This is a genomic window from Marinobacterium stanieri, assembly GCF_900155945.1.
GTDB classification, from domain to species: Bacteria; Pseudomonadota; Gammaproteobacteria; order Pseudomonadales; family Balneatricaceae; genus Marinobacterium; species Marinobacterium stanieri.
In genome coordinates this window covers 57,672-173,014 of sequence record NZ_FTMN01000001.1, presented here as the reverse complement: position 1 = coordinate 173,014, position 115,343 = coordinate 57,672, and the positions used below count along the sequence as shown (strand labels likewise).

Annotated in this window: 107 protein-coding genes (2 of these 107 cut by a window edge); 69 read left to right on the top strand and 38 right to left on the bottom strand. The window is 56.2% G+C overall.

Annotated elements, in window-relative coordinates; translation table 11 throughout:
- The 6 genes from ftsA to BW956_RS00775 form a co-directional block, all read left to right on the top strand.
- Positions 1-981: the 3' portion of a cell division protein FtsA gene (gene ftsA, locus BW956_RS00800; protein WP_083702882.1), read on the top strand. Its footprint begins 321 nt before the window's first position; 981 of the gene's 1,302 nt are visible here — the last part of the coding sequence; the start codon falls outside the window, past its left edge; the stop codon is at positions 979-981.
- Between the two features lie 70 nt (positions 982-1,051).
- Positions 1,052-2,236: a cell division protein FtsZ gene (ftsZ, locus tag BW956_RS00795; protein WP_010321706.1), complete on the top strand. Its 1,185-nt coding sequence runs from the start codon at positions 1,052-1,054 to the stop codon at positions 2,234-2,236.
- Positions 2,237-2,333: 97 nt separating this feature from the next.
- Positions 2,334-3,248, top strand: a complete 915-nt coding sequence (gene lpxC / locus BW956_RS00790; protein ID WP_010321705.1) for a UDP-3-O-acyl-N-acetylglucosamine deacetylase — start codon at positions 2,334-2,336, stop codon at positions 3,246-3,248.
- A 206-nt stretch (positions 3,249-3,454) separates the two neighbouring features.
- Positions 3,455-6,205, top strand: coding sequence for a preprotein translocase subunit SecA (gene secA, locus BW956_RS00785; RefSeq protein WP_029510921.1), 2,751 nt, complete (start codon positions 3,455-3,457; stop codon positions 6,203-6,205).
- Positions 6,206-6,241: 36 nt separating this feature from the next.
- Complete coding sequence (gene argJ, locus BW956_RS00780; RefSeq protein WP_010321703.1) at positions 6,242-7,459, top strand: bifunctional glutamate N-acetyltransferase/amino-acid acetyltransferase ArgJ; 1,218 nt, start codon at positions 6,242-6,244, stop codon at positions 7,457-7,459.
- Positions 7,460-7,462: 3 nt separating this feature from the next.
- Entirely contained in the window at positions 7,463-8,398 is a 936-nt protein-coding gene (locus BW956_RS00775) for a Nudix family hydrolase (protein ID WP_076460079.1), read from the top strand.
- A gap of 85 nt (positions 8,399-8,483) precedes the next feature.
- Here BW956_RS00775 and nadC read toward each other — a convergent pair whose 3' ends face one another.
- A complete protein-coding gene (gene nadC, locus BW956_RS00770; protein ID WP_076460077.1) occupies positions 8,484-9,329 on the bottom strand; it encodes a carboxylating nicotinate-nucleotide diphosphorylase in 846 nt (281 codons plus the stop codon).
- 67 nt (positions 9,330-9,396) lie between these two features.
- On the opposite strand from nadC, the gene ampD reads away from it, so the two are divergent.
- From ampD to BW956_RS00745, 5 genes are all read left to right on the top strand, one after another.
- Positions 9,397-9,954 (top strand): 1,6-anhydro-N-acetylmuramyl-L-alanine amidase AmpD, encoded by a 558-nt coding sequence (gene ampD / locus BW956_RS00765; protein WP_076460076.1) that lies wholly within the window; start codon positions 9,397-9,399, stop codon positions 9,952-9,954.
- Between the two features lie 58 nt (positions 9,955-10,012).
- Entirely contained in the window at positions 10,013-11,077 is a 1,065-nt protein-coding gene (locus BW956_RS00760) for an ABC transporter ATP-binding protein (RefSeq protein WP_076460074.1), read from the top strand.
- A gap of 182 nt (positions 11,078-11,259) precedes the next feature.
- A complete protein-coding gene (locus BW956_RS00755; protein WP_076460073.1) occupies positions 11,260-14,688 on the top strand; it encodes an ATP-binding protein in 3,429 nt (1,142 codons plus the stop codon).
- Entirely contained in the window at positions 14,685-15,596 is a 912-nt protein-coding gene (locus tag BW956_RS00750) for a response regulator transcription factor (protein ID WP_076460071.1), read from the top strand. Before BW956_RS00755 ends, BW956_RS00750 begins: the two co-directional genes overlap by 4 nt.
- A 72-nt stretch (positions 15,597-15,668) precedes the next feature.
- On the top strand, positions 15,669-16,157 hold the full coding sequence (locus BW956_RS00745; RefSeq protein WP_076460070.1) for a GNAT family N-acetyltransferase: 489 nt from the start codon (positions 15,669-15,671) through the stop codon (positions 16,155-16,157).
- 97 nt (positions 16,158-16,254) lie between these two features.
- Here BW956_RS00745 and BW956_RS22155 read toward each other — a convergent pair whose 3' ends face one another.
- Positions 16,255-16,509 carry a hypothetical protein gene (locus BW956_RS22155; protein WP_139327100.1) on the bottom strand — a complete coding sequence of 85 codons (255 nt, stop codon included), beginning with the start codon at positions 16,507-16,509 and terminating at the stop codon, positions 16,255-16,257.
- A 184-nt stretch (positions 16,510-16,693) separates the two neighbouring features.
- On the opposite strand from BW956_RS22155, the gene sigJ reads away from it, so the two are divergent.
- The 4 genes from sigJ (at position 16,694) to BW956_RS00720 (ending at position 20,678) form a co-directional block, all read left to right on the top strand.
- Entirely contained in the window at positions 16,694-17,602 is a 909-nt protein-coding gene (gene sigJ / locus BW956_RS00735; RefSeq protein WP_076460067.1) for an RNA polymerase sigma factor SigJ, read from the top strand.
- Positions 17,603-17,715: 113 nt separating this feature from the next.
- The gene (locus BW956_RS00730; RefSeq protein WP_076460065.1) at positions 17,716-18,207 is read left to right on the top strand and encodes a carboxymuconolactone decarboxylase family protein; all 492 of its coding nucleotides are present in this window, start codon (positions 17,716-17,718) and stop codon (positions 18,205-18,207) included.
- Positions 18,208-18,525: 318 nt separating this feature from the next.
- Entirely contained in the window at positions 18,526-19,878 is a 1,353-nt protein-coding gene (gene gdhA / locus BW956_RS00725; protein WP_076460063.1) for an NADP-specific glutamate dehydrogenase, read from the top strand.
- A gap of 320 nt (positions 19,879-20,198) precedes the next feature.
- Positions 20,199-20,678 carry a phosphate-starvation-inducible PsiE family protein gene (locus BW956_RS00720; protein ID WP_010321692.1) on the top strand — a complete coding sequence of 160 codons (480 nt, stop codon included), beginning with the start codon at positions 20,199-20,201 and terminating at the stop codon, positions 20,676-20,678.
- A 1-nt stretch (position 20,679) separates the two neighbouring features.
- Here the strand turns inward: BW956_RS00720 and BW956_RS00715 are convergent, their stop codons facing one another.
- A complete protein-coding gene (locus tag BW956_RS00715; RefSeq protein ID WP_083702881.1) occupies positions 20,680-21,585 on the bottom strand; it encodes a LysR family transcriptional regulator in 906 nt (301 codons plus the stop codon).
- Positions 21,586-21,693: 108 nt separating this feature from the next.
- Between BW956_RS00715 and BW956_RS00710 the strand changes: the two genes are divergently transcribed.
- The 3 genes from BW956_RS00710 to BW956_RS00700 are packed head-to-tail and all read left to right on the top strand — an operon-like array spanning position 21,694 to position 24,260.
- Positions 21,694-22,110, top strand: coding sequence for a VOC family protein (locus BW956_RS00710; protein WP_076460060.1), 417 nt, complete (start codon positions 21,694-21,696; stop codon positions 22,108-22,110).
- 3 nt (positions 22,111-22,113) lie between these two features.
- Positions 22,114-23,205, top strand: a complete 1,092-nt coding sequence (locus tag BW956_RS00705) for an alkene reductase (protein ID WP_076460058.1) — start codon at positions 22,114-22,116, stop codon at positions 23,203-23,205.
- Positions 23,206-23,243: 38 nt separating this feature from the next.
- Positions 23,244-24,260, top strand: a complete 1,017-nt coding sequence (locus BW956_RS00700) for a zinc-binding alcohol dehydrogenase family protein (protein WP_076461247.1) — start codon at positions 23,244-23,246, stop codon at positions 24,258-24,260.
- An 87-nt stretch (positions 24,261-24,347) separates the two neighbouring features.
- Here the strand turns inward: BW956_RS00700 and BW956_RS00695 are convergent, their stop codons facing one another.
- The 3 genes from BW956_RS00695 to lhpI all read right to left on the bottom strand — a co-directional run bounded on the left by BW956_RS00695 (position 24,348) and on the right by lhpI (position 28,141).
- Positions 24,348-25,592, bottom strand: coding sequence for an NAD(P)/FAD-dependent oxidoreductase (locus tag BW956_RS00695; protein WP_076460057.1), 1,245 nt, complete (start codon positions 25,590-25,592; stop codon positions 24,348-24,350).
- The gene (nhaC, locus tag BW956_RS00690; RefSeq protein WP_076460055.1) at positions 25,589-27,088 is read right to left on the bottom strand and encodes a Na+/H+ antiporter NhaC; all 1,500 of its coding nucleotides are present in this window, start codon (positions 27,086-27,088) and stop codon (positions 25,589-25,591) included. The genes BW956_RS00695 and nhaC overlap by 4 nt, the downstream gene beginning before the upstream one ends.
- Before the next feature lie 93 nt (positions 27,089-27,181).
- Positions 27,182-28,141, bottom strand: a complete 960-nt coding sequence (gene lhpI, locus BW956_RS00685; RefSeq protein WP_076460054.1) for a bifunctional Delta(1)-pyrroline-2-carboxylate/Delta(1)-piperideine-2-carboxylate reductase — start codon at positions 28,139-28,141, stop codon at positions 27,182-27,184.
- Between the two features lie 161 nt (positions 28,142-28,302).
- On the opposite strand from lhpI, the gene BW956_RS00680 reads away from it, so the two are divergent.
- Positions 28,303-29,115, top strand: coding sequence for an AraC family transcriptional regulator (locus BW956_RS00680; RefSeq protein WP_076460052.1), 813 nt, complete (start codon positions 28,303-28,305; stop codon positions 29,113-29,115).
- Positions 29,116-29,209: 94 nt separating this feature from the next.
- On the opposite strand, the gene BW956_RS00675 is transcribed toward BW956_RS00680, so the two are convergent.
- Genes BW956_RS00675 through moaA form a run of 3 tightly spaced genes read right to left on the bottom strand, consistent with a single transcriptional unit; the run spans position 29,210 to position 32,005 of the window.
- Positions 29,210-30,442, bottom strand: coding sequence for a molybdopterin molybdotransferase MoeA (locus BW956_RS00675; RefSeq protein ID WP_076460051.1), 1,233 nt, complete (start codon positions 30,440-30,442; stop codon positions 29,210-29,212).
- A gap of 5 nt (positions 30,443-30,447) precedes the next feature.
- Positions 30,448-30,993 carry a molybdenum cofactor biosynthesis protein B gene (moaB, locus tag BW956_RS00670; protein WP_029510952.1) on the bottom strand — a complete coding sequence of 182 codons (546 nt, stop codon included), beginning with the start codon at positions 30,991-30,993 and terminating at the stop codon, positions 30,448-30,450.
- 25 nt (positions 30,994-31,018) lie between these two features.
- Positions 31,019-32,005 (bottom strand): GTP 3',8-cyclase MoaA, encoded by a 987-nt coding sequence (gene moaA, locus BW956_RS00665; RefSeq protein ID WP_076460049.1) that lies wholly within the window; start codon positions 32,003-32,005, stop codon positions 31,019-31,021.
- A 298-nt stretch (positions 32,006-32,303) separates the two neighbouring features.
- Here moaA and mobA point away from each other — a divergent pair, with 298 nt between their 5' ends.
- Complete coding sequence (gene mobA / locus BW956_RS00660; RefSeq protein WP_175611944.1) at positions 32,304-32,924, top strand: molybdenum cofactor guanylyltransferase MobA; 621 nt, start codon at positions 32,304-32,306, stop codon at positions 32,922-32,924.
- 8 nt (positions 32,925-32,932) lie between these two features.
- Here the strand turns inward: mobA and BW956_RS00655 are convergent, their stop codons facing one another.
- Positions 32,933-34,009, bottom strand: a complete 1,077-nt coding sequence (locus tag BW956_RS00655; protein WP_083702879.1) for a substrate-binding domain-containing protein — start codon at positions 34,007-34,009, stop codon at positions 32,933-32,935.
- 115 nt (positions 34,010-34,124) lie between these two features.
- Here BW956_RS00655 and BW956_RS00650 point away from each other — a divergent pair, with 115 nt between their 5' ends.
- Genes BW956_RS00650 through BW956_RS00630 form a run of 5 tightly spaced genes read left to right on the top strand, consistent with a single transcriptional unit; the run spans position 34,125 to position 40,106 of the window.
- Positions 34,125-34,622: a formate dehydrogenase subunit gamma gene (locus BW956_RS00650; RefSeq protein WP_076460045.1), complete on the top strand. Its 498-nt coding sequence runs from the start codon at positions 34,125-34,127 to the stop codon at positions 34,620-34,622.
- Entirely contained in the window at positions 34,622-36,184 is a 1,563-nt protein-coding gene (locus tag BW956_RS00645) for a formate dehydrogenase beta subunit (RefSeq protein WP_076460044.1), read from the top strand. Before BW956_RS00650 ends, BW956_RS00645 begins: the two co-directional genes overlap by 1 nt.
- A gap of 1 nt (position 36,185) precedes the next feature.
- Positions 36,186-39,053 (top strand): formate dehydrogenase subunit alpha, encoded by a 2,868-nt coding sequence (gene fdhF / locus BW956_RS00640; RefSeq protein ID WP_076460042.1) that lies wholly within the window; start codon positions 36,186-36,188, stop codon positions 39,051-39,053.
- Entirely contained in the window at positions 39,053-39,889 is an 837-nt protein-coding gene (gene fdhD / locus BW956_RS00635; protein ID WP_076460041.1) for a formate dehydrogenase accessory sulfurtransferase FdhD, read from the top strand. The genes fdhF and fdhD overlap by 1 nt, the downstream gene beginning before the upstream one ends.
- Positions 39,879-40,106 carry a formate dehydrogenase subunit delta gene (locus BW956_RS00630; protein WP_076460039.1) on the top strand — a complete coding sequence of 76 codons (228 nt, stop codon included), beginning with the start codon at positions 39,879-39,881 and terminating at the stop codon, positions 40,104-40,106. Before fdhD ends, BW956_RS00630 begins: the two co-directional genes overlap by 11 nt.
- Before the next feature lie 54 nt (positions 40,107-40,160).
- Here BW956_RS00630 and BW956_RS00625 read toward each other — a convergent pair whose 3' ends face one another.
- The gene (locus BW956_RS00625) at positions 40,161-40,952 is read right to left on the bottom strand and encodes an AraC family transcriptional regulator (protein WP_076460038.1); all 792 of its coding nucleotides are present in this window, start codon (positions 40,950-40,952) and stop codon (positions 40,161-40,163) included.
- Between the two features lie 123 nt (positions 40,953-41,075).
- Between BW956_RS00625 and BW956_RS00620 the strand changes: the two genes are divergently transcribed.
- The 3 genes from BW956_RS00620 to BW956_RS00610 all read left to right on the top strand — a co-directional run bounded on the left by BW956_RS00620 (position 41,076) and on the right by BW956_RS00610 (position 43,087).
- Positions 41,076-42,260 (top strand): YbfB/YjiJ family MFS transporter, encoded by a 1,185-nt coding sequence (locus BW956_RS00620; RefSeq protein ID WP_076460036.1) that lies wholly within the window; start codon positions 41,076-41,078, stop codon positions 42,258-42,260.
- A 34-nt stretch (positions 42,261-42,294) separates the two neighbouring features.
- On the top strand, positions 42,295-42,558 hold the full coding sequence (locus tag BW956_RS00615) for a hypothetical protein (protein ID WP_076460035.1): 264 nt from the start codon (positions 42,295-42,297) through the stop codon (positions 42,556-42,558).
- 319 nt (positions 42,559-42,877) lie between these two features.
- Positions 42,878-43,087: a cold-shock protein gene (locus BW956_RS00610; RefSeq protein ID WP_010321946.1), complete on the top strand. Its 210-nt coding sequence runs from the start codon at positions 42,878-42,880 to the stop codon at positions 43,085-43,087.
- Between the two features lie 154 nt (positions 43,088-43,241).
- Here BW956_RS00610 and BW956_RS00605 read toward each other — a convergent pair whose 3' ends face one another.
- From BW956_RS00605 to BW956_RS00595, 3 genes are all read right to left on the bottom strand, one after another.
- On the bottom strand, positions 43,242-43,664 hold the full coding sequence (locus tag BW956_RS00605) for a hypothetical protein (protein ID WP_217695075.1): 423 nt from the start codon (positions 43,662-43,664) through the stop codon (positions 43,242-43,244).
- A gap of 130 nt (positions 43,665-43,794) precedes the next feature.
- Positions 43,795-44,031, bottom strand: coding sequence for a hypothetical protein (locus BW956_RS00600; protein ID WP_076460032.1), 237 nt, complete (start codon positions 44,029-44,031; stop codon positions 43,795-43,797).
- A 117-nt stretch (positions 44,032-44,148) separates the two neighbouring features.
- The gene (locus BW956_RS00595; protein WP_076460030.1) at positions 44,149-46,227 is read right to left on the bottom strand and encodes an ATP-binding protein; all 2,079 of its coding nucleotides are present in this window, start codon (positions 46,225-46,227) and stop codon (positions 44,149-44,151) included.
- A gap of 395 nt (positions 46,228-46,622) precedes the next feature.
- Here BW956_RS00595 and BW956_RS00590 point away from each other — a divergent pair, with 395 nt between their 5' ends.
- Positions 46,623-47,135, top strand: a complete 513-nt coding sequence (locus BW956_RS00590) for a M48 metallopeptidase family protein (RefSeq protein ID WP_076460028.1) — start codon at positions 46,623-46,625, stop codon at positions 47,133-47,135.
- A gap of 32 nt (positions 47,136-47,167) precedes the next feature.
- Here the strand turns inward: BW956_RS00590 and rlmF are convergent, their stop codons facing one another.
- A complete protein-coding gene (rlmF, locus tag BW956_RS00585; RefSeq protein ID WP_076460026.1) occupies positions 47,168-48,121 on the bottom strand; it encodes a 23S rRNA (adenine(1618)-N(6))-methyltransferase RlmF in 954 nt (317 codons plus the stop codon).
- 297 nt (positions 48,122-48,418) lie between these two features.
- Here rlmF and urtA point away from each other — a divergent pair, with 297 nt between their 5' ends.
- The 15 genes from urtA (at position 48,419) to BW956_RS00510 (ending at position 61,354) form a co-directional block, all read left to right on the top strand.
- Positions 48,419-49,705, top strand: a complete 1,287-nt coding sequence (gene urtA, locus BW956_RS00580; RefSeq protein ID WP_010321957.1) for an urea ABC transporter substrate-binding protein — start codon at positions 48,419-48,421, stop codon at positions 49,703-49,705.
- Between the two features lie 65 nt (positions 49,706-49,770).
- Positions 49,771-51,384: an urea ABC transporter permease subunit UrtB gene (gene urtB / locus BW956_RS00575; protein ID WP_076460024.1), complete on the top strand. Its 1,614-nt coding sequence runs from the start codon at positions 49,771-49,773 to the stop codon at positions 51,382-51,384.
- Entirely contained in the window at positions 51,381-52,526 is a 1,146-nt protein-coding gene (gene urtC / locus BW956_RS00570) for an urea ABC transporter permease subunit UrtC (RefSeq protein ID WP_076460022.1), read from the top strand. The genes urtB and urtC overlap by 4 nt, the downstream gene beginning before the upstream one ends.
- Positions 52,523-53,356, top strand: coding sequence for an urea ABC transporter ATP-binding protein UrtD (urtD, locus tag BW956_RS00565; RefSeq protein WP_010321960.1), 834 nt, complete (start codon positions 52,523-52,525; stop codon positions 53,354-53,356). The genes urtC and urtD overlap by 4 nt, the downstream gene beginning before the upstream one ends.
- A complete protein-coding gene (gene urtE / locus BW956_RS00560; RefSeq protein ID WP_010321961.1) occupies positions 53,353-54,048 on the top strand; it encodes an urea ABC transporter ATP-binding subunit UrtE in 696 nt (231 codons plus the stop codon). The genes urtD and urtE overlap by 4 nt, the downstream gene beginning before the upstream one ends.
- Before the next feature lie 216 nt (positions 54,049-54,264).
- Positions 54,265-55,149, top strand: coding sequence for an urease accessory protein UreD (locus BW956_RS00555; protein WP_076460020.1), 885 nt, complete (start codon positions 54,265-54,267; stop codon positions 55,147-55,149).
- A gap of 48 nt (positions 55,150-55,197) precedes the next feature.
- Positions 55,198-55,500 (top strand): urease subunit gamma, encoded by a 303-nt coding sequence (locus BW956_RS00550; RefSeq protein ID WP_010321963.1) that lies wholly within the window; start codon positions 55,198-55,200, stop codon positions 55,498-55,500.
- A gap of 13 nt (positions 55,501-55,513) precedes the next feature.
- Positions 55,514-55,858: an urease subunit beta gene (locus tag BW956_RS00545; RefSeq protein ID WP_076460018.1), complete on the top strand. Its 345-nt coding sequence runs from the start codon at positions 55,514-55,516 to the stop codon at positions 55,856-55,858.
- Entirely contained in the window at positions 55,858-57,564 is a 1,707-nt protein-coding gene (gene ureC, locus BW956_RS00540; RefSeq protein WP_076460016.1) for an urease subunit alpha, read from the top strand. Before BW956_RS00545 ends, ureC begins: the two co-directional genes overlap by 1 nt.
- 40 nt (positions 57,565-57,604) lie before the next feature.
- Positions 57,605-58,054 carry an urease accessory protein UreE gene (gene ureE, locus BW956_RS00535; RefSeq protein WP_076460014.1) on the top strand — a complete coding sequence of 150 codons (450 nt, stop codon included), beginning with the start codon at positions 57,605-57,607 and terminating at the stop codon, positions 58,052-58,054.
- On the top strand, positions 58,029-58,703 hold the full coding sequence (locus BW956_RS00530; protein ID WP_083702878.1) for an urease accessory protein UreF: 675 nt from the start codon (positions 58,029-58,031) through the stop codon (positions 58,701-58,703). The genes ureE and BW956_RS00530 overlap by 26 nt, the downstream gene beginning before the upstream one ends.
- A 33-nt stretch (positions 58,704-58,736) precedes the next feature.
- Positions 58,737-59,384 (top strand): urease accessory protein UreG, encoded by a 648-nt coding sequence (gene ureG / locus BW956_RS00525; protein ID WP_010321968.1) that lies wholly within the window; start codon positions 58,737-58,739, stop codon positions 59,382-59,384.
- Between the two features lie 29 nt (positions 59,385-59,413).
- Positions 59,414-59,980, top strand: a complete 567-nt coding sequence (locus BW956_RS00520; RefSeq protein WP_076460010.1) for a HupE/UreJ family protein — start codon at positions 59,414-59,416, stop codon at positions 59,978-59,980.
- Positions 59,981-60,028: 48 nt separating this feature from the next.
- Entirely contained in the window at positions 60,029-60,952 is a 924-nt protein-coding gene (locus BW956_RS00515; RefSeq protein WP_083702877.1) for a LysR family transcriptional regulator, read from the top strand.
- Between the two features lie 69 nt (positions 60,953-61,021).
- Positions 61,022-61,354: a DUF7352 domain-containing protein gene (locus BW956_RS00510; protein WP_076460009.1), complete on the top strand. Its 333-nt coding sequence runs from the start codon at positions 61,022-61,024 to the stop codon at positions 61,352-61,354.
- Positions 61,355-61,407: 53 nt separating this feature from the next.
- On the opposite strand, the gene BW956_RS00505 is transcribed toward BW956_RS00510, so the two are convergent.
- The 3 genes from BW956_RS00505 to BW956_RS00495 form a co-directional block, all read right to left on the bottom strand.
- A complete protein-coding gene (locus tag BW956_RS00505; RefSeq protein ID WP_076460007.1) occupies positions 61,408-64,014 on the bottom strand; it encodes a DUF349 domain-containing protein in 2,607 nt (868 codons plus the stop codon).
- Positions 64,015-64,164: 150 nt separating this feature from the next.
- Positions 64,165-65,289, bottom strand: a complete 1,125-nt coding sequence (locus BW956_RS00500; protein WP_083702876.1) for a hypothetical protein — start codon at positions 65,287-65,289, stop codon at positions 64,165-64,167.
- Positions 65,290-65,348: 59 nt separating this feature from the next.
- Positions 65,349-65,777 carry a YchJ family protein gene (locus tag BW956_RS00495; RefSeq protein ID WP_010321974.1) on the bottom strand — a complete coding sequence of 143 codons (429 nt, stop codon included), beginning with the start codon at positions 65,775-65,777 and terminating at the stop codon, positions 65,349-65,351.
- 86 nt (positions 65,778-65,863) lie between these two features.
- On the opposite strand from BW956_RS00495, the gene sbcB reads away from it, so the two are divergent.
- Entirely contained in the window at positions 65,864-67,318 is a 1,455-nt protein-coding gene (gene sbcB, locus BW956_RS00490; RefSeq protein WP_076460005.1) for an exodeoxyribonuclease I, read from the top strand.
- Positions 67,284-67,889, top strand: coding sequence for a hypothetical protein (locus BW956_RS00485; protein WP_139044276.1), 606 nt, complete (start codon positions 67,284-67,286; stop codon positions 67,887-67,889). Before sbcB ends, BW956_RS00485 begins: the two co-directional genes overlap by 35 nt.
- A gap of 9 nt (positions 67,890-67,898) precedes the next feature.
- Here the strand turns inward: BW956_RS00485 and BW956_RS00480 are convergent, their stop codons facing one another.
- A complete protein-coding gene (locus tag BW956_RS00480) occupies positions 67,899-70,739 on the bottom strand; it encodes an insulinase family protein (protein WP_076460003.1) in 2,841 nt (946 codons plus the stop codon).
- Between the two features lie 139 nt (positions 70,740-70,878).
- On the opposite strand from BW956_RS00480, the gene BW956_RS00475 reads away from it, so the two are divergent.
- The 7 genes from BW956_RS00475 (at position 70,879) to BW956_RS00445 (ending at position 77,829) form a co-directional block, all read left to right on the top strand.
- Complete coding sequence (locus tag BW956_RS00475) at positions 70,879-71,262, top strand: DUF6394 family protein (RefSeq protein WP_010321978.1); 384 nt, start codon at positions 70,879-70,881, stop codon at positions 71,260-71,262.
- Between the two features lie 4 nt (positions 71,263-71,266).
- A complete protein-coding gene (locus BW956_RS00470) occupies positions 71,267-72,967 on the top strand; it encodes a potassium channel family protein (RefSeq protein WP_076460001.1) in 1,701 nt (566 codons plus the stop codon).
- Positions 72,967-73,884, top strand: a complete 918-nt coding sequence (locus tag BW956_RS00465; protein ID WP_076459999.1) for a DMT family transporter — start codon at positions 72,967-72,969, stop codon at positions 73,882-73,884. The genes BW956_RS00470 and BW956_RS00465 overlap by 1 nt, the downstream gene beginning before the upstream one ends.
- Positions 73,872-74,723, top strand: coding sequence for a Tim44 domain-containing protein (locus BW956_RS00460; RefSeq protein ID WP_076459997.1), 852 nt, complete (start codon positions 73,872-73,874; stop codon positions 74,721-74,723). Before BW956_RS00465 ends, BW956_RS00460 begins: the two co-directional genes overlap by 13 nt.
- 191 nt (positions 74,724-74,914) lie before the next feature.
- Positions 74,915-77,068, top strand: a complete 2,154-nt coding sequence (locus BW956_RS00455; protein WP_076459995.1) for a methyl-accepting chemotaxis protein — start codon at positions 74,915-74,917, stop codon at positions 77,066-77,068.
- Between the two features lie 198 nt (positions 77,069-77,266).
- Positions 77,267-77,524 (top strand): type II toxin-antitoxin system ParD family antitoxin, encoded by a 258-nt coding sequence (locus BW956_RS00450; RefSeq protein ID WP_076459993.1) that lies wholly within the window; start codon positions 77,267-77,269, stop codon positions 77,522-77,524.
- Between the two features lie 5 nt (positions 77,525-77,529).
- Positions 77,530-77,829 (top strand): type II toxin-antitoxin system RelE/ParE family toxin, encoded by a 300-nt coding sequence (locus BW956_RS00445; RefSeq protein WP_076459991.1) that lies wholly within the window; start codon positions 77,530-77,532, stop codon positions 77,827-77,829.
- Positions 77,830-77,939: 110 nt separating this feature from the next.
- Here the strand turns inward: BW956_RS00445 and BW956_RS00440 are convergent, their stop codons facing one another.
- The 4 genes from BW956_RS00440 to BW956_RS00425 all read right to left on the bottom strand — a co-directional run bounded on the left by BW956_RS00440 (position 77,940) and on the right by BW956_RS00425 (position 80,598).
- Entirely contained in the window at positions 77,940-78,398 is a 459-nt protein-coding gene (locus BW956_RS00440) for a hypothetical protein (RefSeq protein WP_076459989.1), read from the bottom strand.
- Between the two features lie 109 nt (positions 78,399-78,507).
- The gene (locus tag BW956_RS00435) at positions 78,508-79,035 is read right to left on the bottom strand and encodes a hypothetical protein (protein WP_076459987.1); all 528 of its coding nucleotides are present in this window, start codon (positions 79,033-79,035) and stop codon (positions 78,508-78,510) included.
- An 80-nt stretch (positions 79,036-79,115) separates the two neighbouring features.
- On the bottom strand, positions 79,116-79,532 hold the full coding sequence (locus tag BW956_RS00430; protein WP_076459985.1) for an immunity 70 family protein: 417 nt from the start codon (positions 79,530-79,532) through the stop codon (positions 79,116-79,118).
- A 460-nt stretch (positions 79,533-79,992) separates the two neighbouring features.
- On the bottom strand, positions 79,993-80,598 hold the full coding sequence (locus BW956_RS00425; RefSeq protein WP_076459983.1) for a transglycosylase SLT domain-containing protein: 606 nt from the start codon (positions 80,596-80,598) through the stop codon (positions 79,993-79,995).
- A 451-nt stretch (positions 80,599-81,049) separates the two neighbouring features.
- Here BW956_RS00425 and BW956_RS00420 point away from each other — a divergent pair, with 451 nt between their 5' ends.
- Positions 81,050-81,475, top strand: a complete 426-nt coding sequence (locus tag BW956_RS00420; RefSeq protein ID WP_076459981.1) for a hypothetical protein — start codon at positions 81,050-81,052, stop codon at positions 81,473-81,475.
- A gap of 54 nt (positions 81,476-81,529) precedes the next feature.
- On the opposite strand, the gene yaaA is transcribed toward BW956_RS00420, so the two are convergent.
- From yaaA to BW956_RS00405, 3 genes are all read right to left on the bottom strand, one after another.
- Positions 81,530-82,312 (bottom strand): peroxide stress protein YaaA, encoded by a 783-nt coding sequence (gene yaaA, locus BW956_RS00415; protein ID WP_010322213.1) that lies wholly within the window; start codon positions 82,310-82,312, stop codon positions 81,530-81,532.
- 71 nt (positions 82,313-82,383) lie between these two features.
- Positions 82,384-82,617, bottom strand: coding sequence for a DUF2789 domain-containing protein (locus tag BW956_RS00410; RefSeq protein ID WP_076459979.1), 234 nt, complete (start codon positions 82,615-82,617; stop codon positions 82,384-82,386).
- Between the two features lie 82 nt (positions 82,618-82,699).
- On the bottom strand, positions 82,700-82,978 hold the full coding sequence (locus BW956_RS00405; RefSeq protein ID WP_010322215.1) for a hypothetical protein: 279 nt from the start codon (positions 82,976-82,978) through the stop codon (positions 82,700-82,702).
- 130 nt (positions 82,979-83,108) lie between these two features.
- Between BW956_RS00405 and BW956_RS00400 the strand changes: the two genes are divergently transcribed.
- The 4 genes from BW956_RS00400 (at position 83,109) to BW956_RS00385 (ending at position 86,725) form a co-directional block, all read left to right on the top strand.
- Positions 83,109-84,386 (top strand): tryptophan--tRNA ligase, encoded by a 1,278-nt coding sequence (locus tag BW956_RS00400; protein WP_040886082.1) that lies wholly within the window; start codon positions 83,109-83,111, stop codon positions 84,384-84,386.
- A gap of 24 nt (positions 84,387-84,410) precedes the next feature.
- The gene (locus tag BW956_RS00395; protein WP_076459977.1) at positions 84,411-85,337 is read left to right on the top strand and encodes a Dyp-type peroxidase; all 927 of its coding nucleotides are present in this window, start codon (positions 84,411-84,413) and stop codon (positions 85,335-85,337) included.
- A 170-nt stretch (positions 85,338-85,507) separates the two neighbouring features.
- Positions 85,508-86,404 (top strand): patatin-like phospholipase family protein, encoded by an 897-nt coding sequence (locus BW956_RS00390; RefSeq protein ID WP_076459975.1) that lies wholly within the window; start codon positions 85,508-85,510, stop codon positions 86,402-86,404.
- Positions 86,405-86,512: 108 nt separating this feature from the next.
- A complete protein-coding gene (locus BW956_RS00385; RefSeq protein WP_237708622.1) occupies positions 86,513-86,725 on the top strand; it encodes a hypothetical protein in 213 nt (70 codons plus the stop codon).
- 113 nt (positions 86,726-86,838) lie between these two features.
- Here the strand turns inward: BW956_RS00385 and cysK are convergent, their stop codons facing one another.
- Positions 86,839-87,807, bottom strand: a complete 969-nt coding sequence (cysK, locus tag BW956_RS00380; RefSeq protein WP_076459973.1) for a cysteine synthase A — start codon at positions 87,805-87,807, stop codon at positions 86,839-86,841.
- Between the two features lie 219 nt (positions 87,808-88,026).
- On the opposite strand from cysK, the gene BW956_RS00375 reads away from it, so the two are divergent.
- The gene (locus BW956_RS00375) at positions 88,027-88,512 is read left to right on the top strand and encodes a tetratricopeptide repeat protein (RefSeq protein ID WP_076459971.1); all 486 of its coding nucleotides are present in this window, start codon (positions 88,027-88,029) and stop codon (positions 88,510-88,512) included.
- Here BW956_RS00375 and BW956_RS00370 read toward each other — a convergent pair.
- From BW956_RS00370 to BW956_RS00335, 8 genes are all read right to left on the bottom strand, one after another.
- The gene (locus tag BW956_RS00370) at positions 88,509-89,921 is read right to left on the bottom strand and encodes a DUF4139 domain-containing protein (RefSeq protein WP_076459970.1); all 1,413 of its coding nucleotides are present in this window, start codon (positions 89,919-89,921) and stop codon (positions 88,509-88,511) included. The two genes, BW956_RS00375 and BW956_RS00370, sit on opposite strands and share 4 nt — an antisense overlap.
- 13 nt (positions 89,922-89,934) lie before the next feature.
- Entirely contained in the window at positions 89,935-92,082 is a 2,148-nt protein-coding gene (locus BW956_RS00365; protein WP_076459968.1) for an SUMF1/EgtB/PvdO family nonheme iron enzyme, read from the bottom strand.
- A gap of 79 nt (positions 92,083-92,161) precedes the next feature.
- Entirely contained in the window at positions 92,162-93,010 is an 849-nt protein-coding gene (kdsA, locus tag BW956_RS00360; protein WP_010322224.1) for a 3-deoxy-8-phosphooctulonate synthase, read from the bottom strand.
- Between the two features lie 34 nt (positions 93,011-93,044).
- Positions 93,045-93,455, bottom strand: coding sequence for a hypothetical protein (locus BW956_RS22150; protein ID WP_010322225.1), 411 nt, complete (start codon positions 93,453-93,455; stop codon positions 93,045-93,047).
- An 83-nt stretch (positions 93,456-93,538) separates the two neighbouring features.
- Complete coding sequence (locus tag BW956_RS00350) at positions 93,539-94,471, bottom strand: GIDE domain-containing protein (protein WP_083702873.1); 933 nt, start codon at positions 94,469-94,471, stop codon at positions 93,539-93,541.
- Positions 94,472-94,474: 3 nt separating this feature from the next.
- Complete coding sequence (locus tag BW956_RS00345) at positions 94,475-95,047, bottom strand: LemA family protein (protein WP_010322227.1); 573 nt, start codon at positions 95,045-95,047, stop codon at positions 94,475-94,477.
- Positions 95,048-95,123: 76 nt separating this feature from the next.
- Positions 95,124-95,333 (bottom strand): DUF2788 domain-containing protein, encoded by a 210-nt coding sequence (locus BW956_RS00340; protein WP_010322228.1) that lies wholly within the window; start codon positions 95,331-95,333, stop codon positions 95,124-95,126.
- Positions 95,334-95,441: 108 nt separating this feature from the next.
- Positions 95,442-95,627: a hypothetical protein gene (locus tag BW956_RS00335; protein WP_010322229.1), complete on the bottom strand. Its 186-nt coding sequence runs from the start codon at positions 95,625-95,627 to the stop codon at positions 95,442-95,444.
- 110 nt (positions 95,628-95,737) lie between these two features.
- On the opposite strand from BW956_RS00335, the gene dauA reads away from it, so the two are divergent.
- Entirely contained in the window at positions 95,738-97,468 is a 1,731-nt protein-coding gene (dauA, locus tag BW956_RS00330; protein ID WP_076461238.1) for a C4-dicarboxylic acid transporter DauA, read from the top strand.
- Here dauA and BW956_RS00325 read toward each other — a convergent pair.
- On the bottom strand, positions 97,410-100,034 hold the full coding sequence (locus BW956_RS00325; RefSeq protein WP_076459964.1) for an EAL domain-containing protein: 2,625 nt from the start codon (positions 100,032-100,034) through the stop codon (positions 97,410-97,412). The genes dauA and BW956_RS00325 overlap by 59 nt on opposite strands.
- A 175-nt stretch (positions 100,035-100,209) precedes the next feature.
- Here BW956_RS00325 and BW956_RS00320 point away from each other — a divergent pair, with 175 nt between their 5' ends.
- A complete protein-coding gene (locus tag BW956_RS00320; protein ID WP_076459962.1) occupies positions 100,210-101,424 on the top strand; it encodes an NnrS family protein in 1,215 nt (404 codons plus the stop codon).
- 1 nt (position 101,425) lies between these two features.
- On the opposite strand, the gene radD is transcribed toward BW956_RS00320, so the two are convergent.
- On the bottom strand, positions 101,426-103,201 hold the full coding sequence (gene radD / locus BW956_RS00315; protein WP_076459960.1) for a DNA repair helicase RadD: 1,776 nt from the start codon (positions 103,199-103,201) through the stop codon (positions 101,426-101,428).
- Between the two features lie 237 nt (positions 103,202-103,438).
- Here radD and BW956_RS00310 point away from each other — a divergent pair, with 237 nt between their 5' ends.
- Positions 103,439-104,050, top strand: a complete 612-nt coding sequence (locus BW956_RS00310) for a sigma-70 family RNA polymerase sigma factor (protein WP_076459958.1) — start codon at positions 103,439-103,441, stop codon at positions 104,048-104,050.
- Positions 104,037-104,228, top strand: coding sequence for a zf-HC2 domain-containing protein (locus BW956_RS00305; RefSeq protein ID WP_076459957.1), 192 nt, complete (start codon positions 104,037-104,039; stop codon positions 104,226-104,228). Before BW956_RS00310 ends, BW956_RS00305 begins: the two co-directional genes overlap by 14 nt.
- Here BW956_RS00305 and BW956_RS00300 read toward each other — a convergent pair.
- Positions 104,225-105,322: a tRNA-queuosine alpha-mannosyltransferase domain-containing protein gene (locus tag BW956_RS00300; RefSeq protein ID WP_076459955.1), complete on the bottom strand. Its 1,098-nt coding sequence runs from the start codon at positions 105,320-105,322 to the stop codon at positions 104,225-104,227. The two genes, BW956_RS00305 and BW956_RS00300, sit on opposite strands and share 4 nt — an antisense overlap.
- A gap of 111 nt (positions 105,323-105,433) precedes the next feature.
- Between BW956_RS00300 and BW956_RS00295 the strand changes: the two genes are divergently transcribed.
- The 6 genes from BW956_RS00295 to BW956_RS00270 form a co-directional block, all read left to right on the top strand.
- Positions 105,434-106,132: an SDR family oxidoreductase gene (locus tag BW956_RS00295; protein WP_076459953.1), complete on the top strand. Its 699-nt coding sequence runs from the start codon at positions 105,434-105,436 to the stop codon at positions 106,130-106,132.
- A 45-nt stretch (positions 106,133-106,177) separates the two neighbouring features.
- The gene (locus tag BW956_RS00290) at positions 106,178-109,597 is read left to right on the top strand and encodes a GGDEF domain-containing phosphodiesterase (RefSeq protein ID WP_139327099.1); all 3,420 of its coding nucleotides are present in this window, start codon (positions 106,178-106,180) and stop codon (positions 109,595-109,597) included.
- A 116-nt stretch (positions 109,598-109,713) separates the two neighbouring features.
- On the top strand, positions 109,714-112,578 hold the full coding sequence (locus BW956_RS00285; protein ID WP_076459949.1) for a bifunctional diguanylate cyclase/phosphodiesterase: 2,865 nt from the start codon (positions 109,714-109,716) through the stop codon (positions 112,576-112,578).
- A gap of 145 nt (positions 112,579-112,723) precedes the next feature.
- On the top strand, positions 112,724-113,878 hold the full coding sequence (locus BW956_RS00280; protein ID WP_076459948.1) for a porin family protein: 1,155 nt from the start codon (positions 112,724-112,726) through the stop codon (positions 113,876-113,878).
- Positions 113,862-114,767 carry a metal ABC transporter substrate-binding protein gene (locus BW956_RS00275; RefSeq protein WP_076461235.1) on the top strand — a complete coding sequence of 302 codons (906 nt, stop codon included), beginning with the start codon at positions 113,862-113,864 and terminating at the stop codon, positions 114,765-114,767. Before BW956_RS00280 ends, BW956_RS00275 begins: the two co-directional genes overlap by 17 nt.
- Positions 114,757-115,343, top strand: partial view of a metal ABC transporter permease gene (locus BW956_RS00270; protein ID WP_139327098.1) — the 5' portion only. It continues 187 nt past the right edge of the window; only the first 587 of its 774 coding nucleotides appear in the window; the start codon lies at positions 114,757-114,759; its stop codon lies off the right edge, out of view. The genes BW956_RS00275 and BW956_RS00270 overlap by 11 nt, the downstream gene beginning before the upstream one ends.

Here is a 115,343-nt window from a genome sequence, read left to right as displayed (position 1 = left end):
GAGTATGACCTGGAACGGGTGATTGATGCCGCACGTGCTGTGGCGATCCCGGCGGATCAGAAGATCCTTCATATTCTGCCGCAGGAATACCTGATCGATAACCAGGAAGGCATCAAGGAGCCGCTCGGCATGTCCGGCGTGCGCCTGGAGGCCAAGGTTCATCTGGTCACCGGTGCTACCAATGCGATCCAGAACATCGAGAAATGTATTCGCCGCTGCGGCCTGGAAGTGGATGCGGTGGTGCTGGAACAGCTGGCGTCAAGCTACTCGGTACTGACCGACGATGAAAAAGACCTTGGGGTCTGCATTGTCGATATCGGTGGCGGCACCACGGATATTGCCGTGTTCACTGCAGGGTCCATCCGCCATACCGCGGTTATCCCTATTGCCGGTGATCAGGTGACCAATGATATCGCCATGGCACTGCGTACACCGAGTCAGCATGCCGAGCAGATCAAGATCAAATATGCCTGTGCACTGGCCCAGCTGGCGCAGGCGAATGAAATGATCAAAGTGCCCAGTGTGGGCGACCGTCCCGCGCGCGACCTTTCCCGCCAGGCACTGGCGGAAGTGGTGGAGCCGCGTTACGAAGAGCTGTTTACCCTGGTGCAGTCTGAACTGCGCCGAAGCGGATTTGAGGACCTGGTGGCTGCCGGTATCGTCCTGACCGGCGGCACATCCAAGATGGAAGGTGCAGTGGAGCTGGCGGAAGAAATTTTCCATATGCCGGTGCGCCTCGCCAAGCCTCAGGGTATTCGCGGCCTGGAAGCCCAGCTGAGCAACCCGATCTATGCCACCAGCATAGGCCTGTTGCATTACGCACGTCAGGATCACGAAGTTCCCATGGCACCCATTGCCACCGAGGGGACAGGAGGCAACAAGAGCAATGAACTGGTGGTGCTGGATGAGCCCCGTCGCGAGCGCGTTAGCCCGGCTGAATACCTGAAACGATTTAAAGAATGGTTGCAAGGCAACTTTTGACACACTTTTAATGACCGCAAGTCGCCGGTACGCCGGAAGGTAATGGCAGGCGTCCGGAGAGGAGGAAACTATGTTTGAACTGGTAGAAAGCGTAACTCAAAGCGCATTGATCAAAGTGATTGGTGTAGGTGGCGGCGGCGGTAACGCCGTGCAATACATGGTTGATCGTGAAGTGGAAGGTGTGGAATTTATCTGCGCCAACACGGACGCTCAAGCCCTGAGCCGGAATGCTGCACGTACGGCGTTGCACATCGGTGGTGATCTCACCAAGGGGCTGGGGGCAGGTGCCAACCCGTCCATCGGTCGTCAGGCAGCGATTGAAGACCGTGAACGCATTGCTGAAAGCCTGGCCGGTGCCGACATGGTGTTCATCACCGCAGGCATGGGTGGTGGTACCGGTACTGGTGCCGCACCGATCGTGGCAGAAGTGGCACGTGAGCTGGGTATTCTGACCGTGGCTGTGGTGACCCGTCCGTTCCCGTTCGAGGGGCGCAAGCGAATGAAAATCGCCGAGGAAGGCATCGCTGATCTGCGTGATGCGGTGGACTCACTGATTATCATCCCGAATGAAAAGCTGATGCAGGTGCTGGGCAAGAACTGCACGCTGGTCAACGCTTTCAGTGCAGCCAATGATGTGCTCAAGGGCGCTGTACAGGGTATTGCTGACTTGATTACCCGTCCGGGCATGATCAACGTCGACTTTGCCGACGTGCGTACCGTGATGTCCGAAATGGGCATGGCGATGATGGGTAGCGCGCTGGCCAAGGGTGACAACCGTGCCGAAGAAGCAGCTGAAGCGGCCATCAAGAGCCCGCTGCTGGAAGATATCGATCTGCGCGGTGCCAGCGGTATTCTGGTGAATATCGCAGCCGGTGAAGACCTGAGCCTGGGTGAATTCTCCGAAGTGGGTAACATCGTCGAGCAGTATGCCGATGAAGATGCCACCATCGTTGTGGGCACCGTTATTGATCCGTCGCTGGGTGAAGAGCTGAAAGTCACCGTTGTCGCGACCGGTCTGGACCGTGCGCGTAACCAGATGTCTGTCGTGCAGGGCAAGGGAACCTCTGCTGAGGCTCAGAAGGCCAATGGCCGACTGGATCTGGATGATATTGAACTGCCGACAATCCTGCGTCGTCAGCGTGAAGAAGCACTGGTCGACAAGCCGCAGCAGGATAACAGTGGTGAACAGGGCAAGAAGGGCGACGATTACGGCAGCCTGGATATCCCGACGTTCCTGCGCCGTCAGGCTGATTAACCCTCGGAGGCAGGTGCTCCCTGCCTCAGATTGAAGCGGTTATCAAAACATTGTTACAATATCAAATTATTTTGCACGATTCAGGTTGGCACAGCGGATGATCAAACAGCGCACACTCAAGAACAGCATCAAGGCAACGGGCATCGGCCTGCACACCGGTCAGAAGGTGTACCTGACGCTCAAGCCTGCACCGGTGGATACCGGTATTGTGTTCCGACGTGTGGATCTTGATCCGGTAGTGGAAATCCAGGGCCGCGCTGATCTGGTATCGGATACGACCTTGTCGACCAATCTGACCGTTGATGGTGTACGGGTAGCCACCGTTGAGCACTTGATGTCTGCCCTGGCGGGTCTGGGCATCGACAACGCCTACGTTGAGCTGAGCTCTGAAGAAGTACCGATCATGGACGGCAGCGCTGCGCCATTCGTATTTCTGGTTCAGTCTGCCGGTATTGCCGAGCAGGACGCGCCCAAGAAGTTCATCCGTATCAAGCGTGAAGTCTCGGTGACACACGAAGGCAAAACCGCCTCTTTCAAACCGTTCAACGGTTTCAAGGTAGGCTTTTGCATCGAGTTTGATCACCCGGCTTTTGATGGCCGTAACATGGAAGCCGAGCTGGATTTCTCCACCACGTCATTCGTGCGTGAAGTAAGCCGTGCCCGTACCTTCGGTTTCATGCGTGATATCGAATACCTGCGTTCGCAGAACCTGGCCTTGGGTGGCAGTTTCGAGAACGCTATCGTGGTGGATGACTACAAGATCCTCAACGATGATGGCTTGCGTTACGACGATGAATTCGTGAAGCACAAGATTCTTGATGCCGTGGGTGACCTTTACCTGATGGGCAATAGCCTGATCGGTGAATACTACGGTTACAAGTCCGGTCATTACCTCAACAACCGACTGGTCCGCCAGCTGATGCAGGAAACGGATGCCTGGGAAGTGGTGACATTTGAAGATCAGGTGCAAACTTCGCCGATTTCCTACTATCAGCCCCTTGCGGCTGTTTGAGTCGAAATGCTCCGAAAAGCCAGCTTTTTAGCTGGCTTTTTACGTTATTTGGGCCTCTATCCTCCTTTGGTCTGCACAGATCAAATTTCTGCCGCGTTGACATTCAACTATTCGCCCCAATACAGGTAGAATGTCGTATCCATTTTTCTGGCAAGGGCCGCTGCGTTGCAGATACAGGTCTTTGCATTCAAACGGTTAAAAGTCGAATTATGCTGTCACTGTTCAAGAAGATACTGGGAAGTAAAAACGATCGTGAGCTGAAGCGACTGAGCAAAGTCGTCAAGCAGATCAACGAGCTGGAAGCGAATTTTGAGGCTCTCTCCGATGAAGAGCTCAAAGGACAGACGGTTGCTTTCCGTGAACGGCTTGAGCAGGGCGAGTCACTGGACAAGCTGATGCCGGAAGCCTTTGCTGCGGTTCGTGAAGCGTCCAAGCGTGTCATGGGCATGCGCCATTTCGATGTGCAGCTGATTGGCGGCATGGTCCTGAACGACGGCAAGGTTGCCGAGATGAAGACCGGTGAGGGTAAAACCCTGGTGGCGACACTGGCGGTATACCTGAATGCGCTGCCGGCCAAGGGCGTCCACGTGGTTACCGTGAACGATTACCTGGCTCAGCGTGATGCCAACTGGATGCGTCCCCTGTATGAATCACTGGGCCTGAGTGTCGGTGTGGTGTTCTCCGGGCAGGATCCGGAGTCCAAGCGAGCTGCCTACGCCAGTGACATCACCTACGGCACCAACAACGAATTCGGCTTTGACTACCTGCGCGACAACATGGCATTCAGTGTTGCCGAGAAAGTGCAGCGTGATTTTCACTTTGCCGTGGTCGATGAAGTGGACTCCATCCTGATCGATGAGGCGCGTACGCCGCTGATCATCTCTGGTCCGGCTGAAGACAGCTCCGCGACCTACCACAAAATCAACCAGCTGATCCCGAGCCTGCAGCAGTTCCATGGCGAGATTGATCCCAAGGACACCGAGCAGGTGATCGACGAGCACTTTGTCGTCGATGAAAAGAACCGCACCGTTGAATTGACCGAGTCCGGCCACCAGCTGGTGGAAGATCTGCTGATCGAACATGAAATGCTGCAGGAAGGCGAGAGCCTCTATGCACCGCAGAACCTTAACCTGCTGCACCATGTGCTGGCCGGTCTGCGCGCGCACTACCTGTTCCAGCGTGACCGCGACTACATTCTGCAAAATGGCCAGGTGGTGATCGTTGACGAACATACCGGTCGTATCATGCCGGGTCGTCGCTGGTCAGAAGGTCTGCACCAGGCGGTTGAAGCCAAAGAAGGCGTGGACATCCAGATGGAAAGCCAGACTCTGGCATCCACGACTTTCCAGAACTACTTCCGCCTGTACGAAAAGCTGTCCGGCATGACCGGTACCGCCGATACCGAAGCCTTCGAGCTGCGCCAGATCTATGGTCTGGATGTGGTGGTTATTCCCACCAACCGTCCGATCCAGCGTAAGGATTACAACGATATCGTCTTCCTCACCATGGAAGAGAAATATCAGGCGATCGTTAAAGAGATTCGCTACTGCCGCGAGCATAACCGTCCGGTACTGGTGGGTACGGCTTCTGTTGAGTCGTCCGAGCTGCTGTCGGCGCTGCTGAAAAAGGAAAAGATCCAGCACAACGTGCTGAACGCCAAAAACCATAAGGGTGAGGCGGGCGTGATTGCCGAAGCCGGTCGCCCGGGTGCGGTCACCATCGCCACCAACATGGCCGGTCGTGGTACCGACATCATGCTGGGTGGCAAGCTGGAAGCGGAACTGGCAGATCTGGGCGAAGGCGCCAGTGAAGCTCAGCTTGAGCAGGGGCGTGAAGAATGGCGTGTGCGCCACGAAACCGTGCTGGAAGCGGGTGGTCTGCATATTATCGGTACCGAGCGACACGAATCCCGTCGTATCGATAACCAGTTGCGTGGTCGTGCCGGCCGTCAGGGTGACCCGGGTTCTTCCCGTTTCTTCCTGTCACTGGAAGACGACCTCATGCGTATCTTTGCCTCCGAGCGTGTGCGTCAGTTCATGCAGGCGCTGGGCATGGAGAAGGGCGAGGCGATCGAGCACAAGATGGTCACCAATGCCATCGAGAAGGCTCAGCGCAAGGTCGAAGGCCGCAACTTCGATATTCGTAAGACGTTGCTGGAATATGATGACGTTGCCAACGACCAGCGCAGCGTGATCTATGATCAGCGTAACGAAGTGATGGCGTCTGATGATATTTCCGAAACCATTGCCTCCGTCCGTGATGAAGTGATCGAAAACAGCATCAGCGAGCACATTCCGCCGCAGAGCCTGGAAGAGATGTGGGATATCCCGGGTCTGGAAAAGGCACTGGAAAGCGAATTTGCCCTGCAGTTGCCGATTCAGCAGTGGCTGGATGAAGACGATAGCCTGCATGAAGAAACACTGCGCGAGAAGATCCGCGGTGAAATCCTGGCGGCTTACCAGGCCAAGGAAGATGCAGCCGGCTCCCAGACTCTGCGCACCTTCGAGAAGCAGGTCATGCTGCAGGTGCTGGATACATTGTGGAAAGAGCACTTGCAGACCATGGATCTGCTGCGTCAGGGTATCCACCTGCGCGGTTATGCGCAGAAGAACCCGAAGCAGGAGTACAAGCGTGAAGCCTTCGCGCTGTTCCAGGATCTGCTGGAAAATATCAAACGTGACGTGGTACGTATTCTGAGCCATGTTCAGGTACGCCAGCCGGAAGAAGTTGAGCGTATGGAAGAAGAGCGTCGTGCTCAGGCAGAACGCCAGCAGATGAACTTCGAGCACGCGCAGAGCAGCGGTCTGGGTGAAGAGCAGGGCGAAGCTGAACAGGGCGAACAGGCGGGCGAGAATGCCGAGCCGTTCAAGCGTCAGGCACCCAAGGTCGGTCGTAACGATCCTTGCCCCTGTGGTTCAGGTAAAAAATACAAGCAGTGTCACGGTAAACTGAGCTAATTTCGATTAGCCACTAGAACGAAGGAAAACAGCATCATGGCAGTAGGTCCGGGTACTTTACCCCAGTTACATCCGGTTTCAGGTTTTCGGCTTGGTATTGCATCGGCGGGGATCAAGAAGCCGGGCCGACGTGATGTGGTGCTGATGGAGCTGGCCGAGGGCAGCACCCTGGCAGGGGTGTACACGCTTAACGCTTTTTGTGCCGCGCCTGTTCGCATCTGCAAGCAGCACCAGGCGGCTTCGCCTTCGCGCTACATGCTGGTGAACACCGGTAATGCCAACGCCGGTACCGGTGAGCAGGGCATGGCCGATGCCATGGCCTGTTGTGAGGCGGTAGCCGAACGTTGTGCTGTCCCGGTGGAAGCGGTGCTGCCGTACTCCACGGGTGTTATTGGTGAGCCGCTGCCGGTCGACAAGATCATTGCCGCGCTGGATGCCGCCAAGGCTGATCTGTCAGAAGATAACTGGGAAGCGGCTGCCAGTGGCATCATGACCACGGATACCCGCCCCAAGGCTGCCAGCGAGCAGATCCAGTACCAGGGCAAGACCATTACCCTGACTGGCATCTCCAAAGGCTCTGGCATGATCATGCCCAACATGGCGACCATGCTGGGGTATGTGGCCACTGATGCCGAAGTACCTCAAGAGCTGCTGCAGCAATGGCTGACCAATGTGGCAGACCGCTCCTTTAACCGCATTACCGTGGATGGTGATACCTCCACCAACGACTCGTGCATGTTGGCAGCAACAGGCGCCAGCGGCGTTCGCATCGATGGCTCTGACTACGAGCTGGCGGCGCTGTTTACCGAAGCGCTGGAGCGCGTGATGCTGGAACTGGCACATGCGATTGTCCGTGATGGTGAAGGGGCGACCAAGTTTGTTGAAATCTGCGTCGAGTCTGCAGGTACCAGCCCGGAAGCGCTGGATGTGGCCTACACCATTGCTCACTCGCCGCTGGTGAAAACCGCGCTGTTTGCCAGCGATCCCAACTGGGGCCGTATCCTGGCCTGCGTTGGTCGTGCCGGCATCGACAATCTGGATCTGGATGCCCTGCAGATCTATCTCAATGACGTTTGCATCGTTGAGAACGGCGGTCGTGCTGCCAGCTACACCGAAGAAGCCGGTCAGGCGGTGATGGATGGTGAAGAGATCCTGATACGTGTCGTACTGAACCGCGGTCAGGTAACCGAGCGTGTCTGGACCACTGACCTGTCCCACGATTACGTCAGTATCAACGCCGATTACCGCAGCTGATCCATGTCCAAACTGATCCATGTCGCCGCGGCCGTCATTCGTGACCGCCGCGGTCGTATTCTTATCGCCCGTCGTCCCGATGATAAGCACCAGGGAGGCCTCTGGGAGTTTCCCGGCGGCAAGGTGGAGCCTGGTGAGCCCGTAGCCGATGCCTTGTCCCGTGAGCTGGAAGAGGAGTTGGGCATTCGGGTAACCTCTGCCCGTCCTCTGATTCTGATTCCCCATCATTATCCCGATAAATCCGTTTTGCTGGATGTCTGGGATGTGGATGGGTTTGAAGGGGAGGCGCATGGTGCCGAAGGTCAGCCGATAGAGTGGGTGTGTCCTGAAGCGCTGGATGACTTCGAATTTCCGGCCGCCAACGTGCCCATTCTGAATGCAGCACGTCTTCCCGAGCGCCTTCTCATCACCGGCGATGCCGATTCTGCGGAGAGCTATGCTCAACACCTGGCTTCTGCACTGGCCAACGGCATTACTCAGGCAATATTGCGAGCCAAGACGTTGAGTGAAGATGAGTTTGCGGCTGCCTACGCTCAGCTCAAGCCACTCTGTGATCAGTCGCGGGCGACACTGGGCGTGAATGCGTCTGTGAAGCAGGCGAACGCACTGGGAGCCGAACACCTGCACCTGACCTCGGAGCGCCTTGAGCAGCTCGAAGGGCGCAGTGAGTTCAAGGGCCGCTGGTTGAGTGCGTCTTGCCACAACGCCGAACAGATTCGGATGGCCGAACAGAAGGGGCTGGATTTCATTACCCTATCGCCAGTTAACCCTACGGCCTCGCATCCCGGTGAGCCAGTGCTGGGCTGGGATGCATTTACCGATCTCGTTGCCGAGTCGGTGCTGCCGGTATATGCGCTTGGCGGCATGACGGATGCTGATGTGAAGCAGGCGCGAGAACGTGGTGCCCAGGGCGTCGCGGCTATCTCTGCCTGGTGGTAGATAGCCAACGAAGCAAATATTAAAAAGGCCGGCCCTGAGTTTCAGGTGCCGGCCTTTTTAGTTTTGGCGTTAGCCGAATACAGGCTCAGTCTTCGATGATGCGCATGGACAGATCTACCGCGCGGCAGTGCTTGGTCAGCGCGCCGATGGAGATGTAATCGACTCCGGTGCTGGCATAGTCGAGCAGGGTTTCATCGGTAATGTTGCCGGAGGCTTCCAGCTTGGCACGGCCAGCCGTCTGGGCGACAGCGGCGATCATGCGTTCCGGGCTGAAGTTATCCAGCATGACGATATCGGCACCTGCTGCCAGCGCGCGCTCCAGCTGCTCTTCGGTTTCCACTTCAATTTCTACCGGCTTGCCGGGGTGGTTGGTGCGAGCGGTCTGGATCGCCTGCTCGATGCCGCCGCAGGCCATGATATGGTTTTCCTTGATCAGGAAGGCATCGTACAGGCCGATACGGTGGTTGGAGCAGCCGCCACAGCTCACCGCGTATTTCTGGCCCATGCGCAGGCCGGGAATGGTCTTGCGGGTATCCAGCAGGGTAACCGGGGTATCAGCCACGCGCTGGGCGTATTCGTAACTCAGGGTGGCGGTGCCGGACAGGGTTTGCAGGAAGTTCAACGCCGCGCGTTCGCCGGTCAGCAGGGAGCGGGCCGAGCCTTCCAGACGGAACAGCACCTGATCACGTTCAACCCGTTCACCATCTTCGACCAGCCATTCCACTTTCACCTCGGGGTCCACCTGACGGAACACTTCATCGACCCAGGCCCGTCCGCAGACAACAGCGGCTTGGCGGGAGATGACTCGGGCGCGCTTGTGGTCACTGGCCGGGATCAGTTCAGCAGTGATATCACCCTGGCCCACATCTTCAAGGAGAGCGGTGCGCACGTTTTCTTCGACGACAGGTTTGAGCTCGGTCAGCGTCAGCATGATGGCGGGTCTATCCCTATGGTGTACTATGGAGCGCGCATTTTAACGGAAATTGCCCCTGGATAGTATGCCGCCCGAACAGTCCCTGCACATCGAACAGCACCTTATTTGTGAAGCCGAGTATCTGCCGTCGCCCAACGCCAATGAGCGGCCGGATGGTGAAATCTCGTTGCTGGTCATCCATAACATCAGTCTGCCGCCGGGGCAGTTTGGCGGTGGCCATGTTACCGAGTTGTTCACGAATCGGCTGGACCCGTCAGCGCATCCTTTCTTCAAAGAGATTGAAGGACTGGAGGTGTCTGCGCATATGCTGATCGAGCGCGATGGCGGCATGACTCAATTTGTGCCCTTTGATCGTCGAGCCTGGCATGCCGGCCAATCCTGCTTCGACGGGCGTGAAGCCTGTAATGACTTTTCCATCGGTATTGAGCTTGAAGGTACCGATGACCAGCCCTACACGGATGCTCAATACAGCCAGCTGGCTGCGGTGACCCGTGCACTGCTTAGCGAATATCCTGAGCTGACGCCTGAGCGTATAACCGGCCATAGCGATATAGCGCCCGGTCGCAAGACCGATCCGGGGCCTGCCTTCGACTGGTTGCGCTATCGGGCATCCCTGGGATGATCTGATAATCGTTTTCAATTATTATGTGCCCCCGCAACTCTTTCGTCCCGAGGACAGCATGTCAGCTCTGCTCAGCATTGAAGGTCTCAAGTGTGCTTATCAAACCCAGACGGTTCTGTCAGGCGTAGGCCTGAGCATCGCCGAGGGCGAGATAGCCTGCCTGCTGGGCCCCAGTGGCTGTGGCAAGACAACGGTGCTGCGTGCCATCGCCGGTTTTATTACGCCGCAGGAAGGCGAGGTGCGTCTGGGTGATCAGGTTGTCAGCAGCCGAGAGCAGATGGTGCCGCCGGAAAAGCGCGGCATGGGTATGGTGTTCCAGGATTACGCCCTGTTTCCGCATTTGAGCATTGCCGACAACATTGCCTTTGGTCTCAATGGGCTCAGCCGTGCCGAAAAGCGTGAACGAGTGCAGGAAGTGCTTGATCTGGTAGAGCTGCCGGATCTCAGTGATCGTTACCCGCATGAGCTGTCCGGTGGTCAGCAGCAGCGTGTGGCACTGGCCCGTGCACTGGCCCCGAACCCCCGTCTGCTGTTGATGGACGAGCCTTTTTCCAACCTGGATACCGACCTGCGCCGCCAGCTGTCTCAGGAAGTTCGCGATATTCTCAAGCGTCGTGGTATTGCCGCCATCATGGTGACCCATGACCAGCAGGAAGCCTTCACCATTAGTGACAGCATCGGCATTCTGTCTGCTGGCCGTGTACAGCAGTGGGGCACACCTGAAGATCTCTACTACCGTCCCGCTTCGCCTGAAGTGGCGGCTTTTGTAGGCAAGGGCGAACTGTTTCTGGGCCGCATCACTGAAACCTGCGCCGTGGATACCGAATTGGGTCTGCTGGAGTTTGCCGAGCCCCTGGGTGTTGAGCCGGGGTGTGATGCGCAACTCTTCCTGCGTCCGGGTGATCTTTACCTGAGCCATGAAGGTGGCGTTTCAGGGGAAATCGTCAGCTCCGAGTTTCAGGGTAACCTGACTGCCTACCGAGTCCGCCTGGACAATGGACGTGAAGTTGAAGTACTGGAACAAGGCCTGCGCCGTTATCCCAAAGGGGAGCAGGTAGCGGTACATGTGACCGCGCATCGCCCGATCGTTTTTTCCAGCTGTCCGGTTAATCAACACGGTTGATTCAGCCGCCACCGGTGCCACCCATCGGTGCACAACCTTTTGGCATATATTCTGCAAACAACCAGCCCATGACCTGAAAAGGGTCAAATTGAGGGACGAGGCTGCACCTGGATGGTGCGATTGCTTCGGAATTTATCCTGCGCGCACGAAAGTAGTGCGTTGCGGCTGGCAGGAACGTCATTATGGGGGCATCGCAACGGATCTATAAGGTCCGTCGTCGCTACAACAAGTGGGTCGCTGACCAGACACTGGAAGATTATGCGCTGAGGTTCACCGCCCGTCAGGGGCGGCGGATGAGTATAGAGCGTGTGGCCATGACCGCGCTGGGTGCTACCGCGTTTCTGGCGCTGGAGAGCATTGCGGCTGCTGTTACCCTCACTTATGGCTTTACCAATACCCTGATTGCCATGCTGGTAGTCTGCTCGCTGTTCTTCGTGACGGGGCTGCCAATCGTGTATCACGCGGCGCGCAATGGTCTGGATATCGATCTGCTTACCCGTGGAGCCGGGTTCGGCTATCTGGGGTCCACCATCACCTCGCTCATCTACGCCAGCTTTACCTTTATCTTCTTTGCCATTGAGGCCGCGATTCTGGCAGCTGCACTACGCGCACTGTTCAGTATCCCCCTGGCACTGGGTTATCTGATCAGTGCCCTGGCGGTTATTCCGATAGTGACCCATGGCATCACCGCAATCAGCCGGTTTCAGCTGGGCACACAGCCACTCTGGCTGGTGCTTCAGGTGAGCGCGCTGGGCGTGGTGATCGTGCATGAAGCCGAACAATATGAAGGCTGGACCGGTTTCAGCCCGGAAGGCATGGCAGCAGCGGGGCAGTTTGATCTTGTTCTGTTTGGTGCTGCCGCATCGGTACTCTTTGCCATGGTGGCCCAGATTGGCGAGCAGGTGGACTACCTGCGCTTCATGCCGGAAAAAACACCTCAAAACCGTCGGCGCTGGTGGTTCTGGCTGGTGCTGGCCGGACCCGGCTGGGTGTTTATTGGCCTGATCAAAATGCTGCTGGGCTCTTTCCTGGCGTATATCGCCATTACCGAGGGAGCGGCGTTTGCTGTCGCCACTGATCCTACGCTGATGTACCAGCGGGTATTCGGCTATCTGACCCACTCGGAGGGCCTGGCACTGCTGCTGGCGGGGGTGATGGTGATCATCTCGCAGATGAAGATCAACGTGACCAATGCCTACGCCGGCTCCATCGCCTGGTCGAATTTCTTCTCCCGCCTGACCCATAGCCACCCCGGTCGCGTGGTCTGGCTGGTGTTTAATGTGACCATTGCACTTATTTTGATGGAGCTGGGCATCTACGAAGCGCTGGAAGCGATTCTGGGCGTGTTCGCCATCGTGGCGGTGAGCTGGCTGGGTTCCCTGTCAGCAGAGTTGATGATCAACAAACCGCTTGGCCTGAGCCCGCCGGGTATCGAATTCAAGCGTGCTCACCTCTATGACGTCAATCCAGTCGGTATTGGCTCCATGGCCATCGCTGTACTGGCTGGGTTGCTGGCCTATCTGGGCGTGTTTGGTGAGGAGGCGCGTACACTGAGCCACTTCATCAGTCTGGGCTGCTGCTTTGTAATGGTGCCCTTGCTGGCCTGGCTCACGGGCGGCCGTTTCTATCTGGCGCGTGAAAGTGACGAATTGAAGTTGCTGGAAGTCGGCTCACAGCAGGAGCAGCAGCGTTGCGGCGTATGTGAAAACCAGTTCGAGCATGAAGATCTGAGTTACTGCCCGGCATACGACCTGCCGATCTGTTCGTTGTGCTGTTCCCTTGATGCCCGTTGTCTGGACAGCTGTAAGCCCCATGCGCGCTTCTCCCAGCAGGTGGTAGATTTCCTCTACCTGTTTCTGCCTCAGCGTTTGGTACGCAGTGTCAATTCACGCCTCGGGCGTTTTATTGGCTTGCTGCTCAGTATAAACCTGTTGCTGGCGGGGCTGCTCGCGGTTGTGTATCGACAGATGGATCCGGGTACGCCCGAAGGTTCTGCCTTGCTGGGGCAGGCGTTGTGGGCGCTGTTTTTCATTCTCTTGATCGTGTCGGGTGTGGTGGCCTGGCTCTTTCTGCTGGCACACGAAAGCCGTGTGGTGGCGCAGCAGGAGTCCAATCGTCAGACCCGAAAACTATTGCAGGAAATTGAAGCCCACGAGGAGACCGACCGCGAGCTTCAGGCAGCGAAGGAGCTGGCCGAGCGTGCCAGTGAAGCCAAAAGCCGTTACATGACCGGTATCAGTCACGAGCTGCGCACACCACTGCAATCCATAATCGGCTACGCCCAGTTGATGCAGGGGCGCGATACCCTGGCGCGAAGTGATCGGGAAGGGGTCAAGATTATTCACCGCAGTGGTCAGTACCTGGCTGATTTGATCGAAGGGCTGCTGGACATTTCCCGCATCGAAGCGGGCCGGTTGGAGCTGCACCGAAGCGCAGTGGCGCTACCGGAATTGATCAGTCAGCTGGAGCAGATGTTCAGCTTCCAGGCAGCACAAAAGCGGGTACGTTTCATTTGTGAGCTGCCGGAACGCCTGCCTGCAATCGTGATGACCGATGAAAAACGGCTGCGCCAGATTCTGATTAACCTGCTATCAAATGCGGTTAAATACACACCTGAAGGCGAGGTGCATTTTCGTATTCGCTATCGCAATCAGGTGGCAGAATTCTGTATTGAAGATACCGGTATTGGCATCGATGCCCGCCATCTGGAGCGCATCTTTGACCCCTTCGAGCGGGTGCGTAATGCCGATACTCCCAACCTGCCGGGCACCGGTTTGGGTCTGACCATCGTCAAGCTGCTGACCGATATCATGGGGGGCGATCTTCAGGTCGAAAGTACACCGGGGCAGGGCAGTCGTTTTCGCGTATCGCTGATGCTGCCCTGGGTCGATGGTGTACAGGAACGGGTTGAGCAGCAACAGCCCATCAGTGGCTATTGTGGAGCGCAGCGTCAGATCTGCATCGTAGATGATGATCCGGTACTGCGCGGGCTTTTGTCCGATTTGCTGATGCCTCTGGGGTTTCGGGTGCTGGAGGCTCATGATGGCGAGTCCTGCCTGGCATTGGTGGAGCAGGCGCAGCCTGATCTGTTCCTGCTGGATATCTCCATGCCCGGTATGGATGGCCTGACGCTGGCGTCCGAGTTACGCAGTACGGGCCACCAGGTTCCGATTCTCATGTTGTCAGCCGATGTGCAGGAACAGCGGCGTCAGCCTGCAGGTGAAGCCGTTTACGATGACTACCTGGTGAAACCGATCAGCAACCAGCTGCTGCTTGAGCGAGTCGGCTACTACCTGAAGCTGGAATGGACGCGGGAAAAAACCAGTGAGGTTGCTGCCATTGCCGATAACACGGCAAATACAGCCGGTACACCTGTGACTGAGTCCGCAGTGGCTCCTGCTCAAGCCCCGGCACAAACGCTGCCCGACCATCCGTTGCTGCGAGAGCTGAAAGGCTGCGCTGAAATCGGCTATCGCAGCGGGGTACGCAGCGTACTGGAACAGTTGGAAAATACCGACTTGTTGGGGGCAGAGGTGATGGCCCATATACACCAACTCACGGAAAGCATGCAGTTCAGCCAGCTGGCGGACTATCTGGAGCAAAAACAATGAAACAGGATGCAGTGAAGCGAGACCTGGTGCTGGTGGTGGATGATTCACCGGATGCGCTCAGCCTGATCAATGATGCGCTGGAAGCGGCGGGCATGGATGTACTGGTTGCCCTGGAGGGGCGGCAGGCACTGAATATCGCCGCGCGCATGCAGCCTGACATTATCCTGCTGGACGCCGTGATGCCTCACCTGGATGGTTTTGCGACCTGTGAAGCGCTGAAGCAGGATCCGGCACTCTGTGCCATTCCCGTCATCTTCATGACTGGTCTCACCGAAACCGAAAATGTTGTGCGTGGGCTGGATGTGGGGGGCGTGGACTATCTGACCAAACCGATTAACCCAGACGAACTGCTGGCGCGCATGCGCGTTCATCTCAATAATGCGCGCCTGACCCAAAGTGCCCAGTCGGCGCTGGATACCACCGGCCAGCACTTGATGACCGTCTCACCGGATGGCCTGGTCCACTGGGCTACACCCCAGGCCCATGCGCTTCTGGCAAGAGCCAACGTCAGCGAACTCTGGATAGAAACATCCCTGCGCCCGCAGCTGGCTGATTGGCTGAGGCGCAGCCCGGCGGTTAACGATCAGCTGGCGCTTAAAGGTCTGGATTACGCGCTGTCCGTGCGCTTGCTCAGCCACCAAAGTAACGGCGACTTCCTGTTCAAACTGGTTGATGAGCAGCGGGGTACAGGCCCGGTCCTGCTGCAAAATCAGCTGGATCTGACCACCCGTGCCGCTGAAGTGCTCTATTGGGTAGCCAACGGCAAGACCAATAAGGAGATTGGCGAAATCCTGAGTATGAGTCCGCGTACAGTCAACAAGCACCTGGAGCAGGTATACCCGGCGCTGGGCGTTGAAAACCGCACCGCTGCGGCAGGGGTCGCACTGAGGATTCTGGTACGGGAGTGAGGTTCTGGACTGTATACGGCTGATGGGTCATATTTCACAGCATGCAAAAAATGGCACTACAAGGAGGAAAAGGTGCTTATTCGAGAAGTAAGGGAAGAGGATGTCCCTGAAATTTGCAAACTGCCAACAGCACAGGAAGAGCTGTTCTATTGCTTCCCCAAGTCTGTTTTCCCTCTTGCTGAAGAGACTGTGCGTGAGTCTATTCTGACACGGACGGACTCCACCGTTATTGAAGCTGAGGGGCGCATAGTCGCATTTGCCAATTTCTACCACTGGGGAAGCGAAGTTTGTGCCATCGGTAATGTCGTAGTCAAAGCGTCCCATAGAGGTTGTGGTATAGCCCGTTTGTTGATCAGGCACATGATTGAGCTGGGATTCGATAAGCATGGTACAAACGCTATCAAAGTGTCCTGCTTTAACCGGAACGCAGCCGGTTTGTTGCTATATGCAAAGCTTGGCTTTCAACCTTGTGCAATTGAGCAGCGCACTGACTATAACGGCGAGCGAGTGGCACTGGTTCACTTTCAGTTGCAAAAAGCGGCTGCTTTGACAGTCAGATAAGGGCCTTTTCACCTTTTCATACAGTCTCAAGGAGTGAGATATGAAATTCACCAGTTTGCTCTCCGCGCTGCTGCTTTGTGTCTTGTCGACACCGGCTTTATCCCAAACGCATTGCAACACCGATACATTTGGTAATGCCGTCTGTCGTGACAGTCAGGGCAACATGTTCAGAAGCCGGACGGATGCAGCGGGCAATACTGTCTGGCGCGATATGCACGGCAACCTGTTGAGGGTTACGACCGATGCTTTCGGCAACCGAGTCTACAGGAGCCTCGATGGACTGCTCTATAGAAGTGTTACCGACCAATTCGGCAATACGACCCTTCGCGGGATAGACGGGAAAAGCGCTCATGGCAGCCGTGACAGGTTCGGGAATACGACCTGGCGAGATCAGGACGGCAAGGTTAGGCGCTGCTCCAGTTCTGCTGAAGGAAAGACTCGGTGCCGTTAGTGAAAGCACTTTTTTGCCGTTCCATGTCACACTTCATCTTGTTGTTCCGTCCTGTTCAGGACCCCTGGCTTCAAGAGAATGAACAATGACAGCACTTTCCCAACGCGCTCATCGATATGAAACTGATCACGTCCGGCATCTGCGGGCGCTTGCCTATCGCATGCTGGGCTCGCGCAGCGATGCCGAAGATGTGATGCAAGAGGTATGGCTGCGCTGGGCCGAAATCGATGAAAGCAGCATTGATAGCCCCAGAGCATACCTGTCTCGCCTTGCGACCAATCTTTGTCTGGACCGCCTCAGGTCCGCGGCTGTTAAACGTGAGCAATATGTGGGTATCTGGTTACCTGAGCCGCTGCTGGAGGATGACGATGCCATGTGTCATGGGCCTGAGCGTCAAACAGAGTTCGCGCAGGATGTATCAGTTGCTTTCATGCTGGCACTGGAACGCTTAACCCCTTTGGAGCGTGCCAGTTTTCTATTACACGATGTGTTTGATCTTGAGTTTGACGAGGTGGCTACCCGGCTTGAGCGCTCGCCTGCGGCCTGTCGCCAGTTGGCTAGCCGGGCACGCACGCATGTAAAAGCCGAGTATGTACGCTGTGAGGTTGAGGCGGATGAACACGAGCGGTTGTTCAATGCATTCAATCGGGCCGTGCAGAGCCAGGATACCGATGCGCTGGCGAGTCTTTTAAGCGAAGATGCGGTGCTTGTGGCTGACGGCGGTGGCAAAGTCACCACCATACCGCGCCCGCTGCAGGGAGGGAGTAAAATTGCCAGAACCTTCATGGGGTTTGTTAGATTGCCAAGCAGTCAAAACTGGCATTTGCAGCAGGCGAGTATCAATGGGCTACCCGGTTGTCTGGTATTTGACGGCCCCGGTGGTGAGCTGGTTCAGGCGATCATACTAATGCCTTCTCCAGTCGATCCTGGCCGCATAGGTACGCTCTACATTCAGCGCAATCCTGAAAAACTCAGACACCTTTCAGGAGAATGAAGCATGCCGAGTACCTCCGCATATATTAAATATGCGTTTCTCATGTCACACACCGCTCAGTCGATTCGTCTTTTAGGCAGGTACTTTTATCAAACCTGTCTAAAGGAAGAAAAATGTCACATACACAACCTCGACTGAACTTTATGGATCAGCTACCGGCACTGACCGAGAAGTTAATGGCATTCAGCCTGGCGGTATCCGACAGCCATCATATTCGGCCTGCATTGGCGGTTCTTGTGGACCTGCGCGCTTCCCAGCTGAACGGCTGTACCTTCTGTATCGATATGCATGTAAAGCAGGCCCGCCTTAGAGGTGAAAGGGAATTACGCCTCCACCATCTGGCGGGCTGGCGAGAATCACAGTTGTTCTCGGCACAGGAGCGTGCCGCACTGGCCTGGACGGAGGCGTTGACCTGCCTTGCCCCGGAAGGCGTGCCGGATGCGGTTTATCATAAAGTGAGGGAGCAATTCGCTGAACAGGAATTGGCGGCTCTGACGTTCCATATCATGAGCATCAATGCCTGGAATCGGGCCAATGTTGCGTTCAGAACTACTCCTGGGGCATTGGATGCCTTGTTTGGTCTTGAAGACATAGATCTGGGCTAACGTGCCTGAGTTACAGTGGATACAGGGCTGTCATGCCCTGTATCTCTGGAAAAACAGGACAGAAGAAGCCGTGTTTTTCAGCCTGACACGGGTGTTACGGGGGCTCTCAATCGCGCACCGATAGCCATCAGTCGCAAATATTTATGCCTTTAGCTGCATTGTGTGCACTAATTTAGTGCTTTATTATTACCGCCGCTTTATCCCGTCAGAGCACCCCAGAGTTACCAACTATCCTGACTCCAACCTGAATGCAGCGGCTCAGATCCGCCTGCACTCTAGTGCTCTGGCTAACATCCCCCACAGTTTCCGAGGTACTTGATGTCCTATATTCATGACACCATCACTGGCCTGATGGCCTCCAGTCCTGCGCAGACCGAGTTCTATCAAGCGGTTGAAGAGGTTCTGGAGTCACTGGAGCCGGTGCTGGATCAGAACCCCCACTATAGTGACAATTCCATTATTGAGCGCATGGTTGAGCCTGAGCGCCAGATCATGTTCCGCGTGCCCTGGGTTGATGACCAGGGCAAGGTACGGGTCAACAAAGGGTATCGCGTTGAGTTCAATTCCACACTGGGCCCTTACAAGGGCGGCTTGCGTTTCCACCCCTCGGTGAATGCCGGCATTATCAAGTTTCTGGGCTTTGAGCAGATCTTCAAAAACGCACTGACCGGTCTGCCGATTGGTGGTGGCAAGGGCGGCGCCAACTTTGATCCCAAGGGGCGTTCCGACCAGGAAATCATGCGGTTTTGCCAGTCCTACATGAATGAGCTGTACCGTCATATCGGGCCGAATACCGATGTTCCGGCGGGTGATATCGGCGTTGGCGCCCGCGAAATCGGCTACATGTTTGGTCAGTACAAGCGACTGACGGGCCGTTACGAGGGTGTGCTGACAGGGAAGGGGCTCCTGTGGGGCGGCTCTTTGGTGCGTAAGGAAGCAACCGGCTATGGTTGTGTCTACTTCGCCCAGAACATGCTCAAGGCACAGGGCGACAGCCTGGATGGCAAAACCTGTCTGGTATCGGGTGCCGGAAATGTAGCAACCTACACCATTGAAAAACTGTATCAGCTGGGTGCCCGCCCGGTCACCTGTTCAGACTCAAGCGGTACCCTCTATCACAGCGAAGGCATTGATCTGGCAACCCTGAAAACGCTCAAGGAGACGCGACGTGTTTCCCTGCGCGAGTATCTGAATGAATTCCCGCAGGCCGAGTTCATTCCGGTAGACGCGTACCCGGAAGATGGCCATGCGGTCTGGCGTTTCAAAGCGGATGCGGCTTTCCCCTGTGCCACGCAAAATGAACTGACCGAAGCCGACGCACATGCCTTGCTGAACAACGATTGCCGTTGTGTCAGTGAAGGGGCCAACATGCCGTCTACGCCTGAAGCGGTTGAGCTGTTTATCAGCAACCGCATTCTGTATGGGCCGGGCAAAGCGGCCAATGCCGGCGGTGTCGCAACCAGTCAGCTGGAAATGAGCCAGAATGCCAGCATGCAGCGCTGGACCTTTGAGCAGGTCGATCAGCAGCTGCAGGCGATCATGGCCGATATTCATACCCGCTGCAGCGAAACCGCGAAAGAGTTCGATCAGCCCTACAACCTGGTGCTGGGCGCCAATGTGGCGGGCTTCCGTCGTGTGGCAGACGCAATGCTGGAGCAGGGCGTGGTGTAACCCCGGCTGGTTTCTGCAATACGCAATCATCCAAGACCCGCTGTTTGCGGGTCTTTTCTTTTCAGGAACCAACCCACGAGAGGAAAGGCAGAGGTATTGATCGGTCTGCTCATTCATATTTCACGTACACAGAATATGTAACCGCCTTTTGACCCCTCAGCAGTCTATGTTTTCATCCGCTGGCAGGTGCTCAGAACATATTTTCCATATTTGTGCTTTAGTTAATCAGAGCGTGTTGGAACGGCTCTTTCACTTACAGGTGCCAACAGCAAATTCAGACGTTGGATTGGCTACCCGGTGCTTAACCTGAGGGTTGATGTATGAAGCGGGACTCACATTCACATATCGAGCTGCCACTGAACGAGCCGGATCCGATCATTCGAGCCAGTCACTATGCGATTCGCTTTGCGGTAAAGCTGCTGGCCATTTTGATGGTGATCGTGATTTTTCTGGGGATAGGGGATGTGTTGTATGTGCTTTACCAGCGCCTGACTGCGCCGCCTGTGTTTTTGCTAAACATCAGCGATATTTTTGAGACCTTTGCAGCTTTTCTCGCCGTATTGGTGGCGATTGAGATCTTCGTCAATATCCGAATATATCTCAGCAGCGCAGAAATACCGGTCAAATTGGTGCTCGCAACGGCTTTGATGGCGGTGGCGCGAAAAGTGATCGTGCTGGACTTTGGCAAGCTGGATGCCTCAGAAGTTTTCTCGCTAGCCGCTGTAGTGCTCGCTGTGGGACTCAGTTATGGTTTCATGGTGTTGGCTGAAAGCCGGCGCTCGAGTCCTTCCGAGCATTAGCTCAAGCCTCATGAAGATACTGATCGAGCCGGGAGAATAAGAACTCCCTCAGTGCCTGAACCGCCGGGCTGAACTGGCGCCGGTCGGCACAGATCAGGTTGAATGGTGTCCGTTCGGTTTCCCAGTCTTCGCACAAGGGCACCAGGCGCCCATCACGCAGCTCTTCAATCACATCGAGCCTGGATTTGTAGGCAATGCCTTTTCCGGCAAGCGCCCAACGTTTCACCGCCTCGCCGTCATCGGCGACACGATTTCCCCTGACTTTCACGGATATCTCCTGTCCGCTCTGCCAAAAGTGCCAGCGGCCATGTACGTCTTCGCCAAGCATGAAACACAGGCAGTTGTGTTGTTCCAGCTCATAGGGATTCAGGGGGACGCCAAACGCTTGCACATACTCAGGTGAGGCACAGAGAACACGCCTGTTATCCGGCAGCAGTGGAACAGCGATGAGGCTGGAGTCTGGTGGCTCGCCGTACCGCAGGGCGATATCGACCGGCTGGCGGTACACATTGGCCAAACGGTCCGAGAGTTGAATGCGCAGATCGATGCGCGGGTGCTTGTCGAGAAACTCATCCAGCCAGTCCAATAACAGGTTGCGCCCTACATCAGACGGCATTGAGAGCTGCAGTACATCCTGAATCACCGTTTGGCCTGTCTGTACCGCCTGGCAGCCATCTTCGAGCAATTGCAGTGCCTGTTGGCAATGGCCAAGAAAGGTTTCGCCCTGATGAGTCATACGCAAGTGGCGGGTGGAACGGATAAACAGTGGCACGCCTATCTCGGCTTCCAGTCGCTTGATGGCGGCACTGGCGGCGGCGGGTGATAAGTCCATCTGTCTGGCAGCGCCCGACAGGCTGCCCTGACGGGCAGTTTCGATAAATATTCTCAGATCCTGAAGCGAACGCATATTCAAATTTATTTTGAAAGAGTTTGTTTGTAAGGCTAGTTTTTCAAATTTAAAAGGTCAAATAAGCTGCTCCTGTCTTTTACACGCCCACGTGGATCAGGAGCAGGTATGTCTCTTTCAGTCTCGAAATGGCATTTCGACCATATCAGTGTCGTCAGTAACACCCGTGCGCCGGCACTGGCTGCACTCGCCAGGCTTTTAGGTCTGTTTGATGGCTACCGGCCACCCTTTGCTTTCTCCGGTAACTGGTTTTATCAGGAAGATAGCCCCGTACTGCATGCCATTCATCGTCCCGACGGCGAAGAGGTTGAGCTGAATCACATTGCGTTTCGCTCCGAAATGCCGCTGCGAGTTCTGTTGCAGCATATCCAGACGTTGCAATTGCCCTATCAGCTGGCGCGCGTGCCCGAACAGGCAATAGCCCAGGTTTTTATCCGCTTCTCGGACTCTCTGTTACTCGAGCTGGATGTGCCGGATAGCCGGGAAGGGCGTGCCATCGACACCACAGATTTAATCAAGGAGTAATCCATGAGCCTTTTTTCACAATACGCGTTGTCAGGTAAGGATCTGCAAAACCGAATTGTCATGGCACCGATGACACGTGCCCGCAGTACTCAACCAGGCAACATTCCCAATGCACTCATGGCGGGGTATTACGCCCAGCGCGCCAGTGCCGGCCTGATCATTGCTGAAGCAACCCAGATATCACCTCAAGGGCAGGGGTACAGCTTTACACCCGGAATCCACAGTGCCGAGCAGGTTGCAGGCTGGCGTGAAGTTACAGATGCCGTCCATGCCAAAGGAGGAACGATCTACCTGCAGCTCTGGCATGTAGGGCGCATGTCACATCCTGATTTTCATCAAGGTGCCTTGCCGGTGGCGCCGTCAGCCATCAACCCTGAAGCCAGTATCTGGATGGCCGATGAGCAGGGCGTTGGGAGCATGGTGGCTTGTCCCACTCCCCGTGCCCTGGAAACCGGCGAAATTCAGGGAGTGATCGAGGATTATCGTCTGGCCGCGCGCAATGCAGTGGAAGCCGGTTTTGATGGCGTCGAGATCCATGCTGCCAATGGCTACCTGATTGATCAGTTCCTGCGCACCACCTCCAATACACGCACAGATGCTTATGGCGGTAATCGTGACAACCGGATTCGCTTTCTGATTGAGGTTGCTACTGCTGTGGCAAATGAAGTGGGTGCCGCCAAAACCGGTGTGCGTCTGGCGCCTTACATTACGGCCCGTGGCATGAATTGCCCGGACATCATTCCCACAATTTTGCATGCGGCAAAGCAGATGGAAGCAATGGGTATCGGCTATCTGCATCTGGCTGAAGCTGACTGGGACGATGCCCCGGAAATACCCGCAGATTTCCGGCAGGCGCTGCGTCAGGTGTATCAAGGCACCCTGATTGTGGCTGGCAAATATAACAAGGAGCGTGCGAACCAGATCATAAATGAAGGTCTGGCTGATCTGGTGGCCTTTGGCCGTCCTTTCATTGCGAACCCTGATTTGCCCGAGCGTCTGAGCCAGTCACTGCCTCTGGCCAGCTTTTCCGCTGAAACCCTTTTTGGTGGTGATGCACAAGGCTACACCACTTATCCCGCACACCCTGCGCTTTGAATCACGAGACTAAACAGGAGTAAACGATGACACAGACAATGAAAGCGATCGGGTACCAAAAGTCGCTCCCGGCTCAGGACATGGCAGCGCTTAACGATATTGAACTGCCGACTCCGGAACCCAAAGGGCAGGATCTGTTGGTCGAAGTGAAGGCTATCGCCGTTAACCCGGTGGACACCAAGATCCGCGCGAATGTTGAGCCTGAGGCAAATGCATGGAAAGTACTGGGCTGGGATGCAGCCGGTATCGTCAAGGCGGTGGGGGAAGATGTCACGGATTACAAACCCGGTGATAAGGTCTGGTATGCCGGCGATCTGACACGTCAGGGCAGCAATGCCGAATATCAGCTGGTTGACGAACGTATTGTGGGGCGTAAACCGGAGTCATTGGATTTTGCAGCTGCCGCTGCGCTGCCTCTCACGGCCATTACCGCATGGGAGATGCTGTTTGACCGATTGAATATCCAGCAAGGATCAGCCCACGAAGGCGAAAAACTGCTGGTGATCGGCGCTGCCGGTGGCGTGGGCTCCATTCTGGTTCAGTTGGCCCGTCAGCTGACAAACCTGACGGTGATCGCGACGGCGTCTCGGCCCGAAAGCAAAGCCTGGCTGGAAGAGCTGGGAGCACATCATGTTATCAGTCACAAAGAGTCCTTGAGTGAGCAGGTTCAGGCGTTTGGGCTGGGTGAAGTCGATCATGTTGTCAGTCTGAATCAAACCGAAGCGCATCTGGATGAGATAGTGAAGGCCCTTAAGCCCCAGGGGCAGTTCGGTCTGATTGATGACCCTGAAGCATTGAATGTGCGGGCCCTGAAAAGCAAATGCCTGTCCCTACACTGGGAGTTTATGTTTACCCGTTCCATGTACGAGACGGATGATATGAGTGCCCAGCAAGCTTTGCTGAATCAGGTAGCGCAGCTCATCGATCAAGGCGTTTTGAAGAGCACGCTGGGTCTGCATGCTGGCGCTATCAATGCGGCTAACCTGAGACAGGCGCATGAGCAGTTGGAGACGGGTAGCACGATTGGCAAGATTGTGCTGGAGGGGTTTGAGTAACCGGTACCTCCCTGAGGCGCATTAACTCGCTGACAATGGAAAAGCCTGGTGTTTGCCAGGCTTTTTCGTTTTGAGCAGTGTGCTTACTCAGAAGCGTTCCATTCGATATGGGTCCAGGGCAATGCCACAGCTTTCACCTGACAGATTGGCCGCCACCACTTCCGCGGTAATGGCTGCCTGAGTGAGTCCCAGGTGCTGATGGCCGAAGGCGGCAAACAGCCGGGGATAAGCGGGGTGGCGACCAATAACGGGCAGGGAGTCTGGCAGCGTTGGCCGGTGTCCCATCCAGGTTTCGTGGGGGGATTCAAGCGGCGATGTATCCCTGAGCAGAGCGCCGGTGTGGTGATGCAGAGAATCAAACCGCTGAGGCAGAGGTGCCTTGTTGAGCCCTCCCAACTCGGTGAAGCCGACAATGCGCAGGCCGCAGCTCATGGGTGTCATTACAAAGCGGCGCTCGGCGGAGCCAACTGGCTGACGTAGCGCCTCGCCTGCATTTGGCAGCGTGAGGTGGTAACCACGTTCGGCTTCCAGCGGGATGTGGATGCCGGTCTGGGCCAGCAACTTGTGGCTCCAGGCACCTGCACACAAAACAAGATGGTCAGCTTCCAGAGTGCCGGTAGCCGTGACCACCGTGCCAGCGGCAGGGTCAATGCGTTGTACAGAGGCTTGAGTGAATACTCCTCCCTGGCGACAGAACCGCTGGAACAGGCCCATTACCAACTCATAAGGGTCGCTGACCTGCCAGGAATCGGGGAACAGCAGCGCATGGTGAACCGCGCTACTCAGTCCCGGCTCATGTGCCTGTACGGCATCACCCTGTAACAGCCGGGTTTCTATCTGCCAGTGTTCCAGTTGTTCTGCATGCTGCTTTGCAGCCGTCAGGTCATTTGATTCCCATACCAACAGGTATCCGGCCGCACGCAGCATCGAATGTAGTTCTGTCCCTTCTATCAACCTGCGCCATGCGCCCACGGCGGCGCGGTTAAGAGCGTTCAGCCCCTGTTGGCTGCGTTCAACCTGCTCAGGTTTGGCCGCTTTCATGAACCGCATCAGCCAGGGCAGGCTGCGGTGCCAGTAACTGGGAGGCAGGGCAACGGGGCCATGTGGGTCCAGCCAAAGTCGGGGAGCATTCTTCAGGTTTTCAGGTGTTGAAAGAGGATCGTTCAACTCGGTGGCGAGGAAGCCAGCATTGCCAAACGAAGCCCCTTCACCCGGGGGCTGACGGTCCAGCAAGGTGACGGCAAACCCCTTGTCCTGCAGTGCCAGGGCGGTGGTGACACCCACCACACCCGCACCGATCACGATAGCGCTTTGTCGGCCGTACTCTTTCATTTTTCAGCCTCCAATGGCGTGCCCGTCATGCCTGCAGTATGGCCGAACGAACCGGAAGAGGTGTTTTCGGGTGCCTGGGCGTTTGTTTCGGCGCGTTTGGAAAACCAGCCCAGCTGTGCATAGAGAATACCAAACAGGGGTGACAGCCAGCAGGCAAAGGCCAGCGGAATGTAGAGCAGTGCCGACATGTCTGTGCTGGTTACACTCAGGCCCAGCGCACCCATGACAAAGGCACCACCGGCATTCCAGGGTACGAGGGGAGACACCAGAGTACCGCCTTCCTCAATGGCGCGTGACAGGTTCAGGCGGGAGTAGCCCAGACGGTCGTAGGCGGGTTTGTACATGCGACCGGGCAGGGCGATCGACAGGTAAACATCGCCGGACACCACATTGGTCGCTATCGAGGTCAGAATGGCGCTGGTCTGCAGTCCGCGAAAACCGGACAGGCGCTTCATGATCGCAGCCACGATGGACTCCAGGCAGCGGGTACGCTCCAGCGCACCGCCAAAGGCCAGGGCAAACATCATCAGGGTAACAACCCAGGTCATGGACGATACACCACCCCGGTTCAGCAGGCTGTCCAGTGCTTCGCCGCCGGTTTCGATGCTGTAGCCGGCGTGGGCAAAGGTCAGGACATCATGGACGCTGGCGCCCTGAGTGAAAATGGCGACGAGCGCACCGATAACGGTGCCGGTAAAGAGAGCGGGTATGGGAGCGATGCGCTTGAATGCCATCAAAATGACAACCAGCAAGGGGAAGGCCTGCCAGAAGCCGAAATTGAAGTTGGCGGACAAGCCTTCCTTGATCATGTCAATGCGTTGCAGGGACTCGGCCGAGCTGTCCCCGGCACTGCCGAAGAAAAAATACACCGCCAGTGCAATCAACATGGCCGGGATAGTGGTCGGCATCATGTTGCGGATATGTTCGAAAATATTGGTTTCAGTGACAGCAGGGGCCAGGTTGGTGGTGTCGGACAGTGGCGAAATCTTGTCGCCAAAAAAGGCGCCGGAGGCCACGGCTCCTGCGGTCCAGTAGATGGGTACATCAAAAGCATTGCCAATCCCGACCAGGGCCAGGCCGACGGTGCCGACGGTTGTCCAGGAAGAACCGATAGACAGTGACACCAGAGAACACATCAGCATGGAGGCGGCCAGGAACCAGGTGGGGTTAATCAGCTCCAGTCCGAGGTAGATCAGCAAGGGCACAGTACCGCTGGCAAGCCAGGTACCCACCAGCATGCCAACAATGATCAAAGTGGCGATGGATGGCATGGCCACGTGCAGAACATGGAAGGCGCCTTTTTCAATGTCAGACCAGCGATACCCCTGTGCCCAGCCGACCAGTGCGGTGATACCAAAGCCTATGGCCAGAGGAATATGTGGCGTGAAATCGTCATAGTAGAAAATCTGCAGAGCCAGCAGAGCGATCGTGAGAATGACCGGTGTCAGCGCGATGGGAAGGCTGGGCATGGGGATGCGGGGAGTGTCATCGTACATGGGAAAACCCTCAGGGTGCCTTGTTATTTTAGTGATCTGAAGCCTGACCCTTTAGGCGGCTCTAGAGCATCGTTGGGGGCGGTGATCGGTGTATCAGCTTTGCTGGCTGGCCTGCTGGTAGGCCAGGATGGCTGCCGCCAGGTCTTCCTGTGAGGTCCCCACAGACTTGAACACCGTAATGGCAGCTTCGGCGTTATCCAGAGCGCGACGGCCTGAGTGACGGCCGTTGCAGAGATCCTGAAAGTCCGCCTGGATATCGCTGGCCTGGAGTGCACCGGATTGAATCGGATCGATCAAATCGCCGGTTTCGTGAAGGGCTGCGGGTGTGTCGATAAAGACCTCGCCGCGTCGCATGACCTCGTCATCCGCTTCGCGCATGTGGGGCGTGAAGCTGCCGACAAAATCGAGGTGAGTGCCCGGTGTGAGCCATTCGCCGCGAATCAGCGGCTCCGGCGACAGCGTGGCGCAGCTGACAATATCGGCCGTGGCAACAGCATCCCGTAACTGTTCAAAGGGAACGGCTTCAACCTGAATATCTTCCTGAGCAAACTCTTCGATGCAGGCCGCGACCGAGTTCTGGTCTACGCCCCACATACGGATGCGCTTGATATCCCTGACCGCAAGATGAGCCGGAATCAGGCTGCGGGCCATGCGACCTGAACCGACCATCAACAGCGTTTCGGCATCCGGGCGAGACAGGTAGCGGGATGCCAGAGCCGATGCTGCGGCAGTACGTCGGGCCGTGAGGGAGTTGCCTTCCATTTGTGCCAGATGACGACCGGTTTGGCCGCAGCTGAGCAGGTAGTGACTGGTCAGGCCCGGCATTTTGCGGGCGTTATTGCCGGGAAATACGTTGACCTGTTTAACGCCCAGATACTGGTTTTCAATCCAGGCAGGCATCAGCAGCAGCGTCGCTTCAGGGTCGCCTGCTACCGGCATGTGGTGGTGGTGGCGTGGCGGCACTTCGATGGCTTGAGTGAAGGCTGCATCCAGCGCGTCGATGAGACTGGGCCAGGGCAGACACTGATTGACTTGTTCGGCGGTGAGATACATTCTTCGCTCCAGGAAAGGTAGTTTTTGTAATCAAGATCTGATCCGTGTTGGTCAGTGTAAGCAGCTGCTCCCGGTTGGCATTGTTCCAGCCTCCAGCGTTGTTGTTTGAGACTCCGGCTACCATCAAAAAGGAGCCCTTAAACCGGCACAGGGTCAGACCCATGCACGCAACACACTTAAGGCGAAACCTGATAGCCCGTTCATCAGGAGAGCATTCCCATTCCTTTCCCCAGCTGTTATTGGGCTGGCGGGGCGAGACGCATTGTGAATTCCAGTCGGGTGGCCTGGGCGTTGGCCCGGGGGATGTGGCAGTGGTGCCGGGGGATGAGGCGCATTACTTTGCCGGACGGCAGGATTTCAGCGAGATGCTGGTGATCGATCTTAACCTGGAGGACCCCGGGCTGGACCTGTTGTGCCCTCAGGGGAGCGAGTCGCTGTGCGAGCAGATGTTTCATCAGCCCGGTTTTCTGTCGCTGTCGCCGGATGTGCGTGCCCTGACCGAGTATGCTGCCGGCCAACTTTCCGCCTTGCCGAGTACCAGCCCCCAGTACGATCTTTTGTCCCGACAGTGGGCCATGATGCTGCTGGCGCAGATTCGCAGCATGTGTCAGGCCCGCCCGGACCAGGAGCCGGTCAGCAGCCCCATCGGTTCAGCCGGACCAGCCAGCCTGGACCGTTTCATTGATAGCCGGCTTGCCTCACCGCCATCCAATGATGAGTTGGCTGTTGTCTTTAACATGAGCCGCAGCTGTTTTCATGAGTGGTGTCGTCGCGAGTTTGCCAAAACCCCGCAGCAGTACCTGATGGACAGGCGCATGAAGTGGGCGGAGTACTGGTTGTCGCAGGGAAGTAAACTGATCGGGGCGGTGGCGCTCGACCTTGGTTTTGCCGATACGGCCAGCTTTACCCGTGCATTTCGACGTCACAGTGGCTGTTCACCCAGTGAGTTCAGGGCAAGATTCGTAAAGGTGTGAAGTGAGCGGATATTGATTGAAAGGCGATAAGCCTGCAGGAATTGGCCTCCTGACAGGCTCATCTGAGCCGACACCAATTTAGTGTCGAGTCGACTTAATAGATTACGTCCTTGAAGTCGATAAATTCCATCAGGTCGCCCTGTGAAATGGCTGTGTTGGACGGGACACGCAGCAGGCCGTCGGTACGCATGAAGGCTGACAACACGCCTGAACTCTGGTTTTCACTCAGCAGCACATCGCCATTGTCGCCCACCGATACACGTAGATATTCTTCGCGGCTGTTCGTGCGTGTGCGGTCAAAACCGGCACGGACCTTACGTGTTTTGACTTCATACTCGGCTGCGCCCTGAGCTTTCATCAGGCAGGAGCGAACCAGCAGGGCAAAGGTTACCACCACGGCACCCGGGTTCCCGGGCAGGCCATACAGCGGTGTGGATTGTACCTGACCGGCCGCAAAGGGCTTGCCGGGTTTCAGGTTCAAACGCCACATATCCAGGTGCCCGAGTGCATCGATAGCATTCTTTACATGGTCCTCTTCACCCACCGAAACCCCACCGGTGGTGAGAATAACGTCGGCAGTTTCGGAAGCCTGTTTCAAGGCCGCATGCGTCGCGGCGGGCTCGTCCGGAATGGTGCCCAGGTCAACCGGTTCCATGCCCAGTTGACGAATCAACGTCAGCAGCAGGAAGCGGTTGGAGTTGTAAATCTGTCCCGGTTGCAGCGGGGTGCCGGGCTCGACCAATTCATCACCTGTCGACATTACACCGACGCGCAGCGGGCGGTAGACGTTGACTGACTCTGCACCGACAGACGCCAACACTCCGATAGAGCGCGGGTCTAGCCGAACACCTGCGCTCAGCAGAGCTTCACCCTGAGTGATGTCCTGGCCGCAGGCACGGATATTCTGGCCCGGTTTGATACCGGCGGGCAGTTCGACATTGTCACCTTTGAGCTCTACCTGCTCCTGCATCACAACTGCATCAGCGCCCGGCGGAATGGACGCGCCGGTGAAAATGCGTGCAGCGGTACCCGGCTGTAGGGGCGCTGGCGCCTGTCCAGCCGGAATACGCTGGCTGACCGGCATCTCGGTGGGCGCGTCGGCAGCGGTATCGGCGGTACGCAGGGCGTAGCCATCCATGGCGCTGTTGTCCGTGGGCGGTACGTTGACAGCGGCGATATGGTCACTGGCCAAAATGCGGTTATTGGCGTTCAGCAGGTCACAGAGTTCGGATTCCAGGCGGCAGCTAACCTGCTCAAGCAGGTGTTCACGTGCTTGCTGCAGGGGAATCAGACCAGGCTGAGAGCAGGGGTCTTTGCTTGCTGTCACGGTGCTTATCCCTGTTCTGCCTGACGTACTTCCAGTGCACGCTGCAGCGTACCAACAAAATTACAGGGGCGATGACGCGCATCCAGCTGCTCCTTGATGATGCGGTCCCAGCCGGTACGGCAGGCGCCGGTTGAGCCGGGCAAGCAGAAAATCAGGGTGCCGTTCGCCAGGCCGCCCAGTGCGCGGGACTGGATAGTGGAAGTGCCAATTTCCTCATAGGAAATCTGGCGGAACAGCTCGCCAAAGCCTTCGATCTGCTTGTCCAGCAGCGGTGCAATGGCTTCAGGGGTGGAGTCGCGATGGGAAAAGCCGGTGCCGCCGGTCAGAATAACGACCTGGGTATCAACATCGGCAATCCATTGAGACACACGGGCGCGCAGTGCATAGATATCGTCACGGACGATATCCCGATCTGCCAGTGTGTGGCCGGCTTCGGTCAGGCGTTCCACCAGAGTGTCGCCGGAGGTGTCCGTTTCGGGGGTGCGCGTATCGGAAACTGTAAGAACGGCAATATTAAGAGGGACAAAGGCTTTTTCGGGGGTATGTGACATATTGAGTTCCTGCAGAATGGCGGTGTTAACCACCGGTCATATTCATGAAGCGCAGAATTTGCGGTTCTTCTTCAAGGTTGAATTCGTGTTTCTCGGGCTTGATTGCCATGGAGTCGATAATAGCCTGCTGCAAACGCTCGGGATCATCCGGATAGGTGCGAATGACCTCGCGCAGGTCGACCGAGTGCTCGTTGCCCAGGCACAGCAGTAAGCGGCCTTCAACGGTTACACGGACACGGTTGCAGTCACCGCAGAAGTTATGACTGTGCGGTGATATAAAGCCGACTCGGGTTTGGCTGTCGGCAAGGCGGTAATAGCGCGAGGGGCCACCGGTGCGCTCGGTTGAGGGGCTGAGTTCAAAATGATCGCTGATGCGCTCACGCAGTTCATCACTGGAGCAGAAGCTTTCCGCGCGGCCATGTTCGGTAATCTGGCCCAGCGGCATCTCCTCGATAAAACTGATATCCAGCTCTGAGCGGCGGGCAAATTCAATCAGGTCAATAACCTCATCATCATTGCGTCCTTTCAGCACCACCGTGTTCAGTTTAATGCGTTTAAAACCGGCTGAGCGTGCCGCTTCAATACCATCCAGCACCTGCTGCAAACGGTCGGTTCGGGTGAGTTCGCGGAAGCGATCCTGCTGTAGTGAGTCCAGGCTTATATTCAGACGATCGACGCCAAAGGCTGCAAGATCGCCTGCCATTTTGTGCAGTTGGGAGCCGTTAGTCGTCAGGCTCAATTCTGCCGGAAGCTGTCCAAGCCGCTCAATCAGACTCAGTACATTGCGTCGCACCAGGGGCTCGCCACCGGTGAGTCGGATGCGTTCCACGCCCAGTTCAGTAAACGCTGCGGCCACGTCGTGGATCTCTTCCAGCGTCAGGACCTGGCTGTGGGGCAGAAACTGCATGTTTTCAGCCATGCAGTAGACGCAACGAAAATCGCAGCGGTCGGTGACTGACAGGCGCACGTAATTGATGCGTCGACCAAAACCGTCGACAAGCTGGGAGGGCATCGTAATCTCCCCGGTTTATAGTTATTTCGTTGGTTACCAATGGACCGAAAATCCGCTGGTTGATTCCCGGAATAAGCGGTATTTTCCTTGCCTCACTCGGGTGAGACATTTGCGCACTGTGCCGAGGTTCCGGTTTGAAGTCCAGCGTAATCTGAACCTGAGGTCAGGATTTGATGATCAAACTCGGTATCAATCATGTCGCGTTTAACCTGCTGTAAAACGAGCCAGAGGCACCAGTTTTCGGGCTTTCGAGAGGGTTTGGTCAACCGGGATGCGGGTAAAAAAACAGGAGAAGACGGTGAAGCAACAGGGAATGCAAACAGCAGGGCCGGGCCGTGAACAGATGACCGGCGTTATTCTGGCCGGTGGCCGAGGCTTGAGAATGGGAGGGCAGGACAAGGGCCTGGTATCACTGCAGGGCAAGCCCTTGGCCGTGCATGTGCGCGACCGGCTGGCGCCTCAGGTCGGGCCGTTGTTACTCAATGCCAACCGCTCGATTCAGGCCTATTCCGAACTGGGTTTCGAGGTGGTGTCTGATCTGGTTGAAGGGTTTGAAGGTCCCCTGGCGGGTATCCTGACGGGGTTGAACTCTGCTTCCACAGATTGGGTGTTGTTCAGTGCCTGTGATACCCCCTGGATTCCGGCGGATCTGGCTGAGCGTCTTGTAGAGGCGGTAAGCAGCAGCCGTGACGGGATTGCCGTAGCTCATGATGGCGAACGCATGCAGTGGCTCAGCTGTCTGGTGCACAAGGACCTGCAATCCGGCGTTGCCGAAGCCCTTGTCGGTGATATTCGCAGTATCAAGGGCTGGCTATCACCGTTGGATGTTGCCAAAGCCGACTTCGGTGACCAAACCGCCGCTTTTGCCAATCTGAACAGCCACGAAGAGCTGGTGCAGGCGGCAGCGAGACGGCTCTGAGCGCCCTGTTAATTTTCCATCTCGGCAAAGAGTTCATCCGGTGCCAGCACCTCGCCACTCAGGCGAGCATCATAGCCCGGTAGCCCGGAAACGGCTTCACGGAAGGCATCACCTCGCAGCTGTTGCAGCAGAAGCTGGCAGGCCGGCTGCTCCAGCGTACGCTGATGGCAGGCCATCAGGTATTGCTCCTTGGCCAGCGGAATAAAGTCCAGCCCGAACTGTGCCGCAGCCGCCTGAACGCCAAAGCCCACATCGGCCATCCCCGCGGCCACATGGGCAGCAATGGCCGAGTGGGTAAACTCGGTGCCGGCACTGGGCAGGACATCGCTGCTGCCGCGACCGCTGCGCTGGAGCATCTCATCCAGCAGCAGGCGGGTGCCTGAGTCCTTCTCGCGGTTGATAAACCGGATATCCTCGCGACACAGGTCTGCCAGCCCCTCAATCCCGAGCGGGTTGCCGGCGGCGATCATCAACCCCTGCTGGCGAATGATAAAGCGGATAATGCGGTGGGCGCGGGGCTTCAGCAGGCGTGTGGGCAGGGATTTCATCTCCTCACTGAGCATGCTGACCGGCAGGTGAAAACCGGCCAGGTCACATTGTTCGCGGCCCAGCGATGCCAGAGCTTCGCGCGCGTTGCGGTACTGCAGGTCCAGCTCGAACGCCTGGGCAAAGCGGGGCAAGAGTTCCACCGCATAGCCATGGCTGGCCTGAAGGCGCAGGCGTGGTCGGGTGCCTTCCAGCAGACGTGACAGCTCAAGGTTCAGGTCCGAGGTGATGTTATCCAGCTGGGGTTCCAGCCTGGCGATCACACGTTTTTCTGCCCACACCAGCTTGGCACCCAGCTCCGTTAACCGGGCGCCCCGGCCTTTTTGCAACTCTGCCAACGGGGTGCCGAAGAAATCAGCCCACTTGTTGAGCTGGTTCCAGGCGTGGCGGTAGGAAATTCCCACGGCTTTGGCGGCGGTGGTCAGCTTGCCATCCGTTTCGATATGGCGCAGCAGTGAAAACAGCTGAGGATCCAGCTCGCGGCCGCTGTCATCGCGGAAAGACCAGGTCGGGACGATGTTGATTTTATGAATAGGCACTTTTTTTCATATTTTGTAGTTGGATGCCTAATGGTAGTTTGGCCCGGATAATAAGAGCAATACTCCATTCAGATATGAACTTTACTTCATATGCTGACGGCAAGGAGGTCAGACCATGAGCACTACCGGCACCACACCCTGGCACCCGGAGATCGCAAGCGCGATCATCGATGAACTGAAAACCAAACCGGGCGCACTTTTGCCGATTCTGCATGCGTTGCAGGATCGCTTCGGCCATATCCATTCAGATGCAGTGGCGTTGATCGCACGTGCGCTGCAAACCACCCGTGCCGAAGTGCATGGTGTGATCAGTTTCTACCATCACTTCCGCACCGAGCAACCGGGGCGCCATGTGGTGGAAATCTGCCGGGCAGAAGCCTGCCAGGCCCAGGGTGCACGTGCGCTGGAGGCTCATGCCAAGTCAGCGTTGGGCATCGATTACGCCCAAACCAGCGATGACCGCACCGTAACCCTTGAGCCGGTGTATTGCCTTGGCAACTGTGCCTGCGGCCCTTCAGTGCGTGTCGGCGATGACATCCACGCGTTCGTCACCCCTGAGTCATTCGATGAGTTGATCGATGACCTCAAGACTGAACAACTGGAGCTGAAGTGATGAGCACCCGAATTTATATTCCGTCCGACACCACCGCCAAGTCACTGGGCGCCGACCGTCTGGCCATGCAGATGGCAGTAGTCGCTGCCGAGCGCGGTGTCGATATCGAAATCGTGCGTAACGGTACGCGCGGCCTCTACTGGCTGGAGCCCCTGATCGAGGTGGACACCGCTGAGGGACGTATCGGCTTTGGCCCGGTCAAGTCGAAAGATCTGGATACCCTGTTCGATGCCGAATTCTGGCAGGGCAAACAGGAACATCCGTTGGCACTGGGGCTGGTTGAAGAAATTCCCTACCTCAAGCGTCAGCAGCGCCTGACCTTCTCCCGTGCCGGTGTCATTGATCCGCTTTCGCTGGACGATTACCGCGCCCATTCCGGTTATCAGGGGCTGGCCAAAGCGCTGGAAATGAGCGCTCAGGGCATTATCGATGAAGTCAAAGCCTCCGGCCTGCGTGGCCGTGGTGGTGCTGCCTTCCCGACCGGTATCAAATGGCAGACCGTGCTGGATGCGCCTGCCGAGCAGAAATACATCGTCTGCAATGCTGACGAGGGTGACTCCGGCACCTTCGCTGACCGTCTGGTGATGGAGTGTGATCCCTTCATGCTGATTGAAGGTATGACCATCTCCGGTCTCGGGGTTGGGGCAACCCAGGGTTACATCTACCTGCGCTCCGAATATCCGCTGGCGTTTGAGACGCTGAACAATGCCATTGCTACCGCCTATGACAACAACCTGCTGGGCGAGAATATTCTGGGCAGCGGGCGTCGTTTTGATCTGGAAGTGCGCATGGGCGCGGGTGCCTACATCTGCGGTGAAGAAACCTCCCTGCTGGAAAGTCTTGAAGGCAAACGCGGTCTGGTGCGTGCCAAACCGCCGCTGCCTGCGATTGTTGGTCTGTTCGGCAAGCCCACCGTGGTCAACAACGTGCTCTCGTTGGCGGCGGTACCTTTCATTCTCGACCAGGGCGCTCAGGCCTATGCCTACTGTGGCATGGGACGTTCCCGTGGCACGCTGCCGTTCCAGCTGGCCGGCAACGTGAAGCAGGGCGGTCTGGTTGAACTGGCCTTTGGCCCCAGCCTGCGTGAGCTGATGTTTGATTTTGGTGGCGGTACGCGCAATGGCCGACCGCTGCGGGCGGTTCAGGTGGGTGGCCCGTTGGGGGCTTATCTGCCGGAAAGCCAGTGGGATACCGCGCTGGATTATGAAGCCTTTGCCGGTGAAGGTGCCGTACTGGGCCATGGCGGTGTGGTGATGTTTGACGATAGCGTCGACATGAGTGAGCAGGCCCGCTTCTCCATGGAGTTCTGTGTCGCTGAATCCTGTGGCAAGTGCACCCCCTGTCGTATCGGTTCCACGCGCGGTGTCGAAGTGATCGACCGTATTCGTGCAGGTGAGAACAGAGAGGCTAATCTGGAATTGTTGAGTGATCTTTGTGAAACCATGGTGGATGGTTCGCTCTGTGCCATGGGCGGCATGACGCCGTTCCCGGTGCAAAGTGCCATGAAGCACTTTGGTGAAGATTTCGCTCAACCCGCCAAAACCGAGATGGAGGTGGCCTGATATGTTGCAGCATTTTGATCCCAAGCTGGACTATAGCCGTGACTACGGCACGCCGGCATCCCTGAGTGAAAAGCAGATCACGCTGGAAGTCGATGGCGTCGAAATCCGTGTCCCTGAAGGCACCTCCGTCATGCGTGCGGCGGCCCTGGCCGACATCAACATTCCCAAGCTCTGTGCGAGCGATAACCTGGAGGCCTTTGGGTCCTGCCGCCTCTGTGCGGTTCAGATCGAAGGCCGTCGCGGCATGCCGGCCTCCTGCACCACGCCGGTGGAAGAGGGCATGAAGGTCTCTACCCAGACCGACAAGCTGGCCAAGCTGCGCCGCAATATCATGGAGCTCTACATCTCCGACCATCCGCTGGACTGCCTGACCTGCCCGACCAACGGCAACTGCGAATTGCAGGATATGGCCGGTGCCGTGGGGCTGCGCGAAGTCCGTTATGGCTTTGATGGCGAGAACCATCTGCAGGCGGAGAAGGATACGTCCAACCCCTATTTCACCTATGACCCCAGCAAGTGCATCGTCTGCTCCCGCTGCGTCCGCGCCTGCTCCGAAGTCCAGGGTACCTTTGCCCTGACGATTGATGGTCGTGGCTTCGATTCCCGCGTCGCGGCCGGTCAGGATGAGAACTTCCTCGACTCCGAATGTGTCTCCTGTGGTGCCTGTGTGCAGGCATGCCCGACCGCTACTCTGACGGAAAACTCCGTCATCGAGATGGGACAGCCGGAACACTCGGTGGTGACCACCTGTGCCTACTGTGGTGTGGGTTGCTCGTTCGAGGCCGAGATGAAAGGCGATAAACTGGTACGTATGCTGCCTTATAAGGGTGGTGAAGCGAACCATGGTCACTCTTGTGTCAAAGGCCGTTTTGCCTTCGGTTACGCCACGCACAAGGATCGTATCCGTGCGCCGATGATTCGTGACAGCATCGATCAGCCCTGGCGTGAAGTGAGTTGGGAAGGAGCGATCGGTTTCGCTGCCGGTCGTTTGAAAGCGATTCAGGCCGAGCATGGCCGTGAAAGTGTCGGTGGTATCACGTCCTCACGCTGCACCAATGAAGAAGCTTATCTGGTGCAGAAGCTGATCCGTACCGCCTTCGGTAACAACAACACCGATACCTGTGCCCGAGTCTGCCACAGCCCGACCGGTTATGGCCTGAAACAAACGCTGGGCGAGTCTGCCGGTACCCAGACCTTTGACTCCGTTTTGAAGGCCGACTGTGTGCTGGTGATTGGTGCCAACCCCACGGATGCGCACCCGGTGTTCGGCTCACTGCTGCGCCGTCGTCTGCGTGAAGGTGCCAGCCTGCTCGTGGCGGACCCGCGTCACATCGATCTGCTGGATACACCACACCTGAATGACTCCATGCATTTGCCGTTGCGTCCGGGCTCTAACGTGGCCATGGTCAATGCACTGGCGCACGTGGTGATCAACGAAGGTCTGGAAGACAGCGACTTTATTGCCAGCCGCTGTGATACCGACGGCTACAATCAATGGCGCGATTTTATTGCTGATGAGCGCCATGCACCGGAAAACGTGGAAGAGATCACCGGCGTGCCGGGCGATAAGGTCCGTGCAGCGGCGCGTGCCTTTGCCAAGGCACCCAACGCGGCGATCTATTACGGCCTGGGTGTGACCGAGCACAGTCAGGGCTCTACCACCGTGATGGGCATCGCCAACCTGGCGCTGGCGACCGGTAACATCGGCCGTGAAGGCGTGGGTGTTAACCCGTTGCGTGGTCAGAACAATGTCCAGGGCTCCTGTGACATGGGGTCTTTCCCCCATGAACTGCCGGGCTACCAGCATGTATCCGATTCCGTTGCCCGTGGCCACTTCGAAGCGGCCTGGGGTGTCGAGATCGATCCGGAACCGGGTCTGCGCATTCCCAACATGTTCGATGCAGCCATCGCCGGTGCCTTCCGCGCCATGTATGTGCAGGGTGAGGATATTGCCCAGTCAGACCCCAACACCCAGCATGTTGAGCAGGCCTTGCGCTCGCTGGACTGCCTGATCGTGCAGGATATCTTCCTTAACGAAACCGCCAAGTTCGCCCATGTCCTGCTGCCGGGCTCCACCTTCCTTGAGAAGAACGGCACCTTTACCAACGCCGAGCGTCGTATCAACCGCGTACGCAAAGTGATGCCGGCACTGGCAGGCAAGGAAGACTGGGAAGTGACGCAGGAGCTGTCCAACGCTCTGGGTTACCCGATGAACTACAGCCATCCGTCTGAAATCATGGACGAGATCGCCAGTCTGACGCCGAGCTTTGCTGGTGTGAACTACGACAAGCTGGAGCAGTACGGCAGCCTGCAGTGGCCCTGTAATGATGTGCATCCGGAAGGCTCGCCCATCATGCACGTTGACGACTTCCCGATTGGCAAGGCCAAGTTTGCCATCACCGAGTTTGTACCGACCACCGAGCGCGCCAACCGTCGCTTCCCGCTGTTGCTGACCACTGGCCGTATCCTCAGTCAGTACAACGTAGGTGCCCAGACTCGCCGTACCGAGAACCAGGTCTGGCACAACGAAGATGTGCTGGAAGTGCATCCGCATGATGCCGAGGAACGCGGCATTAATGATGGTGACTGGTTGGGTATCAGCAGTCGTGCCGGTCATACCGTGCTGCGCGCGCGAATCAGCGAGCGCATGCAGCCGGGTGTGGTGTACACCACCTTCCACCATCCGCACAGTGGCGCCAATGTCATCACTACCGATAACTCGGATTGGGCAACCAACTGCCCCGAGTACAAGGTGACGGCGGTACAGGTGGAGAAGGTGACACAGCCGTCCGAGTGGCAGAAGAACTTCCACGACAACCACCATCGTCAGCAGGGTTTCCTGCGCGAGGCACGCACGGAAGTGTCCTGATGGCCGGGCTGAAGGGAGAACAGCAGGTTCAAGTGCTGCGCCGTCAGGGTGCAGGGCTTGAACCTGCCGAAGACCAGGTGGCGGACGAAGTGGCCGTCGCGCTGGTCTATAACGGTCTGTCCCATGTGGTGATGATGGCGACGCCCGATAATCTTGAGGACTTCGCGCTGGGCTTCAGCCTGAGCGAAGGCATTATCGAGCGGCCGCAACAGGTGTATGGCATGGATGTCGTTCAGCACCCACTGGGGCTGGAAGTTCAGATAGAGCTGGCAACCGAGCGTTTTGAAAGCCTCAAGCACCGTCGTCGCAACCTGGCAGGACGGACCGGCTGCGGTCTTTGTGGTGCGGAATCACTGGCGCAGGCCATAGGGACGCCGCAAAAAGTTGTTCCGGCGCCCATGCCCTCAGCCAAGGCCATAGAGCATGCACTCACACAACTGCGACTGCATCAGCCGCTGCAGGTCAGCACGGGGGCGGTGCATGGTGCGGCCCTCTGTGATGCTAGGGGTGACGTGTTGCTTGTGCGTGAAGACGTGGGCCGTCATAACGCCCTGGATAAGCTGATCGGCGCCATCGCCGATGCCGAATCTGCCCTTCAGCAAGTAGATGTTTTTGTGCTGATTACCAGCCGCGCCAGTTTCGAGATGGTACATAAGTGTGCTGCCGCCAATCTGGGGGCACTGGTTGCCGTCTCGGCGCCCACCGCATTGGCGATCGAGCAGGCCAACAAGGCCGGTATGCAGTTGGTGGGCTTTGCCCGCCCCGGTCGCCATGTGATCTACACTGAAACCGATCCCCACCCCCTTAAGAATAAAGAGAACAGCCATGTCGCATGAGAAAGCTTCCCTGATCAAAATGCTGAATCACATCGCCATCAATAACGCCAGCGTCGGTGATCAACATACCGTCGCCCAGGTGATTGAAGGGCATGTGCAGAAATTCTGGTCGCGCCGCATGAAGGAACAGCTGCATGAGCTGATTCAGCATGGCTGTGATGATCTGCATGATGCGGCCCGTTTGGCAGGCCAACGTCTGTGCGGTATTGCGGGTTAATCAGGCATCCCGTGAAGGTGTGCCACTCCTGACTCAACTCTTGTTATCAATGCCTCAGCCAAGCGGACCTCTGGAACGGTATTGGTTGGGGCTGACTCCCATCTTTTCCCGAAACATCTGAATGAAAGGCGCGGGCGCACTGTAGCCCAGTTCCAGCGCTATTTGAGTCACGCTCATGGGCGTGCTCAGCATCTCTATCGCTTTCATCAAACGCATGCGTGAATACCAGGCCTGGAGCGTTATGCCGGTTTGCTGCCGGAAATGCCGTTCCAGGGTACGTGCTGACATGGCCAGTGTCTGGGCGGCCTCACTCAGTACCGGCCGGTGAGACGGGTTGGCAAAGAGCTCGGTACAGAGGTTGGCCAGCCTCGGCTCGCTGGGCCAGGGCAGTGTGTGACCTCGCTGTGGCAGCCGCTCCAGTGTTTGCAGCAATACCTGAACCAGATCGTTTTCATATCCGTGCACTGGGTATTCGCTGTCAAAGTTGGCTGCGGTCAGAATCAGCTCGCGCATCAAGGGTGAAACCGATAGCACCAGTGGGCGTCTGTTTTCCAAGGTATCAAATGCGCTGTCGATGTAGAGGCTTTTGAGCTCGGCACCGAACTCCGTATAGGTACTGTGTTCTACGCCTGCCGGAAGCCAGACGGCAGAGCCAGAGGGTACAAACAGGCGCTGATCTTTCAGGCTGGCCACCAGCGTGCCTGAGGTTGCATAGAGCAATTGATGCCAGGGGTGTGTATGTGAGGCAAACAGGTGCCTTGGGGGCATCTCTTGCTGGCGCACAAAAACCTGTCGCGGTAAGGCGTGCATCTGAGGCGGGGAGAGTGTGGCGACAGCGTCTTGCATAAGCGGGCCTGGGGTGTCGTGAATGCTTGTCGTCTTTCATATATATATTGTCATTATATATACAGAACTTGGTCAGCTAACACCCTAGTCTGGTATCTGTCAGGCTAAGGGGGAGGATGAACAATGCTGACTGAGAAGGTGCGTGTACTGATTGCCAGTGTTTCAGCGGTGGTGATCACGGTGGGCATTGCGCGTTTTGCCTACACACCCATGATTCCGGAAATGATGGCTGGCGCCGGGATGAATAATACCCTGGCTGGACTGCTGGCAACGGCCAACTATGCGGGGTACCTGAGTGGCGCATTGTTGATCTCTTTCCTGCAGGCATCAGGGTTGAAAATTCGGCTTTACCAACTGGGGTTACTGGGGGCTGTACTGACAACGGGGTTGATGGGCTATACCGAGCAGACCTGGGTCTGGTATCTGCTGAGGTTTGTGTCGGGGCTATGCAGTTCAGCTGGCGTACTTATTGGCGCAGGGCTGTTGATGAGCTGGCTGCTACGGCAGGGGCACAAGCCCGAGCTGGGTATTTTCTTTTCGGGCCTGGGGATTGGCATTGTACTGACCGCAATTCTGGCGGAGCTGATCAGATCCCGCTTCAGTTGGGATCAGCAGTGGGTCCTGTATGCGGGGGCTGCCTGTGTGCTGCTCCTTCCTATATGGCGCTGGAGCCCGGATTATCGGCTCTCAGTGCCTTCTGCTGTGCCCAAGGCACAGGGTTCTTCGTCCCTGAGCCTGTTTATGCTGTTACTACAGCTGGCCTATTTCTGCGCCGGTGTTGGTTATGTAGTGACGGCGACGTTTCTGGTGGCCATCGCTGAGGCCTCACCGCTGCTGATCGGGCAGGGATGGATGATCTGGCTGGTCGCGGGCCTTGCGGCTGCACAGGGGTGCTGGTTGTGGGATCTTATGGTCAGACGGCAGGGCGACTGGCTGGCGCTGCTGCTGGCTTACCTGTTGAATGCGTTGAGCGTACTGCTGCTGTTGCTGATGGACGGCCTGGCGGGTGTGCTGCTGAGTGCAGTGATATACGGGGCCAGTTTTATCGGTATCGTCAGTATGACCCTGGCCATGGTGGGGCGCTTGTACCCGGAGAATCCGTCCCGACCCATGGGGCGGCTGACCTTCGGCTATGGTATCGCCCAGATGCTGGCCCCCATGGTCGTCGGTTATCTTGCTGAGTCTCAGGGGCACTATTTCAGTGGCCTGCTGATAACGCTCGGAGTGATCAGCACTGGTTGTGTTCTGTTGATAGGGGCCTGGCATGTGCAGCGTCAGGAAGCCGCCGGTTCTCAGGCCATCGCTTAAAGGTAGAGGGCGAGTGCAAGTCCAGCATCCTTATTTGCAGGGATCCGACTACCTGAAGCGGACGAAAGTAACGCCTTCACTCGGTGCCGGTGATGCGCTGCTTTTCTGCAATGCCTTCTTTCACAAGTCCGAGAATGTGCACCAAGGTAAACGCACGGCCTATATTCTGCGCCTCGTACCCAAGGACGCCAAGTTCAGTCGAACACGCCTGCTTGGGCTTAAAATGCTCGGTCAAAACCTGGCGGTTGTTAACGAGTTGCTTGAGCAGCACTATCCGGATGCGTTGGAAACCCTGTAGTAGGCATGCCTTCGGATGTGAAGCTGCACAAGGAGGCCTTCTTGACAGGACGTCTAACATGTTGAAAAGGCGGCGTTTTATTTATTATTCCGGTATTATTTTAAAATAAGTTAAATAAAGCTGTCACCGGGACGAAAATAAGCGTACGATGATTTTGCTTGAGAGTAAGACCTGCATTTATGCACATTTTCGATGTCCTGCCTAAACAGTATGTTCCTCGTTCTTTTTTCATAAGTACTTGTATTATTTAAAGCATTAATCGAACAGCTTCAGTATTTTGGCTGAAGCGTTCAAACAATTTTTGAACGAGAATATTATTATGTCTACTACTACTGGCACCGTTAAATGGTTCAACGAAACTAAAGGCTTTGGCTTCATCGAGCAGAAGGGCGGTGGTCCGGATGTTTTCGCCCATTTCAGTGCGATTACTGGCTCCGGATTTAAAAACCTGACTGAAGGCCAGGAAGTTCAGTTCACTGTTACTCAGGGCCAGAAAGGCCCTCAGGCTGAAAACATCTCCGCGATCTGAACCTCGAGTTCAGTAAGCGATAAAAACGGGCCCTAGTGGCCCGTTTTTTGTGCCTTTAATAAGGCTTGATTTGAGGAAATCCTCTCGGACAGAGGGTTGATTTTGAATAGGCTTTTTATATGGTGTTAGTCCAAAGGAAACACTAACATTTTTATTAAAATTCGACTTCTTCAATTTCGCATTCATGTAACGAATGTTCTTTTAAAACTGATAGTGCAACATCCGAAACGACCAATCTTAGATCATTACCTATCCCAAAATCATCTATCCCTGACTCACCGACAACTTTAAGCCACAGGAATAACGGGAGAGTTATGTTTGGGTATAGCTCATTGAAAACTTCAGATTTCGTGACTTCGCAGCGCGCTAATTTATACCCTGACAGTTTCGTTTGCGTAAGAGATTGAGCCAGCTCCTCGGTAATTAGATAGCATGGAAACGAAGTCACTATCGAGTCACCAGACCACCCTTCAAATTCATAGACGAGCTTTTTAACCTCTGGGGGATGAATAGTCGTGTTTGCTTGCGTACCTTCCCCCCATCCTCCTGCAACTTCTGGCTCAATTTGGTAGTACATGATTTCCTCGGATATTTAACACCATGACTTTGCGGCGCACCGGAGCGCCAGTATAGGTGCGACCGATAAGAGCCAATTAGGGGAAATGTTACTCTGACCCCAATTTCTGAGAGGGGCGGCCAACTGCTGATTAGCTGATTCCCAAACCTTTTATAATTTCAACCACTACTGGCCAATACGTTTCAACTATATCGGTTACTGGAAAGTCTAGAAGGTTCTCAGAAAAGCTCTTTATATCATCTAGTTTCTCAATAATAAAATCCTTAATTGCCTGTTTTGCATCCGAAGGAATTGAGGATTCAGCGTTAATTGCTTTTTCAATTTCAGAGCGCCATGAAAAGGTAAAACTTTGATCAACCGGTCTCATCATATATTCCTTTTATTTAATAATAAGGACAAGGCTATAACGAAATTTATGAAAGCCAATGATCATTTAAACATAGACAAGTAATTCAGAAGTTGTATTTCTGTCTTTAAAAATCACTCAGTTGAAACGATCAATCTCCCGAAGTATTGACAGTAAAAATCTATCTAGAACCCGCTGTTGAAGGACAAAATATGCCTCGGAAACTTGAGAAAACCGTTTTCCTTCCAAATCTTCTTCTAGGAATTCGAAAAGCTGAGAGGACACATTATCATTCAAATGTAAATGATCTCTTTCATTTCGATAAACCTTTATTCTTCTCAAAGACGACCATAAAAACTGATACTCATGTTTGATAGCACCCCAGAAGTAAGATGAGTCCCCCTTGTCCTTTCCATAATGTTCGATAGATTCAACAAAGCATCTATTTAGGACATTTATAAAGAACGAGAACTGAGATTCATTATAAGAAACTTCTATATTCTGCAACTGCTCCGCTTCAGGAAAGGAATTCGCACCAAATAGTAGTGGCTTTCCGTTCCTTTTTATAAGCTTCTCTAGAAGCCTTATCTCCGAACAGATTTCTTGCACCCTTCTCTTCAGCCAACTTTCCCTATTACTACTTTCCACAATTGGATATATAAGTTCCCTATCACTTTTCCTTTTTGACTCAAGAGCAACCCGACTTGCGATAACAGGTATATTAACCTCATAGCCTGTTCTGCATCGCTTAATAAGCTGATACCCCAACAGATGCTTTATCTCCGCTGACTCCTGCGAAAGCTCCTTGAACTCTAATTCTTGGCCTATAGAAAGAAGTTCAAACAAGAAGTATTCATCAGGATAAAATTGACGGATTTCGGAAATTGCATGGTCACTGTAAAACACCAACTCCCGATCAACTTGCGGCTTGTATCTTAAGAAAACTTCCTTAGATATTTCCAGCGGCTTACTGTTTTCCTCCGACAGAAATGAGTTAAGACTGCTACAAGCTTGTCTGGTTAATAGAGGATGTCCGCCATACCACTTTGAAATTTCATTGCATGCACCGGAGTCAAACCTCATGCCCATACGTTTCCCGAGTTTTTTGAGCATTACTTTGACTTCGTCTTGACTAAGTCCTGTCAAATATTTATGAGGAACGATGCCAAATAATGGGTTTTGTACACCATCAACAGAATCTTTCTCTACTACAGTTGGATTTACGCCAGCAAGTATAAATGAAATGCACTTGAATTGACTCTGACAGGACCACATTGTTTGCCAGAAGTCTATGTAGTCATCAGCCCAATGCCTGTTTTTCGGCGAGACAAATGATACATACTCTATCTCGTCAAGCATTAAGACGATTTTTTCTCCGTCCTCATAGATGTTTCTAACTAATTCTTCAAAATCCTTTGATGCGCTACGCTCACTGTACTCGCCTTTAATCGTTATTCCATATTTTTTGGCAATGTCATTGGCTATATCGCACAACAACTCATTCCATTTTGACTTTCGTATATGTGGAACCTTGCAGTCATAGTAAAATACAATAGCTGATCTTTCACTCTCACATAGCCTTTTTAGCTTATATAAAAATGAGGTCTTACCAGTTTTTCTTAACCCAAAAATAGCCCGGTTTTCACTTTGTTTTATTGAGTCATAATAATCCATTAATAGGCTTTGACGGCCAAAAAAGTAGGCATCGTCTATAAGAGGCAATGAATAATTAAAAAGATCTCTTCCAAAGAAATGTTTGTCGAGGGAGTTCCTTACAAACCAATCGTCACCGCTTTGCTTTGCGTGAACCAACAATTCTTTGTAAAACGGGATAACTACCCGTGATTCTTGCCGCGAAGATATATACGAATCCATCCATTCCTCTATATCTTCGGCGTCGGTAACAAGAAAATAGCTTAGGGTTTCTACCCTTCCTTTGGCTGGCGATGTTGCAAGAATTTGTTCCACCGCCTGAAAGGTTCTAGGCTCCATACGATCATACGGGGCATAGACCAATAGAACCTCATTTTCAAATCCATATGACTCTTTGAAGTGATCCTCAGGAGAAAGGAAATAGACGAACAGCTCCGTATTATACTCTCTTCGCCGGCGTCCCCATGTAACAAAAAATCCATTTAAGAAAGGAATTAAGAAATCTCTATGTTCGGGGTGGTCGAAAAGCAAACCATCATTAACTTCCGCTCTTACCTGTCCCAATACTATTTCTCCTTAGATCCGAAAATTTTTAACATTTTTAATACTGCGCATGCGTGCTTTTGCTCCAAGCCAAAGGCTAAGAGCTGATGTAAGCATAAGAAGAGAAAGGATAAGTCGAGATATCACAGCCATTCTCTTCCGGTGAAAACGAGCTTGCGCGTTTTGCAGCTTTGCCGTGTGCAGTATCCTGCAGCGGCCGATCCATAGTGTTCCTGATAGTGAACGATTTTTGAGCCTGTTGCCAGTCCCTAGTGAGTACAGCCCCTTGTTCCGTTTGCCGGCCACACAGGTAAAATGCCTGTCAATAACCCTTTCCAACAGGGGGCGCTTATGCGGCTCACGATTGATCTCTGTGTCATCCGCTGAGTGTGAGCGTTTGCGTGTCTGAGTATTGAATGAGTAAACCCATGGTATCCAAATATCTCGGCGGCTACAGCCCGGACGTTCAGCAACAGGTGCAGGCGCTGCTGGACAACCAGCGTTCTGGCGATTGGCTGTTGAGGAAGTACCCGCAGGCGCATGGTCTTGGTTCTGAGCGTGCGTTGTATGACTATGCCCAGGCGATCAAGAATGAATATATGCGCAGTTCATCGCCGATCAGCAAGGTGATCTACGACGACAAGATTCACATCATCAATAATGCGCTGGGCCTGCATACCTATGCTTCGCGGGTACAGGGCAAGAAGCTGAAGTCCAAAAACGAGATCCGGGTGTCATCCCTGTTTCGCAAGGTGCCCGAGCCCTTTCTGCGTATGATCCTTGTGCATGAGCTGGCGCACCTGAGGGAAAAAGAGCATGGCAAGGCGTTCTATAAACTCTGCTGCCATATGGAGCCGGACTACCATCAGCTGGAGTTTGAATTGCGCCTGTACCTGTGTCATCGCGATCGCTTTGGCGATCTCTGGTGAAATTTAAGGGATGGCGGCGCGTACAGGATCAGTCAGATAAACGTCCATGCCAGTATGCGGGTGATTTTATTACCCTGTTTCATCTCGATTTCCCGCACTTCAACGGCGCCAAGTTTGCGGATCAGCTTGGTGGCAGGCTTCAGGTTTTCGGCTTTCGATACCAGGCTGGTAAACCAGCGGCATTGTGTTGAAAAGGCGAGGCTTTCTTTAATAATTTTTTTAAGGAAAGCCTGTTCGCCGCCCTTGCACCAGAGTTCCGCTGCCTGGCCGCCGAAGTTCAGCCTGGCCGAAGTGGCCGTTTTATCACCGCGGTTACGTGCCAGGTTGTTGAGTTTACGCCGCGTGCCTTTGAGTGCTTCTTCCTGGGAGGCATGGAAGGGCGGGTTGCACACGCTCACATCAAAAAACTCGCCGGGCTGAATAATCCCCTCAAAGATGTGATGCTTGTCGTGCTGCGTACGCAGGGTGAAGCGCTCTTGTAGACCGGGATTTTTGGCGATAATCGCGGCGACGTTGTCCAGTGATTGTGGGTTGATATCAGAGCCCACGCACTGCCAGCCGTATAGCTGGCAGGCGAGTAGCGGGTAGATGCCATTGGCGCCCGTGCCGATGTCCAGCAGGGTGATGCCGGGCGAAGTATCAGCTTGATTGGCATCAGGCGCGCCAAGCCCAAGCAGGTCTGCAATGTAATGGATGTAGTCGGCTCGTCCGGGAATGGGCGGGCACAACGCGCCTTCGGGAATATCCCAGTCATCAATGCTGTAATGCAGCTTTAACAGCGCGGCATTCAGGGCTTTCACCGCCAGCGGGTCGGCGAAGTCGATAGACAGGTTGCCGTACGCATTCTTGCTGACATATTGGGCCAGCGGGGGGGAGCTTTTGAGCAGCGCGGGAAAGTCATAGCCGTGCTTGTGCAGATTTCTTGGGTGCAGGCCTTTGCGATCAGATTGGGCAGGGCTTTTTTTTGTAGGACGACGTGGGCGCACGGCAGTATATCCGAAGTTCAGGCTTCAATCGGTGAGTGGTATCGAGTGAGGCCGTGATTATAGCGCTGGTCCATAAGCCGGGTATACAGGGCCTCTGCCTGCGGTGTTGCATCCCCTGTAAACCGTACACTACGTCATTTGACGTATACCTCTGCGTCATTACGCGCATACCTCGATTTACCCCCCTTCTGAATAATCGATCAGGCATTGAGTTGTTTTCCTGGGCACGACTGAGGCCCGATCGATAACGAGGGTTCCACCCGCACTGAGCGACTTGGAACCGAAGGGGGTACTGCAATGAAGATCAAATCACTGGCTGCCGGCGTTGCCATGGCTGTAGGCGCATCCACTCTCTCATTCAGCGTTCTGGCTGCCGATACCATCAAGGTTGGTGTGCTGCACTCGCTGTCCGGCACCATGGCGATCAGCGAAACCACGCTGAAAGACACCGTGCTGATGATGATCGAAGAACAGAACAAGAAGGGCGGTCTGCTGGGCAAACAGCTGGAGCCGGTCGTTGTTGACCCGGCATCCAACTGGCCGCTGTTTGCCGAGAAGACCCGTGAGCTGCTGACTCAGGAAGAAGTCGACGTGATCTTCGGCTGCTGGACTTCTGTATCTCGCAAATCCGTACTGCCGGTACTGGAAGAGTTGAACGGCCTGATGTTCTACCCGGTCCAGTATGAAGGCGAAGAGTCCTCCAAAAACGTTTTCTACACCGGTGCGGCACCCAACCAGCAGGCAATCCCGGCCGTGGATTACCTGATGAACGAGCTTGAAGTGGAGCGTTGGGTACTGGCGGGCACTGACTACGTGTATCCGCGTACCACCAACAAGATCCTCGAAGCCTACCTGAAAGACAAAGGGGTGGCTGCCGAAGACATCATGATCAACTACACCCCGTTTGGTCACTCAGACTGGCAGTCCATCGTGTCTGACATCAAGAAATTTGGTGGCGAAGGCAAGAAAACCGCGGTGGTCTCCACCATCAATGGTGATGCCAACGTGCCTTTCTACAAGGAGCTGGGTAACCAGGGCGTTTCCTCTGAAGACATCCCGGTGGTGGCCTTCTCCGTGGGTGAGGAAGAGCTGTCCGGTATCGACACCGGCCCGCTGGTCGGCCACATGGCCGCCTGGAACTACTTCCAGAGCGTGGATACTGACCTCAACAGCGAATTTATCCAGAAATGGCATGCCTTCACCGGTGATGAAAACCGCGTGACCAATGACCCGATGGAAGCCACCTATATCGGCTTCAACATGTGGGCTCAGGCGGTGACCGATGCCGGTACGACCGATGTTGATGAAGTCGAGCAGGCGATGATCGGCCAGGAAGTACCGAACCTGACCGGTGGCACTGCCGTCATGAACAAGAACCACCACCTGAGCAAGCCGGTACTGATCGGCGAGATCCAGGATGATGGTCAGTTTGAGGTGGTTTGGGAAACCGATGGCGTCGTCGCCGGTGATGCCTGGTCCGACTTCCTGCCAGGTTCCAAGGACCTGCTTGCTGACTGGACCGCTCCGGTCAAGTGCGGCAACTACAACGTGGAAACCAAATCCTGCGGCGGCCAAGCCAACTGATTTGAGCGTTTCCCTTGCGGCCCTGTCACGGCGGGGCCGCCTTCTCTTTTCTCTGGAGTCTCACCGTGAAACGATTACTGGCGATCTGCTGTTACTGCCTCGGCCTGATGTTGTCGCTGTCGGCAACGGCCGCCGAGAAGCCTCTCCCGTCCGAGCTTGAACCCCTGCTGCAGGAGTTGACCGAATCCAGCCTGAGCAAGGCGATTCCGGTCCTTGATGCACTGGAAGCCGAGGGTGGTGAAGCCCTGCAACCGCTGTTCAGCTACATGCTGGAAGGCGATCTCTACTACATCAAATCCTCTCGACAGGTCATCGCGGTCAGCGAAGAGGCCGGTCAGGAAACCTTTATCGACATGCTCAGCGGCAGCGAAATCGAGCCGCTATCCAGTCGTGACATCAAGAAAATCCGCGTCAACAACCGTCTGCGCGGGCATCTGCGTGATGCCATTGCGCGTTTGCAGCTGGGTTCGGAAAGCGCCGCCGTGCGAGAAAGCGCGGTGCGTTCGTTGTTGTCTGACCTGGATGAAAACACCCTGGCGTCCATTCGCGAAGCGCGCCTGAATGAAAGCGCGGGTAACGTGAAAGATGTCATGGACATGGCGCTGGCGCTTTACCGCCTGGAATCAGCCGCTGAAGCGTCTGATCGCATCGAAGCGATCGCACAGCTGGAAGGCAGCCTGGAAGGTGACGTGCGCAACGCGCTGAACCGTATTGCTGACAACGACCCTTCACCCCAGGTGCAGCAAGCGGCGCAGAAAGCGCTGGTGGGAATTGAACAGAAAGTCGAGTTCTACGCCTTTATCGACCAGCTTTTCTTTGGCCTGAGCCTGGGCTCGGTGCTGCTGCTTGCCGCCATCGGTCTGGCCATCACCTTCGGCGTGATGGGCGTGATCAATATGGCTCATGGCGAAATGATCATGCTGGGTGCCTACACCACCTATGTGGTACAGCTGCTGATGCCCAACCATATCGAATACTCGCTGTGGGTGGCCATTCCGGCGGCCTTTGTTGTATCCGGCATGGCTGGTGTACTGCTGGAGCGTCTGGTGATTCGTCACCTGCATGGCCGTCCGCTGGAAACCCTGCTGGCGACCTTTGGTGTCAGTCTGGTGCTGCAGCAGCTGGTGCGTACCGTGTTCTCACCGCTGAACCGTCAGGTGGCCTCACCCGAGTGGATGTCCGGTGCCTGGGAGATCAACCCGGTGCTGTCGTTGACGCTGAACCGTCTCTACATCCTGGCCTTTGCACTGCTGGTGTTCTTCGCGCTGATGTTGCTGCTGAAGAAAAGCTCGCTGGGTCTTAACGTGCGTGCTGTGTCGCAGAACCGTGATATGGCCAAATCCATGGGTATTCCCACCGGTCGCGTGGATGCGCTGACCTTTGGCCTTGGCTCCGGTATCGCCGGTATCGCCGGGGTAGCACTGAGCCAGCTGACCAACGTGGGGCCGAATCTGGGCCAGTCCTACATCATCGACTCCTTCATGGTGGTGGTGTTTGGTGGCGTGGGTAACCTCTGGGGTACCCTGGTTGCAGCCTTCTCGCTCGGTATTGCCAACAAGTTCCTGGAGCCGGTCACCGGTGCGGTGCTTGCCAGCATCCTGGTTCTGGTCTTCATCATCCTGTTTATCCAGAAGCGTCCCAAAGGACTCTTCCCGCAGAAAGGGAGGGCGGCTGAATGAACTGGCTGACTCAGCTATTTGCCGCCGGTCGTACCCCCGGTCATCGGGTACTGCCGTTCGTAACCGTACTGTTCCTGGTCACCACCCTGGCCTCAATGGCCAACCTGATGCTGCCGGAAAGCTCACCGCTTCATGTCAGCACCTACACCATTACCCTGCTGGGCAAGTATCTCTCCTATGCGATGCTGGCGCTGGCGGTGGATGTGATCTGGGGCTACTGCGGTATCCTCAGCCTGGGCCATGGTGCCTTCTTCGCCCTGGGCGGCTACGGCATGGGCATGTACCTGATGCGCCAGATCGGTGATCGAGGCGTTTACGGCAACCCGGACCTGCCCGACTTCATGGTATTCCTCAACTGGGACAGCCTGCCCTGGTACTGGATGGGCATGGATCAGTTCTGGTTCGCCATGCTGATGGCACTGGCGGTACCGGGGCTGCTGGCCTTCGTGTTCGGCTGGCTGGCGTTCCGCTCCCGTGTCACCGGTGTTTACCTGTCGATCATGACCCAGGCGCTGACCTACGCGCTGATGCTGGCCTTCTTCCGCAATGAAATGGGCTTTGGCGGCAACAACGGTCTGACCGACTTCAAGGATATCCTCGGCTTTGATCTGCAGTCCGACACCACCCGAGTGGCGCTCTTTGCGACCACTGCACTGATGCTGGGCGTGGTGTATATCCTCAGCCATCTGATCCTCAAGTCCCGCATGGGCAAGTTGATTGTGGCGATTCGTGACGGCGAAGCCCGTGCGCGTTTCCTTGGCTACCGTACCGACCTGTATAAGGTATGGCTGTTCGTCTTCTCCGCCCTGATTGCCGCCATGGCCGGTGCGCTCTACGTACCTCAGGTGGGCATCATCAACCCGGGCGAGTTCTCGCCGCTGAACTCCATCGAAGTGGTGGTCTGGGTCGCCGTGGGTGGTCGTGGAACCCTCTATGGTGCCGTCATCGGTGCGCTGCTGGTCAACTACGCCAAGACCCGCTTTACCGCAATCATGCCGGAAGGCTGGCTGTTTGCGCTGGGTGCACTCTTTGTACTGGTCACCCTGTATCTGCCCAAAGGCCTGGTCGGGCTCAGTGGTCAGCTGGCCGCAAGCCGTGAACGTAAAGCAGGAAAAGCCGCACAGCAGGAGGCGCACTCATGACCGCAATCGATAATGCTCGCGAACTCATGCGCCCGGACCGTGTATGGCCGTTCCTGGTGCCGCCGGCAGCGCCGGTCGACGTATCCAAAAACGTGCTGCTCTATGTGGAAGGGGTCAGTGTCAGCTTCGACGGCTTCAAGGCGCTCAATGACCTTAACCTCTACATCAATGATGGTGAGTTGCGCTGTTTGATCGGTGCCAACGGTGCCGGCAAGACCACCATGATGGACGTGATTACCGGCAAGACCCAGTGTGACGAAGGCAGTGTCTATTTCGGCCAGACCATCAACTTGCTGGAAAAGTCGGAACCGGAAATTGCCCAGCTGGGCATTGGCCGCAAGTTCCAGAAGCCCACGGTGTTTGAAGCGCATACCGTGTTCGACAACCTGGAAATGTCGCTGAAAACCGCGAAGGGCATCTGGCAAACGCTGATGGCGCGTCTGTCACCCACTGAAATCGATCACATCGACCGTGTGTTGGAGATTATCGGCCTCAAGGAGCACCGCTTCATGCTGGCCGGTGCCTTGTCCCACGGCCAGAAACAGTGGCTGGAAATTGGCATGTTGCTGGTGGCTGAGCCGCGTCTGCTGCTGGTGGATGAGCCTGTTGCCGGCATGACGGCGGAAGAAACCGAAAAAACCGCTGAGCTGCTCACCTCGCTGGCCGGTGACCATACCGTGGTTGTCGTTGAGCATGACATGGAGTTTGTCCGCAGCATTGCACGCACCGTAACGGTGCTGCATCAGGGCAGTGTGTTGGCGGAAGGCACCATGGAGCAGGTGCAGAACAACCGTGACGTGATCGAAGTGTATCTGGGGGAAGAAGCATGATCTCCATTCAAAATGTTAACCAGCTCTACGGTGGCACCCGCATTCTATGGGACCTGGATCTGGAGATCGAAGAGGGCTCCTGTACCTGCATCATGGGGCGCAACGGTGTTGGCAAAACCACCTTGCTGAAGTGCCTGATGGGGTTGCTGCCGGTGGAGAGCGGTCAGATCCAGATGCAGGGACAGCCGCTGCATACCCGCCCGGCGGAGTATCGTGCCAAGGCCGGCATCGGTTATGTCCCTCAGGGGCGTGACATCTTTCCGCTGCTCACGGTCGAGGAAAACCTTCGCATCGGTCTGCCGATCCGCAAGGACAAGGCGAAGGAGATCCCCGAGAAGATCTTCGAGCTGTTCCCGGTACTGGGCGACATGATGCACCGCCGTGGCGGTGACCTTTCCGGTGGTCAGCAACAGCAGCTGGCGATTGGTCGTGCACTGGTGCTGGACCCTAAAGTGCTGATCCTGGATGAGCCCAACGAAGGTATCCAGCCCAACATCGTCAAGCAGATTGGCGATGTCATCCTCAAGCTCAATGAAGAGGAGGGGCTGACCGTGATTCTGGTAGAACAGAAGCTTGGTTTTGCTCGCCGTGTCGGCAAGGAGTTCCGGCTGATGGAGAAGGGCCGCATCGTCGCGGCAGATCGCATGGACAACCTCAATGATGACCTGATTCGCCAGTATCTGGCGGTCTGAGACAGGCAAAAGCCGCGGCGAAATCCGCGGCTTTTTTGTGTCAGCACCAAAATGGGCATGCTTTTTGCCACATTGGTGCATAAGGATAGGGAAAACAACTTCTCGATCATGATGCGCACTTACATGGTGCGCAATTAGGTGTCGGGTCATCAGGTTTGCACGCAAATGGTGCGAATGTGTGACTCAAAAATGAACAATCAAGGGTGTTGCTACCGCATGAATATGTCCGTGCCTGACAGCCTGCCTGCCAGTGCCCAACACGAGCCTTCCCGTTGGCATGCCCGCCTGTCGCTGGGCATCAAACGTACGCCGCGCGGCAGTCGTGTTGCCAGTGCCGAGCGTTTCGGGCCTCTGCACCTGCAAAAGCCCTTTTATCCGGAAGGGCCGGATCTGGCGCATATCTACCTGTTACACCCGCCCGGCGGCATGGTGTCTGGCGATCTGCTGGAAATTGAAGCCCGGCTGGCGCCTGAAACAGCCGCATTGATCACCACGCCCGGCGCGGGCCGCGTCTATCGTGCCCGTCCGGACCGCACACTGCAGCATCAGCGCGTCCGGCTGGAAGTGGGTGAGGGTAGCTCCATGGAGTGGCTGCCGCTGGAAACCATCCTCTATCCCAATGCCCGGACCCGCCTGGATCTTGATGTTGAGCTGGCCGCAGATGCCCGTTTTATCGGCTGGGAAGTGACCAGTCTGGGATTGCCGGCGCAGGGCAAAGGCTTTGGTGAGGGTGAGCTGCAGCAGCGTCTGCAAATCCGTCAGGAAGGCCGCCTGTTGTTGCGTGAACAGCTGTTGCTGGATGAGCGCAGCCAGTCGGTATTGACCGCCAGGGCCGGTCTTCAGAACAAGCCGGTGACCGGGTTGATGGTGGCCGGCCCCTTTGCACAGGAGCAGGCGGAACCCCTGCTGGAACCGCTGCGCGAATGTGCTGATGCATTGGATTTTCTGGCCGGCGTGAGCCTGAGTGGCGAATTCCTGCTGATACGAACGCTGGGAGAGTGCTCCGAGCGGACACGTTTGTTTCTGGAGCAGTGCTGGCAATTGATTCGGCCGGAACTGCTGGGGCGTGATGCCTGCGCGCCGCGAATCTGGGCTACCTGATTTGAATGGGCAGGTGCTTTGGGTACCTGAAATCCTGAGGAGAGATTAATGGAACTGCTGCCAAGAGAGAAAGACAAGCTACTGATCTTTACTGCGGCCCTGCTTGCAGAGCGCCGCCTGAACCGTGGCCTCAAACTGAATTACCCGGAAGCGGTGGCCTATATCACCATGGAGATCATGGAGGGTGCTCGCGACGGTCGCACCGTGGCGGACCTGATGGGCTATGGCAAGACCCTGCTCAGTGCCGACCAGGTGATGGAAGGGGTGCCGGAGATGGTCGATGAAGTGCAGGTTGAAGCGACTTTCCCTGACGGTACCAAGCTGGTCACCGTTCATCAGCCGATTGTGTGAGGAGGAGAACACCATGATTCCTGGAGAAATTCAGAGTGCTGCCGGCGAGATCGAACTCAACGTCGGCCGCAAGACCACGCGTGTACGGGTGGAAAATCACGGTGACAGACCGGTACAGGTGGGCTCCCACTATCACTTTTATGAAGTGAACCCGGCCCTGGTGTTCGACCGCGATGCTGCCCGAGGTTTCCGACTCAATATCGCATCCGGCACGGCTGTCCGCTTCGAGCCGGGGCAAGGACGTGAAGTCGAGCTGGTCGAATATGCCGGCAGTCGAACCATCTATGGCTTCCGTGGCGATGTCATGGGTCCGCTGGATCAGGCAGATGCTGTAAGTAAAGATGGAGGGCAGAACTGATGGCCAAAATGGACCGCAGCAGCTACGCACAGATGTTTGGCCCCACCGTCGGGGACCGTGTTCGTCTGGGCGATACCGAGCTTTGGATCGAAGTCGAAAAGGATTACACCACCTACGGTGACGAGGTGAAGTTCGGTGGTGGCAAGGTCGTGCGTGATGGCATGGGCCAAAGCCAGGAGACCAACGAAGTCGCCATGGATCTGGTGATCACCAATGCGCTGATCCTGGACCACTGGGGCATCGTTAAAGCGGATGTCGGTGTCAAGGATGGTCGTATCCATACCATCGGCAAAGCCGGCAACCCGGATACCCAGGATGGCGTGGACATCGTGATCGGGCCGGGTACCGAGATCATTGCCGGTGAGGGCGCCATTCTGACCGCCGGCGGCATCGATGCCCATATCCATTTCATCTGCCCGCAGCAGGTGGAAGAGGCGCTGATGTCCGGTGTTACCACCATGATTGGCGGCGGCACCGGCCCTGCTACCGGCACCAAGGCGACCACCTGTACGCCGGGGCCCTGGTATCTGGGCAAGATGCTGCAATCCACCGATCAGTTGCCGATGAACCTTGGTTTTCTGGGCAAGGGTAACGCCAGCCGCCCTGAGGCGCTGCGCGAGCAGCTGGATGCCGGTGCCTGCGGTTTGAAACTGCATGAGGACTGGGGCACCACGCCTGCATCCATCGACTGCTGCCTCAGCGTGGCCGAAGAGTACGATGTGCAGGTGGCGATCCATACCGACACCCTTAACGAGTCCGGCTTTGTCGACGACACCCTGGGTGCATTCAAGAACCGTGTCATCCACACCTATCACACCGAAGGGGCCGGTGGTGGCCACGCGCCGGATATCATCCGTGCCGCCGGTTACTCCAATGTGTTGCCGTCGTCCACCAACCCCACGCGCCCCTACACGGTGAACACCGTGGATGAGCACCTGGATATGCTGATGGTGTGTCACCACCTGGACAGCAATATCCCTGAAGATGTGGCCTTTGCCGACTCGCGTATCCGCAAGGAAACCATTGCCGCCGAGGACATTTTCCATGACCGCGGTGCATTCAGCATGATCTCGTCCGACTCCCAGGCCATGGGCCGTGTGGGCGAGGTGGTGACACGTACCTGGCAGACGGCGCACAAGATGAAAGTGCAGTTTGGTCTGTTGCCGGAAGATGAAGAACGCGGTGCTGATAACTTCCGTGCCCGTCGCTACATCGCCAAATACACCATCAACCCGGCTATTACTCACGGTGTCGCCCATGAAGTGGGCTCCATTGAACCGGGCAAGCTGGCTGACTTGGTGTTGTGGAAACCGGCATTTTTCGGTGTTAAGCCGGCCACTATTATCAAGGGAGGCATGATCGCGGCAGCTCCCATGGGCGATCCCAACGCGTCTATTCCCACACCCCAGCCGGTGCACTACCGCCACATGTTCGGGGCTCTTGGCCGTGCCGCTGCCGAGACATCGCTCACCTTTGTCAGCCAGAAGGCGCTGGAGTCGGGTCTGCGTGAACAGCTGGGGCTGCAGCGCCAACTGGTGGCCTGCGGTAACACCCGCAATATCAGCAAGTCGGACATGATTTTGAACGACTGGCAGCCGGATATTCAGGTCGATCCTCAGACTTATGAAGTGCGGGCTGATGGTGAGCTGCTCACCTGTGAACCGGCTGATGTGCTGCCTTTGGGTCAGCGATACACGTTGTTTTAAGAGTGCTGAGCAAGCAGCACGGTTTTAAGGAGTAAGCAGGATGTTTGAAGTGCATGAACGTCTGGGGACCCATTGTCATGAGCCAGTGGTTGCCAAGGTGACCCTGACCCATGATCAGCGTGATCGCGGTCGGCTCAAGCTGACCAGCGATACCGGTGAAGAAGTGCGCGTTTTTCTTGAGCGTGGCAAGCCGTTGCTGGTGGGAGAGTATCTCAAATCGGTCTGCGGTCGCCATCTTCAGGTAGAAGGTGCCCAGGAAGAGGTGCTGGAAGCGGGCTGTGACGACTGGCGTACCTTCGCGCGCGCCTGCTACCACCTGGGCAACCGCCATGTGCGCATTGAAGTGGGCGATCGCTGGCTGCGCATCAAGCCTGACCATGTACTGGAAGAGATGCTGCAGTTGCTGGGGCTGGAGACGCGTCAGTGCGAAGCCGTATTCATGCCGGAATCCGGAGCCTATGCCCATGGCCACCACCATCACGACCACTGACCTGGCGCTGCTGCGACTGTTGCAGCTGAGCAGCGTTAGCCTGCCGGTGGGTGGTTATGCCTTTTCACAGGGGCTGGAGTATGCCATCGACAGCGGTTGGGTGCGCAAGGCCGATCAGGTGGAGGAGTGGCTGGAGCTACAGCTGCTGCATGCCCAGGCCCATACCGACTTGCCGCTGCTGCGACTGGCCATGCAGGCAGACAGCGAGCAGCGCTGGCAGGAACTGAACGACCTGTCACTGGCCTGTCGTGAAACACGGGAGCTGCGCCTGACCGACAGCGCCATGGGTGAGGCACTGCGCCGGGTGCTGAAAAATCTCGGCATAGAGGTCCCCGAGGCGTTAAAGCAGGAGGTCAGCTTTATCGTGCTGTTCGCCTTTGCGGCGCGGCACTGGCAGATCGATGCAGACGCAGCGGCCCTGGGCCTGGGCTGGTCCTGGCTGGAAAACCAGGTCGCTGCAGCCACCAAACTGGTCCCCTTGGGTCAGACGCAGGCGCAGCAGCTGCTCAATGATTTGCAGCCCCTGCTGCCCCAGGCGATCGAGATCGCCAAGGGCGTAGATGAAGAGTTTATCGGTGTTGGCCTGCCTGCTTTGGCAATCGCCAGCAGCCTTCACGAAACACAGTATTCACGATTGTTCCGCTCTTGAGGCGTGACAGTCCGGTTAAACGAGGAAATGAAAATGAGTAAACCCAAGCAGACACTGAGGGTAGGGGTCGGTGGCCCCGTTGGTTCCGGCAAGACGGCGCTGCTGCGCTCACTCTGTGCCGCCATGCGTGACTACTACGATATCGCCGTTGTCACCAATGATATCTATACCCAGGAAGATGCCAAATTCCTCACCGAACATGAGGCGCTGAGTGCGGATCGCATTCTCGGCGTTGAAACCGGCGGTTGCCCGCATACCGCTATTCGTGAAGATGCGTCCATGAACCTGGCTGCGATTGATCAGCTGGTTGAGCGTCATGGCGAGCTGGATGTGGTCTTTGTTGAGAGTGGTGGCGACAACCTCAGCGCCACGTTCAGCCCTGAGCTGTCTGACCTGACCATCTATGTGATCGACGTGTCTGCCGGAGACAAGATTCCGCGCAAGGGCGGGCCCGGTATTACCAAATCCGATCTGCTGATCATCAACAAGACCGACCTGGCGCCGCTGGTTGGTGCCTCGCTGGAGGTGATGGACCGTGATGCCCGCAAGATGCGTGGTGAGCGTCCCTTCATCTTTGCCAACCTGAAAGCGGCCCAGGGGCTGGACGACATTATCGGTTTCATCATCAGTGAAGGGATGCTCGAAACCAAACAGCTGCCGCCTGCGCGTGCTGTGGTCTGACTACGTATTTGTCTATCAAGGAGAACATCATGAAAAAATCACTGATTGCAGCTGCGGCTCTGTTGCCGGGCGCCGCCATGGCCCACAGCGGTCACGAAGTATCCGGTTTTATCAGCGGTCTGGCCCATCCGGTGGGTGGTGCTGATCACCTGTTGGCCATGCTGGCGGTGGGTCTTTGGGCGGCACGTCTGGGCGGGCGTGCCCTCTGGCTGGTACCGCTGGCATTTGTCGCTACCATGGTGCTGGGTAATGCGCTGGCGCTGTCTGGCGTATCCATTGGTTTTACCGAACAGGGGATTGGCCTGTCAGTCGTTGCCCTGGGCCTGTTGCTGGCGCTGGCAGCACGCTTTGCCACCCCGACCTGCATGGCGGTTGCAGGCGGTTTTGCTCTGTTCCACGGCCTGGCACATGGGGCCGAGATGCCGCTGAGCGCCAGTGGTTTCAGCTATGCGGCTGGTTTCGTACTGGCAACGCTGGGCCTGCATCTGGCGGGTGTTGTGTTTGGCAAGCTGGGTACTGAAGCCAAAGCCAATCTGTTCAGCCGTGTGACCGGTGGTGCAATTGCCCTGACCGGTGTGGCAATGGTCGCTGCCTGATAGTCAGCTGAGGTATGCTGTTCAGCATCCGCAAGGGAGGAGTGCCGGATGCTGAACAAACTCAATTTTCGCCACCTCTACCACTTCTGGGTGGTGGCCCGTGAAGGCAGTATGGCTCGGGCGAGCCAGGTGCTGGATCTGACACCCCAGACCCTGAGCAGCCAGGTGGCGGCTCTGGAAAGCGAAGTGGGTGGTTTGCTCTTTCGCCGTGAAGGCAGAGGGTTGAAACTTACTGATCTGGGGCTGAGTGTTCAGGCCCATGCCGATGATATTTTCGAGGCTGCCGAAGCTCTGCAGCAACTGTTGCAGACCCCTTCTGATGAACGCCCGCTGCGCCTTGCCGTGGGTATCTCCGCCTCCATCCACAAGTTGATCGCCTGGCGTCTGATCGAACCGGCGCTGGTGCTGGACCGTGACGTCAACCTGCGCTGTGAAACCGGCCGTACTCCCAATCTTCTCAACGATCTCAAACGGCGTGACCTGGATCTGGTTCTGACCGATCGTCCTCCGGTGCTTGAACCGGATGCCCGCTTTCATCTGCATGAGCTGGGTAGCTCACCCATGCGACTGTTCGCAACAGCGGAACTGGCCCAGCAACTGAAAAAGGGTTTTCCGCACAGTCTCAATGAACAGCCCTTCCTCGCCAACGCGGTGGATGCGCCCTATGTAAATGAGCTGATGCAATGGTTTGCCGATCAGGGTGTACGTGTATCCATTCGCGCGCAGGTGGATGACAGTGCACTGATCAAGGTGCTGGGCCACCACGGAATGGGGTTTTTCGCTGCACCGGATGTGATTGCCGATGAGGTGTGCCGTCAGTATCAGGTGGAGAGTATCGGCCTGGTGGAATCGGTTGAAGACAGGCTCTATGCCGTGACTCGTAATGTGCACTCCCGGCACCCGGGTGTGCAGGCCATTTGTGAGCGACGGGTGGAGGATGCATCGATAAAACCTGATAAAAGAGACGAATAAATCTGCTTTTTTCTTTGGGTTTCAGTGTCCATTATTGAATCGTAATCAAACGAGACGAGGAGTCCGGCCATGAACGCGATTCACAAATACCGTCTTGAAGTATCTGACAGTACCAATACCCTGCAGTTGAAAGAAGGCTATCGTGTAGTGCGATTTGAGTATCTGGTCGCCGAGAAAGGACTTTTCATGTGGGTGGAAGAGCCATTGCGTGCAGATGTTCCTACCTGTGAAGCCGCCTTCAGGGTAGCGATGACCGGCAAGCCGGTGGCCATGAGCTACGAATACCTGGATACAGCGCTGGACCCCTTTGGTCCCGAGGCTTACCACCTGTTCCGGGTAGAGACCGAGCGACAGGTCCAGTCCGGCCCCGAGCCCAAGCTGGTGCATCACCAGGCGGCTTGATCAGTTGCCAGAAGACATAAAAAAACCGGATGGTGTTAGCCATCCGGTTTTTTTTACGCCTGCTCCAGCAGGGCTTCGAAGCGCTGGCGCAATTCAGTGAAATGCCAGTAATAGGGCAGGGTGAACCACTCCAGCTCCAGTGCCTGCAGGGCAGCGGGCGTCGGTTCGCTGTCATGCTGCTCAAGTGCCTGGCTCAGTCGCTCCATCTGGTATTCCATGCGCAGGGCTTCATCGCTTTCCGGCGATGGCAGGCCCAGCAGGATTTCCAGTCGGATGCACAACTCGCGTGCCTGGCGGTCGGTCAGCATCAACTGCTCTTCAATGCTGCGTGAACCGGCACTGATCAGGCGAATTGCTTCCAGACGCTGTCCCATACGCTCACGCCAGTGACTACCCGGTGAATTGCCGGTAATCGCCTGTGTCAGCAGGCTGGCCAGGGTGTCGCTGGTGCCATCGGTGGCCAGCTCTTCTTCCGTCTGGCTGGCCAGCTTGTCCAGCTGCTGCAGGGCTTCAACGGCGTGGTTATCCAGCGGTTGCTGGGTGCGTTGTGCCTTGGCGGCCTGCTCGGCCTTGGCTGATGCCTGACGCTCGCTCTTGAGACGGTTGAAGATGGTATCGCAGTGGCCACGGAAAGCCTGCCACAGGGCGCGCTCGCGACTGCGGAAGGTGGGGCCGCTGGCTTTCCATTCGCGCTGAAGCTGCTTGGCACCTTCAGCGGCAGCCTGTACATCGTCCTGTTCAGCCAGTTCGGCTGCGCGGGCAATCAGGGCTTCCTTGGTTTCGCCACACTGCTGACGGAAGTTCTTGATGCGGTTATCCAGGTCGCGCAGCAGGGTATTGAATGTCTGCTGCAGCGGCTTGCCGGGAGCACGGTCGACCGGCGAGAACTGGCGCCACTCATCGCGAGCCGTGCGGCTGACCGCTTCAACGGCATGCCAATCGGCCTGATCCCAGTCCATCTGTTCGATATAGAGCGACAGCTGGTCACAGATCTGGCGGCGCTGTTCCAGGTTGTATTCACGTTTTTTGCGCTGGGCGCCAAACCAGGCCTGACACGGCTCGTAAGCCTTCTCGCCGGCTTCATGAAAGCGCTTCCACAGCTTCTGTGAATGCACTGGGTCTGTGCCGTCGACCTGTTTCCACTCCTGCTGCAGGCCGCGGATACGGTCTGCCAGAGCTTGCGGGTCCATCTCGGCACCAACCAGGGCTTCCATCTGCTCGCACAGGGCTTCTTTCTTGCCAGCCGCAGCAAACCCCTGCCAGTCGCGCAGTTCTGCCAGACGGGCATTCAGTTGGCGCTGGCGGTTTTCGATGCTATCCGGCAGGGCGGAGGACAGAGTGCCCAGGCTGTCGCGCAATTTGTTGTTGAGCTTGTCGGCATCGACCACGTTGCCTTGCTCAATCAGCTGTTCCAGCTGGTCCAGCTGCGCATTGATCTCGTCGCCCTGCTGGCGCACGTCCTGTTTAATCTGGGACAAGGCCTGACGCAGCGCGGCAATACGGCTTTTCAGCTGCTGCAGCGTTTCGGGCAGCGGCAGGTCGGCTGGCCAGTTGATTTTGGCTTGCAGCGCCTGGGCTTTATCGAGCAGGGATTTGGGGTTGTTCGGGGATTCATTCAGCAGGGTATCGAGTTCATCGGCGTGCGCCTGAAGGCGCTCGCTGGCTTCCAGGCTGGCGCTCAGCTGCTGAGCAAGAATGTCTTTTTGTTGCTTGAGTTCAGTGGGCAGCAGTTCTGCGTCCAGTGCTTGCCAGGCGCTATCGACTTCATCGAGCAGCTGTCGGGTGTCATCGGCTGATAGAGATTGGCTTTCCAATCTGCTGACCAGACCCTGGGCCGTTTCCAGCTGTTGCTCACGACGGGCGCGGGCCTCGGCCTCAGCGGCCTCGGATGCGGCCTGGCGTTGCAGGCGTTCATCCAGCTGCTGGCTCAGCTCGCGGAAACGGGCCTGGAGTTCATCATCGCGCTGACTAAGCGCCTGCCACTCCTGATAAGCGGCCTGTGCACGGGCCTGCAGGAACTGGGTATCGTCAGTCAGCAGCAGCTGATGCAGCTGATGGATCAACTGCTGACGGCGTTGCTCGTTTTCGGCTTCAAGCCGTGCCTGTTCACGCAGGCTGTTGAGCTTGTCCCGGCAGATGCGGTGAACGGTTTTGTCGCGGCCACGGCTAGCGCGCTGCACCTCTTCCAGCAGGTCGGTGTCCTGCAGTCGGGTCACGGCGGCCTTACGGGTATCCGCTACGCGTGCATGCAGTGCCAGCTGCATCAGCAGGCCTTCATCATCAATCTGATTGAGATTATCGGGCTTGAGGCTGTTGGCGTTCAGGATGATTTGCGTGCGGGCGGAGTCGTCGTGCACCTGCTTGAGCAGCTGGCAGATGGAGTCTTCATTGGCACTCTCGTCCAGGCATTCTCCGACACGCTGCCCGGCCTGCTCACGCACCTCCGGGTCGGACGAAGAACTGAGGACCTGCAGCAGCGAATCGGTATCACTGAGGCGCTGAACGGCACTGATGCGAACCCTTGGGCTGCTGTCGGACAAAGCAAGTTCGCGCAAGATGGACAGCTGATCCGGTTGGTCCGGGCTCAGTTTCGCAACAGCACTTGCACGTACGTCCGGGTCAGAATGACGCCACTTGGGTTTAAACAGGTTTGCAAACATCAGTCACCACTACCACAGGAGAGTCCCGAGTCCATTTACACTAGACGAACGGGCGGGCCGCTATTCTAACGGTCCGGCCGTTGCAAGGGGAAGTCTTGACAGCGGCTGAATCAGGTCGAAAAAGCTAAAGAAAGCCGTCTGGCGGGCGTTTCAAATACTCAGATCAACATGTTGGACTGTACCCGATCCCCCTGATTCAGATAGGAAAAAACTGGTGGAACGGATCACACCCAGACGATTTTCTGTCAGATTGGGCGTGAGGGAGAATTCTGTATCAGCGGAATCCAGCCAGATAGCGCCTACGCCCTTGCTGGCCAGGCTTACGAGGCTGCTTTCACCCTCGGCCCCGGGGGACCAAAGGCGCAAGCGTGAGAATATTTCATCGCCTTCATCGATAAACCCGTTGCCATCGTCATCGTAACGGGCCAGTTCGGCAAAGCCATCGCCGGTTCGAGCGCCAAAGAGTTCGCGGCCATCATTGATTTCGCCATCATTATTACGGTCCAGCGCCAGGAAGGCACGGTTACCCGCTAATGTGGGGATCTCATCCTTCTGCCCATCCAGATCAAGGTCGAAACTGAATCGGGTCTGGCTCAGTTCGGCCGCTTTGCCATCAAAATTAATCACCAGAGGGTCGGATAAGCGGGCACCCAGGCGCAGGGTGCTGCTTTCCTGCTGGGTGACAGAGCGTGCCATTTGCAGTGACAGGTCGATATTGATGGTTTTACCGTCTTTGGTGCGGACCTCTCCCTGTACTTGATACAGGCTGCTTTCTTCTTCACTGATACGAGAGACGCGTTCAAACTCCATACCGATTGCGGGCTGCTGAGGTCTGAAGTCCGGCGCAGAGGGTGTACCTGTCATGGCTTGAGGCAGGTCACTCGCCGCTTGTTTTGCTTCCAGTACCGAAGGGTCGAACAGTTTTATCCTGAGTTCCTGGCCGGTGATCATCTTGTGCAGGCGACTGATGAGTTCCAGTTTCAGGCGGTCACGGGGTTGCAGTGAAGAGCTATCCAGCTGTTTCATATCCGGGTCATGATTGGCTTGGGCGGTTGAAGCGGGTCCGGATGTGTCGGAGCCGAGGCGTGATTGCCAGCGACTATAGGTGTCGCTTTGTTCAAGTGTGCGCCCTTCAATCTCAACCAGGGTGTCTACACGCCGGTTACCGGCTGCGTCCCGGCTCACTTCAGCCACACGCAAGCGTTCAACCTGCTGTTCTTCACGGCTGTAGTGATGCTCTGATTTTGCACTGAGATTGTGGTGTTGAATCTGCATGACGCACTCCCTGTTAAGGAGTGCTTATCGGCCGGTTTTGATTAAGGATTAGACAAAAATCATGCTTCGATCAGTTCCACTTCGCCGTCGGTATACACCCAGCGTCCATTTTCCCGCTCGAAGTTGGAACGCTCATGCAATACAGCGCTTCCTTCCGGGCTGTCGAAGGCGGCCTTGAATTCGACGATGCCGGTTGTGTCATCAGCCTGACCTTTCACGGTGTCGATAATCTCCAGCCCCGTCCAGGTGGTTACCTGGGTCTGCTCTGACAGCAACTCCGCATCCTGAGGTGAGCGTTTGCGGCTGGCGGTGGTGCTGATCAGGTAGTCAATGGCACCCAGTGCAAAGGCGGTATAGCGGGAGCGCATCAGGGCTTCAGCCGTTTTGGCAGGCTTGCGACCGCTCAGTGCAGGTTCGCAGCAGAAGGCAAAGGGTTTACCTGAACCGCAGGGGCAACGGGTTTCCAGGTCCTTGTTATCGGTCAGCATTGGATGATCCCTCAGGGCTGAAATGGTAGTCTGGCAGTTTGACCTGATCTAAGCACTCCCCAACTGAAAAGTCGAGACACGAGTACATGGCAGACGAGCGCAATCTCACCTATTTCTGGCACGATTATGAGACCACCGGAACGGACCCGGCACGCGATCGTCCCCTGCAGTTTGCCGGTGTGCGCACCGATGCCGAGCTGAACATCATCGGTGAGCCCCTGATGCTCTACTGCCGTCCCTCCGAGGATGTGCTGCCACACCCCCAGGCCTGCCTGGTGACGGGCATTACGCCGCAGACCGCGATGACTGAAGGTGTCTGCGAGGCCGAGTTCATTGCCCGCATTCATGCAGAGCTGGCCGCACCCGGAACCTGTGGCGTGGGCTATAACAGCATCCGTTTTGATGATGAGGTCACCCGTTACACCCTGTACCGTAACTTTTACGATCCCTATGCCCGTGAGTGGCAGAACGGCTGCTCGCGTTGGGACATCATCGATATGATGCGCCTTACCCGTGCGTTGCGTCCTGAGGGTATTACCTGGCCTGAATATGAAGACGGCACGCCCAGCATGCGACTGGAAGACCTGACCCAGGCTAACGGCGTTGACCACGGCAATGCCCACGATGCCTTGTCCGATGTCTATGCCACCATCGCCATGGCACGGCTGGTAAAAGAGCGTCAGCCCAAGTTGTTTGATTACGTGGTGAATAACCGAGGCAAGCGTGCCGTGCAGGCGCAGCTGGATGTGGCCCGAATGAAGCCAGTACTGCACGTGTCATCAAAATACCCGGCCGAGTGGGGCAATGCGGCTATTGTCACGCCGGTTGCCAGCCATCCGACCAATCGCAACAGCACCCTGGTCTGGGACCTGCGTGAAGACCCGACGCCGTTGTTTGAACTCAGTGTCGAACAGCTGCGTGAGCTGATCTTTACCCGCCACGATCAACTGCCAGCCGATGCGCCGCGTATCCCGCTGAAACAGGTGCTCGCCAATAAGTGCCCCATCATTGCGCCGGCGGGCATGTTGACCAAGGTTGAAGCGGACCGACTGAAGATAGACGGTGATATCTGCCGCCAGCATTTGCAGTTATTGCGAAATGAGACTGGACTGGCGGCCAAAGTGGCCGATATCTTCAGTGATAAGGGTTTTGAATCCGATGGCGACCCTGATCATATGCTCTACAGCGGCGGCTTTTTCTCGGATCATGACCGTGCCCTGATTGAGCAGGTGCGCAACACTGAACCTGAAGGGCTGTTCGAGCTGGAGCTGGCATTTCAGGACCCGCGTCTGGAAGAAATGTTACTCAGATACAAGGCGCGTAACTTCCCGCATACGCTGAGTGAAGATGAGATTCAGCGCTGGGAGGAATATCGCAGCCGTAAGCTGTTACAGGGAGAGGCGGGGTGCTATAGCTTCCCGCAGTTGTCGCAGGAGCTGAACGAGATGGCGCAGAAGCCTGATTTGTCGGATCGGGACCGTCACATTCTGGAGGAACTGGCACTTTATGCCGAGTCGATCTATCCGGGCGAGTATTTCTAATCCCGCTGCCTTGAGCCTGTGCTGTCTGCTGGCACTGCCGGCTGCGGCGCAGGAGCTTAACCCCTACGATGTCACAGCCGTAGACCAGTTCTCATCCGGGCTCAAGCACGGCCGTACCGCTTATGAAGGTATGGAGCGAGGGGATATCGACTTCGAGCCCATGCGGGAAGTAGTCCCTCGCGATAACAACTCCTCATTACCACCGGTTCAGGTGGTCGCCTATTCAGATCCACCACCGGTGTACGAAGTGGTGGTCCGTCCGGACGCTGAGCCCGAGTTGTTCGGTGAGCACAAGATCTTTGAGCAGATCCGTATCGATGTGGAAATCGCCAAGTGCATTCTGCGCAATATCTGCAGCGAGGAAGTAAAGAAAATTCCCGGTGTCTATTTTGGTGATGAGCAGGAGAGCGATGACACCTGGCAGCAGGGTGGTGCTGATAGCGGTTTGGAAGTGCTTACAGAGGGGCCGGCCAATACCCAAGATACCCAACCTTCTGCTCCGTCGGGCGACAATCCGCAGCGGCCGGGACGTGTCTTTGTGGAAGAACCCGCCCCAGCCACCGATCAGTGACTGTCAGGATCAGCTGGTCGGAATGCCCAGCTGGTCCTGTTTCAACAGCTCAAGACGACTGTCGTCATCACTCAGCGCCTGCTGTTTAACCTCGGCTTCAACCGTGTTGCCGAAGTTGCGAATCAACAGCTGACGCGACAGCAGCAGGTCGAGCTGCTGCACCAGATCCTCGGCATCGAATGCGAGTGTATGCTGGCTCAGGCGTTCGCGCGTATCGAAGTCGAAATTACCCCGATCCAGTTCCCGCCAGAATCGGCCTGTGCGATCACTGAGGCTGGTGTCACGCTCGTTGATACGGGCCAGCAGGCTCTGTTTGAAACGGTTCAGCGTCTCTTCGTCCATAGTGGCTATCTGGGCGCGGAAGTCCTCCAGGAAGCGGCTGTACTCTCCGGCCAGGGTGAACGGGTCAGTGTTGGGGGATTGCACCACCATCACCATGCCCGGACGCTCACGTACCGGCAGGAACTGGGCAAAAACGATATAGCCGAACTGTTTTTCGGTACGCAGCTGCGAGTAAAACGGCGTGGAGGCAATTTCGCTCAGCAGGGCGACTGCAGCGCGGGTGCGCAGGCTATCGCTTGAGCCCTGCAGGTACAGCAGTGCAGAAGCATCGCTGTGATCGGTCGCGAAGCTATCGATCATGGGCTCATCGGCAGGCAGGCGCAGTACATGAGGCTGCTCGGCTTGCCAACCCAGCGTGGTGGGCTGCAGAGTTTCGCGCACTTGAGTCGCCATGTTGATAGCCGTTTCCCGCTCCAGATTACCGTGCGCAAAGAGGCGCAACTCAGCCGGCTGCAGGAACTCCTGATAGGTATTGGCCAGGTCATCCAGTGTCAGGCTTTCCAGTGCGGCCAGTTTTTGCTCCGGTGACCAGACACCCAGCAGGTGCTGATACAGATGGGCAAAGGCACGGTTGGACGGTCTCTCCTGGAAGCTGTTTTCAATTTGCTCGCGCAGCTGTGTCTTGATGCGCTGGAAACGAGCCTCGTCCAGAGCCGGATTATTCAGGCTTTCGAGGACCGTGTTCAGCAGCGCCGGCTGCTTGTCACTGAAGCCGGAAAGTTTCAGGCTGATGCCGCGCAGGTGGGTGTAGAGGTCCACCGACAGGCTTGCCAGTCCGGCATCGTACAGGGTGGCGTTGAGCTGGTCGTTCACCATGCGTGTGTACAGCTCGGCCAGCAGGGACTGACGGGCTGACTGGTTAGCCGTGGGCGACAACAGGGTAAAGTAGAAGTCGGCCTTGGGGCGCTTGAATTCGGTGTCGGACAGGTACCAGAGCACCGCCCCCGGCTTGGACCAGGCCGCGATGGGCTTGTCCTGAGGCTCGGCATCAACCAGTTCAAGCTGCTCGGGGATAAAGGGGTTGCTGCTGCGAATATGCAGAGCGCTTTCCAGCGGCGGGTACTGCCAGAAATAGAGACGTTCGGGCGCAATGGCCGCGACGTTGTAAGGCGTTTCGTAACGGGGCTCGATCTGGTCAGTAGCCACATCCTGGCCTGCCAGCGTCAGCAGCAGGTTGTCCGGAGTCAGTTGGTCCAGGTAGTGCTGGATCAAACCGGCATCAAACTCGCCCAGATGGTAATCCGCTTTCAGCAGATAAGCCTCTTCATAGCGGTTCAGTGCCTGGGACAGGCGCATGGCCATATGAGTCGCCTGGCCGGGCTGGGCAAAACGGAACTGGATTTCGGCCAGCTTGCGCTCTTCTTCGTAGAGCTCCGGGTCGACACCCTGTTCACGCAGGTTTTTGATAAAACCGAAGGTCCAGGCGGTGATGGCATCGATCTCCTGCCAGCCGGCTTCGGTCAGCTCGATATCGATACGGAACATGGCCTGACCCGGCAGGTCCAGCGTCGGGTAGGCACCCAGTGCACGGGCCAGCCCCTTGTCTTTCAGGAACGCGAGCAGGCTGCCTTCGCCTTCATAGCCGATCAGGCTGGCGATGTAGTACAGCGGCTTCTGCTGCCAATGGTCACGGGTCGCGTCTACCGGGAAGCTCAGGCTCAGGCTGCGGGTCTCGCGCAGGGTCTGGATGTTGAGCTGAGCCGGCAGCTGATCGTCGGGGTAGAGCACAGCGGTGTCCACGTATGGCTCGGCATCGCGGTTTTCCACGCTGCTGAAGCGTTCACGCACCAGTGCTTCCAGTTGGTCCACCGGCTGCGGGCCGACTACGGCCAGCGTCATCAGGTTGGCAGAGTAGTAGCGTTCGTAAAAGTTGATCAGCTCGTCACGGATCTGGCTGTCGTCACCGTTGGACAGGGTGTCCAGGCTGCCGACCATAAAACGGCTGTAGTGATGCTCAGGGTTCATCACCTGCTTGGCGACTTCGTGCAGGCGGCGTCCGTCATCGCGCAGTTTGGCCTGATATTCCGAATGCACGGCATGGCGTTCACGGTCCACATAGGCCGGGGTAAAGAGGGGCGCGATGAAGAACTGGGAGAATCGATCCAGCGCTTCGGGCAGTGCCTGGGCATCCACATCAAAGAAATAGTTGGTGTTCTCGTAGGCGGTAAAGGCGTTGTGGCTGCCGCCGTGGGAACTGATGAACTGCTGATAGCTGTCGGCTTCCGGGTATTTTTCGGTACCCAGGAACAGCATGTGCTCAAGGAAATGAGCCAGGCCGGGGCGGTCTTCCGGGTTGGCGTTTGACCCCACATCCACATTGAGCGACACCGCGGCCTTATCGCTGCGCGGGTCCGATACCACGACCGCGCGCAGGCCATTGTCCAGCGTAACGGGCTTGAACTCGCGGGTATCCAGAGGGCTGGTGATAATTTCTGCTCGGGCCGGCAGCGACAGCAGGGCCAGAAGCAGCAGGCTGGTCATGAAAAGGGCACGTTGTAGCTGGAACATCTTTCCTCACTTGGGCAGGCACTGTCACGGAACTACAAAAGACAGATGGATAAGGCTTGAGTTCCCCACTTGCGGTGGGTGCGAACTGGTCGGACAGTCTATACAATCGTTCCAAGTCTACAGGATAGGGAAGGGGACAATGAACCGGGAAAAGGTGATCTTTGCGTTTTTCATCGTGCTGGCACTGACACTGAACTTCGGGTTCGTGCTGGGCGAGATCGACAACGCTGAACATCACGATGTATTCGAGCTGTTTGCAGCCCTTGTGGTCAGTTTGATCTGTACCGTGCTGAAGTTCGGGGATCGTACTCACCTGGGTGCTTTGATGCTTGCTACCAGTCTGGTGGCAGACTTGCAGCTGATTCTGGCGGCCGTGTTCTGGGGCTATGGCGAGCAGGTGGCTGCCACCGGCATGACCGCCAAAATGATGGCCAGTGTGGTGTCCTTTGCTGCCGGTGCGCTGGTGGCCAACCTGATCTCCGTGATTCTTCTGGTGGTAGAAACCGCTCTGATACGGCGTTAACACCATGAATAACCTGGTGTTCCTGTTCATGCGGCGCCTGCGCGCGCCGCTTATCACCCTGATTACGGTCTATGCCATCTCTGTATTTGGCATGACGCTGATTCCGGGGCGCGATGCCGATGGCAATATCTGGTACATGGATTTCTTCCATGCCTTTTATTTCGTCTCCTTTATGGGGACGACCATCGGTTTTGGTGAAGTCCCCTATGAATTCACCGATGCCCAGCGCATGTGGGTGACGCTCTCCATCTATGCCACCGTTATCAGCTGGCTTTACGGCATAGGACAGACGCTTGCGGTGCTGCAGGAGCCCATGTTTGGACGTCTGATGCGCCTGCGTGGCTTTCGCAACCATGTCCGCAATCTGAGAGAACCTTTCTTCCTTGTCTGTGGCTATGGTGTCACCGGCAGTATCGTGGTGCGTCGTTTGATTAGCCGTGGCGTGCGCGCCGTGGTGGTGGATATCGATCAGGACCGCATCGACGCCCTGGAGCTGGATAACCTTGAGATTCCGGTACCCTCGTTCTGTGGTGATGCCTCCTTGCCGGATGTGCTGGACCATGCCGGTCTGCAGCACCCCCATTGTATTGGCGTGCTGGCGCTGACCAACAATGACAACGTAAACCTGTCGATTGCCATTGCCAGCAAGCTGCTTGCGCCCAAACGACAGGTGATTACCCGTACCAATGCCGAAGTGACCACCGCCAATATGGCCTCCTTCGGCACCGACATGATTGTCGACCCTTTCCGTGCCTACGCCGATTACATGGCACTGGCCGCGCGTTCGCCGCATAAGCTGCTGGCCTATGACTGGCTGATGAATCCGCATCACCGCACCCTGTCCAGCGCCTACAAGCATGCGCCGGGTCGCTGGATTATTTGCGGCTTTGGCCGTTTTGGCCGGGCACTGTCAAATGCCTTCTCCGTCGAGGAAACCGAGATCACCGTGATCGACCCCAGTCCCGGCAATCTGGCCGCCGTTCGCCATGCTGTAGTGGGCGTGGGGACTGAAGCGCATACCCTGCGGGAAGCGGGCGTGGAAACTGCCGTGGGGGTTATTGCCGGCACGGATAACGATGCAGACAACCTGTCCATCATTATGACGGCACGAGAACTGAACCCGAAGCTGACCACCGTGGTGCGCCAGAACCTGCACCAGAACAAGCTGGTGTTCCGCAACAGCCGCTGTGACTTCATCATGGAGCCGGGGCGTATCATCGCTAACCGGATTCTGGCCCAGCTGAAGACCCCGCTGCTGCCGCTGTTCCTGCAACAGTTGCAGAGCTGTGACGATGTCTGGGCGCATACGCTGGTGAATCGCATGAGCAGCGTGGTGGGTGATCGGGAGCTGGACAGCTGGTCCATCTCGGTGACCGAAACCGAAGCGCCGGCCATCCTGACCATGCTGGAAGAGCGCAGTGTCAGTCTGCGCTATCTCAATAAAGACCCGGGTGAGCGCGGCCGTCAGCTGGCCTGCTTCCCGCTTTTGTTTAAGCGGGGTGACGACGTGAAGTTGTTGCCCGGCGAGCTGCAGGAGCTTCAACAGGGTGATGAAATCCTGTTCTGCGGCCTGGTCAGCGCCAAGCGCGATATGGAGTGGAGTATCAATAATTACAACGTGCTCTATTACCTGCTGACCGGTGAAGATCCCCCCTACAGTCTGCTGGCGCGGATGCTGCGCCGACACGACCAAGAGAAAGCCTGATGCCTTACCTGCTGTTAATCATGACGACCCTGTTCTGGGCCGGAAACTTCGTTTTGGCGCGTGCCATCCATCTGGATATGCAGCCGTTCACCCTGGCCTTCCTGCGCTGGGGCGTTGCCCTTGTTCTGATTCTGCCCTGGTGGCTGCCCCGTATTTGGCGCCTGCGTGATACCGTGCGTGCCAACCTGCCCATGCTCTGTCTGCAGGGTTTTTTGGGCGTGGCCTGCTTTAACACCCTGGTCTATATGGGCGTGCAATATACCCAGGCGACCAATGCCATGCTGATGCAGTCCGCCGTCCCCCTGATGATTTTGCTGCTGGGTGCACTGTTCTTTGGTGAGCGTGCCTCCGGGCGCCAGTGGCTGGGGGTCATGCTGTCACTGGCCGGTGTTGTTGTGCTGGTGAGTCGTGGTCAGCTGGAGACCATTACCGGTTTTGCCTTCAATCAGGGCGATTTATGGATCTTCATGGCCATGCTGAGCTGGTCCTTCTACACCATCACCTTGCGCTGGCGCCCAGCCGCCATGGACGGGCTCAGTTTCTTCGGTATTACCGTGCTGGTCGGCGTGGTTGTGTTGCTGCCATTGATGCTGTGGGAGCAGGGCGGTGAATTTTCGATTCCCGGTGGGGAACCTTTCCTGCTCACCGTGCTCTATATGGCAGTTTTTGCGTCGATCCTGGCATTCCTGTTCTGGAACCTGGGGGTCGAAAAACTGGGTGCACCGACGGCCGGGTTGTTTATTCACCTGATGCCCATGTTCGGGCTACTGCTGGCAACTGTTTTTCTGGGCGAACGCCTGGGGCTTTACCACCTGGTCGGGATCATACTGATCTTTACCGGTCTTTATATTGCGGTTCTGGCGCAAGCATTGCGCCGGATAGCGAAACAACCTGAGGAGAAGAAATGCGAACCCTGATAACAACCTGCTTTGCGCTGGTGTTGAGCCTTATGATGGTGCCGGACGTGGCAGAAGCCAAGCGTCTGGGCGGCGGCTCAAGTTTTGGCAAGTCATACACCACACCCAAGAAAGTGGCACCGGCTCCAAGCAAGGACCAGACAGCAGCCAAGAGTACCACCAATACCACGGGTGCGGCCGCGACCAAGTCCAGAGGTTTTGGCGGCCTGATGGGTGGTCTGCTGGCCGGTGGTCTGCTGGCGGCCCTGTTCATGGGAGGCGCATTTGAAGGCATCCAGTTCATGGATATCCTGCTGATCGCCGTGATCGGCTTTGTCCTGTTCAAGCTCTTTGCCGGGCGCAAGGTGCAAAGACAGCAGCCCGCCTACGCCATGCCCGATGGCTCCATGGCCCGTGAGCAGCCACAGCCCGCACCGGCCCCATCCCGCTTCGGTGGCCTCAACTCCAGCCCTGCACCCGCTGCTCTGAACCTGCCGGACTGGTTCCAGGAAAAGCAGTTTGTAGACGGGGCCAAGCAGCACTTTATCCATCTGCAGAAAGCCTGGGACACTCAGGACTGGAGCGATATCCGTGACTACATGTCTGACGAGATGTTCACGGCGCTGCAGCAGGAGCGCGCCAAGCTGCCGGGTGAGCTGCATACTGATGTGGAATCCGTCATGGCTGAGCTGGTCAACTTCATCGATGAAGGCGATCACGTAGTGGCCAGCATCCACTTCTATGGCTGGATTGCCGAGTCCGGCCAGCCTACCAGCGAGTTCAGCGAAATCTGGCACCTGAACCGCGACATGCAGCAGACTAATGCCGACTGGAAAATTGTCGGTATCGAGCAGGCATAAAACAGGAAGGGCAGCCTTATTGGGCTGCCCTTTTTTAGTGCAAAATCCTTTCGAAACGCCATTCTGGTGCTTCTTTGTGGGGCGCTTCTCCCGCGCATCTGTCGCTGAAAATAACCATTTCTGTTGCTTGCACTGATTTGGCGCAATAATTGCTACCTCCTAGGGAGTAATACCCCCATGGAGAACTCCGTATGACCCCACTGAAAAGCGCCCAGATGCAACTGTCCAACGCCGAACGCCATTGGCTTCCCTGGTTTGGGGGTACCGGCAAGTTGAAGATGCGCTGGTCCTGTTGGCTGAATCGACGCACCTTGCCCGTGGTTGAACAGACCTTTGAAAGTGTGGCTGAAATCAGGGTTCGCCTGCTCACTGAATGGACGCAGGCGCAATGGGATCTGTTGGCAGCGTTGGCCGATCAGGTGGATTTGGATCAGCCGCAGCAGAACCAGCAGCTGTTCAATCTTAAAATGAAGCAGGCGCTGGACTGGTCCGAGCTGGCACTGGTCAGTACGGACGGGCGTGTGCAGTACTCCAGCGTCAGCAGCCGTATCGGCGCGACAGACCTTAACCGCGCAGCAGTCAGCGAAGGGCTCAAGTCTCCCTTCCTGCATGGGCCGTACCGCGATTCGGTGACCAGGCAGATTGGCCCCAGCTCCTCCCGCTTCCACGATGCAGTAACCCTGATGTTCTATCAGCCGGTGACCCGTAATGGTCAGGTAGTGGGGCTGCTCTGTGCCCGTGTCCCCAATGATGTGCTGGGGGACCTGATTCAGCGTGAGGCCGGGCATATCTACCCGGAGTCCGGTGACAACTACCTGTTCATGGTCGAATCGCGCTTTGACCCCAGCATCGAGCAGGGCATAGCACTGTCGCGCTCACGTTTTGAGGACGATACCTTCTCCCACGGCGAAAACCTGAAAAGCGGGATTCACACCAAATGGGGCACGGTCAAAGTCAGTGAGCATACCGAGTTTGAGATCCGCTTTACCGATCCGGCTACCGGCAAGCTGCACCCCGGTGTGCGCGAAACCATTCGCAATGGCAGCAACCTGTTCGTAACCTATCCCGGCTATTCCGACTACCGCCATATTCCGGTTATCGGTAAGGGTGTGACTTTCTCTTTGCCCGGCTCCCGTGACCGCTGGGGCATGATGTGTGAGTCCGACCTGGAAGAGGTCTACCGCCGCCGCTCCATCAGCACACGCATGTTTGCCAACCTGACCGGGTCGCTGGCGCTGGGGTTAGGTGCCAGCTATGGCGTGCAATACTGGCTGGATCTGGGTCACCTGACAGGCATGGTCTGTAACTTTGCCTTTGTCATGCTTTCGGTACTGGCGTTCTGGCGCCTGGGGCTGAAGCCGGTATCGCGGCGTCTGGATGATATGACCGCCGTAATCCGTAACCTGGCGGAAGGGCAGGGCAACCTGCGACAGCGTCTGGATAGCGACGGCATCGTTGCCGATGAAACCGGAGACCTGGCGCGTTGGGTAAACAGTTTTGTCGATAATCTGGACAGCATTGTCGGTCAGGTTATTCGGGCTTCTGGCGATGTGGGCGATAACAGCGAACAGATGCAGGCCCGTAACCAGGTCGCACTGGAAGCTGCAGGCTCCGTCGATGAGGCGGCGGAGCAGATGCTGGCGCTGGTTGAGTCCCAGCTCGCTGAAATCAGCCGCGCCTCATCCACCGCCGAGGTGATGAAAGATGCCATGGAAAAAGTTGTACGCCAGGCCCGCGAGCAGTTTGAATCCGTACGTTCGGGCACCCAGGCGATCCGCGACATCGTCCAGACCTCTGCTCAGCGCGTACAGGCCCTGAATGCCCGTACCACTGAAATCGATGAGATTGTCACGCTGATCACCGATATCACCGCGCAGACCAACCTGCTGGCTCTGAATGCGGCCATCGAAGCGGCCCGTGCCGGTGAGCACGGCCGAGGCTTCTCGGTAGTCGCCGATGAAGTGCGCGGCCTGGCCGCACGCACCGATGAGGCTGCCCGTGAAATTGGCACCCGTGTCGAGCGTATCCAGACCGAGAGCAGCGAAGCCGTACGCTTCATGGAGTCCGGCGTAGAAGATGTAGACCGCAGCCTGACTCTGGCCGAGCAGTCCACCTCAGACAATTCCGAGCTGCACGATAGCGTGGCGCAGATGTTCGATATCATCAAACACATCGATGAACACAGTCAGCAACACGGCGGCCACGCCCGCTCGGTGGCAGATATCACAACCCGCATGAATACGGCTTTCAGCGAGCTGCAGATGAGCTCTGATCAGGTAAAAGGCACCGCGGCCAAGCTGCAGCAGCTGGTGGGGGCTTTTGAGGTGAGCTCGGTTAGCAAGTAATGCGGCAAGTATCGTATAGATGGTGAACGTTTAAGAGGCCCTGGATGGGCCTCTTTGTTTTCTGGGTGAGGCTTATGGAGATGGCCCAAAGCTGAAGTAGCGGAAAGGCAAGACTGCTTCGAGGGTTCGATATACAATCATTGACAATCTTTGTAGCATTGCCTAGTCTTTAGGGCATATCTACCTTTGGAGGTCGCCATGCATGTATCACTGACACCAGAGCTCGAATCCCGCGTTAAAGCCAAGGTGGAAAGCGGTCTTTACAACAATGCCAGCGAGGTGATTCGTGAAGCGCTGCGATTTATGGATACCCATGAAGACTGGGTTCACGAGGTCAAGTTGGCTCGTTTACGGGAACAGCTGAAAGTCGGCACCGACCAGTTGGACAGTGGCGAGGGTATTGCCATTGAATCTAAAGCAGCACTCGATTCTCTTTTTGACGACATCAAGAGCTAACAGTAGTGCCAACACACCTGCTAATAATTGCGCCGGCTGCGAAGGCCGACCTCAAAGACATATACCAATATGGCCTGCGCCAATGGGGGCAGGCTAAGTCTGACCGTTACCTGGAAGCACTAAAAGGCACGTTTTGGTCGCTGACCGAACAGCCTCTGATGGGTACTGAGCGACCAGAACTGCTGGCAGGCATTCGGAGCTTGCGTGCCGAAAGTCATGTACTGTTTTACCGTGTCACAGCTCGCAACGTGGAAATCATACGTGTGCTACATAGCCGCCAAGACCCAGTCCGCCATCTGAAATAGTCGCGGTCTTTTTCACGACTGACTTTGGCCCTTTACAGACCTTTAGTACCTTCTAATAAATGTACGCGACCATTAACGCCCGCAGCATGCGCTGCCTGCGATTGTTAGCATCAGGCGCCTGGTGTTTTGACATTTTTGACGTCGATACTAAACAGTAGTTGGGATATATCCGAGGGATAAAGTTCCTTATCGCGCATACCTACAGACTCACGAATTTGGAGACACAATCTCGTGAACGATAGGATTTCTTGTTCAGTTTGCAACGTACCCCCAGCTCTCAAAAAATCAGCTAAATGATGAACAACACTAGCATGGCCATAAACACAAATTCGCGACTTGGCGTCCGCTAGATTTGAAAGCTCCTCGGTTACGACAGTTCGCTGATCTTTACGCTGGGCCACAGCTATTTTCGATACAGAGTTCAAAAAATCAGAATAGGCTTTGTTTTGGAGCTCAGATAGACTGTTTGCCACCTGATTCTTCCGGTTGAAGAAGCCTTGCAGCAAAGCACCAATGACCACGCCAAGAACACCGATTACCGGCACTATAGTTACGAGCCCATCTTTCACTCAACTACCTCTCGAAAATTCTAACACCGGCCACAGCGGCTGGAAAAAGTGGCGCGTAATTGCGCCAGCAATTTACGTGACTTTTTTGACAGTCCGTTGCTGGCCCTTGTTAACACTGTAGGTACATCTCTGGTTTAGCGTTGTAGCTTGGTGTGAGCGGTATACCAGATTGAAGCTTTTGATATGCCTCAGGACCAACACTGTATGCATTAATTTTGTGATATTTTTTTGTAAGCTCTTTACGGAACAGCTTGTACATATTTGATGAGAACTCACCTTCTCCTGGAGAAAACTCGCCCGGTATAAGAAAGCTATCTTGATAGGTTCCGGGTGGCTTGAAATATAGACAAACATCGGAATCCACTTTGAACTTAATACCACCTTTTCTCTGCGGAACTTCCATTGCAGTAACTTCAGTATCAACTGGAACTAATTGATACCTTGGCATTTTCTCCACACTTCCTTTCTCAGATACCCCAAAATTTGGAAGCTCTTTATAGGATGAGTATTCGATCACTTCAGAAGAATCGAATAGACCAGGAACTATATATTTGAATTCAAGAGCATCCTCGAGAATTTCTAGACCAGGAACCATATCGCTCTTTGTGGCAAATAGGAATATGCCTTTTCTTGGCACGATCTCTCCTTGGCTCCTAACGCCTTGGGTAAGCTGCCGGTACCGAGCGCAGCGAAGTACCGGTCAGCTTCACCCACTGGTTAGCACTGGACGATATCGGCTGGCTTGCCTTTCTCTGCAGCATCCTCAAGGGCCTCAATTAAGGTTGATATTAAGTCACGTCCAGTGGACGTAACGAAGTAATTAGCCAATGAGGTAATTTCAGAAGATATTTCATTACCCCATGGTGGTTGCTTAGCTGGGTTTTCAATATCCCAAACGACCCTACCTGGTTCGAAACCTGATAGCTCTTTTCGAATTTGAGTCAATTCGGAGATTGCCTGATTGGCCAAGCCCGATTCCAGGTCACCCTGGTAAAGTTTGCCGAGCAGTATGGGAAAGCGTGTAGCCCATCCTTCGCTTTCTAAATTGGCGCTTACCGTACTGAAAAAGGCATGAAAAAACTCAGATGTGCCGATTTCATCAGTAATGCTTCCTACCTTGATACCGACGGACATGCTCGATTTCCTTGTGGTGCTAACATTTTTAATACTGCGCATGCGCATATTTGCCCTCAGCCAAAGACTGAGAGAACTGATGTAAGCATAGGAAGAGAAAGGATAAATCGAGATATCACAGCCATTCTCTTCCGGTGAAAACGAGCATGCGCGTTTTGCTGCTTTGCCGTGCGCAGTATCCTGCAACGGCGAGTCGAAAGTCTTCTGATAGTGAACGATTTTTCAGCCTGTTACCAGTCGCAAATGGGCACAGGTACGCGACAAAGCGAGCGCGGAGAGCATGTAGCCATTAATACACTGTATATAACCACAGAAACTCAGATCAACTTGTCTACAGATCTGCGGTGCGCTGACCGACCGGCTGATTCCTGCGAAGGTCGGCTATGTGCGCTAATCAGCCCATTTATGAACATGCATATCCCTCGCTTACAGCCCCTTTTCTGAACTCCTATCACAACTCTTAGAAAGGCCACCACCAGGATGAGGAGCCAAGACTATCCCTGCAGCCTCTGAGCTGCTCGCCGTACATCCGTGCGTTGGCATCAACTTTTCTGGCGACCTGTACAAGCCAGCCCTTGCTGTTAAATGTCTTTCTCTGCCAGCCAGTATGGCCTTCGTGGTAGGCGAGGTACTGGTTGTAGGCATCCCATTTCGAGATGCCGAGTGTGCGTTGAGAGACGCTGGCGTACCACCCCATGAAATCAACGGCATCGTCGTATTCATCGCGGTCCGCACCCCAGTTGCCGGTTTTGTCCTTGTACCAGTCCCAGGTGCCGTCTTTTACTTGCGCATAGCCATAGGCGCTGGATACGCGCCACCACATGGGAATGCCCAGGAGGGTATCCCGTGGTGGGGCGGCATTATGCTTGAAGCTTGATTCCTGCCGCATAATCGCCAGCTGTACCTGTATGGGTAACCCATATTTGCGCTCAACATCCAGTGAGGCATCAAACCAGTCGGGTTTTTCTCTGAATATGCGACAGGCATTTTCCACATTGGAAGGTGGCGTGGTCGCACATGAGGCTAACAGGAAGGGCAGGGGCAGGAGTAACAGGCTTTTTTTCATGTTCACTCATAAACCAGGTTTAAACGGCAGGTGAGGGTGGCTTGGCTAACGCGCAACAACCAACCCTTTTCTCACTATTGTGTCTGCTTTCGGATGTGCTGTCTGCTGGAGTAGGCAGCGCCATCTGCTGACTACATTGATCATACAGAGATAAAGTGTCGCCGGAAGTCAGTACGGCATAATTTTCCACTTTAGTTGAAGGGTAGGGATAGCAGCGTAGATTGAACGATAGTTTACTGGCCAATCAGGTTTGAATTGGGCAGTATGCTGCCCTCGAAGCGTCTCTTCACAGGGATTGGGTAAGCGCTTCAATTCAATTTGCATGCCCACTTTCAATGGAAGGAGAGTGGCCGTGATACTTCGCCTTTCCGCTACAGTCTTCTCGACCCAAGCGATGTGCGCATGCTTGATGACAACCTCATAAGTTGCTGACTGAAAGGATTATCAAGCAATGAAACCCGTACACTTAGCAATCGCACTCTCCTGTGCTGCCTTCATTTTCATTTGTCTTTTTATCACCAGAAGCCTGGACGGTGGTCAATCGGACCTGCAGGCAGAGCTCGAATACATCGCTGAGGATACGAGTGAAATTTTACCCAAGATGCTCGACTCGGGAACCCGTTGGGACTCGATCAAGGCGATGGATACAAGTCTGGTGAATAGCTATACCCTGATCGACACCCGCAAGGCCGACATCGATCATGCGATCTTTGTGAGGAGTATGCGAGCTTCCATGATTGAGAAGATGTGTCACAGGGAGGAAATGAAGTTCCTGTCGGATAACGATGTTTCCGTCCTCTACAAGTACTTTGACAGCGAGGGTGAAAACGTGGCGATACTCAGCTTTAAGTCGTCTGATTGCAGCAAGGCTTCATAATCAGAAAGGGGGCTGAAAAGCCCCCTTTGATGTATCACGTTGTGGCGTTCTGTTTTACTTCGCCGGCGGCTCGTCGCGCAGGAATACCCAGGTATCGCCTTTGCTCTCTTCGGCACTGAAGTAATAGCCTTCCAGGTCAAACTTCTTCAGGGCTTCCGGCTCTTCGATGCGGTTCTGAATCATGTAACGGGTCATCAGGCCGCGTGCCTTTTTGGCGTAAAAGCTGATGATCTTGTACTGGCCGTTTTTCAGATCCTTGAATACCGGAGTAATCAAACGGGCGCGCAGTGCCTTGGGTTTGACTGCCTTGAAGTACTCGTTTGATGCCAGATTGACCACCACTTCACTACCGCTTTCGGCCAGTTCGTCGTTGAGGGATTCGGTGATGATGTCGCCCCAGAAGTGGTAGAGATTATCGCCACGGGCATTGGTCAGTTTGGTGCCCATTTCCAGTCGGTAGGGCTCCAGCAGGTCCAGCGGGCGCAGTACGCCATAGAGGCCGGACAGAATGCGCAGGTGATCCTGGGCAAAGCTGAAATCGTCTTCGCTGAAGCTGGCGGCATCAAGGCCGGTGTAAACGTCGCCTTTAAATGCGAGGACCGCCTGGCGTGCATTGTCCTGCGTATGCTTGGGTTGCCAGCTTTCATAGCGGGCCACGTTAAGGCTGGCCAGCTTGTCACTGAGTTTCATCAGATCGGCCACATCCTGCACCGACAGCTTGCGCAGTGTCTCGATCAGCATCTGCGAGTGTTCGGTGAAACGGGGTTGGGTGTGGGTTTCGGTGGCCAGGGGCGAGTCGTAATCCAGGGTTTTGGCTGGAGAGACCAGTGTCAGCATCTGGGCGATGTCCTCAATGGAAATAAACGACAGGGAGCGGGCAAGTGTACCCGCTCCGTTAAAAGACTAAATCAGGTGTGCAGGCTGGCGTTCAGCTCATCCACGACCTCGGCCCAATCGGAGTCGCTGCCGATTGCCTCACACAGGAAAGAAGCTTGTGAGCTGTTCCAGAAGGATGCCTCGTGCAGTGGCAACTCATCGCTGGTCAGCTGGTGAGTGCGGATAAACTTTTCAATGGAATCCGTGTCGCTTGCCAGGCCCAGTTGTTCGAACAGGGCTGAAAAGGTATGTGTCGATGTATCCATGCGTGCCTCCGATTCATTCAGTCGGCTGATTTGACTGCTTCTATTATGGCTGAGTCATGGCGTTTGTCAAAAGTTGACTAAATTAGTGGGTCTTTAATCTCAGGTGCCAAAGTTGACGTATTACCAGGCTTATCATGGCGCCGGCCAGTACCAGCAGCGAGTTGGCCAGAGGCGGCGCTTTCAGGCTCAACACCGTGATGGTGCCGGCGGCAAACAGCAGTCCACCGAGCAGACAGAGGCCTGCCATTACCAAAAGGTAGGCAATAGTGGCCGGGCTGAGTGGGCGGGTTACATAAAGCAGAAAGGCCGCGGGCAGTGCAAATCCGCCCAGAGTGATAAACGAGGGTAGCAAGTCATCCATAAACCAGAATATCTCCGTATCAGTTGGCCATTACACGGGGCGTATGACCAGCAACTTGTGTATCATAGCCCTTTGCGAAGTGCAGGGTCATCCCAGACCCGGGCAGGATGAATCGACTGACGAGTAAATGATGACTAAGAAAACCGTTCTGACCGGTATTACAACCACCGGTACCCCCCATATCGGCAACTATCTCGGCGCCATTAAACCAGCCATCGACGCGAGCGAGAATCCCGCGTTTAACAGCTACTTCTTTCTGGCCGACTTCCACGCACTGATCAAGTGCCAGGAGCCGGAACGTGTAGCCCGTTCCACCCGCGAGATTGCTGCAACCTGGCTGGCGTTGGGGCTGGATACGGACAAGGCGACTTTCTACCGTCAAACAGACATTCCTGAAATCACCGAGCTGACCTGGATTCTGACCTGTCAGACCTCCAAGGGCCTGATGAACCGTGCCCACGCCTATAAGGCGGCCGTGGATGCCAACCGCGATGCGGGCAAGGAAGATCTGGACGATGGCATCACCATGGGTCTGTTCAACTACCCCATCCTGATGGCTGCGGACATCCTGATGTTCAACGCCGACATCATCCCTGTGGGCAAGGATCAGATCCAGCACATTGAGATGGCGCGTGATATCGCCGGCCGTTTCAACCACAACTTCGAGTCACTGTTCACGCTGCCGGAAGCCCAGGTGGATGAAGAAACCCAGCTGATTCCGGGTCTGGATGGTCGCAAGATGTCCAAAAGCTACAACAACACTATTCCGTTGTTCAGCTCTTCTGATGATCTTCGCAAGCTGATCAACCAGATTGTCACCGATACCCGTGAGCCGGGTGAGCCGAAAGATCCGGACAATACCTTGATGCATCTGTATCGCTGCTTCGCCACCGAAGCGGAAAGCGAAGCCATGCGTCAGCGTTTTGTTGAAGGGATTGGCTGGGGTGATGCCAAGAAAGAACTGTTCGAGTACCTGGACGCCCAGCTGTCTGCGCCGCGTGCCCGTTACAATGAACTGATGAATGATCTGGGCGAAGTGGAAGCGGTACTGCACAAGGGTGCCGAGCGTGCCCGTGAGTACTCCGCGCCTTTCCTGGATAAGGTGCGCCACGCTGTGGGCATCCGTTCCCTGACCGACACCAGCAGCGCGCAGAAGAAAGCTGAGGTGAAGGATAAGGAGAAGTCGGCTGAAGAGATTGCACGTGCAGAAGAAGGTCGCCGTCGTGCCATTCTGATGCAGATCCGTCCGCTGCTGGAGCGCGTGGAACAGGCTGAAGACAAGGCCGAAGCAGCCAAGGCACTGGTTGCAGAAAAAACGGCTGAAGTGGAAACGCTCAAGAAGAAAGCCCGTCAGAAAGCCCAGAATGAACTGGACCTGCTGACTGAAGAGTTGTCCGCTCTGCTGTAAGCCGAGCGGTAAGGGGAGAGAGCAATGCGAGACACTTACCAGTCGGGCCTGATTGCTGAATCCAGCAAGGATGCCCTGTTTTTGACCTTGAACCAGAGCCATGTGGAGGGCGCCCGTGAGTTGGTGCGTGCTTCTCTGGCATCAATGCCTGCGTTGCTGGATGATTTTCGCAACCGTTATCCGGACGCGGACCTTCACCTGACGGTTGGCGTGGGTTCTGGCTACTGGGACCAGTTTAACCCGGAAGAACGTCCAGCCTTGCTGCGTGCCTTCCCGGCGTTGGAGCAGGGCGGGCGCGTGGCGCCTTCTACCCCGGTGGACCTGCTGTTCATCGTGCGAGCGGATCAGCACGATGCCGTGTTTGAACTGGGTGCCGCAATCAGCCGCAGCCTGGACGATGCCGCCGAGCTGGTGGAAGAGATCCATGGCTTCCGTTATCGCGACATGCGTGACCTGACCGGTTTTGTCGATGGTACCGAGAATCCGGAAGGTGATGACCGTCTGGACGTTGCGCTGGTGGGCGATGAAGACCCCGAGTTTGCCGGTGGCAGTTACCTGCACCTGCAGCGCTATGAGCACGACCTGGGTGCCTGGGAGCGTCTCAGCGTCAAGCAGCAGGAAGATGCCTATGGCCGCACCAAGGACGAGAACATCGAGTATCCGGGTGACAAGAAGTCACCGCATGCACATACCAAGCGTACCTCGCTGAAGCGCGAAGACGGCAGCTCCATGGAGATCCTGCGTCACAGCATGCCTTACGGTGACAGTCAGCGCAAAGGCCTGATGTTTGTCAGCACCTGCCGCACACCCGAGCATTTTGAGCTCATGCTCAAGAGCATGGTGGAAGGCGATGAAACCGGTCATGCCGACCGTATCCTCGACTTTACCCGTGCCGTGACGGGCTCGGCTTTCTTTGTTCCTACCAGTCATTGGCTCACCCAGCTGAGCTGAGCCTGCAGCCGGAGCGGTCCTTTCGCTCCGGCTCTACCTTTCTGATTTTGCTTACCTTTTTAACTATGCACCTGCCGTGATCAGGATATGGGTCTATGGTTTAAACAGGAGCATTGGCACCGGGGGTGTCGATGTGGATATGGATTTCCGGTTGTAGAGGAGTGGGGGCTATGACTGAACACGGAAGAGGTACAACCGTCTCGCTGGTGCTGGGCAGTGGTGGTGCACGCGGATTGGCCCATATCGGCGTTATTCGCTGGCTTGAAGAGCATGGCTATCAGATCCGCTCCATTGCCGGTTGCTCCATGGGGGCGTTGATTGGCGGCATCTACGCGGCTGGCAAATTAAGCGAATATGAGCACTGGGTACGTTCGATTACCCGTATGGATATCATGGCGCTGCTGGACCTGACCTGGGACAGAGGTGGCCTGGTACGCGGGGATCGTTTGATCGATACCCTGACCAACCTGGTCGGTAATGTACTCATTGAAGATCTGGAACTGCCCTTTACTGCGGTGGCCACCGACCTGGAGCGGCAGAAAGAGGTCTGGATCAACAGTGGCAACCTGTTTGATGCCATTCGGGCTTCCATAGCCATTCCGCTGCTGTTTACCCCGTTCCGCTACCGTGGACTCACGCTGGTGGATGGCGGCGTGCTGAATCCGGTCCCCATTGCGCCAACCTTTCATGACGATACCGACATTACCGTCGCCGTGAACCTGAATGGTCCAGTGCTCGAAGAGGTCGCCCCCGTGCCTGAACCTGTTGAGGCAGACCCCGAAGCGGCGCCGCTGCATGATCGCGTTGGCCGTTTTATCCAGCGGCTACAGCAAAACAAGACGGAAGCGCGTCCTCGCGACTGGGGTGCCTATGGCGTGGCTATCCAGGCGTTCGATAGCATGCAGAGCAGCATTGCACGTCAGAAGCTTGCGGCCTATCCGCCGGACGAGATTATTGAAGTCTCTCGTAATGCCTGTCAGATGCTTGAATTCAACCGTGCTGCCGAGATGATCAGCCTCGGATACCAGAAGGCAGAGAAGTGTTTGGGCGCGATAAAACGGCCCTAGCAAGCTGTCATTGAAAGACCTTAAAACCGTCATCTGCTTGTTAAATTTGAAAAATAGGCTATGCTTTATGTAATAAAACTACATAATAAGCATCGGGGCAGAGAAAAGATGAAAAGCGTAGACATGAATGCAAGCACTCAGGAACGTACCATTGCGATTCTGGGTGTTGATGGCGAAAACTTTGAAGTCAGCGGTGTATATCAAGGCAGCGCGCGCAAGCCCAGCTCCTACATCCTGACACGCACCAGCGGTGACACCGTCAGCGTGCGTGATTTGAGCAGCTTCCCCAGCCATCAGCAGGTTCGTGACCTGATGAGCTGAGCCAGCTGCTGAGATATCCGGTATCGGATTATCGCTGCAGCCACATACGAAAACAGCCGCTAATGCGGCTGTTTTTGGTTATACCTTGTACAAGTTGTATTGTTACTACAACGTTACTGTACGTTCTCGTTATCCGTGAACATGCCTTCGAACAGGGCAGAGCTGAGGTAACGCTCGCCGGAGTCAGGCAGAATCACTACAACCTGCTTGTCCGCATTCTCCGGCTTGGCAGCTTCACGTAAAGCTGCTGTCAGGGCAGCGCCGCAGGAAATACCGCACAGAATACCTTCCTTCTGCATCAGGTCACGGGCGGTCGCCATGGCATCTTCGTTGCTGACCTGCTCCACATGATCGACCAGATCCAGATCAAGGTTCTTGGGCACGAAACCGGCACCGATACCCTGAATCTTGTGCGGTGAAGGCTTAACCTCATCACCCGCCAGTGTCTGGCTGATTACCGGAGAGTCCAGCGGCTCGACCGCGACACTGCGGATCGCCTTGCCCTGGGTGTTCTTGATGTAGCGGGATACGCCGGTCAGAGTACCGCCGGTGCCCACGCCTGCCACGAAGATATCCACCTGGCCATCGGTGTCACGCCAGATTTCCGGGCCAGTTGTTTGCTCATGGATAGCCGGGTTGGCAGGGTTCTCGAACTGCTGCAGCATCAGGTACTGGTCGGGATTTTCGTCGACCAGCTGCTGTGCCTTTTCAATGGCGCCTTTCATGCCCTTGGCCGGTTCGGTCAGCTCGATTTCAGCGCCCAGCGCCTTCATCAGCTTGCGACGCTCAAGTGACATGGAGGAGGGCATGGTGAGTACAAGCTTGTAGCCCTTGGCGGCAGCAACAAAGGCAAGCGCGATACCGGTGTTGCCACTGGTCGGCTCAATCAGGGTCATGCCGGGCTTGAGGCGGCCTTCCTGCTCGGCGGCCCAGATCATGTTGGCGCCGATACGGCACTTGACGGAGCCGGCCGGGTTACGCGACTCAATCTTGGCCAGCAGGTTGCCCTGCGGCCACAGGTGCTTGAGGCGTACCAGTGGGGTATTCCCGATCGTCAATGCATTGTCTTCGTAGATGTTCATTCGCGAATCAACTCCCTTGCTGCTCGATTAGGTTGGCTGCGCCTGAAAACCATTTATGACTCTTCAGGCGTCTCCGGAAACGGTCTGGTGTCAAAACAGGCTTCTGCCTGTCGGCTGACAACAGGTATAGTTCAGTGTAACGGTCTATGTGGCTGAATGTCAGATATTTTTATCATATCGTTATAAAAATAATTGCTTTAAGTGCACAAGGATATAAGGATGCGTGTGTTAAGACGCTCGATGGCGCCTTTGGTTCACTGGATGGCAGCACGTCTGTTTCATCTGCCGGTGCTCAAGGGGTCCAAACGACGACACCGAATTGCCATGAAGCTTTACCGTATCGCTGCTGAAAGTGGCAGCCGGGCAGCGCTGTCGACCTATGGGCACCTGCTGCATTTTCGGGGCGAGGATGTGGCCAGCCGGGTGCAGGGTGGAATTTATCTGGAGCGTGCTGCTGATATGGGCGATGCCAAGGCGCAGTATCAAATGGGGCGTATCTACGAGCAGGGGTTTGAGCATTATTTTCGGCCCGACCCGGCCAAGGCTCTGGCCTATTACCGCATGGCGGGGGAGCAGCGTCATCCGCTGGCCGTCAGGCGTATGGTCGAGGTTTATGAAGAGGGTGTACTGGGGGCCGCTATCGACCCCGCTCGAGCGGAGTGCTGGCGCAAGCGTCAACATCCACTCGCAGAAAGTGGTGCCTAAATTCTAAGCAGTTTGACGCTGAAACTCAGTTCGCGGGTTTCACCTGCTTTCAGGTTCAGTGTCCATTTCAGGTTACTGGCGTTGGTTTCTGCCGGCTCTACATCTGCCTTGATCAGTTCAAACGGGCGTGGCATCAGGGCGGTCACCACAAAGGGTTTGCTCTCTTCGGAACGGTTGCTCAGCGTGAGGGTGTAGCTCGTCTCATAGCCGTCAAACAGCTTGGTGAAGCTGGTCTGGCGATATTCTGATTCCAGATCAAAAGCTTTACCCAGGGTGATTTCGGCACGGTCGCCTGGTGCGGTGGCGGGCATATGGCTGCCGCCAATGAACTGCTGCTGCCCCTGTTCATCCGGGCGGAACACACGCACCTGGCCGGCCGGCAGAGGTGTGCGCCCTTGAGCGACTGCGGGTGCTTCGAAGCTCAGCTTGATGTCCGGTTTAAGGCCTTCTACCGGCTGTTGCTGGTGCGTCGCGACCTGGATCTGCTGATGATATTCAATCTGCGTGGGCAGCCGTTGCTGGCTGATCAGCGGGATCTGTTTTTGCTGCTGGGCCTGCAGGCTCAGGCTGCGTTCGAGGCTATAAAGGTGGTAGTCCTGCACGCTTGAGGGGCTGGCGCCGCCAGATGAGTCCGCACGTGCCGACATTGCCAGTGCCTTGCTTTCCATGCGGAACGCCTGTTGCGGCTCGTTAACCTCACCGGCCAGCAGTTTGATGCGGGCATCGGGCCAGTCCATATCACTGTCGTTGCTCAACGTGGCCAGGCCCTGCAGGTTCAAGTGCTTGCTGTCGGCTTCCAGGTTCAGCACATAATCCATACTCCAGCTGATGCCGCGGGTAAGGTAGCGCAGCTGTGCCTGGCCTGGCTTATCAGTGCCCTGGGTCTGGAAAGAGAGGCTGGGCTTGAGCTGGAACTGCCCGGGGCTGTCGAGCAGCAGGCGCCACTGGCCGTCGTGAAGGGTGAGGGTTTCGATACTGCCTTCGCCATTCTCCACCATCAACATATTGCCTTGTGCACGCAGCAGTCGAACGCTGCGCGCCTGTTCATCACCGGTCGCCGAGTTAAAGCGCATCAGACGGATCTGTTGTCCGATCTGTTGCTGCAGCAGTCGGTTCAGGTCCAGGGTATTGCTTTCCAGGTTCTGCTCAAGAATGGTACCGGCACCGATGACTTGCAGGGTTTCCGGCAGCATTTGCGAGCTTACACCGTTCAGGGTGATCGGGCTGGCGCTGGGTAAAGCCGGTGTGGTGCGGGTTTCTTCTACCAGTGCCAGGTTACGCTGATACAGCGTCAGGCTGAGGCTTTCACGGCTTTCCTCGGTCAGTTGCAATGGTGCTGCACTGAGTCCGGCCAGGGGCTGGAGGCTGAGGGTCAGTGCCATGGCCTGCAAAAGTCGGTTCGGTGTCATTGGGGGCTCCGGTTTATTGACTGTTCGCTTCATTCAAATCCAGTGCCACTCGGAACCCCCAGCTGTTGCGGGAGGTATTGGCCGGGTGGCGGTAGCGGCTGGCGGGGCGGGTCAGACGCGGAATATCGAACCAGGAACCACCGCGCATCACGCGCTGGTTGCAGCCGGTGATCTGGGCCGCGTTGCCGTCGCTCGGAGCGTTGCTGTAGTCAGGCTGATAGCAGTCCAATACCCACTCATCCACGTTGCCGCTCATATCATGCAACCCCCAGGGGTTCGCTTTTGCGCTGCCGACGGGAGCGGTTTGTTTGCCACCCCACTGGGTGTCACAACCATCACAGACGGCATAGCCATCCAGCATCTCATCGCCCCACCAGTAGACGCTTTGGGTGCCTGCGCGGGCACTGTATTCCCATTCGGCTTCTGTCGGCAGGCGATAGGGCTGTCCGGTCTGTTCGGCCAGCCAGCGTGCGTAGGCTGCGGCATCCTGCCAGCTCACATTAACAACAGGGCGCTGGCCTCGGCCCCAGTCTTCGTCCTCGGGCAAATCACGGCCGGTCGCTTCGGCAAAGCGATCATAATCTTCAAAGGTGACTTCATAGCGTGCCAGTGCAAAGCTGACCGGGATCTGAACATCATGCACCGGGTATTCATTGTCGTCGCCCTGGCCGTGCAGATCGCCCATGCGGAATTGGCCTCCCGGAATCACGACCATCTGCGGGCCGCGACTGCCGTCCATGAGTTCATCCTGAAACAGAGTCAGGTGAGGTGTGGGTTGGCCGGATTCACGTACTTCATCGGCAGGCAAGATGTCTTCATTTTCTACTGGGGCTGCGGCAGCCTTGACGGATTCGGCCTGTGCGGCTTCCAGTGCCTGTTGCAGGCGCTGGCGTTCCTGTTCGGAGGATTCAAACGCGGCTCTGAGCTCACGGTTGTCCTTCATCATGGCAACGGCCTGAGAACCCACGTTATCCAGCTGTCCGCCGAAGAACATCAAGGCCAGCCAGCTGCCGGTCAGTATGCCGAACAGGTAAGCGGCGCCCAGCCCCAGCCAACGCCGGGCTGCAGGCCCCGGTTTCAGAAAGGCCAGGCTCAGCCTTTTACGGGGTTCCGCGTGTTCCGCATCATCGTCCTCGGCTGGAGCGTCTGTGGCTGGAGCAGTGTCTGTATCGCTGGTGTCTGCCGACTCGGGTTCTGGCGTGCTCTCGGCCGCTTCCGGCTCGGGTGTGGGCTGAGACGCATCGCTATCTGTTTCTTCTGTCGGTTTTTTTTCACCCTCTTCGGCTTCAAGCGCCTGTGCATCCAGTTCTGGCTCTTCAGCCTGCTCCGGCTCAGCAAACAGCGCCTTGATCAGGGCCAGAGCGCTCTCGGGGCGTTGTTCTGCTTCAGGTAAAAGTGCCTGGTTAAGTGTCTGCGACTGGGACTTGTCGAGCCCGGAGGGTTGCTTGAACTCGCGCTGGTAACGGGTACTTTCGCCGTCCTTGTCCTGAAACGCCGTTTTGCCGGAGTAGAGCTCCCAGGCCATGACCGCCAGAGCGTAGACATCATTCTGTGGCGCAGGGGTGTGGGCATGAAAGGCTTCAGGCGCCTGGTAGCGGTGGTAGTGCGGCTTTGTCGGCAGGCTGTCTGCCAGTGGCGCAATGACGGGGCGCCAGCCAAAACCAAAGAGTTTGACGCCGCCGCCGGTGTTTAGAAACACGCAGTCCGGTGCCAGCAGGTCATGGGGGGAGGGTGAGCGCTCCAGTGCCTTGGTCAGCTGGGTCAGCAGCCCCTGCTTCTGTTTTGCGGACAGTTTTGCTGCCTGTTTTTTCTGCAACAGATCGGCCAGGGTTTGGCCATTCAGATGCTCCAGCGACAGGAACTCAAGTCCGCGCCAGCTGAAATAGCCATAGGTGCGCAGGATATGAGGGTGTGTCAGAGAGCGGTTCTGCTGGGCCAGGCGGTGGACTTTCTTGGTGACATTGGCCTGTGCGGCCAGAACCGGCCAGAGAAACAGCAGGCTGACCTGGGTACGGGCTGCCGTTGAGATATCCTCGGCTTCCCAGATTTGCCCTGCAAAATGATCACGCTGTTTGCGTGTGAGTTGAAAACGGTGGTGATCAGGTCCTACGACCAGCTCTTCCTTGAGCGCGTTGAACACTTTTTCATGGGTATTTGCCATCGGCTGTAGCCTTCCTTAGAACAACAGCAAGAGTACAACAGGACAGGGGGCCAATGTCAGCCCCCGTGTCCGCCGGGTATCAGGCGCTGGTATCCAGAGGCGGGAAAGATTTAACCAGTTCGTCGACTGCTTTCATCTGCTGCAGATAGGGTTCCAGTTTGTCCAGCGGCAGCGCACAGGGGCCGTCACACTTGGCTTCATTCGGATTCGGGTGAGCCTCAAGGAAGAGACCGGCGATACCCTGAGACAGACCTGCACGTGACAGCTGGGCAACCAGTGCGCGGCGGCCATCGGCAGAGTCGGCACGACCGCCCGGCATCTGCAGTGCATGGGTGGCATCAAACATGACCGGATAGCCAAACTCTTTCATGACGCTGAAGCCCAGCATATCCACTACCAGATTGTTGTAGCCAAAGCTGCTGCCACGCTCACACAGGATGAGGCGGTCGTTACCGGCTTCTTCGCACTTGTGCAGAATGTGCTTCATTTCCTGGGGGGCCAGGAACTGGGCCTTTTTGATGTTGATCACGGCACCGGTTGCGGCCATGGCACTGACCAGATCGGTCTGGCGAGAAAGGAAGGCCGGCAACTGGATGATGTCGCAGACTTCGGCAGCCGGTGCGGCCTGGTAGGGCTCATGCACATCGGTGATCAGAGGGACATTGAAGGTATTCTTGACCTCTTCAAGAATCTTGAGACCTTCATCAAGACCCGGACCACGGAAGGAGGTAAGAGAGGAGCGGTTGGCCTTGTCGAAAGAGGCCTTGAATACGTAGGGGATGTCGAGCTTCTGGGTGACCTCGACATAGTGTTCGGCAATGCGCAGCGCCAGATCCCGCGATTCCAGCACGTTCATGCCGCCGAAAAGCACCATGGGCTTTTCGTTGCTGATCTCGATGGCTCCTGCGGTAACAACCTTCTGTTGCATAGATTCCTCTCATTACTGGCGCGTAAAAGAGGGATTATAAGCCATCCGATGGAAAATGTGCCGCCTCTGACTCGATCCATTCCAGTGCCAGCTTTTCGGCGTCATCGTCAGGGGCGTCTTCCTGCGATATACAGATCTGGCAAAGTTGCTCCAGCATGCGGGCCCTGAACAGCTGTTCCTGGTCAGGGAATGCCAGCTTAAGGCGATACTGGCTTTCTTGGCCAGGTACAGGCAGGCATTCAACAACCAGGGCATTAATGCCCAGATCAGGATCGACGCCGGGTGCGGTAATCCTGAGCCACTTGCCGGGCGTGTAAAGACGAAAACTCAGGAGCGACAGTCCCAGGGGCAGCGAGGCGTCACTCCATTGCGGAGCGGGTACGATCGGGAGCAGTTCAAGTTTGATCCGGTCGGGGTGTTGCAGATAATGCTCTGGGCATCTCATTATATCGACCTCGAACAACGCACGTATAAGATGAATATAGGATGAATGTCGGCGTCCTGTAGTGCAGCTTGAGCACTTTTTGCTCAGTTTGCCAGCAAAACCTCCAAAAACAGCCAGAAAGTAGTAAGGCTGCCCGCAAAACATCCCAATGATATCCAGCGATAACGTTTTATCAGTTGTTCTTCATCCAGTGTTGATAAGAGGTACGGGTGTTTGCCGTCTTCTGGATCGTTCAACACATTCATGTCGGGCAGGGCATGCAATTCGGCCTGTTGCTCACGCGCCTCCCGCCGTGCCGCTTTTTGCGCTTCTTTCCATTCATCCATGCTGATGTTGCCGTCACCATCAGCATCAAAGCGTGCCTTAAGGCCTTCGGGGTCCTGCTTCCAGCTGCGCAGCAGATCCCTTGCCGTGCTGGCCTGGTCAAGCTGATCGCGGCCACCGCCCACCGTGTTGAAGCGACCCAGTGCATAAATGGGCTCATGTTCAAAGATGAGGCGTTCGGTATAGCGGTAGCGTTCGCCTCCCAGTACTGAGGTCATCACCGAGGCGATGCCTTCAGAACCAAGGCCGGATGCGAGGCCGGGAAAGGAGCCGCTGGCTTGCCAGGTATGTTTGTGGTTGGTGCTGACTTCCGCGCCTTCGGGATCGATCAGGCAGGTTCCGGTGCCGTCATTGATTTGAAACCAGTGCTCTGAGCAGCCACTACGAATAGTGCGCCAGCGCTTTTTATCGTTCACATCGTCCAGCTCTTCCACCTTGTACTGGTACCAGACACAGGGCCGGCCGGAGAGCGGGGCGCTGAGCATTCCGTCTTCACCGGCAATGACATGGCCGATGATTTCCACATAGCCCTGGGGCGCCGAGCGGATACGTGCCGTAGGCGTATCTGCAATGATGCGATAGCGCTGCATGCGGCTGAAGACAAACCAGAGTGCGCCCAGGCAAAGCACACCCAGAATGCACAGGAAAATGGTTTTTTCCAGTGGTTCGAACGGGCCAATATCCAGAAACATGGCTTAACCAAACAGGTTCTTCATGTTCACGTCGGCCTTTTCGGCCTCGTCGAACTCCAGCAGCTCAGCGGCTTTGAAGCCGAACTTGCGGGCGACGATCACATCCGGGAACTGTTCAATGCGTACATTCAGGTGGTTGACCGAGTCGTTGTAGTATTCGCGACGGTCGGCGATGCCTGACTCAAGTCCTGTAATACGGCTGTGCAGGTGCATGAAGCTGTCGCTGGCACGCAGCTCAGGGTAGTCCTCGGCGACGGCAAAGAGATTGCCCAGCCCGAGTCGCAGCTGGGTTTCGGCCTGCCCAAGCGCACCGACATCCTCGCGTTCACGGGCGCTGGCAACTGCAGAGCGTGCTTCCATGACGGCGGTGAGAGTTTTCTGCTCATAACCCATATGCTGCTTACAGGTTTCAACCAGCTTTGGCAGCTCGTCATGGCGCTGTTTCAGCAACACATCGATATTGGCCCAGGCCTTGGATACGGCGTGTTTCAGTCGAACCAGATGGTTGTAGATGGAGATGAAGTAGAAAGCGGCGACGCCAATAATGGCGAGAAAAATGATCAGCGAAGTATCCATTTGCAGTCCTGCCTGAGTAATCCTTGGATCACTATAAACCAGGCAGAACTTGGGGGAAAGGCGTGGCGCGGCTGCGTTAGATGCCGCCGCCTTCCATCAGTTCGACGACGATGGTTTTGACCAGAAATGCCGCCAGACCAAGGCCCAGAGCGAAGAACAGAATAATGGTGCCAAAGCGCCCTGCATTGGACTTCTTGGCCAGATCGTAAATGATGAAGAAGATCGCACCGGCAAAAACAACCAGTCCGACATTGAGCATGATGGCTTCGATTTCCTCAAGACGCATTGCGAACCTCCCGAAAATTTGGGCAAAAATTATACCGGATAGCGGCGCCAGACATAAGCGCTAACTTTGCAGACGATTGTTGCATCCCGATGCGAGGCAGATGGAACCTCAGGGCTCCTCAGGGCCAAACACCTGCTCCTGCCACTCCGGGCCCAGCTCCGTTTCGATGTAATCGCGGATGAACTTGCGCACCATCTGTGATGGCGTCACATCCTGCTCATTACAGAGGCGTTCAAATACGGCTTTTTTTTGCGGGTCGATCAGAAGGGTAAGGCGGGCAGTACGTTTTTCCATGAAGCAATCCAGACAGCTTAACTTGAAGGTATGTTAATCATATTAACATTGAATAGTATTTGAGCAAAATGTAATGTAACTGAATCAATTTCATGTTCGAGGTCTCGCGGATGTCACGCCATACACGCCTTCATGCCCTGTCGTTGTCCAGTGCCCTGCGTGAGGTGTGGCGTGAGGGTTATGACAGCGGCAAGTTGTGGCGTGATGTGATGGCCGGCCTGAGTGTTGGCGTCATTGCCATACCGCTGTCCATGGCCCTGGCGATTGCCAGCGGCGTAAGGCCTGAGTACGGACTCTACACCGCCATCATCGCCGGCTTTTTGATCGCACTGACCGGCGGTTCGCGTTATAGCGTGTCGGGCCCTACTGCCGCCTTTGTGGTGATTCTCTACCCTGTGGCCCAGCAATATGGCCTGTCTGGATTGTTGGTGGCGACGCTGATGTCGTCGCTGATTCTGCTGGTGCTGGCCTTTGCCCGGTTGGGACGGCTGATCGAGTATATTCCCGAGCCGGTCACACTGGGGTTTACCTCGGGTATTGCCATCGTTATCGCAACGCTGCAGGTTCCGGATCTGTTCGGGCTGTCGCTGACCCTGCCTGAAGCCTGGTTACCACGCGTATGGGCATTACTACAGGCCTTGCCGAGTATGGATATAGCGGCATTTGCCGTGGCGGCCGTGACCTTTGCCGTGCTGGTATTCTGGCCGCGCCTGAGGCTGCCCGTTCCTGGCCACCTGCCGGCACTGCTGGCGGGCGTGGCCCTGATGCTGGTGCTGCAACCCTTCGGTATGGAGGTGGATACCATCGGCAGCCGTTTCTCCTACCTGCTGCCGGATGGCACTGAGGGGCAGGGTATTCCGCCTTTTTTCCCCGAATTGACCTGGCCCTGGCAGCAGCCGGGGCCTGAGGGTGTGCCTCTGGACTGGTCCTGGTCGTTGGTGAGGGAGCTGCTGCCGGCGGCATTTTCCATCGCCATGCTGGGCGCGATTGAGTCCCTGTTGTGCGCGGTGGTGCTGGATGGCATGACCGGGAAGCGACATCATGCCAACGGCGAGCTGCTGGGGCAGGGTGTAGGTAACCTGGTGGCGCCGTTTTTTGGCGGGTTTACCGCAACAGCGGCATTGGCGCGCTCGGCAGCCAACTACCGGGCAGGGGCTTGCTCACCTCTGGCCAGTGCAGTGCATGCGCTGGTGGTGCTGGCCGGGTTGCTGGTGTTGGCGCCCATGCTGGCCTGGCTGCCCATGCCCAGTATGGCCGCACTGCTGCTGATGGTGGCCTGGAATATGAGTGAAGCCCCGAAAGTGGTTCATCTGTTGAAGCGGGCGCCGCGCGGGGATGTGCTGGTGTTGCTGACCTGCCTGTTGCTGACGGTGCTCTTCGATATGGTGATTGCCATTTTTGCCGGCATCTTGCTGGCGTCTCTTCTGTTCATGCGGGATTTGGCCGGGATGACGCGCTTCACGGATATCAGTGAGCAGCGCAAGCATGTGCCCCAGACGCTACCGGCAGGCTGGCAGGTGTTCAAGGTGAGCGGGCCGCTGTTTTTTGCTGCGGCCGAGCGGGTACTGGAAGAGCTGACCGATGCCTGTTCCGAGGCCCGTGGTGTGGTGCTCTATATGGATGCTGTGCCCTTGCTGGATGCCGGCGGGCTTAATGCGCTGGAGCAGTTTGTGGTCCAGTGTCAGGCGCGCGGGACCCGCGTTATCGTCGCCGATCTTCAGTTCCAGCCCTTGAGAGCCCTGAGCCGTGCAGGGGTGCAACCGAAAGAGGGTGTGTTGAGCTTCAGTCCGACACTGGCGGCAGCGCTGGAGTCTCTGACTCCTGCTCCAACCAGTCACTGAGGGCTTCTGCCGGCAATGGACGGCAGAACAGGAAGCCCTGCATCAGTTCACACTGCTGGTCGAGCAGCATTTGGCACTGCTGTTCCGTTTCCACACCTTCGGCGACCAGACGCAGATCCAGGCTGGCCGCCATTGAGATGATCGCCTTGACCAGTGACTGGGCGTAGCGGTCCGAATCCAGGTCGTTAATGAACTCTCGGTCGATCTTGAGTGTATCCACCGGGAAGCGCTTGAGATAACTCAGAGACGAATAGCCGGTACCGAAGTCATCAATGGCCAGGCTGACGCCCAACGTCTTGAAGCCCTGCAGCCAACGCAAGGTTTCTTCGCTGTCCTGCAGCAGCAGTCCTTCGGTTATTTCCAGCATCAGGTCGCCGGGCGTCAGCTCGTGCTGCTGTAGTACCTGCTCGACCTGCCTGGCATCCAGGCTCAGCTCACGCTGACGTTCGGAGATATTGACGGACAGATACAGAGCGTGGCCCTGATTGCGCCATTCAGCCAATTGAGCACAGGCGGTTTGCAGCACCCAGCGTCCGATTTCACCGATGAGGCCGGTTTCCTCGGCCAGCGGAATGAACTGGTCCGGCGGAATCAGACCACGTTCGGGGTGACGCCAGCGCAACAGGGCTTCAACGCCCTGAACACGACGGCTGTGTCCGGCGATGATCGGCTGATAGTGTACTTCCAGCTGATCGCGGCTGAGGGCATGACGCAGGTCCTGCTCAAGGGTCATGCGCTGGTTGGCATGCTCCTGCATGGTCGCCGTAAAGAAGTGGGCCTGGTTGCGACCGGACTGTTTTGCCTTGTACATGGCCAGGTCGGCATTGCGGATCAACTCTTCAGCCGTGTCGGCATCGCCGGGGTGCATGGCAATACCGATACTGGCACCAATGATGATCTCGCGGCCGGACAGGTTGAACGGCGTACTGATCTGGTCAATCAGCTTCTGCGCTACATGGGAAGCATCGCCTTCGGACTTGATGTTGTGCAGCAGCACCACGAACTCGTCACCGCCAAAGCGGGCCACGGTATCAGTATCCCTTACACAGTCGTTAAGACGTGCAGACACCTGCTTGAGCAGGTCGTCACCGTACTCATGACCAAGGGAATCATTGACGTACTTGAATCGGTCCAGGTCGATAAACAACAGCGCGATGACCTGCTCATCACGGTCTGCAGTCAGAATGGCCAGGTTAAGGCGGTCTGACATCAGTGTGCGGTTGGGCAGCTCAGTGAGTTCGTCGTAGTACGCCTGTCGCACGATCTGGGCTTCGTCGTTCTTGCGCTTGGTAATATCGGAGAAAACAGCAACGTATTCGTGAATTTCGCCGTCACTGTCGCGCACCACGGATACCGATAGCCATTCAGGGAAGATGCTGCCGTTCTTGCGGCGGTTCCAGATCTCGCCGCTCCAGGAACCCTGACGAATGATCTCCTGCCACATGTCGTCGTAGAAATGGGCGTCGTGACGGCCGGAGCTGAGGATGCTGGGGTTTTGTCCCTTCACATCGTCCAGTTCATAGCCGGTGATGCGGGTAAAGGCCGGGTTGATGGTTTTAATCAGGCCATTTCCATCCGCCACCATGATCGCTTCGTTACTGGTGTTGAACACCGCCTCGATCATCTTCAGCTGTTCTTCGGTTTCCTTCTGCTGAGTGATGTCTTCCTTCACGGCGATATAGCTGTGGCAAAAGCCCTGGTCATCCCGGACAGCGGAAATGGAAGCGGACTCCCAGAACAGGGAGCCATCCTTGCGCCGGTTCAGCAGCTGGCCATGCCACTCTTCACCCCGTTCCAGAGTAGCCCAGAGTTCGCGGTAGACCTGATCGGGCATCTCGCCGGAACGCAGCAGGTCGGCCTTCTGGCCCAGAGCCTCATCACGGCTGTAACCGGATACCTGGCAGAACTTGGGGTTTACATACTCGATGTTGCCGCGGATATCCGTGATCATCACCGATGCCGGGCTCTGTTCCATAGCCCGTCCCAGACTGCGCAGCTTCTGTTCGATTCGCTGGGTGTGGGTGATATCGGTGCGCACGCAGGCCATGCCACCTTCGCGGGTCTGGCTGTTGTTGGCCAGGATTGCGTGGCCGCTGTCCAGGTGCTCAATGCAGGTTTCGGAGCCGGGGCGGCTGCTATCGACCGGTTCACGTTTGAGGATGTGGGGCGCCAGCTGTTCCTGAAAGGCATCCCAGCGCTCAACTTCAAGGTTATCCATCCACGGATACACTTCGCGCCAGCGGCTGTTACATAGCAGCATGCGGCCACCCGGCGCAAAGAGCGCGAAGGCTTCAGGCAAGCTTTCGACGGCGTCATGCATGCGCTCGCGAGCGGATTCGGACTGTTGGCGCAATAAGATGAAGCGTCTGAGCAGGTCGCCCATCAGCAGTACAAACAGCAGTAGAACAAAAATGATGGTCACGCCGACAGCGCGGGACTCGATAACAGATGCGTTGCTGTTATCTGAAGTTCCGAGCAAGTTGGTAAAGGACACCAGCAAAATCACCAGGTTACAACCGGTGAGCACCAGCATCAGTTTGAGCGCACGTGCTGAAAGGCGTTTCATTCAGGCCTGCATGTAAGGGCTATGACCAAATTCGTTGGGTGAAGTGTATCGATTGGACGACCGATATCCAGATTTTACCCTGTATCGAGCTGTTTTTTTTAATTTTTATAGATTTTGATCACCTACTTTGGGATGATTATTTAATGCATATCAAATACATCTTATAGGGGTGGGCATGGTGATCAATCTGGAACGGCTGCCTGAGAGTCGCTTTGAGTGGATTTTCAGTAACGGTTTTCGGCCCATGTTTGTGCTGGTCAGCCTTCAGGCGCTGCTGGCTTTGGGTGCTTGGCTGGGGTTCTGGGCTGGTTGGTTGCCGGTCCCTGAGCAGCTGCCACAGCCCCTGTTATGGCATGGCCATGAAATGCTGTTCGGATTTGTTGGTGCGGCCATTGGAGGGTTTCTTTTGGCTGCCGTGGCTAACTGGACCGGGCGCAAGCCAGTGTCCGGGTTGCCCCTGGTTTTGTTGGCGCTGTGCTGGTTGCTGGCTCGGGTAGTGGCGTTTTGGGGTGGTGGCTGGCCGCCTGCAGTCAATGCCTTGGGTGCCGTTGCCTACTGGCTGCTGTTGGCATGCCTGTTCGGGCGGGAGCTGATACTGGCCAACAACCGGCGGAACCTGAAAGTTCTGGTGATTATCGGGGCGTTTGCCCTGCTGAGTCTGGCTTTTCATCTGCACTGGCTGCCGGGGCTGGATGTGCTGCATCTGTCACTGGTACTTATCCTGGTATTGCTCACCCTGATTGGCGGGCGCATCACGCCGGCCTTTACCCGCAACTGGTTGAAGCGAACATCCGGGGATGAAAGCCCCATGCCTGCTCTGTTTGGTCCGGTGGATATCACTGCGGCGGCTTTGACACCGCTGGCGGGCGTGGTCTGGGTATTTTGGCCGCAGCAATGGCCGACCGCATTGTTGCTGCTTGGCGCTGGTCTGGCTCAGCTGATAAGGCTGATTCGCTGGCGGGGGTGGCTGACCCGTTCCGAGCCACTGCTGCTGGTACTCCACCTGGGTTACGGCTGGCTGGCAGTGGGTCTTTTACTGCTGGCGGGCAGCAGCGCCGGGCTCTGGCTGGCCAGTGCCAGTGTGCATGCGCTGACGGTCGGGGCCATGGGCGGGATGATCATGGCGGTGGCAGCACGCGCGGCCTTGGGTCATACCGGTCGGGAACTCAAGGCCGGTCCACTGCTGACGCTGGCGTTTATAACCTTGCACCTGGCGGCACTGGTACGGGTTGGGGCAGCAGTTGTGCCGGCAGTCATGATGCAGCTGATAGTAATATCCGGCTTGCTCTGGCTGTTTGCATTCGGATGTTTCGCCTGGCGCTATCTGCCGATTTTGCTGGGGCCTTCAGTCAGTTTCAGTGAACGTCTGAAAACACAAAAGAAAAACTGACTCACATCTCATTGGCCCTGCGGTACGCGCCCTGGTAATCAAACAGGCGCTCACGCACCTGCCAATAGCCGCCCTGGCGGCCTTTCTTGCCTGCTTGCCGGGCAATAACAAAGTCCGGCGAGGGCAGCAATGCTTCGGCATTCACGGCTTCCTGCGCGGTTTTGAACTGGCGAGGCGACTCGCCGTTGCCGCAGCGACGACCAAAGAGCTTGTTGAACAGGGCGCGCTGGGCGGGCCGGTCCAGGTGGAAGCGCTCTCGCAGCTCTTCACCCTGTTCTTCGTGGTACGTCAGCGTCAGGCACTCACCTGAGGCGCTCAGGCTGATGCCAGCGCAACGGATTACACGGGCATCTTTAAGTTGGAGCGCACGCTTGAGCAGGTCGTCCGGGTCAATAATCGCTTCGTTACAGGTTTGACAGTAACGTGCGGCAATATCATTCTCCGCGCCGCAGTGGGGACACTCCTTGAAGCGAAAGCGGTAGTCACACTGCTGTGGTTTTTCACCCTCCATTTCCAGCAGGCCCTGGCAGCGGCGGCCGAAGTGTTCGATCACCTGGCCGTTGTCATCGGTTTTGCCCCAGAAAATATTGGCAAAACCACAGCCGGGGCAGAATACCTGGACCGGCTCGGAATCGGCAGAGGGTTTGGGTGTGCCTACTTCGGGGTGGTGCAGGTTAAAGCCGTTGCCGGCATAGTCGATGACCAGGCAGTTCTCCTTGCCTTCGCTCAGCCGCAGGCCGCGTCCGACAATTTGCTGGTAGAGACTGACTGAAGCAGTGGGTCTCAAAATGGCAATCAGGTCCACGTGCGGCGCATCAAACCCGGTAGTGAGTACCGCCACATTCACCAGAAACTTGAGTTCACGGGCCTTGAACCGGTGGATCAGCTGCTCACGCTCATCCCCCGGTGTCTCGCCAGTAATGACGGCTGTTTGCCCGGGGGGCAGATAGCTGCCGATCTCGTGGGCATGTTCGACCGTAGCCGCGAATACCATGACACCCTGTCGGCTTTGCGACAGCTCTTCTATTTGCTCGCAGATGGCGCGGGTGACGCGAGGGTGCTTGGCCAGAAGGCTGTTCAGCTCACGCTCCGGGTAGTGGCCACTGTCAGATGGCATGAGCGACGAAAAATCATAATGGGCGATAGCGGCATCAACCACTTCAGGTGGTGTCAGGTAGCCGTTGCGGATCATATGGCTCAGAGGCAGTTCGAAGATGCACTGGTCGAACACACGGGGCTCTTCGCTACGCACAAAACCGCGGTAATGGCTGCGATAGATCCAGCCGTAGCCGAGACGGTAAGGGGTTGCCGTTAACCCCAGTACCTTAAGGCCGGGGTTGTGCTCGCGCAGGTGCGCAATAACCTGCTGATACTGGCTGTTTTCATCCTCGCTGACACGGTGGCATTCATCGATGATCAGCAGCGAGAATTGATCGGCAAAGTGTGCCAGGTTGCGTGAAATGGATTGTACGCTGGCAAAGGTTACCTGATGGCTGAATTCCTTGCGCCCAAGCCCGGCAGAAAAAATACCGGCTTCCAGTCCCAGTGCCGCATATTTGGCGTGGTTCTGTTCCACCAGTTCGCGGACATGGGTGATCACCAGGATACGGCGTCGTGCCAGCCGTGCAAGTTCGGCAATGACCAGGCTTTTGCCGGCGCCGGTTGGCAGCACAATGACGGCGGGGTCATCACTGGTGCGAAAGTGCTTCAAAGTGGCGGTAACCGCATCCTGCTGATAGTCACGTAATGTGAAAGCTGGCGGTGTTTGCGCTGGCATGCCGGAATCCTGATACTCAAACAAGGCGGCATCTTAAAAGCTGTGCGTGAAGGGGGCAAACCCTGTAAGGATTCTGCCGTTACTGCGACAGACAGTAACAGGGTTCTGGAGCCATGCCTCGAACTCTTGCCGCAAGGCCCGCTGTTGCAGGCACAGAGAGCAAGAGTTGGTACACTTGAGTGAAAACGTCAGGCTGTTGTTGCCTGTTATCGACAGTAAATGGCTGGAGGCAGGAGAGTGGGGAAGGGGTCCGTACCTGTAAGTGAGTCACAGACAGAAGAGGTCCAGCGCCGGCTGGCCGAGGTGCGTCCACGCTTGCTGGCGTTTGCCCGTCTGCAATTGGGCGATCAGGCGCAGGCGGAAGATCTGGTGCAGGAATCTCTGGTTGCTGCCTGGGAAGGGTTGGACCGGTTTACCGGCTCGGCGCAACTGGAAACCTGGGTGTTTGGCATTCTCAAGCATAAGTTGATCGATGAGATACGTCACCGCAGCCGTGAGCAAACCACGGGGTTTGATCCCGATGACATGCCGGAGGTGGACGGGTTGTTCAACCCCCGTGCGCACTGGCTACCTGCGGCACGTCCCAAGGCCTGGAGCGAACCCGAGCAGGCCTGTATGCAGGATGGTTTCTGGCAGGTGTTCGATTTTTGCGTGTTGCACCTGCCGGAAAGCACGGCGCGGGTATTCTCCATGCGAGAGCTGATGGGGCTTGAGACCAGTGAAATCTGTGACGCGCTGGCGATTAGCGAGCAGAACTGCTGGGTCATTCTGCATCGTGCACGTCTGAAGCTTAGAGCCTGCCTGGAAAACGGCTGGTTCAGTAAGGAGGATAACAATGCAGTCCTGTAAGCGCGCCACTGAACTGATGTCACAACAGCTGGATAGAGAGCTTTCGGCCAGCGAGAAAATGAGCCTGCGCATGCATCTGTTCATGTGCCGGCACTGCCGCAAATGCAACACCCAGTTCAAGGTGCTGCACGATCTGGCATCCGCCCGCTCCCGGGATGGTAAGGACGGTGAGCGCTAGCGACTCTGTTGCATAACGCTCTCGTTGAACGCTCTGGCATATTGGGGGCGCAGGGCGTTCCAGCCCAGGTGCTCAATGTCGGGGCAAGGCAGCGCCTGGCCAGCCTCTTTCAGCGCTGCCAGTTGCTCAAGCGATTTAGTCAGACTGATGGCTTCACCCTGTTCACTGTATCGATACTCTTCTGCAAACAATTCCCGGTAGGCCAGGCGGTCTGGCACCACCGGTGTGCAGCCTGCCGCAACACCCTCTAACACGGCGATACCCTGGAAATCGTGCAGGGCCGTGGACAGCACTGCATCGCTGCCTTGTAGCAGGGCTCGGTACTCCTGTATGGACTCAACATGTCCCCAGCGGCCCAGCTTCTGGTGCTGTTCAAGCAATTGCCTAATGTCTTCGAATACCGCCGGCGTGTGTCTGAACTGCTGGCCAACCAGGTTCAGTCTGAAGTCCAGGTTTGCCGCCAGCATCTGCTCTACGGCAGCCTTGAGAAGCTCGGGGCCTTTGTCATATTCCCAGCGATGGTTCCACACGAGCTCCAGCGGACCTGTAGAGGGTTTGGAGGGGCAAAATACCTCGGCGGGCAAGGGTACCGGAATGACCTCTGACTTTTGCTCGATTAATGCCACCAGGTCAGGCGGTACCTGGTCCGGCAGCTTGTGCAGCAGTTTTCGGGCCCCTTGCAGCAGCGTATCGCGATTGAATGCCGAGTTGAATACGATGCGGTCTGCAGCCAGGGCGTTGTAAAGATTCAGGATTTGCGGCTCGACACTTTTGACGGCATGGGCTGATTCCGGGTAGGCAAACTGATTCTCGTGGAAATACACCAGCGTTGGGATATTTGCCAGGGCAGGCACCAAACCCTTGAGCCCGGTCAGGTCCACCATGGAGGTTGCAACGATAAGATCATAGGGCTGCTCCAGCGTTGCCCGCTCGTTGAATGCCCAGCTCAGGCTGTTGCCACGGATACGCCAGGCAAAGTAGCGAGGCGGCAGGCTCAGTATGGTCCACTGGTGTTCAGGAAAGGCTTTTACCAGTCCCTGGCGCCAGTAACGATGGCTCATTGCGTCGTAGGCCGAGAGCAACAGGATGCGCATGCAAAGGTCTCTGTTTCGGGTGGGTGAGGGATTGTGCCAGAAGCGGGTGTCACTTGTCAGAAGGGTAATCCACTGCTTGACTAAGACTGTATCTATGGAGGAGGACTGTTGATGTCTGGAACAGTGCTGATTACCGGCTGTGGCCGTGGTTTGGGTCTTGAGTTTGCCTACCAGTACGCCAGGGATGGTTGGCATGTGCATGCCTGTTGTCGTGACCTGGTTCACGCTGAAGATTTGCTGGCACTTGAGGCACGTTTTCCTGAACAGATAGACCTGCATACGCTGGACGTCACCAAAGATGGTCAGATCAAAGCGCTGGATCGAGTCTTGGGCGATGCCACGCTGGATGTCTTGATCAACAATGCGGGGTATTACGGACCCAAGGGCGTTACATTTGGCAACCTGGAGCGTGAGCTTTGGCGTCAGGTGTTGGAAACCAACACACTCAGTCCTTTGATGCTGGCGCAAGCCCTGTATCCCCGTGTGGCTGCCAGCAAGCATAAGACGATCGCTTTCTTGAGCAGTAAGGTGGGCAGTATTGCCGATAATGGCTCGGGTGGCGGTTACTACTACCGCAGTTCCAAGACGGCGCTGAATCAGGCGGTGAAAAGTCTGTCGATCGACCTTGAAGGTGCTGGCATCAAAGTAGTGGCATTGCATCCGGGCTGGGTGCAAACTGACATGGGTGGGCCCAATGCGTTGATTACAGTTGAAGAAAGCGTCAGTGGTTTGAGGGAGGTGCTGGCCGATTTGCAACCTGCTCAAAGTGGTACTTTTCTGGACTATCAAGGATCAGCGATTCCCTGGTAATCCGCCTTGAAAGCGGCAGGACAAGTGGTGTCCCCTGAGTGCAAAGTGAAGGAGTACACAGTGCGCCAGCGCCCCTATAAATTGCTTGAATATGTCGCCTTGTACGTGGCCTTTGGTCTGCTCTGGATTCATGGATCAGATTCTCTGGTTGCCTATCTCACCGGCGAAAATACTGATCTGTTTGCGACCATTAGTCGGGTCAAGGGCAGCCTGTTCATTGTAGTGACAGCGCTGTTTTTCTATTTTGCGCTGTTACGTACAAGCAAGTCAGGTCAGGCAAGCCCGGAAACCGGCCGCTTTGATCTCCCCATTTTGCTGTCAGGATTATTGCTGGTCCTTTCAGCGCCCTTGCTCGGTGGCCCCCTCAGTCATTTTCTTGCTGACACACTGTTAGTACCTCATTGGGTTGGATTGCTTTTGGCAGGTGTTGTCGCTGCCGGGATCGTTTTATTTCTGCTGGCGGTCTACCGGCAAAAGCTCGCATCCCGTTTCGATGAGCACCTGAGCCAGGAGGTATCTCGACGAGAAGACTTGATGACGCATTTCTTTGAGCTGCCGTTTGTGGGCATGGCGTTGGCAGACCCGAACACTGGCCGCTGGATTCGGGTCAACGAACAGTTGCTGCACATGCTGGGGTATAGCGCAGATCAGCTGTATGCCCTGAGCTGGCAGGAACTGACCCATCCAGATGATCTTGCCGATGATGAAGGCATCTTTGCGCAGCTCATGGCAGGGGAAATTGACTGTTACCAGCTTGAAAAGCGCTTCATGAGCGCCTCGGGAGACGCAATTCCGGTGCGAATATCGGTGCGGCTGATCAATACCCGAGAGGGTGTTCCCGAATTTATTGTCGGCATGGTGCAGGATTTGACGCAGGAGCATCATCAGCAGCGCTTGCTCCGTCGTGAGACCAGCCTTTACAACATGCTGTCACAGATTAATCAGTTGATACTGTACAGTCGTTCAGAGCAAGAGGTGCTCCAGTCCGCCTGTGATATAGCGGTCACGCTGGATTCGCTTACGTTTGCCTGGGTGGGTAGCTGTAATGAACAGCGTCATCTGCAAACAGTTCTGGCACATGCCGGCAAAAGTAATGTTGATCAGGGATTTGATGACCTGTTCGCTCTCTTTCAGCGTCACCCTGGCCGGGGGCTCAGCGAGAAGGCGCTGGTCGAAGAGCGAACGGTAGTTGAGAACGATAGCCTGAACAGCCCTGATTATGCGCCCTGGCTGGATTTCACCAAGCGTTTTCAGTGTCGCTCAGCCATTGCGCTGCCGATTCGAAAAAATGGCAGGATTTTCGCCAACCTAACGCTTTACTCCGGCGAAACGGCGTTCTTTGGCGAGCGCCTGGTGCAAACTCTGGAAGAAATGGCCAGTGATATCGGGTTTGCGCTTGATTCCATTCAGCGTGACAAGGCACTGGAAGTGGCCAATCAGGTGATCAACTCCAGCCCCTTTGTCCTGGTGCGTTGGGATAATGCGCCAGGCTGGCCAGTCAGGTTTGTCTCCGACAATATCCGCCGCTGGGGTGTCAGCCCTGAGGATATTCTCCACGACAGCAATGTGTTTGAAGAGTTGATACACCCCGAGGACCGGGAACGCATCGCCGCCGAAGTGGCAAGTCACCTTGATCATGGCGCGCTTGAATACTCGCAACTGTACCGTATGGTTCTGCCTGACCAGCAGGTCCATTGGGTAGATGATCATACCCATATCATCACCAACGAAGAGGGTGATGTAGTGGGGTTTGAAGGTGTGCTGGTTGATGTGACCGAGCGGCAGGTGCAAGAGAGCCGCCTGCGTCAAGCAGCGGCTGTCGTGAACAGTACCCGTGAAGGGGTGATTATCACCGATGCGCATCAACGCATTGTTCAAGTGAATCCGGCTTTCACGGAAATGTTCGACTGGACGGAAGCGGATCTGCTGAACCAGACGCCCAGCGTACTTCGTTCGGGCCTGCATGCACCGGCTTTCTATGCCGAAATATTGCGAACACTTGAATCTGAGGGACATTGGCAAGGGGAAATCATATCGCGACGTAAAGGCGGGGATTCGTTTCCGGCGCTGTTGAGTATCAGCCAGGTAAAAGACAGCCAGGGTGATATCACCCACTATGTCGGCGTCTACACAGACCTGACACGGCTGAAGAAAAATGAGTCGCAGATCGAGTTTCTGAGTAACTATGACAGTCTCACCGAGTTGCCCAATCGCCACCTGCTGTTCAGCCGTTTGGGGAACTGCATTCAGTACAACCGTCGACACAAGCGCCGCTCTGCACTTTTGATGGCTGACCTGGACAACTTTAAGGATATTAATGACAGCCTGGGTCACCTGGAAGGAGATAAGCTGTTGGTCCAGGTGGTTCAGCGTTTCAAGACACGAATCAGGGAAGAAGACAGCCTGTTCCGGCTTGGCGGCGATGAGTTTGCCGTGCTGCTTGAGGATATTGGTGGCAGTGAGCAGGCCGCGGCGGTGGCTGATGATTTGATGCGTCAGCTGGATACGGGGTTTGTACTGGGGGATGGTGTTGAAGTCAGAAGCAGTGTGAGCCTGGGTATCAGCATGGTTGATGGCAGTACGGACAGTCCGGCAGAGGTTCTGCAGCAGGCCGATGCAGCCCTGTTCAAGGCCAAGGAGCAGCGTGGCAGTCTGAGTTTCTTCAGTGATGACCTGACCAGCAGTGCCCGCCGTCGACTCGATATGGAGCGCCGTCTTCGTTACGCCCTTGAGCATGGTGAACTGAGCCTCTATTACCAGCCACAGTGGGATATTGAAACCGGTGCCATGACCGGGTTGGAGGCCCTGATTCGTTGGCAGGATCCGGAAGAAGGGCTTATTTCGCCTGCGGACTTCATACCCGTTGCCGAACAGAGCAATTTGATCGGCAGTATTGGCCGCTGGGTTGTGCTTGAAGCCTGTCGCCAGTTGGCAGACTGGCGTGGACGGGGGATTATTACGCCGCGTGTGGCGATCAACGTATCGGCCCAGCAGCTGCTGTACCATGACCTGGTCGAGATTGTAGCCGGTGCCCTGGATGAAACCGGTATACCTCCGCGGCTATTGGAGGTTGAGTTGACCGAGGGCGTGCTCATGTCGGCGGCGGTCAGCCCGGAGAAAATGCTGCATGAGCTGCGGCAGCTGGGCGTGCGCATGGCCATTGATGACTTTGGCACCGGCTACTCATCACTGGCCTACCTTAAGCGCTTCCCCATCGATGTTCTTAAAATCGACAAGTCCTTCACTGATGATCTGCTCACCAGCCGTGAGGCCAGTGCGGTGGTCGAAACCATTATCGTACTGGGCCATAAACTGGGTCTGACTGTGCTGGCTGAAGGGGTCGAGACCAGTGATCAGCTAGAGGAGCTTGAGCGTCTGGGCTGTCATCAATTCCAGGGATATTTGCGCAGTAAGCCTCTGCCAGTTAATGAACTTGAAGATTTTTTGATCTCGTACAAGTGTTGATTTGCGACAAAAGTAGTATGAACGGTCGCTATCGTGTCGAGTAAATGTGGTTTGTTAGCGTCAATTTGTGTAGCATCGGATGACCGAGCCGAATTTGGTGGCATCCGAGTATTAATGTGACCCTGTCCGTAGCCAATGGTGTGACCTTGCGCACCCTGATATTGAATCTGTTTCTGGCCCTTGGCTATGCTGCGCTGGGGGTTGCCCTGCTCAACACCGGGCTGCATGAGCAGATCGTTCCCCTTTGGCTCCCGGCCGGACTTGGGTTGGCAGCTGTTCTCAAAGGCGGTTTACGCTATTTGCCAGGCATTGGTCTGGGCAGCCTTACGGCCAACATCCTCATCCCCGCATTATCGACAACTCCCGACATTTCACATGTGATAACAGCTGCCATGATTGCATCGGGCGCCATGTTGCAGACGGCGCTCGCAGCTCATCTGATCAACCGTTTTGAAGTCAATCCACTGGCACCAAAGCGTGAGCGTTGGATGCTGCTTTATCTGCTCTACGGCGGTCTGCTGACATGCACAATCAATGCGACCGTGGGCACCCTGTCCGTTACCTTTATCAATGATTCCAGCGGCAGTTTGGGTTTGCTGCTTGATTGGCTGAGTTGGTGGCTGGGTGACAGCTTCGGGGTGATTCTGGGTACACCTCTGTTTCTGTCGCTGTTCTCCCTTGCCAACAGAAAACAGGGCAGGGGCGCACGACTGCTGCCTCTGAGGCTGAGCGGCATCCTGCTGGCTGCACTGGTGGTCAACCAGATCTATCTGGTGCACCTGTCGGGTTTGTTGCAAACCAGCTTTCGACAGGATGCGCAGCTGATCGAGGCGCGTATCCAGTCGCTGGTGCAAAAGAATCTCAGTGAGCTGATGCGGCTGGGCCAGGAACTGACCAAAACTACGGATCTTACGCCACAGCAGTTTGCCAAGCTGGTCGGGCCAGCGCTTGAGAGTAGTCCGGGGTTGCGCGCCTATTCCTGGGATCCACTGGTAAAAGGTGAAGACCGTGCTGCATTTGAGCGGGAAACGGCACAGCTATTGGAAATGCCGGAGTACGCCATCTACGGTGGCCCGATACAGCAGCAGGATATGCTGATTCCGGTACAGTTCGTTGAACCCCTGCGTGCCAACCGGACGGCGCTGGGCTTCAATCTCTACTCCCGGGAAGACCGACGCCGCTGGGTGTTGCTGGCTCAGACGCAGGGACAAGCCGTTGCCACCGGCATCCTCAACCTGACTCAGGCGCCGGATGAGCCCGGGCTGTTGTTACTGCAGCCGGTGTATCGCTTTGTTGGCGGCAATGATTTGCTGGCCAGTAGCCGCGAGCTCAAGGGCTTTATCGTCGGCGTCTTTACGGTATCCCAGTTGCTGGAAGCCGCGATGCAGCATTCCGGTGTGCAAAGCGTTTACCTGCGGGCGTCTGAACCCGGTGCAGAGCCCTTTTTCCAGTCGCAGAAAGCAGGTATCAATCTGCCCAACATGGACCTGAATGCCGAATTCAACATCCAGTTGGCTCAGCAAACCTGGGAGCTTGAGGCCTTTGCCGGTACAGACTATCTGGCGGCGCATCCCATCAGTCAGGCCATGTATCTGCAGGTGCTGCTGGTCGGCATCAGCTGTTTGGGCTCCTTGCTGGTGCTGTCCATGTACACGCGTGAGCAGCTGCTGGAGGCACGGGTACGACAGAAAACCCAGGAGCTGTCCTGGCAAGCCCGTCATGATGACCTGACACGCCTGCAGAATCGAAAAGGGCTGCATGAGTCTCTGGTAAACAGAGTGGAAGACGCCAGCCCCTTCGGTTTGCTGTTTCTGGACCTGGATCGTTTCAAGCTGATAAACGACTCTCTCGGGCATCAGGTCGGTGATCATTTGTTGCAGCGGCTGTCAGCCGTTTTTCTGCAGAGTATTGGGCCGACATCTGAAATATACCGCATGGGCGGTGACGAGTTTATTTTGCTGGTTCCAGGTGATGCAGCTGCGGCAACGGCGGAGGCCGAAACCTTGCTGGAGATAGCCGCGCGCACCTATGCGGTGGATGAGCATCGCCTCCAGTTGACCGCCAGTATTGGTATCAGTCTGTTCCCGAGTCACGGCCGTGATCTTGAAAGCCTCATCCAGCATGCGGATACGGCCATGTATCGCGCCAAATCGCTGGGGAAAAATCGCTATGAGCTCTACAGCGAAGAGCTGACTACGGATGCGCGCTATCACCTGGAAGTGGAGCAGGACTTGCGGCAGGCGCTGAAATCGAACCAGTTTGTGCTGCACTATCAGCCGCAGTTCAATCTGGAAGATGAGCAGCTCTGTGGCTATGAGGCGCTGGTGCGTTGGCAGCACCCTGAGCTTGGACTGCTTGGGCCGGACAAGTTTATTCCGGTTGCGGAAGAAACGCAGCTGATCGTGCCGCTGGGATGGCAGATTATCGATAGCGTTTGCCGCCGAGTAGAGCGCTGGCTGCGCGATGGCATTGATGTGCCCATGGTCGCCATCAATATTTCGCCGCAACAGCTGTTGCAGGCAGATTTCATTCAGCGTCTCAACGGGCTGGTGGACCAGTATGGCCTGCCGCGTCACTTGCTGGAGCTGGAAATTACCGAGTCGATGATTCTGAAGGACCCGGATTTTGTCATCCAGCAGTTACAGCGGTTGCGTTTGTCCGGCTATCACCTGGCTCTGGATGACTTTGGTACGGGTTACTCTTCGTTGGACAGAATCAAGTACCTTCCGCTGCACCGGATCAAAATCGACAAAAGCTTCACCCGCGATATCGGTCGTAATCCGAAAGATGAAGCGGTCATCATCAGTGCCATTGCGCTGGGGCGCAGCCTTGGCGTTGAAGTATTGGCAGAAGGTGTAGAAACCGAGGCTCAGTGCGACTTCCTGCGCCGCCATGAGTGTAACTCGGCCCAGGGTTATCTCTTTGGCAAACCGGTACCGCCGGAAGTTGTCTCCCAGTGTGCCTTTAAAAAGCTCGGCTGATCTGCCTGGCATCCCCTTTATATCCCTGTTTTTTAAGCGGAAATAGCCAGGTCTCTGGCTCGCAATGATCATCATTCAGTTGATGTTATGTTATAACAAATGTATCTTTGTTGTTATGTTGTAACATTAAAGGTGTAATCGCATTATGTTTTCTCACAAGGCACGCTGGCTGATCCCCCTCACGTTTATTGCCGGTTCGCAGGCACATGCGGAACTGCAGGCACCAGACATCAGCCTCACCGTCGACGCTTATCACAAATCCGACAACACAGCGCTGGGCGGTCGTGTGGAGGACCTGGGGCTGAGCCACACTGAATTGGCACTGCGTCAGCAGTTTGGCAGTCTGGCGATGGGTAAGCTCACCGCTGTGGCAGAATCCAATAAAGAAGAGACGGATTTCTCGATCGAGGAGGCCTATCTGCAGACATTGGCATTGCCGGCGGGGCTGACTCTGCGTGGTGGTCGTTTCCTGTCGGATATCGGCTACCTGAACGGCCAGCATCCCCATGCAGACAGCTTTACCGAGCGGCCCCTGATGTACCGCGCCTTCCTGGGCGGGCATTACTACGATGACGGTGTAGGTCTCAGCGTGGTCATGCCGACTGATCTGTACTGGCGTGTCAGTGCCGAAGCCTTTGATGGTGAAGAGCTGGGCGAATTTGAAAGTGATTCGACCATCGGCACCTGGGCGCTTTCTACTACTTTGGGGGGCGATATCTCCGACTCCCAGAGTTGGCAGGCCGGGGTCAGCTACTTGCGCAACCGTATGTTGGGCCACGCGGAAGAGGAGCATGACGACCACGATCATCATGACCATCACGACGAGCATGAAGATGATCACCACGGACACAGTCATGGCGCCGAATATGCCGGTGAACACCTCTACATGGCGGACCTGGTGTGGAAGTGGGCGCCCCGTGGCAATAACCGGGACCAGCAGCTGACACTGTCTGCCGAGTACATGCGTGTCACTGATCTCAACGAATACGCGTCCAGTGATGATTACCATGAAGGCTGGTATGGCTCAGCCGTTTACCGCTTTGCGCCGGAGTGGAGTCTGGGCGTGCGCCAGGGGCGTGTGAAGCTGAAGCTTGGACATGGTGATCATTTCCATGATGGCGAGCTTGAGGAAACAACAGCCATGTTGGCCTGGAATCCGACCCATACCCAGACCCTGCGTTTGCAGTATACCCATCAGGACGCGGTACAGGACTGGGATGACACCTTCGCCGGTGCGGATAATGCCGTTACCCTGCAGTACATCATCAGCTTTGGCGCCCATGATGCACATTCGTTCTAAGCTGAGTGCTCTGGCGCTGGTGGCGGCATTGCCGCTGCCGGCCCAGGCGTTGAACCTGTTTGCCTGCGAGCCTGAATGGGCCTCGCTGGCAGGCGTGCTCGCGCCCGAGGCAAAGATCAGCAGTGCCACCCATGTGTATCAGGATCCGCATTACATAGAAGCGCGTCCCAGCCTCATTGCCCGTTTGCGTCGCGCGGACCTTGCTGTATGCAGTGGTGCCGCGCTGGAAGCCGGCTGGCTGCCGGCCCTGCAGCAACGTGCAGCCAACCCTGATGTTCAGCCAGGCCAGCAGGGCATGCTCTATGTGGCCCAGTGGGTGGAAACCATCGATAAAATGGAGTCAGTGTCCTTTGGGGTAGGGCATGTGCACCCGGAGGGCAACCCACACCTGCATTTGGACCCCGAACGCATGCGTCAGGCCGGCGCTGTGCTGAGTCAACGTTTGGCCCAGCTGGACCCCGAGCGCCGAGATGCCTATAAGGTAGACTATTTGCGCTGGTCCATGCAGTGGGAGCAAAAACTGGCCGACTGGAAAAAACGTGCCGAACCGCTGCGAGGTAGAAAGCTGGTGGTGCAGCACACGACCTTTGATTACCTCTGGCGCTGGCTGGGTATGGACGTGGTTGCTGATCTGGAGCCCAAGCCCGGTGTGCCACCAACTCCGGGGCATTTGGCAACACTGGTCAAGCAGGTGGAGCAAGAGAGGCCACTGGCAATCGTACACAGCTGGTATCAGGATCCACAAAGTGCGAACTGGTTATCAGAGCGAACCGGCGTGCCGGTGCTGTCACTGCCATCAACCACTGCACCTGATGAAGGGGTCGTAACGCCAGCTGACCTGTTTGAACATCTGCTTCAGCAACTTCTGGAGCTTGAACGTGCTGGTTGAACTGGAGCTGCTTCTGCCTCCTCTGGTGGCAGGGCTCCTGGTGCTCTGCACCCATCTGCCACTTGGCATGCAAGTGTTGGCGCGTGGCATTCTGTTTATCGATCTGGCCATTGCCCAGCTCGCCGCCCTGGGGAGCCTGCTGGCGCAGCAGATGGGCGCAGGCAGTATGCTGTCGATTTTCTGCGGCATGCTGCTGGCCATATTGGGGGCTTTGCTCGTGGGGCGACTGGCGCAGCGTTTTTCGGAATATCGGGAAGCGTTGATCGGGCTGCTCTATGTGGCAGCGGCATCTGTGTGCCTGTTGGTGCTGACGGCCGACCCCCATGGCGGCCAGCGTCTGGCCAGTAGCTTAAATGGTGACATCCTCTGGGTCAGTTGGCCGGAAATGTTGCCACTGGCATTGATCACCCCGGTCTTCCTGTTGCTTTGGTGGCGAGGTGGTGGCCAGAAAGATGCCGTTTTCTATCCGGCTTTTGCTTTGCTGGTTAGCCTGTCGGTGCCATTGCTGGGGATTTACCTGGTGTTTGTTACCCTGATTGCACCTGCATTAGTGGCTCAGTTAAGTCAAAGCAGGAG

Bases quoted from the DNA above. Each gene is read 5' to 3' on its own strand.
- ftsZ (WP_010321706.1), top strand. From the start codon at position 1,052: ATGTTTGAACTGGTAGAAAGCGTAACTCAAAGCGCATTGATCAAAGTG.
- lpxC (WP_010321705.1), top strand. From the start codon at position 2,334: ATGATCAAACAGCGCACACTCAAGAACAGCATCAAGGCAACGGGCATC.
- argJ (WP_010321703.1), top strand. From the start codon at position 6,242: ATGGCAGTAGGTCCGGGTACTTTACCCCAGTTACATCCGGTTTCAGGT.
- BW956_RS00775 (WP_076460079.1), top strand. From the start codon at position 7,463: ATGTCCAAACTGATCCATGTCGCCGCGGCCGTCATTCGTGACCGCCGC.
- nadC (WP_076460077.1), bottom strand. From the start codon at position 9,329: ATGCTGACGCTGACCGAGCTCAAACCTGTCGTCGAAGAAAACGTGCGC.
- ampD (WP_076460076.1), top strand. From the start codon at position 9,397: ATGCCGCCCGAACAGTCCCTGCACATCGAACAGCACCTTATTTGTGAA.
- BW956_RS00760 (WP_076460074.1), top strand. From the start codon at position 10,013: ATGTCAGCTCTGCTCAGCATTGAAGGTCTCAAGTGTGCTTATCAAACC.
- BW956_RS00755 (WP_076460073.1), top strand. From the start codon at position 11,260: ATGGGGGCATCGCAACGGATCTATAAGGTCCGTCGTCGCTACAACAAG.
- BW956_RS00750 (WP_076460071.1), top strand. From the start codon at position 14,685: ATGAAACAGGATGCAGTGAAGCGAGACCTGGTGCTGGTGGTGGATGAT.
- BW956_RS22155 (WP_139327100.1), bottom strand. From the start codon at position 16,509: ATGAGCGCTTTTCCCGTCTATCCCGCGAAGGGTCGTATTGCCGAATTG.
- sigJ (WP_076460067.1), top strand. From the start codon at position 16,694: ATGACAGCACTTTCCCAACGCGCTCATCGATATGAAACTGATCACGTC.
- BW956_RS00730 (WP_076460065.1), top strand. From the start codon at position 17,716: ATGTCACATACACAACCTCGACTGAACTTTATGGATCAGCTACCGGCA.
- gdhA (WP_076460063.1), top strand. From the start codon at position 18,526: ATGTCCTATATTCATGACACCATCACTGGCCTGATGGCCTCCAGTCCT.
- BW956_RS00720 (WP_010321692.1), top strand. From the start codon at position 20,199: ATGAAGCGGGACTCACATTCACATATCGAGCTGCCACTGAACGAGCCG.
- BW956_RS00715 (WP_083702881.1), bottom strand. From the start codon at position 21,585: ATGCGTTCGCTTCAGGATCTGAGAATATTTATCGAAACTGCCCGTCAG.
- BW956_RS00710 (WP_076460060.1), top strand. From the start codon at position 21,694: ATGTCTCTTTCAGTCTCGAAATGGCATTTCGACCATATCAGTGTCGTC.
- BW956_RS00705 (WP_076460058.1), top strand. From the start codon at position 22,114: ATGAGCCTTTTTTCACAATACGCGTTGTCAGGTAAGGATCTGCAAAAC.
- BW956_RS00700 (WP_076461247.1), top strand. From the start codon at position 23,244: ATGAAAGCGATCGGGTACCAAAAGTCGCTCCCGGCTCAGGACATGGCA.
- BW956_RS00695 (WP_076460057.1), bottom strand. From the start codon at position 25,592: ATGAAAGAGTACGGCCGACAAAGCGCTATCGTGATCGGTGCGGGTGTG.
- nhaC (WP_076460055.1), bottom strand. From the start codon at position 27,088: ATGTACGATGACACTCCCCGCATCCCCATGCCCAGCCTTCCCATCGCG.
- lhpI (WP_076460054.1), bottom strand. From the start codon at position 28,141: ATGTATCTCACCGCCGAACAAGTCAATCAGTGTCTGCCCTGGCCCAGT.
- BW956_RS00680 (WP_076460052.1), top strand. From the start codon at position 28,303: ATGCACGCAACACACTTAAGGCGAAACCTGATAGCCCGTTCATCAGGA.
- moaB (WP_029510952.1), bottom strand. From the start codon at position 30,993: ATGTCACATACCCCCGAAAAAGCCTTTGTCCCTCTTAATATTGCCGTT.
- moaA (WP_076460049.1), bottom strand. From the start codon at position 32,005: ATGCCCTCCCAGCTTGTCGACGGTTTTGGTCGACGCATCAATTACGTG.
- BW956_RS00650 (WP_076460045.1), top strand. From the start codon at position 34,125: ATGAGCACTACCGGCACCACACCCTGGCACCCGGAGATCGCAAGCGCG.
- BW956_RS00645 (WP_076460044.1), top strand. From the start codon at position 34,622: ATGAGCACCCGAATTTATATTCCGTCCGACACCACCGCCAAGTCACTG.
- fdhF (WP_076460042.1), top strand. From the start codon at position 36,186: ATGTTGCAGCATTTTGATCCCAAGCTGGACTATAGCCGTGACTACGGC.
- fdhD (WP_076460041.1), top strand. From the start codon at position 39,053: ATGGCCGGGCTGAAGGGAGAACAGCAGGTTCAAGTGCTGCGCCGTCAG.
- BW956_RS00630 (WP_076460039.1), top strand. From the start codon at position 39,879: ATGTCGCATGAGAAAGCTTCCCTGATCAAAATGCTGAATCACATCGCC.
- BW956_RS00625 (WP_076460038.1), bottom strand. From the start codon at position 40,952: ATGCAAGACGCTGTCGCCACACTCTCCCCGCCTCAGATGCACGCCTTA.
- BW956_RS00620 (WP_076460036.1), top strand. From the start codon at position 41,076: ATGCTGACTGAGAAGGTGCGTGTACTGATTGCCAGTGTTTCAGCGGTG.
- BW956_RS00610 (WP_010321946.1), top strand. From the start codon at position 42,878: ATGTCTACTACTACTGGCACCGTTAAATGGTTCAACGAAACTAAAGGC.
- BW956_RS00605 (WP_217695075.1), bottom strand. From the start codon at position 43,664: ATGTACTACCAAATTGAGCCAGAAGTTGCAGGAGGATGGGGGGAAGGT.
- BW956_RS00600 (WP_076460032.1), bottom strand. From the start codon at position 44,031: ATGAGACCGGTTGATCAAAGTTTTACCTTTTCATGGCGCTCTGAAATT.
- BW956_RS00590 (WP_076460028.1), top strand. From the start codon at position 46,623: ATGAGTAAACCCATGGTATCCAAATATCTCGGCGGCTACAGCCCGGAC.
- urtA (WP_010321957.1), top strand. From the start codon at position 48,419: ATGAAGATCAAATCACTGGCTGCCGGCGTTGCCATGGCTGTAGGCGCA.
- urtC (WP_076460022.1), top strand. From the start codon at position 51,381: ATGAACTGGCTGACTCAGCTATTTGCCGCCGGTCGTACCCCCGGTCAT.
- urtD (WP_010321960.1), top strand. From the start codon at position 52,523: ATGACCGCAATCGATAATGCTCGCGAACTCATGCGCCCGGACCGTGTA.
- urtE (WP_010321961.1), top strand. From the start codon at position 53,353: ATGATCTCCATTCAAAATGTTAACCAGCTCTACGGTGGCACCCGCATT.
- BW956_RS00555 (WP_076460020.1), top strand. From the start codon at position 54,265: ATGAATATGTCCGTGCCTGACAGCCTGCCTGCCAGTGCCCAACACGAG.
- BW956_RS00550 (WP_010321963.1), top strand. From the start codon at position 55,198: ATGGAACTGCTGCCAAGAGAGAAAGACAAGCTACTGATCTTTACTGCG.
- BW956_RS00545 (WP_076460018.1), top strand. From the start codon at position 55,514: ATGATTCCTGGAGAAATTCAGAGTGCTGCCGGCGAGATCGAACTCAAC.
- ureC (WP_076460016.1), top strand. From the start codon at position 55,858: ATGGCCAAAATGGACCGCAGCAGCTACGCACAGATGTTTGGCCCCACC.
- ureE (WP_076460014.1), top strand. From the start codon at position 57,605: ATGTTTGAAGTGCATGAACGTCTGGGGACCCATTGTCATGAGCCAGTG.
- BW956_RS00530 (WP_083702878.1), top strand. From the start codon at position 58,029: ATGGCCACCACCATCACGACCACTGACCTGGCGCTGCTGCGACTGTTG.
- ureG (WP_010321968.1), top strand. From the start codon at position 58,737: ATGAGTAAACCCAAGCAGACACTGAGGGTAGGGGTCGGTGGCCCCGTT.
- BW956_RS00520 (WP_076460010.1), top strand. From the start codon at position 59,414: ATGAAAAAATCACTGATTGCAGCTGCGGCTCTGTTGCCGGGCGCCGCC.
- BW956_RS00515 (WP_083702877.1), top strand. From the start codon at position 60,029: ATGCTGAACAAACTCAATTTTCGCCACCTCTACCACTTCTGGGTGGTG.
- BW956_RS00510 (WP_076460009.1), top strand. From the start codon at position 61,022: ATGAACGCGATTCACAAATACCGTCTTGAAGTATCTGACAGTACCAAT.
- BW956_RS00505 (WP_076460007.1), bottom strand. From the start codon at position 64,014: ATGTTTGCAAACCTGTTTAAACCCAAGTGGCGTCATTCTGACCCGGAC.
- BW956_RS00500 (WP_083702876.1), bottom strand. From the start codon at position 65,289: ATGCAGATTCAACACCACAATCTCAGTGCAAAATCAGAGCATCACTAC.
- BW956_RS00495 (WP_010321974.1), bottom strand. From the start codon at position 65,777: ATGCTGACCGATAACAAGGACCTGGAAACCCGTTGCCCCTGCGGTTCA.
- sbcB (WP_076460005.1), top strand. From the start codon at position 65,864: ATGGCAGACGAGCGCAATCTCACCTATTTCTGGCACGATTATGAGACC.
- BW956_RS00485 (WP_139044276.1), top strand. From the start codon at position 67,284: ATGCCGAGTCGATCTATCCGGGCGAGTATTTCTAATCCCGCTGCCTTG.
- BW956_RS00480 (WP_076460003.1), bottom strand. From the start codon at position 70,739: ATGTTCCAGCTACAACGTGCCCTTTTCATGACCAGCCTGCTGCTTCTG.
- BW956_RS00475 (WP_010321978.1), top strand. From the start codon at position 70,879: ATGAACCGGGAAAAGGTGATCTTTGCGTTTTTCATCGTGCTGGCACTG.
- BW956_RS00470 (WP_076460001.1), top strand. From the start codon at position 71,267: ATGAATAACCTGGTGTTCCTGTTCATGCGGCGCCTGCGCGCGCCGCTT.
- BW956_RS00465 (WP_076459999.1), top strand. From the start codon at position 72,967: ATGCCTTACCTGCTGTTAATCATGACGACCCTGTTCTGGGCCGGAAAC.
- BW956_RS00460 (WP_076459997.1), top strand. From the start codon at position 73,872: ATGCGAACCCTGATAACAACCTGCTTTGCGCTGGTGTTGAGCCTTATG.
- BW956_RS00455 (WP_076459995.1), top strand. From the start codon at position 74,915: ATGACCCCACTGAAAAGCGCCCAGATGCAACTGTCCAACGCCGAACGC.
- BW956_RS00450 (WP_076459993.1), top strand. From the start codon at position 77,267: ATGCATGTATCACTGACACCAGAGCTCGAATCCCGCGTTAAAGCCAAG.
- BW956_RS00430 (WP_076459985.1), bottom strand. From the start codon at position 79,532: ATGTCCGTCGGTATCAAGGTAGGAAGCATTACTGATGAAATCGGCACA.
- BW956_RS00425 (WP_076459983.1), bottom strand. From the start codon at position 80,598: ATGAAAAAAAGCCTGTTACTCCTGCCCCTGCCCTTCCTGTTAGCCTCA.
- BW956_RS00420 (WP_076459981.1), top strand. From the start codon at position 81,050: ATGAAACCCGTACACTTAGCAATCGCACTCTCCTGTGCTGCCTTCATT.
- yaaA (WP_010322213.1), bottom strand. From the start codon at position 82,312: ATGCTGACACTGGTCTCTCCAGCCAAAACCCTGGATTACGACTCGCCC.
- BW956_RS00410 (WP_076459979.1), bottom strand. From the start codon at position 82,617: ATGGATACATCGACACATACCTTTTCAGCCCTGTTCGAACAACTGGGC.
- BW956_RS00405 (WP_010322215.1), bottom strand. From the start codon at position 82,978: ATGGATGACTTGCTACCCTCGTTTATCACTCTGGGCGGATTTGCACTG.
- BW956_RS00400 (WP_040886082.1), top strand. From the start codon at position 83,109: ATGACTAAGAAAACCGTTCTGACCGGTATTACAACCACCGGTACCCCC.
- BW956_RS00395 (WP_076459977.1), top strand. From the start codon at position 84,411: ATGCGAGACACTTACCAGTCGGGCCTGATTGCTGAATCCAGCAAGGAT.
- BW956_RS00390 (WP_076459975.1), top strand. From the start codon at position 85,508: ATGACTGAACACGGAAGAGGTACAACCGTCTCGCTGGTGCTGGGCAGT.
- BW956_RS00385 (WP_237708622.1), top strand. From the start codon at position 86,513: ATGAAAAGCGTAGACATGAATGCAAGCACTCAGGAACGTACCATTGCG.
- cysK (WP_076459973.1), bottom strand. From the start codon at position 87,807: ATGAACATCTACGAAGACAATGCATTGACGATCGGGAATACCCCACTG.
- BW956_RS00375 (WP_076459971.1), top strand. From the start codon at position 88,027: ATGCGTGTGTTAAGACGCTCGATGGCGCCTTTGGTTCACTGGATGGCA.
- BW956_RS00370 (WP_076459970.1), bottom strand. From the start codon at position 89,921: ATGACACCGAACCGACTTTTGCAGGCCATGGCACTGACCCTCAGCCTC.
- BW956_RS00365 (WP_076459968.1), bottom strand. From the start codon at position 92,082: ATGGCAAATACCCATGAAAAAGTGTTCAACGCGCTCAAGGAAGAGCTG.
- kdsA (WP_010322224.1), bottom strand. From the start codon at position 93,010: ATGCAACAGAAGGTTGTTACCGCAGGAGCCATCGAGATCAGCAACGAA.
- BW956_RS22150 (WP_010322225.1), bottom strand. From the start codon at position 93,455: ATGAGATGCCCAGAGCATTATCTGCAACACCCCGACCGGATCAAACTT.
- BW956_RS00350 (WP_083702873.1), bottom strand. From the start codon at position 94,471: ATGTTTCTGGATATTGGCCCGTTCGAACCACTGGAAAAAACCATTTTC.
- BW956_RS00345 (WP_010322227.1), bottom strand. From the start codon at position 95,047: ATGGATACTTCGCTGATCATTTTTCTCGCCATTATTGGCGTCGCCGCT.
- BW956_RS00340 (WP_010322228.1), bottom strand. From the start codon at position 95,333: ATGCGTCTTGAGGAAATCGAAGCCATCATGCTCAATGTCGGACTGGTT.
- BW956_RS00335 (WP_010322229.1), bottom strand. From the start codon at position 95,627: ATGGAAAAACGTACTGCCCGCCTTACCCTTCTGATCGACCCGCAAAAA.
- dauA (WP_076461238.1), top strand. From the start codon at position 95,738: ATGTCACGCCATACACGCCTTCATGCCCTGTCGTTGTCCAGTGCCCTG.
- BW956_RS00325 (WP_076459964.1), bottom strand. From the start codon at position 100,034: ATGAAACGCCTTTCAGCACGTGCGCTCAAACTGATGCTGGTGCTCACC.
- BW956_RS00320 (WP_076459962.1), top strand. From the start codon at position 100,210: ATGGTGATCAATCTGGAACGGCTGCCTGAGAGTCGCTTTGAGTGGATT.
- radD (WP_076459960.1), bottom strand. From the start codon at position 103,201: ATGCCAGCGCAAACACCGCCAGCTTTCACATTACGTGACTATCAGCAG.
- BW956_RS00305 (WP_076459957.1), top strand. From the start codon at position 104,037: ATGCAGTCCTGTAAGCGCGCCACTGAACTGATGTCACAACAGCTGGAT.
- BW956_RS00300 (WP_076459955.1), bottom strand. From the start codon at position 105,322: ATGCGCATCCTGTTGCTCTCGGCCTACGACGCAATGAGCCATCGTTAC.
- BW956_RS00295 (WP_076459953.1), top strand. From the start codon at position 105,434: ATGTCTGGAACAGTGCTGATTACCGGCTGTGGCCGTGGTTTGGGTCTT.
- BW956_RS00280 (WP_076459948.1), top strand. From the start codon at position 112,724: ATGTTTTCTCACAAGGCACGCTGGCTGATCCCCCTCACGTTTATTGCC.
- BW956_RS00275 (WP_076461235.1), top strand. From the start codon at position 113,862: ATGCACATTCGTTCTAAGCTGAGTGCTCTGGCGCTGGTGGCGGCATTG.